The 108,504-nt window shown below is 35.7% G+C and carries 83 protein-coding genes and 1 other RNA gene; 38 read left to right on the top strand and 46 right to left on the bottom strand.

Annotated elements, in window-relative coordinates; all coding sequences use genetic code 11:
- The first annotated feature begins 259 nt into the window (after positions 1 to 259).
- From ICJ84_RS06470 to ICJ84_RS06460, 3 genes are all read left to right on the top strand, one after another.
- Positions 260 to 889, top strand: a complete 630-nt coding sequence (locus tag ICJ84_RS06470; RefSeq protein ID WP_188215566.1) for an NAD(P)H-dependent oxidoreductase — start codon at positions 260 to 262, stop codon at positions 887 to 889.
- 128 nt (positions 890 to 1,017) lie between these two features.
- Positions 1,018 to 2,214, top strand: a complete 1,197-nt coding sequence (locus ICJ84_RS06465) for a DegT/DnrJ/EryC1/StrS family aminotransferase (protein WP_188215565.1) — start codon at positions 1,018 to 1,020, stop codon at positions 2,212 to 2,214.
- A 114-nt stretch (positions 2,215 to 2,328) separates the two neighbouring features.
- A complete protein-coding gene (locus tag ICJ84_RS06460) occupies positions 2,329 to 3,294 on the top strand; it encodes a hypothetical protein (RefSeq protein WP_188215564.1) in 966 nt (321 codons plus the stop codon).
- On the opposite strand, the gene ribB is transcribed toward ICJ84_RS06460, so the two are convergent.
- The 6 genes from ribB to tpx form a co-directional block, all read right to left on the bottom strand.
- A complete protein-coding gene (ribB, locus tag ICJ84_RS06455) occupies positions 3,291 to 4,448 on the bottom strand; it encodes a 3,4-dihydroxy-2-butanone-4-phosphate synthase (protein ID WP_241748711.1) in 1,158 nt (385 codons plus the stop codon). The two genes, ICJ84_RS06460 and ribB, sit on opposite strands and share 4 nt — an antisense overlap.
- 30 nt (positions 4,449 to 4,478) lie before the next feature.
- A complete protein-coding gene (locus tag ICJ84_RS06450) occupies positions 4,479 to 6,446 on the bottom strand; it encodes an LptF/LptG family permease (protein WP_188215562.1) in 1,968 nt (655 codons plus the stop codon).
- Between the two features lie 11 nt (positions 6,447 to 6,457).
- Positions 6,458 to 7,093 (bottom strand): LolA family protein, encoded by a 636-nt coding sequence (locus tag ICJ84_RS06445; RefSeq protein WP_188215561.1) that lies wholly within the window; start codon positions 7,091 to 7,093, stop codon positions 6,458 to 6,460.
- A 13-nt stretch (positions 7,094 to 7,106) separates the two neighbouring features.
- Complete coding sequence (locus ICJ84_RS06440) at positions 7,107 to 9,566, bottom strand: DNA translocase FtsK (RefSeq protein WP_188215560.1); 2,460 nt, start codon at positions 9,564 to 9,566, stop codon at positions 7,107 to 7,109.
- Between the two features lie 64 nt (positions 9,567 to 9,630).
- A complete protein-coding gene (locus tag ICJ84_RS06435) occupies positions 9,631 to 9,999 on the bottom strand; it encodes a diacylglycerol kinase family protein (RefSeq protein ID WP_188215559.1) in 369 nt (122 codons plus the stop codon).
- An 18-nt stretch (positions 10,000 to 10,017) separates the two neighbouring features.
- A complete protein-coding gene (gene tpx / locus ICJ84_RS06430; RefSeq protein ID WP_188215558.1) occupies positions 10,018 to 10,518 on the bottom strand; it encodes a thiol peroxidase in 501 nt (166 codons plus the stop codon).
- Between the two features lie 280 nt (positions 10,519 to 10,798).
- Between tpx and katG the strand changes: the two genes are divergently transcribed.
- On the top strand, positions 10,799 to 12,973 hold the full coding sequence (gene katG / locus ICJ84_RS06425) for a catalase/peroxidase HPI (protein ID WP_188215557.1): 2,175 nt from the start codon (positions 10,799 to 10,801) through the stop codon (positions 12,971 to 12,973).
- 63 nt (positions 12,974 to 13,036) lie between these two features.
- Here the strand turns inward: katG and ICJ84_RS06420 are convergent, their stop codons facing one another.
- Positions 13,037 to 13,492, bottom strand: coding sequence for a lipocalin-like domain-containing protein (locus ICJ84_RS06420; protein ID WP_188215556.1), 456 nt, complete (start codon positions 13,490 to 13,492; stop codon positions 13,037 to 13,039).
- 123 nt (positions 13,493 to 13,615) lie between these two features.
- Positions 13,616 to 14,737 (bottom strand): histidine decarboxylase, encoded by a 1,122-nt coding sequence (locus tag ICJ84_RS06415; protein WP_188215555.1) that lies wholly within the window; start codon positions 14,735 to 14,737, stop codon positions 13,616 to 13,618.
- Positions 14,738 to 14,909: 172 nt separating this feature from the next.
- Between ICJ84_RS06415 and ICJ84_RS06410 the strand changes: the two genes are divergently transcribed.
- The gene (locus ICJ84_RS06410) at positions 14,910 to 15,362 is read left to right on the top strand and encodes an Lrp/AsnC family transcriptional regulator (RefSeq protein ID WP_188215554.1); all 453 of its coding nucleotides are present in this window, start codon (positions 14,910 to 14,912) and stop codon (positions 15,360 to 15,362) included.
- A gap of 73 nt (positions 15,363 to 15,435) precedes the next feature.
- Here ICJ84_RS06410 and ICJ84_RS06405 read toward each other — a convergent pair whose 3' ends face one another.
- The 12 genes from ICJ84_RS06405 to ICJ84_RS06350 all read right to left on the bottom strand — a co-directional run bounded on the left by ICJ84_RS06405 (position 15,436) and on the right by ICJ84_RS06350 (position 28,762).
- The gene (locus tag ICJ84_RS06405) at positions 15,436 to 16,455 is read right to left on the bottom strand and encodes a TQO small subunit DoxD (RefSeq protein ID WP_188215553.1); all 1,020 of its coding nucleotides are present in this window, start codon (positions 16,453 to 16,455) and stop codon (positions 15,436 to 15,438) included.
- A 14-nt stretch (positions 16,456 to 16,469) separates the two neighbouring features.
- A complete protein-coding gene (locus tag ICJ84_RS06400; RefSeq protein ID WP_241748709.1) occupies positions 16,470 to 16,856 on the bottom strand; it encodes a sulfur reduction protein DsrE in 387 nt (128 codons plus the stop codon).
- A 203-nt stretch (positions 16,857 to 17,059) separates the two neighbouring features.
- On the bottom strand, positions 17,060 to 17,434 hold the full coding sequence (locus ICJ84_RS06395) for a hypothetical protein (protein ID WP_188215551.1): 375 nt from the start codon (positions 17,432 to 17,434) through the stop codon (positions 17,060 to 17,062).
- Positions 17,435 to 17,663: 229 nt separating this feature from the next.
- Complete coding sequence (locus tag ICJ84_RS06390; RefSeq protein ID WP_188215550.1) at positions 17,664 to 20,075, bottom strand: TonB-dependent receptor; 2,412 nt, start codon at positions 20,073 to 20,075, stop codon at positions 17,664 to 17,666.
- Between the two features lie 83 nt (positions 20,076 to 20,158).
- Positions 20,159 to 20,689, bottom strand: a complete 531-nt coding sequence (locus ICJ84_RS06385) for a hypothetical protein (RefSeq protein WP_188215549.1) — start codon at positions 20,687 to 20,689, stop codon at positions 20,159 to 20,161.
- A gap of 354 nt (positions 20,690 to 21,043) precedes the next feature.
- Complete coding sequence (locus ICJ84_RS06380; RefSeq protein ID WP_188215548.1) at positions 21,044 to 23,518, bottom strand: TonB-dependent receptor domain-containing protein; 2,475 nt, start codon at positions 23,516 to 23,518, stop codon at positions 21,044 to 21,046.
- A gap of 82 nt (positions 23,519 to 23,600) precedes the next feature.
- Positions 23,601 to 24,419, bottom strand: a complete 819-nt coding sequence (locus ICJ84_RS06375) for a helix-turn-helix domain-containing protein (RefSeq protein WP_188215547.1) — start codon at positions 24,417 to 24,419, stop codon at positions 23,601 to 23,603.
- 193 nt (positions 24,420 to 24,612) lie between these two features.
- Positions 24,613 to 24,870, bottom strand: coding sequence for a DUF6952 family protein (locus ICJ84_RS06370; protein WP_188215546.1), 258 nt, complete (start codon positions 24,868 to 24,870; stop codon positions 24,613 to 24,615).
- Entirely contained in the window at positions 24,851 to 25,165 is a 315-nt protein-coding gene (locus ICJ84_RS06365; RefSeq protein WP_188215545.1) for a thioredoxin family protein, read from the bottom strand. Before ICJ84_RS06365 ends, ICJ84_RS06370 begins: the two co-directional genes overlap by 20 nt.
- Positions 25,166 to 25,172: 7 nt before the next feature.
- Complete coding sequence (locus ICJ84_RS06360; RefSeq protein WP_188215544.1) at positions 25,173 to 25,817, bottom strand: peroxiredoxin; 645 nt, start codon at positions 25,815 to 25,817, stop codon at positions 25,173 to 25,175.
- A 139-nt stretch (positions 25,818 to 25,956) separates the two neighbouring features.
- Complete coding sequence (gene nhaC, locus ICJ84_RS06355; RefSeq protein ID WP_188215543.1) at positions 25,957 to 27,423, bottom strand: Na+/H+ antiporter NhaC; 1,467 nt, start codon at positions 27,421 to 27,423, stop codon at positions 25,957 to 25,959.
- 124 nt (positions 27,424 to 27,547) lie between these two features.
- A complete protein-coding gene (locus tag ICJ84_RS06350; protein WP_188215542.1) occupies positions 27,548 to 28,762 on the bottom strand; it encodes an aminotransferase class I/II-fold pyridoxal phosphate-dependent enzyme in 1,215 nt (404 codons plus the stop codon).
- A gap of 159 nt (positions 28,763 to 28,921) precedes the next feature.
- Here ICJ84_RS06350 and ICJ84_RS06345 point away from each other — a divergent pair, with 159 nt between their 5' ends.
- From ICJ84_RS06345 to ICJ84_RS06325, 5 genes are all read left to right on the top strand, one after another.
- Positions 28,922 to 29,383, top strand: a complete 462-nt coding sequence (locus ICJ84_RS06345; protein ID WP_188215541.1) for an Lrp/AsnC family transcriptional regulator — start codon at positions 28,922 to 28,924, stop codon at positions 29,381 to 29,383.
- Between the two features lie 96 nt (positions 29,384 to 29,479).
- Positions 29,480 to 29,986: a hypothetical protein gene (locus ICJ84_RS06340; RefSeq protein ID WP_188215540.1), complete on the top strand. Its 507-nt coding sequence runs from the start codon at positions 29,480 to 29,482 to the stop codon at positions 29,984 to 29,986.
- Between the two features lie 21 nt (positions 29,987 to 30,007).
- On the top strand, positions 30,008 to 30,730 hold the full coding sequence (locus tag ICJ84_RS06335) for a hypothetical protein (protein WP_188215539.1): 723 nt from the start codon (positions 30,008 to 30,010) through the stop codon (positions 30,728 to 30,730).
- Positions 30,731 to 30,740: 10 nt separating this feature from the next.
- The gene (locus ICJ84_RS06330; RefSeq protein WP_188215538.1) at positions 30,741 to 31,454 is read left to right on the top strand and encodes a hypothetical protein; all 714 of its coding nucleotides are present in this window, start codon (positions 30,741 to 30,743) and stop codon (positions 31,452 to 31,454) included.
- A gap of 25 nt (positions 31,455 to 31,479) precedes the next feature.
- On the top strand, positions 31,480 to 32,277 hold the full coding sequence (locus tag ICJ84_RS06325) for a sensor histidine kinase (protein ID WP_188215537.1): 798 nt from the start codon (positions 31,480 to 31,482) through the stop codon (positions 32,275 to 32,277).
- A gap of 17 nt (positions 32,278 to 32,294) precedes the next feature.
- On the opposite strand, the gene ICJ84_RS06320 is transcribed toward ICJ84_RS06325, so the two are convergent.
- From ICJ84_RS06320 to ICJ84_RS06310, 3 genes are all read right to left on the bottom strand, one after another.
- Positions 32,295 to 32,990 (bottom strand): RluA family pseudouridine synthase, encoded by a 696-nt coding sequence (locus ICJ84_RS06320; protein WP_188215536.1) that lies wholly within the window; start codon positions 32,988 to 32,990, stop codon positions 32,295 to 32,297.
- A gap of 16 nt (positions 32,991 to 33,006) precedes the next feature.
- Positions 33,007 to 33,825: a 3-methyl-2-oxobutanoate hydroxymethyltransferase gene (panB, locus tag ICJ84_RS06315; protein WP_188215535.1), complete on the bottom strand. Its 819-nt coding sequence runs from the start codon at positions 33,823 to 33,825 to the stop codon at positions 33,007 to 33,009.
- A gap of 206 nt (positions 33,826 to 34,031) precedes the next feature.
- On the bottom strand, positions 34,032 to 35,387 hold the full coding sequence (locus tag ICJ84_RS06310; protein ID WP_188215534.1) for a rhamnogalacturonidase: 1,356 nt from the start codon (positions 35,385 to 35,387) through the stop codon (positions 34,032 to 34,034).
- A 185-nt stretch (positions 35,388 to 35,572) separates the two neighbouring features.
- On the opposite strand from ICJ84_RS06310, the gene ICJ84_RS17060 reads away from it, so the two are divergent.
- Positions 35,573 to 35,695 carry a hypothetical protein gene (locus ICJ84_RS17060; RefSeq protein WP_262891575.1) on the top strand — a complete coding sequence of 41 codons (123 nt, stop codon included), beginning with the start codon at positions 35,573 to 35,575 and terminating at the stop codon, positions 35,693 to 35,695.
- A gap of 304 nt (positions 35,696 to 35,999) precedes the next feature.
- On the opposite strand, the gene ICJ84_RS06305 is transcribed toward ICJ84_RS17060, so the two are convergent.
- The 3 genes from ICJ84_RS06305 to ICJ84_RS06295 form a co-directional block, all read right to left on the bottom strand.
- A complete protein-coding gene (locus tag ICJ84_RS06305) occupies positions 36,000 to 37,421 on the bottom strand; it encodes an L-serine ammonia-lyase (protein WP_188215533.1) in 1,422 nt (473 codons plus the stop codon).
- 124 nt (positions 37,422 to 37,545) lie between these two features.
- Positions 37,546 to 38,037, bottom strand: a complete 492-nt coding sequence (locus ICJ84_RS06300) for a hypothetical protein (protein WP_188215532.1) — start codon at positions 38,035 to 38,037, stop codon at positions 37,546 to 37,548.
- Positions 38,038 to 38,082: 45 nt separating this feature from the next.
- Positions 38,083 to 39,033 carry a BamA/TamA family outer membrane protein gene (locus ICJ84_RS06295; protein ID WP_241748708.1) on the bottom strand — a complete coding sequence of 317 codons (951 nt, stop codon included), beginning with the start codon at positions 39,031 to 39,033 and terminating at the stop codon, positions 38,083 to 38,085.
- Positions 39,034 to 39,373: 340 nt separating this feature from the next.
- Between ICJ84_RS06295 and dnaK the strand changes: the two genes are divergently transcribed.
- From dnaK to ICJ84_RS06255, 8 genes are all read left to right on the top strand, one after another.
- Complete coding sequence (gene dnaK / locus ICJ84_RS06290) at positions 39,374 to 41,281, top strand: molecular chaperone DnaK (protein ID WP_188215530.1); 1,908 nt, start codon at positions 39,374 to 39,376, stop codon at positions 41,279 to 41,281.
- A 270-nt stretch (positions 41,282 to 41,551) separates the two neighbouring features.
- Positions 41,552 to 42,001 (top strand): hypothetical protein, encoded by a 450-nt coding sequence (locus ICJ84_RS06285; RefSeq protein ID WP_188215529.1) that lies wholly within the window; start codon positions 41,552 to 41,554, stop codon positions 41,999 to 42,001.
- A 333-nt stretch (positions 42,002 to 42,334) separates the two neighbouring features.
- Positions 42,335 to 43,645, top strand: a complete 1,311-nt coding sequence (locus tag ICJ84_RS06280; protein WP_188215528.1) for a hypothetical protein — start codon at positions 42,335 to 42,337, stop codon at positions 43,643 to 43,645.
- A gap of 199 nt (positions 43,646 to 43,844) precedes the next feature.
- Entirely contained in the window at positions 43,845 to 45,284 is a 1,440-nt protein-coding gene (locus ICJ84_RS06275) for a T9SS type B sorting domain-containing protein (RefSeq protein ID WP_188215527.1), read from the top strand.
- Position 45,285: 1 nt separating this feature from the next.
- Positions 45,286 to 47,790: a PorP/SprF family type IX secretion system membrane protein gene (locus ICJ84_RS06270; protein WP_188215526.1), complete on the top strand. Its 2,505-nt coding sequence runs from the start codon at positions 45,286 to 45,288 to the stop codon at positions 47,788 to 47,790.
- 74 nt (positions 47,791 to 47,864) lie between these two features.
- Positions 47,865 to 61,667: a T9SS type B sorting domain-containing protein gene (locus tag ICJ84_RS06265; RefSeq protein WP_188215525.1), complete on the top strand. Its 13,803-nt coding sequence runs from the start codon at positions 47,865 to 47,867 to the stop codon at positions 61,665 to 61,667.
- A gap of 37 nt (positions 61,668 to 61,704) precedes the next feature.
- Entirely contained in the window at positions 61,705 to 62,682 is a 978-nt protein-coding gene (locus ICJ84_RS06260) for a PorP/SprF family type IX secretion system membrane protein (protein ID WP_188215524.1), read from the top strand.
- Between the two features lie 172 nt (positions 62,683 to 62,854).
- Complete coding sequence (locus ICJ84_RS06255; RefSeq protein ID WP_188215523.1) at positions 62,855 to 63,997, top strand: MFS transporter; 1,143 nt, start codon at positions 62,855 to 62,857, stop codon at positions 63,995 to 63,997.
- A 129-nt stretch (positions 63,998 to 64,126) separates the two neighbouring features.
- On the opposite strand, the gene ICJ84_RS06250 is transcribed toward ICJ84_RS06255, so the two are convergent.
- Positions 64,127 to 65,161: a glutaminyl-peptide cyclotransferase gene (locus ICJ84_RS06250; RefSeq protein ID WP_188215522.1), complete on the bottom strand. Its 1,035-nt coding sequence runs from the start codon at positions 65,159 to 65,161 to the stop codon at positions 64,127 to 64,129.
- Positions 65,162 to 65,248: 87 nt separating this feature from the next.
- Here ICJ84_RS06250 and ffs point away from each other — a divergent pair.
- Both ffs and ICJ84_RS06240 read left to right on the top strand, forming a co-directional pair.
- An RNA gene (gene ffs, locus ICJ84_RS06245) (signal recognition particle sRNA small type) lies at positions 65,249 to 65,347 on the top strand.
- A gap of 73 nt (positions 65,348 to 65,420) precedes the next feature.
- On the top strand, positions 65,421 to 66,224 hold the full coding sequence (locus ICJ84_RS06240) for an SDR family oxidoreductase (RefSeq protein WP_188215521.1): 804 nt from the start codon (positions 65,421 to 65,423) through the stop codon (positions 66,222 to 66,224).
- Positions 66,225 to 66,240: 16 nt separating this feature from the next.
- On the opposite strand, the gene ICJ84_RS06235 is transcribed toward ICJ84_RS06240, so the two are convergent.
- Positions 66,241 to 67,665, bottom strand: a complete 1,425-nt coding sequence (locus tag ICJ84_RS06235; RefSeq protein ID WP_188215520.1) for a TlpA family protein disulfide reductase — start codon at positions 67,663 to 67,665, stop codon at positions 66,241 to 66,243.
- 290 nt (positions 67,666 to 67,955) lie between these two features.
- Here ICJ84_RS06235 and ICJ84_RS06230 point away from each other — a divergent pair, with 290 nt between their 5' ends.
- Entirely contained in the window at positions 67,956 to 69,581 is a 1,626-nt protein-coding gene (locus ICJ84_RS06230) for an ABC-F family ATP-binding cassette domain-containing protein (RefSeq protein WP_188215519.1), read from the top strand.
- 66 nt (positions 69,582 to 69,647) lie between these two features.
- Here the strand turns inward: ICJ84_RS06230 and ICJ84_RS06225 are convergent, their stop codons facing one another.
- Both ICJ84_RS06225 and ICJ84_RS06220 read right to left on the bottom strand, forming a co-directional pair.
- Positions 69,648 to 69,887, bottom strand: coding sequence for a putative signal transducing protein (locus tag ICJ84_RS06225; protein WP_188215518.1), 240 nt, complete (start codon positions 69,885 to 69,887; stop codon positions 69,648 to 69,650).
- A gap of 19 nt (positions 69,888 to 69,906) precedes the next feature.
- Positions 69,907 to 70,143 carry a putative signal transducing protein gene (locus tag ICJ84_RS06220; protein WP_188215517.1) on the bottom strand — a complete coding sequence of 79 codons (237 nt, stop codon included), beginning with the start codon at positions 70,141 to 70,143 and terminating at the stop codon, positions 69,907 to 69,909.
- A gap of 115 nt (positions 70,144 to 70,258) precedes the next feature.
- Here ICJ84_RS06220 and ICJ84_RS06215 point away from each other — a divergent pair, with 115 nt between their 5' ends.
- The gene (locus tag ICJ84_RS06215; RefSeq protein ID WP_188215516.1) at positions 70,259 to 70,990 is read left to right on the top strand and encodes a sulfite exporter TauE/SafE family protein; all 732 of its coding nucleotides are present in this window, start codon (positions 70,259 to 70,261) and stop codon (positions 70,988 to 70,990) included.
- A 37-nt stretch (positions 70,991 to 71,027) separates the two neighbouring features.
- Here ICJ84_RS06215 and pheT read toward each other — a convergent pair whose 3' ends face one another.
- The 9 genes from pheT to ICJ84_RS06170 all read right to left on the bottom strand — a co-directional run bounded on the left by pheT (position 71,028) and on the right by ICJ84_RS06170 (position 85,593).
- Positions 71,028 to 73,457: a phenylalanine--tRNA ligase subunit beta gene (pheT, locus tag ICJ84_RS06210; protein WP_188215515.1), complete on the bottom strand. Its 2,430-nt coding sequence runs from the start codon at positions 73,455 to 73,457 to the stop codon at positions 71,028 to 71,030.
- 129 nt (positions 73,458 to 73,586) lie between these two features.
- On the bottom strand, positions 73,587 to 74,057 hold the full coding sequence (locus ICJ84_RS06205; protein WP_188215514.1) for a hypothetical protein: 471 nt from the start codon (positions 74,055 to 74,057) through the stop codon (positions 73,587 to 73,589).
- 3 nt (positions 74,058 to 74,060) lie between these two features.
- The gene (locus tag ICJ84_RS06200) at positions 74,061 to 74,444 is read right to left on the bottom strand and encodes a DoxX family protein (RefSeq protein ID WP_188215513.1); all 384 of its coding nucleotides are present in this window, start codon (positions 74,442 to 74,444) and stop codon (positions 74,061 to 74,063) included.
- A 34-nt stretch (positions 74,445 to 74,478) separates the two neighbouring features.
- Positions 74,479 to 76,890: an alpha-ketoacid dehydrogenase subunit alpha/beta gene (locus tag ICJ84_RS06195; protein ID WP_188215512.1), complete on the bottom strand. Its 2,412-nt coding sequence runs from the start codon at positions 76,888 to 76,890 to the stop codon at positions 74,479 to 74,481.
- A gap of 167 nt (positions 76,891 to 77,057) precedes the next feature.
- Entirely contained in the window at positions 77,058 to 79,889 is a 2,832-nt protein-coding gene (locus ICJ84_RS06190) for a gluzincin family metallopeptidase (RefSeq protein WP_241748707.1), read from the bottom strand.
- 108 nt (positions 79,890 to 79,997) lie between these two features.
- Positions 79,998 to 80,684 (bottom strand): LOG family protein, encoded by a 687-nt coding sequence (locus ICJ84_RS06185; protein WP_188215511.1) that lies wholly within the window; start codon positions 80,682 to 80,684, stop codon positions 79,998 to 80,000.
- Between the two features lie 112 nt (positions 80,685 to 80,796).
- Complete coding sequence (gene uvrA / locus ICJ84_RS06180) at positions 80,797 to 83,631, bottom strand: excinuclease ABC subunit UvrA (RefSeq protein WP_188215510.1); 2,835 nt, start codon at positions 83,629 to 83,631, stop codon at positions 80,797 to 80,799.
- A 504-nt stretch (positions 83,632 to 84,135) separates the two neighbouring features.
- Complete coding sequence (locus tag ICJ84_RS06175; RefSeq protein ID WP_188215509.1) at positions 84,136 to 84,852, bottom strand: hypothetical protein; 717 nt, start codon at positions 84,850 to 84,852, stop codon at positions 84,136 to 84,138.
- A gap of 129 nt (positions 84,853 to 84,981) precedes the next feature.
- Positions 84,982 to 85,593 carry an acyl carrier protein phosphodiesterase gene (locus ICJ84_RS06170; protein ID WP_188215508.1) on the bottom strand — a complete coding sequence of 204 codons (612 nt, stop codon included), beginning with the start codon at positions 85,591 to 85,593 and terminating at the stop codon, positions 84,982 to 84,984.
- A gap of 84 nt (positions 85,594 to 85,677) precedes the next feature.
- On the opposite strand from ICJ84_RS06170, the gene glmM reads away from it, so the two are divergent.
- Genes glmM through ICJ84_RS06155 form a run of 3 tightly spaced genes read left to right on the top strand, consistent with a single transcriptional unit; the run spans position 85,678 to position 88,215 of the window.
- A complete protein-coding gene (gene glmM / locus ICJ84_RS06165; RefSeq protein ID WP_188215507.1) occupies positions 85,678 to 87,072 on the top strand; it encodes a phosphoglucosamine mutase in 1,395 nt (464 codons plus the stop codon).
- Between the two features lie 13 nt (positions 87,073 to 87,085).
- Entirely contained in the window at positions 87,086 to 87,601 is a 516-nt protein-coding gene (locus tag ICJ84_RS06160; RefSeq protein WP_188215506.1) for a DUF3124 domain-containing protein, read from the top strand.
- 2 nt (positions 87,602 to 87,603) lie between these two features.
- Entirely contained in the window at positions 87,604 to 88,215 is a 612-nt protein-coding gene (locus ICJ84_RS06155) for a MarC family protein (RefSeq protein ID WP_188215505.1), read from the top strand.
- Positions 88,216 to 88,254: 39 nt separating this feature from the next.
- Here ICJ84_RS06155 and ICJ84_RS06150 read toward each other — a convergent pair whose 3' ends face one another.
- Positions 88,255 to 89,136 carry a lysophospholipid acyltransferase family protein gene (locus ICJ84_RS06150; protein ID WP_188215504.1) on the bottom strand — a complete coding sequence of 294 codons (882 nt, stop codon included), beginning with the start codon at positions 89,134 to 89,136 and terminating at the stop codon, positions 88,255 to 88,257.
- Between the two features lie 62 nt (positions 89,137 to 89,198).
- Between ICJ84_RS06150 and ICJ84_RS06145 the strand changes: the two genes are divergently transcribed.
- The 4 genes from ICJ84_RS06145 to cmk all read left to right on the top strand — a co-directional run bounded on the left by ICJ84_RS06145 (position 89,199) and on the right by cmk (position 94,421).
- Complete coding sequence (locus tag ICJ84_RS06145) at positions 89,199 to 89,849, top strand: rhomboid family intramembrane serine protease (RefSeq protein WP_188215503.1); 651 nt, start codon at positions 89,199 to 89,201, stop codon at positions 89,847 to 89,849.
- Between the two features lie 218 nt (positions 89,850 to 90,067).
- A complete protein-coding gene (gene lon / locus ICJ84_RS06140) occupies positions 90,068 to 92,518 on the top strand; it encodes an endopeptidase La (protein ID WP_188215502.1) in 2,451 nt (816 codons plus the stop codon).
- Positions 92,519 to 92,707: 189 nt separating this feature from the next.
- The gene (gene porQ, locus ICJ84_RS06135) at positions 92,708 to 93,727 is read left to right on the top strand and encodes a type IX secretion system protein PorQ (RefSeq protein ID WP_188215501.1); all 1,020 of its coding nucleotides are present in this window, start codon (positions 92,708 to 92,710) and stop codon (positions 93,725 to 93,727) included.
- A gap of 1 nt (position 93,728) precedes the next feature.
- Positions 93,729 to 94,421 carry a (d)CMP kinase gene (gene cmk / locus ICJ84_RS06130; RefSeq protein ID WP_188215500.1) on the top strand — a complete coding sequence of 231 codons (693 nt, stop codon included), beginning with the start codon at positions 93,729 to 93,731 and terminating at the stop codon, positions 94,419 to 94,421.
- A 32-nt stretch (positions 94,422 to 94,453) separates the two neighbouring features.
- On the opposite strand, the gene ICJ84_RS06125 is transcribed toward cmk, so the two are convergent.
- Positions 94,454 to 94,834, bottom strand: coding sequence for a LysM peptidoglycan-binding domain-containing protein (locus ICJ84_RS06125; RefSeq protein ID WP_188215499.1), 381 nt, complete (start codon positions 94,832 to 94,834; stop codon positions 94,454 to 94,456).
- A 292-nt stretch (positions 94,835 to 95,126) separates the two neighbouring features.
- Here ICJ84_RS06125 and rpsA point away from each other — a divergent pair, with 292 nt between their 5' ends.
- From rpsA to ICJ84_RS06095, 6 genes are all read left to right on the top strand, one after another.
- Positions 95,127 to 96,959, top strand: coding sequence for a 30S ribosomal protein S1 (gene rpsA, locus ICJ84_RS06120; protein WP_188215498.1), 1,833 nt, complete (start codon positions 95,127 to 95,129; stop codon positions 96,957 to 96,959).
- A gap of 203 nt (positions 96,960 to 97,162) precedes the next feature.
- Complete coding sequence (gene pyrR, locus ICJ84_RS06115; protein ID WP_188215497.1) at positions 97,163 to 97,702, top strand: bifunctional pyr operon transcriptional regulator/uracil phosphoribosyltransferase PyrR; 540 nt, start codon at positions 97,163 to 97,165, stop codon at positions 97,700 to 97,702.
- Positions 97,703 to 97,762: 60 nt separating this feature from the next.
- Positions 97,763 to 98,692 carry an aspartate carbamoyltransferase catalytic subunit gene (locus ICJ84_RS06110; RefSeq protein ID WP_188215496.1) on the top strand — a complete coding sequence of 310 codons (930 nt, stop codon included), beginning with the start codon at positions 97,763 to 97,765 and terminating at the stop codon, positions 98,690 to 98,692.
- Between the two features lie 2 nt (positions 98,693 to 98,694).
- Entirely contained in the window at positions 98,695 to 99,027 is a 333-nt protein-coding gene (locus ICJ84_RS06105; protein ID WP_188215495.1) for a ribonuclease Z, read from the top strand.
- Between the two features lie 2 nt (positions 99,028 to 99,029).
- Entirely contained in the window at positions 99,030 to 99,497 is a 468-nt protein-coding gene (locus ICJ84_RS06100) for a DUF3291 domain-containing protein (protein ID WP_188215494.1), read from the top strand.
- 3 nt (positions 99,498 to 99,500) lie between these two features.
- Positions 99,501 to 100,409, top strand: coding sequence for a ribonuclease Z (locus ICJ84_RS06095; protein ID WP_188215493.1), 909 nt, complete (start codon positions 99,501 to 99,503; stop codon positions 100,407 to 100,409).
- On the opposite strand, the gene ICJ84_RS06090 is transcribed toward ICJ84_RS06095, so the two are convergent.
- Complete coding sequence (locus ICJ84_RS06090; RefSeq protein ID WP_188215492.1) at positions 100,402 to 100,812, bottom strand: hypothetical protein; 411 nt, start codon at positions 100,810 to 100,812, stop codon at positions 100,402 to 100,404. The two genes, ICJ84_RS06095 and ICJ84_RS06090, sit on opposite strands and share 8 nt — an antisense overlap.
- A gap of 88 nt (positions 100,813 to 100,900) precedes the next feature.
- On the opposite strand from ICJ84_RS06090, the gene pdxH reads away from it, so the two are divergent.
- Together pdxH and ICJ84_RS06080 are read left to right on the top strand one after the other, a co-directional pair.
- Positions 100,901 to 101,548 carry a pyridoxamine 5'-phosphate oxidase gene (gene pdxH / locus ICJ84_RS06085; RefSeq protein WP_188215491.1) on the top strand — a complete coding sequence of 216 codons (648 nt, stop codon included), beginning with the start codon at positions 100,901 to 100,903 and terminating at the stop codon, positions 101,546 to 101,548.
- Positions 101,549 to 101,714: 166 nt separating this feature from the next.
- Positions 101,715 to 102,209 carry a CAP domain-containing protein gene (locus ICJ84_RS06080; RefSeq protein ID WP_188215490.1) on the top strand — a complete coding sequence of 165 codons (495 nt, stop codon included), beginning with the start codon at positions 101,715 to 101,717 and terminating at the stop codon, positions 102,207 to 102,209.
- Positions 102,210 to 102,619: 410 nt separating this feature from the next.
- Here the strand turns inward: ICJ84_RS06080 and ICJ84_RS16890 are convergent, their stop codons facing one another.
- From ICJ84_RS16890 to ICJ84_RS06065, 4 genes are all read right to left on the bottom strand, one after another.
- Positions 102,620 to 102,784: a hypothetical protein gene (locus ICJ84_RS16890; RefSeq protein ID WP_206688680.1), complete on the bottom strand. Its 165-nt coding sequence runs from the start codon at positions 102,782 to 102,784 to the stop codon at positions 102,620 to 102,622.
- A gap of 198 nt (positions 102,785 to 102,982) precedes the next feature.
- Positions 102,983 to 104,899: an OmpA family protein gene (locus ICJ84_RS06075; protein ID WP_188215489.1), complete on the bottom strand. Its 1,917-nt coding sequence runs from the start codon at positions 104,897 to 104,899 to the stop codon at positions 102,983 to 102,985.
- Between the two features lie 11 nt (positions 104,900 to 104,910).
- Positions 104,911 to 105,837 (bottom strand): PorP/SprF family type IX secretion system membrane protein, encoded by a 927-nt coding sequence (locus ICJ84_RS06070; protein ID WP_188215488.1) that lies wholly within the window; start codon positions 105,835 to 105,837, stop codon positions 104,911 to 104,913.
- Between the two features lie 12 nt (positions 105,838 to 105,849).
- Positions 105,850 to 108,504 (bottom strand): gliding motility-associated C-terminal domain-containing protein (locus tag ICJ84_RS06065; RefSeq protein WP_188215487.1); only part of this gene is annotated, 2,655 nt, incomplete at its 5' end.

Below are 108,504 nucleotides of genomic sequence, written 5' to 3'. Positions count from 1 at the left end.
ACCCCCGGAGGTGTGACCCTCAACAGTTTTCAAGACTGCCGCATTCGACCACTCTGCCATTTCTCCTTGAGTGTCTCTTCAGGTATTCCCTGAATGCGGGTGCAAATATAGAATCCTTTTTCAATTCTATCAAACATTTTCAAGCTTTTTTTAAACTTTTTTTAGATTAATTTTTAACGCTCTCATTTCTAGTAAATTTAAAAATGGGTAATGAAAAATAAAAATGCAAACCGTACTTTTGCGTAAAGTTATATTAAAAATGGATATCATTAAACAACTAAAGTGGCGCTATGCCACTAAAAAGTTTGACACAAATAAAAAGCTATCACCGGCGAAGCTAGACACATTAAAACAGGCTTTCAACTTAACAGCAACCTCTTTCGGGTTACAAACCATAAAGTTAGTAATTGTAGAAAATCAAAGTTTACGCGAGTCGTTATTGGTGCATAGCTATCATCAGCGTCAGGTTACCGATGCCTCACATTTGTTGGTTATTTGCATACAGGAAAATGTGTTAGAACACGACGTGGTTAAGTATTATAATAATATCAAGGATATTAGAAATACGTCCGAAGACATTTTAAAACCGTATCGCGAAGACCTTATAAAAACCATGAGTAAAATGTCTGTAGAGCAACGTCAGCAATGGTCCAAACATCAGGCTTATATTGCTTTGGGAAATTTAATGACGGTTTGCGCGGTAGAAAATATCGATTCTTGCCCTATGGAAGGGTTTAACGCTTTAGAGTTCGACAACATCTTAAACCTTCAGGAAAGAGGCTTAAAATCAGTCTTATTACTTCCGGTTGGCTACCGCGCCGAAGACGATATGTTTTCAGACTTCGCAAAAGTTAGAAAACCCTTGGAAGAAGCCATCATAGAATTATAAAAATACAATTAATGGCGTTACCTTTACCCTAAATAGTTTAAGTAAAGGTCGGGCTTTTCGCTATATCTTTTGCTCAGGCAAAAGGATACCGCTGCAATCCCTAACGCAAAATATAAACATAAAAATATATGCCAGGATTTGAATTATTTGGAGATTTAGAACGCAAAGAAGTCAACGACGTTTTAGATAACGGCGTACTGATGCGCTATGGTTTCGATGGAATGCGAAACGGACACTGGAAAGCCAAAGAATTAGAAAAAGCTTTAGAACAGACATTCAACACAAAACATGTACAATTAGTTTCAAGTGGAACGGCAGCCATATCGGTAGCCTTGGCAGCCGCAGGCGTTGGGGCAGGAGACGAGGTGATTCTTCCAACCTTTACCTTTGTAGCGAGTTTTGAAGCCGTAATGATGTTAGGTGCTATACCGGTTTTAGTAGATATAGATGATACCTTAACTCTTAATCCGAAAGCTGTGGAAGCAGTCATCACTCTCAAAACGAAAGCGGTCATGGTGGTACACATGTGTGGAAGTATGGGAGATTTAGATGTATTAAAAGCTATTTGTGATAAACACAAATTAATATTAGTTGAAGATGCTTGTCAAGCCATTGGAGGGACCTACAACGGTAAAGCCTTGGGGAGTATAGGCGATTTAGGGTGTTTTTCGTTCGATTTTGTAAAAACCATTACCTGTGGCGAAGGTGGCGCAGTAATCACCAACAACGAAGAATATTATTTACATTCCGATCATTATAGCGATCATGGGCACGACCATATTGGAAAGGACAGAGGAGCAGAGTCGCATCCGTTTTTAGGGTATAATTTCCGTATTTCAGAGTTGCATGCCGCGGTTGGATTAGGGCAGCTAAAACGTTTACCTGAGATTATAAATATTCAAAAGAAAAACTTTACCATACTACGAGATGCTTTAGCGACTATTCCGGAAGTAACGTTTAGAAAAGTTCCGGAAGGCGGAGAAGAAAGTTATGGGTTTTTAAATTTCTTTTTGCCAAGTTTAGAAGTGGCGCGTAAAGTATCTGACAAGTTCAAACAAAATGGCATAGATGCTTGTTTTCATTATTACGATAATAACTGGCATTACGTACGTAAGTGGGAACACTTAAAGGAATTGAAATCCTTATATCCCATTTCGGAAGAAGTAAAGACTGGATTGGCTTATTTAAAAGTAGCTGAATTCCCTGAATCTGATCATTTTATCGGGCGAAACATTTCGTGTTTAATCAAATTATCGTGGACAGAAGAAGAGGTAAAAGCTAGAGCAGCTAAAATGGTTGAAATCATTAAAGAAGAGTTAGCATAACAGAGCATAACACGGTTGGTGTTATATATCTTCTATCTTTTGTTACATATCTTTTATAGTCTTCGTGGTTGAAGTTTTAATTTTGATTGTGTTATTAATCAAATAACTTCAATTATGAAGACTTTTTTTACGTATCCTGCATTACTGCTTTTTATCTTTTTTTTTCAGTCCTGTAAGTCGAAAACTAAATCGGAAACAGAAATAACAGTGGAAGAAAAGATTCCTGTAAAACCTTATAATACCTATAAGGATGCTATTACTTTTAAAACCTTGTCCATGGAGTTTATGGGGCCTGATTCTATTCCGTCGGGTTGGAATACTTTTAAATATATGAATAGATCTAATGAGGCACATTTTATCTTGCTTGACAAATACCCGTCAGGAAAAACTATTGAAGATTGTGAGAAAGAGATTGTTCCCGTTTTTGATAAAGGCATGGATTTAATTAATGAAGGAAATGCTGAAGCTGGTTTTGCTGAATTTGGTAAGCTTCCGGAATGGTTTCCTCAAATTATATTTACAGGTGGTTCTGGATTAATAGCCGCAGGTCAAACTAGTATTACAACGGTTAATTTAGAGCCAGGATATTATATTATGGAATGCTACATGAAAATGCCTAATGGTAAATTTCATAACGCCATGGGCATGTTAAAATCACTTGTCGTAGCAGATGAAGTTTCTGGTGAAGTTGAACCTGAAGCAGATGTTGAAATAACACTTTCCAACGAAGGTGGTATTGTGCTAAATGATAGTTTACTAAAAGGACAAACAGTATTTAAAGTCACTTTTCAAGATCAAAAAATACATGAGAATTTTGTACAAACTGATGTACATCTGGCAGAGATATCTGCAGAAGTAAATCTTGACTCTCTGGAAGCCTGGATGAATTGGGCTAACCCGAAAGGCTTAATAACTCCAGTACCCGCAGGGGTGAAATTTTTAGGAGGACTTCAGGAAATGCCAGCCGGAAAACATGGTTATTTTACGGCTGACTTAAGACCCGGTCGTTATGTTTTAATATCGGAAGTTCCGGCTTCAAAAAGTAAAAACTTACTTAAAGTATTTGAAGTATCAGATTAGTAATTAACGTAATCAACAATTTCTAAACCGTAACCAACCATACCAATACGCTTAGTTTGAGCACTGTTTGAAATTAAGCGCATTTTATGTATATCTAAGTCATGCAGTATTTGGGCGCCAATACCAAAGTCTCTCGCATCCATATTAATTCTTGGTGCCTTAGATACTGTGTTTGGCTTTTGATGCTCTTTTAAGAAGCTCAATCGGCTTAAAATATCCATAGATTGCACTTCCTGATTGATAAAAATGATGGCGCCTTTGCCGTCATCATTAATAACCTTGAACATGTTTTCTAATTGCTCATCAACGTTATTGGTTAATGTCCCTAATATGTCGTTATTCACTAAAGTGGAATTGATTCTCGTAAGCACAGCGTCTGTGTCATTCCAAACACCTATAGTTAACGCTATATGTATTTGGTTATTAGTGGTTTGTTTATAAGCTCTTAGTCTAAAACTTCCAAACCGCGTTTCGATTTCAAAATCTTCTTTTTTCTCAATTAAAGAGTCGTGTTGCATTCTATATGCTACCAAATCTTCAATAGAGACGATTTTTAAATCCAGTTTTTTAGCCACTTCTATAAGTTGTGGTAAACGCGCCATAGTACCGTCTTCGTTCATAATTTCAACGATAACACCGGCAGGCTGTAAGCCGGCTAAACGAGCAAAGTCAATAGCTGCTTCGGTATGTCCGGTACGTCTTAACACGCCACCTTCTTTAGCTACTAATGGAAAAATATGTCCAGGTCTCGCTAATTCAAAAGGTTTTGTAGACGGATCGATAAGGGCTTTAACCGTTTTTGCTCTATCGCTTGCAGAAATACCTGTGGTTACCCCATTTCCACGCAAATCTACCGAAACCGTAAATGCAGTTTCCATATGATCGGTATTGTTGGTTACCATCATATGCAAGTCTAATTCTTTACAACGTTTTTCGGTAAGTGGGGCACAAATAAGTCCGCGGCCATGAGTAGCCATGAAGTTAATCATTTCAGGGGTTACTTTATCGGCAGCAGCCAGAAAATCACCTTCATTTTCTCGGTTTTCATCATCAACAACTATAATCACTTTACCATGTCTGATATCTTCGATGGCGTCTTGTATGCGATCTAATTTAAATTTCGGTGTTGTTGTATTATTTGTACTATTTGTCATGGTTTCAAGTATCATGATGCAAAGATATTGCTATTTTAAGGAATTCAAACAATTTTGTTTTAAGTCTTCCTTCATTTTAGAGTTAAGAAAAATATATCCAATAAAATAAAGAGGTAAGCCAATAATAATTAAAATAAGATGCGGCTTTTTCCCTATTTTATTGATGTGTTTATAAAACTGATTGATATTGATCATCGTTTTAAAATAATAGATGATATACATTACAAAAGAGACAATACTTAATTGTATAGACGCTGTTGCTACAGATGGTAGTTTATTGTTTGCAAATACAAAATGCAATATTAGTAAGATAGCGCCAATGGCATACATTGAGATCGCAAACTTTGTATGGTCTTTGTAATCGTTATAAATATCTTCTGAAGTATCGAATGCCGGATCGATTTCTAAACCTTGACTTCTTAAGGAGCGCGTAGAATATCCTCGGAAATTTAAAAGTTTTAAGGCTTCGTAACGTGTGTTTTCATCGTGACCAAGGGCTTCATAATTAGCAATAACATCTAATATTCTGTCGTTTTTATACGAATGCATGAAGGTATAGTCAACAGTTTCTTTGTCTTTAATATTTAAGGCTTTCTTGATTGGCTCTATTAAATTATCGAATTCAAATAAACCTTTGTCTGCTGTGGCGCGTTTGGTTAAAAAGAAACCAAGAGGCAACATGACCAAGGTTGAAAACCAGCTGGCTAAAATAGGGTTGAAACCACCATTCTTAGCGCTGTTTGTGGCGAAAATACCAATAAAGTGATAGGTTAAGAATAATAAAATAGCAATAACCATTGGCAGACCAATACCGCCTTTGCGTATTAAAGCTCCTAATGGCGCTCCAACGAAAAATAATACAATGCAGGCAAAACCTAAAGCGAATTTCTCATGTAGGGAAATGTAATGCCTGTTGATAATGGAGTTTGTGGCTTTTATAGGTGTTTCTCTAGAAAGAATAAGTTGCTTGGCACTTCCCATAGTTTTTTGTGCCATATCGACAAGTTCTACCTGGCGTTTAAGTTCTAAGCTGTCTAATAACGAACCTAAGTTAACAGAATCTCGTTCTTTAACTTTAGATATTCTATGGTTATTAGCCATGATACTCGTACGTTGAAACATACTTTTGGAAAAGGTTTCATGATCTTCCTTTCGCTTAATTTCAAGAGAGTCTATGGCTTTATTCAAATCAACAACATCAAGCATACTGTGTTTGTCGGTTTGAGATTCTTCATCCATATCAACATCGTTCATTTGAGAGATATCGATATTGATGGTGTAAGTATCGAATGTACTTTTAGCAAATGGTTTTTTATTACGTTCTTTAGGATCTTTAGAATAAATATCACTGTAATAGTTACCGTCTTTTAAAATGAGCTTGATAACATTCGAATCTTCTCTACTGGCTAATTCTCCTGTTTTTGAGCGAATAACAGTAGCATTTTTTCTACCATCATTACCTTTAATATGAATAGTAACACTATCTAAATACTGACCACGATCACCGTGTTTTTTATCAAATTTGATATTGTAAGTACCTACAGGATTAAATTGTCCCTCAGCCAAAACCATAGCAGGTTTTAATTTGGCAATATTTCTACGTAGGTTGTAGGATTTTAATTCCGCCCATGGAATGACGTTGTTTGAAAAGAAAAACGTAGTAATTCCTAAAATGACGATGAAAACACTCAGTCCAGACATAGCACGTTGTAATGAAATCCCTGTCGATTTCATCGCTGCGAACTCGTAGTTTTCGGCAAAACTTCCAAAAACCATAATAGAGGCCAACAAAATAGTTAGAGGTAAAACTAATGGTATTAGTTTTGGCGTGAAATAAAACAGGAATTTAAAAATTACTTCTATGTCTAGGTCCTTACCGGCAAGTTCTTTAATGTACAACCAAATAGTTTGTAATACAAAAATGAGCATGAGTATAACAAACACGCTCAAAAAAGTCTTAAGGTAAGACGTAAGGATATATCGGTCTAGTATTTTCAAGTGTAGGTAGCTTAATCTAGATTGTTGATGTAAAAATCTTTGTATTTGTTGGCATCAAAGGTAAATAAGCTTTTTGATAAAGGCTCGTTTGTTTTAAAAGAATTAACAGTAAGCGTGGTTTTTGTACCGTTTTTTCCAACCTGAATTAAGTTGTAAATGTGCTTGGTTTGTTTATCGATTCCTAATAAAATATTCTTAATTTCAGAGTTGGAATCGATAGGTATTAACTTTACATATTGAATTTTTCTGCCATTAATGTTTTGTTCAATATCCATCGCGTAAGTATAGCCATCTTCGTAGAAGGAAAGCATTTTGCTAGGTGTAACCGAATCTTCTTCATTACCGTTATCTGATGATACCGTAACTTCTTCATCTTCTAAACTGATGCTGTATAATTTTTTACCATCAAACAAGCGCGTTACTCCAAGAATATTTAGTCTGTATTTTTCACCTTGCATAACCACGTCTCCTTTGGTTTGCTGCTTGATGTTTTCGGCGGTATTTTCTAAAACGTATTTAAAGTCTATAGAAATGTTGTTGTAACTTTTAGCTTTGGCAGAAACCTCGTTTAAAAGGGTTTTTGCGCTATTTTGAGCAAAAGCAGTAACAGATAAAGTTAATAGCAAAACAGTTAAAATCTTCTTCATGTTCATTTTTAAATTAAAGTATTTCATTTTCTAAATGGTTATCCAGAGCGGTTAAGTCTGGTATTAAAACCTGACGGGCTTTACTGCCTTCAAATGGGCCAACAATACCTGCTGCTTCCAATTGATCGATTAAACGACCAGCTCTGTTGTAACCTAATTTCAATTTTCGTTGTAATAAGGATGCCGAGCCTTGTTGTGCAGTTACAATAACAATAGCAGCATCTTTAAATAATTTATCGCGATCTGATATATCTATATCAAGACTTGTGCCACTTTCTTCACCAACAAACTCCGGTAACATATAGGCTTCAGGGTAAGCTTTTTGCGATCCAATAAAGTCTGTAATGGTTTCTACCTCCGGGGTGTCAACAAAGGCGCATTGCACACGAATTAAATCGTTTCCTTGTGTGTAAAGCATGTCTCCACGACCAATAAGCTGATCGGCTCCGGCACCATCTAAAATGGTTCTTGAGTCGATTTTAGAGGTTACTCTAAAGGCAATACGTGCAGGGAAGTTAGCTTTAATAATACCGGTGATAACGTTAACCGACGGACGTTGCGTTGCGATAATCAAGTGAATACCAATAGCACGGGCTAACTGAGCTAAACGTGCGATAGGTGTTTCTACTTCTTTACCAGCCGTCATGATTAAATCGGCGAACTCGTCAACAACTAAAACGATGTACGGTAAGAACTGATGACCATCATTCGGATTCAGTTTTCGGGCTTTAAACTTGGCGTTATACTCGGCGATGTTTCTACACATTGCTGTTTTTAGCAGTTCGTAGCGATTATCCATCTCGATACATAACGAGTTTAAAGTATTAATCACTTTCGTGTTATCTGTAATAATGGCATCTTCACTGTCAGGTAATTTAGCTAGATAATGACGTTCAATTTTATTGAATAGGGTTAACTCTACTTTTTTAGGATCGACCAAAACAAACTTCACTTCAGCCGGATGTTTTTTGTAAAGTAATGAAGTTAATACAGCGTTTAATCCAACCGATTTACCTTGTCCGGTAGCACCAGCCATAAGTAAGTGAGGCATTTTAGCTAGATCGACCACAAAGGTTTCGTTGCTAATGGTTTTACCTAAGGCAATAGGTAATTGCATGTCGGAACTCTGGAATTTTTTCGAAGCAATAACCGAACGCATGGAAACAATAGTTGAGTTTTTGTTTGGTACTTCGATACCAATCGTTCCTTTGCCTGGGATAGGGGCGATAATACGAATCCCTAGAGCTGAAAGGGATAAGGCAATATCGTCTTCTAAATTCTTGATTTTTGAAATACGAATTCCCGCATCAGGAACAATTTCATACAGGGTTACAGTTGGCCCAATAGTAGCTTTAATATTAGCAATACCAATATTGTAGTTTTTTAAGGTATCTACAATTCGGTTTTTATTTTCTTCTAATTCTTCTTGATTAATAGTGATGCCTTCGGAATCATATTTTTTAAGTAAATCCAGAGTAGGAAACTGGTATTTGGCTAATTCTAATGTCGGATCGAAAAGCCCGAAATCTTCAACCAATTTATCTGAAAGGTTATCGGTTTCCGATTGTTCTTCTGCAAACTTTGCAACTTCAATCGCTAAATCAGATTCAATATCGTCATCAGTATCTTCTTCTGCAATGTTAACCTCTAAAGCGGTTTGAGTGTTTGATGTAAAATTTTCATCGCTGGTAATATTGGTATTCAAAGTCATACCGCCACTAGAAAGATCTTCATCTATTTCGTCTTCAAAATCCTTCTGAAGGTTTTCCTTTTCTTTAATATCGAAAGCCGATTTAAAAGCTTCGGCTTCTTCAGTTAAATTGTTATCTACCGGAACGATTAATTCGTTATTCGCTGTAGAAAATTCATCTTTAATATCTCGTTTAGCTGAATGGAAAAGATTCGCAACGTTTTCAAACGTTAATCGGAAACGAATAGCCATATAGGTAATCACACCAAATAATAACAAAAGAGATACCCCAATTTTACCAATAAAATCCTGTAAATAGGTGTTTATTTCGTAACCTACTGTTCCGCCAAGGATATCTATTTTAGTCCCGAAAAAACCGAAAAACACCGAAAGCCAGATGATGATTAAGATGCCCCAAAACCAGTGTTTTCTTAATTTAGTTCTGTTGCTGTCGGTCAAAATATAAACTCCAGATAGGCATACCAATCCTGCAAAAATAAATGAGGCTACACCAAACCCACGTTGAATAAATAAATCACTTAACCAGGCCCCGGTTTTACTTAACCAGTTTTTGGGTTGTACATCTCTTGATGCAAAATCAGAAAGGGTACTTTGGTCGGCTTCTCCCGTAAACAAGAACGACACAAAAGCAATGCAAAGTACGATGCCGAAAATAACCAGAAAGCTCCCTAAAACCAGTTTTTGTTGGCTTGATAATTGAAAGCTAGGTAGTTTGATTTTTTTTTTAGTAGATGATTTTGTGTTGGTTTTTTTCTTCGCCATTCATGCACGTTTAGGTTAAAACAAAAATACAAATTACTAACGTTTATCCTAACGATATATTATTTTAAAAAATCTTCGGAAGATATATTATTAAACCAACAATAGAGGCAAAAACAGAGGCAATAAAAACAGCACCAGCAGCTATATCCTTTATATAACCTATTTTATGATGATGTTCGGGGTGAACAAAGTTTGCAATTTCCTCAATGGCGGTATTAATACCTTCAATACTCATTACCAATCCTATGGCAAAAAGTTGCAAAATCCATTCGGTAGAAGATATATTAAAAAAGAATCCTGCTGCACAAACACATAAAGCGATTACAAACTGAATTTTTATACTGGCTTCTCTTTGTAAGAGTAGAACAGCACCTTTAAAAGCATAGCCTACACTTTTTACTCGGTTAATGAAGAAGGATTCTTTTTTTGTCACTTAACTAATCAGTATATTTTATGCTATAGCTTCTAAAGCTGCTTTATAATTTGGTTCATCTACGATTTCAGCAACCTGCTCGGTGTATACAACAGTACCCGTTTCGTCAAGAACTACAACACATCTGGAGTGTAAGGTTTCTAAAGGACCGTCAGTGAAATCTAAACCGTATGCTTTACCAAAACTACCATTTTTGTAATCCGATAGGTTTATCACATTATCTAAGCCTTCGGCACCGCAAAAACGAGACATAGCAAATGGTAAATCGTGAGAAATACAAAGTACTTTTGTGTTTTCTAATTCGCTGGCCTCTTTATTAAAAGCTCTTACTGAAGCTGCACATGTTCCGGTATCTATACTTGGGAAAATGTTTAAAACGACTTTGCTTCCAGCAAAATCATCAAGACTAACGGTTGCTAAATCTGTATTTGTTAATTTAAAATCAGGAGCTTTTGTCCCTACTTTAGGAAGGTCACCAGAAGTATGAATAGCATTTCCTTTTAAAGTTACTGTTGCCATTTTTTCTTGTTTTAATTTTTTCTAAAAGTAGTAATTAAATAAGAATATCAAAGAAAACCGTTTTAGGTTTTTGAAATCTTTAACGAAAGACATTTGCTCAAAATATAGCTGAACAGAGATTCATCTTAGATAAATGTTCGATCAATTAGTGATTATCAATTCTTCAATAAGTTATACCAATAATTGTATAATTAATATAAATATCGATTTATGGTTTTTCAGTTTCTATTTCATAACTTTAAGGGAAAGAAATAACCTATAAAATTTTAAATCTTAAAATATGGAAGGAAATTCAAACGCATCAGGCGGAAAATGTCCGTTTATGCATGGTTCAAATACTGAAACAAATCAGTCCGTAATGGATTGGTGGCCTAATGCTTTAAATTTAGATATTTTGCATCAGCATGACACAAAAGTCAATCCACTAGGTAAAGATTTCAATTATCAGAAAGCTTTAAAATCATTAGACGTTGAAGCTTTAAAGAAAGATGTAACCAGTTTAATGACCGATTCTCAAGACTGGTGGCCAGCAGATTGGGGACATTACGGCGGATTAATGATTCGTATGGCATGGCATGCTGCCGGATCGTATAGAATTGCTGATGGACGAGGTGGAGGAGGTACCGGAAACCAGCGTTTTGCACCACTGAATTCCTGGCCTGATAACGTAAGTTTAGATAAGGCCAGACGTTTGCTTTGGCCAATTAAGAAAAAATATGGAAATAAAGTAAGCTGGGCCGATTTAATCATTTTAGCAGGGACTATTGCTTACGAGAGTATGGGATTAAAAACTTACGGATTTGCTTTTGGTCGTGAAGACATTTGGGCTCCAGAAAAAGATGTGTATTGGGGTGCAGAGAAAGAATGGTTGGCACCAAGTGATGGGCGTTACGATGATGTTAGCAAACCGGAAACGATGGAAAATCCATTAGCAGCGGTACAAATGGGATTAATTTATGTAAACCCAGAAGGTGTAAACGGTAGTCCAGATCCAATTAAAACTGGAGCTCAGGTTCGTGAAACCTTCAAACGTATGGCGATGAACGATGAAGAAACAGTGGCTTTAACGGCGGGCGGACATACAGTAGGAAAAGCACACGGTAACGGTGATGCTAGTATTTTAGGGCCTAATCCTGAATCGGCACCAGTTGAAGAACAAGGTTTCGGATGGTCTAATCCAACCCGTTCGGGTGTAGGCAGGGATACGGTGACCAGTGGAATTGAAGGTGCCTGGACAACATATCCAACAAAATGGGATAATGGCTATTTTCATATGTTATTTAATCATGAATGGGAATTGAGAAAAAGCCCGGCAGGAGCACACCAATGGGAACCTGTTAGCATTAAAGAAGACGACATGCCTGTAGATGTTGAAGATATGACAACGAGATACAATCCGATTATGACCGATGCCGATATGGCGATGAAAATGGATCCGATTTACAAAGAAATTTCATTGAAATTTAAAGATGACTTCGAAGCGTTTTCTGATGCGTTTGCAAGAGCATGGTTTAAATTAACGCATCGTGATATGGGACCTAAAGATCGATGGTTTGGGCCAGATGTGCCGGTTGAAGATTTAATATGGCAGGATCCAATTCCGAAGGGTAAATCAGATTATAATGTTGAGGCTGTAAAAGCTAAAATAGCCGATTCGGGGTTAACCATTTCAGAATTGGTATCAACCGCTTGGGATAGTGCTAGAACCTTTAGAGGGTCTGACTTTAGAGGAGGCGCTAACGGAGCACGTATTCGTTTAGCACCACAAAAAGACTGGGCGGGTAACGAACCTGAAAAATTATCAAAAGTATTATCGGTACTAGAACCCATAGCTGCTGATTTTAGTATTAGTGTAGCTGATACTATTGTTCTTGCAGGTAATGTAGGTGTTGAAAAAGCGATTAGAAATGCCGGCATGGACGTAAAAGTAGCTTTTGCTCCAGGACGTGGTGATGCTTCTCAAGACATGACCGATACGGATTCATTCGCTCCGCTTGAACCATTAGCCGACGGCTTTAGGAACTGGCAGAAAAAAGATTATGTGGTAAGTCCGGAAGAAATGTTGTTAGATCGTGCACAGCTTATGGAGTTAACAGCACCAGAAATGACAGTTTTAATTGGTGGTATGCGTGTGATGGGAACTAATTATGGAGGAACTAAACATGGGGTTTTTACCAATAACGTTGGAGCTTTAACGAATGATTTCTTCGTAAATTTAACCGATATGGCTTACAAATGGAAACCAGCAGATAATTGGGTTTACGAAATTGTAGATCGTAAGTCCGGAACGGTTAAATGGACAGCCACGCGTATTGATTTAGTATTTGGTTCAAATTCTATTTTACGTTCTTACGCTGAAGTATATGCTCAGGATGACAGTAAAGAGAAGTTTGTAAATGACTTTGTGAATGCCTGGGTGAAAGTTATGAATGCGGATCGTTTTGATTTAGCCTAGTTGAATTACACCTTCTAAATATAATTAAAAAATCCACTTTCGATGAAAGTGGATTTTTTATAATTAATTGGTTCGTAAATATGTTTCAATAATTTCATGATCTGTACCGGCATCCTGTACTTTTTCAAAACCTCTTTGTATGAGTGTGTCTCCATGAATTTCTACTGTAAATTCGAAGATGTTGCCTTCCCAGTTTCTGAAATTGCAATATTCTAAAAATTCAGTGTATTTGTTGTCTTTTAATTTATATTTTCCACCTCCGGAAGCAAAAAAAGAAAGAGAATCTTTTCCTTGATTAAGGTCATGATTAAGGAAAGCGAAGTGCGATGCATTAATAATTTTAATGACGCTTTTATTGGATAAATCGCTGGGAATAATACTATCTTCTTTTATTGTCGTTGCAGAAATTAGTTTCCAGGTTCCCTCTATAGAAATAAAATTTGATGGTTGTGATGTTTTTTTCTTTCCACAGGAAAGCATAAAAAGAATGAGTAAGAGTAGAGTGTGTTTAATTGTCATTGGTTTTGTATGGAAAATGAAGTATAAATGTAAGAAAAACAGAATGAATTTTAGCGCTTAAACAAAAAGCCACTTTCATCGAAAGTGGCTTTTTGTTTTATATAGTGCAAAGTTTTTAATGACTTAGGCTAAAACAGCTTCAGCTTCTTTTTCCTTAATTAAATCTTCAACAAAAGCATCGATTTGGTGTTTTGTGACGTTGGGCATACAAATTAAATGAGTAACATCGTCTTCCGTAGCCAATTGCCACTTGTCTTTTATGGCGTTTGAGGTTTTAGGAAATACAACTGTAATAGCGCCTTTGTTGCTCCAAGCTTTAATACCTATTTCTAATAACCTGGTTTTACAATATTCGGCAACTTCCAAGCTATGTTCGTATCTCGCTTTTAAACCTTCAACCCCCATGTTTTTTATGGCGTACCATAAAAATAAAACGCTGTGCCCGTTTCGAGAACCAGTAATAGTGGTATCTAAAGAGCCAATATACGATACGCCTTTTGAGACACGATCTCTTAAAGAACGTTTTGTAATAACCACTCCACAAGGCATAGGCGAGCCAATAAATTTATGACCACTTATAGAAATACTATCGGCACCATCGGCAATATCGTATGGAATTCTTTCTAATAGAAAGTCGCCATAAGTACCAGATAAAGCGCCATCGCAATGGATATAATGGTCTTGAATAGCCAGTTTTCTCAAGATGCTTTTAATTTTAGAAATATCATCTTTGGCTTCTTTCATAGTTGTTCCGAAATTCGATAAGATAATGGCAGGTTTATGACGATTGTATTGCAGTGTGTTTTGCAAATCGTCATAATCGATTTCACCATTTTCCTGAGAGCGAATAACGATACCGGGGATATTTAACAAATGAATATTCTTTTTAACGCTGTAATGTGTAGATTCCGAATAATACACCATCGCTTTGGGATATAATTCACGCGCGATATATAATCCGTAAAGGTTACTTTCGGATCCACCATTAGTGATATATCCCCAGTAATCATCAGGGTTAGCTCTGAATAAATTGGCAAAAAAATCGACAACCTCACGTTCCATATCGTGTGTTTGTACCTTATAGGTGCTATTAATAAAAGGATCACCTACATTATTAACAGGGTATTTTAAGAATTCGAAAAGTGGACCGTAATCAAAATCTTTTGAGATAGGATAGCCTAAAAATAAATTACTGGCTTTTTTTATTTTATGTAATGTGTCTTCTAGTTGAGAATGTATATTCATATAAAATGGCATGCTTTTTTGTAAAGTAAAATCACTTCAAAATTAGTTTTTGTAATTTAATGTTTCTGAATATTATTAATAATTAGAAAATAAATCTGTTTGTGTTATTTTTGTAGAAATAAAATACTGAATAGATGGGAGGCTATGTTCAGATTTAGAAATAAAAACTACTATGGATAACATCGATAAAAAGATTTTAAAGCAATTGCAATCGAACTCCAAGCAAAACATCAAAGAGATTGCAAGTAAAGTGGGCTTAAGTGTAACGCCAACTTATGAGCGGGTTAAGAAGCTGGAACAGGCTGAGATTATAAAATCTTACGTCGCTTTATTAGATCGGGATAAAATAGGAAAGAAGTTTGTCGCTTTCTGCCAGATTACCTTGTTAAGGCATCATAAGGAATTAATTGATGATTTTAAAACGCATACAATTAAGTTTCCTGAGATTATGGAATGTCATCATATCTCGGGAAATTTCGATTTTTTATTAAAGATTGTTGTGAATGATATTACGCAGTATCAAAAGTTTATTAATGAAAAATTATCATTACTTGATTGTATTTCAACCATAAATAGCTCCTTTGTTATGGAGTCAGTAAAAGATACGACGGTTTTTGAGTTATAATGTTTCACGAAATACATAAAAAACGGCTCAGAGATTTTATGAGCCGTTTTTATTATAAAAAAGATTTGCTGATTTAAGGAATTGAAATATTATGTTCCCAATACAAACCGCTAATATCGGTTAGTTTTAAGGTATAGGTTCCTTTTGACAGATTGCTTAAATCCTGATGTTTTAATGTGAGTTTTGCTTTTGCACCTAAAGGAAGAATCAAACTATGAGCTCCGGGTTTTACTTTGTCAATATAATAGTTTGATATGTGATCTTTAGGTAATGCCGATAAATCTTCCTGATTGTATTGCAGCACAGTTTCGTTTTTAGCGTTGCGTAATTCAATACCAATCAACCAGGAGCCATACACGTCAACGCCTTCGGTTCTAAATACTTCAAAAGACAAGGTGTTTTGGATAATTGTTCCATTAGAGAGTTCCAGTTTGGGTTTTATTGATTTGTTATGAAGCGTTCCCCATAAACCACCGTGAAAAATTTGATTGGTAGTTAAAGTTATACCCAAAATACTAAGTGAACCTATTAAGACAATCCTAGGAAATACCAAAGGTTTGACAGGTAGTGTACCAGAACCTAACCAAGCGAACCAGTTTTTTTGAGTAATAGCCAGGGGTTTTTCTATCAAATAATTATCAATGGAATATTTACCACTTCCGGTTAAAAATAGCACAAACCCTGTTGCGATGCCTAGGACACCAATTTGCCATTCGTCCAGACAGGTGGTGCCAATCCACCCGGAACCTAATAAGATGCCCATAGCCAGTCCGAAAACACCAATACTCATAAGTCTGGTTAAGAAACCAAACATAATACACAGACCAACAATACCTTCAATAATGGTAAATAGCACCATATTCCACCAAAGAATATCCGGATTTTCCACGAGGTATTGAATTAGTGGTTTTATGCCAAGGGCATTCGGTAAAAAATGATTGAATTTTTCTCCAATATAACTGACGGTATCAGGATCTAATTTATTGGCTAAAATGGTGCGCCTCCAAAAGGCTGAAAAATAGGTCCAACCAACAACTAATCTTAAGGAAAGCGCCAATAATCCTGCGTCTTGTTTTATTTTAAAAGTATTCATTTTTTAGTTTCAGATTAAATGGTTAGACTTATAAATCCTTGTTTTTTCAGTTGAAAGCCGAATAGAATACCATTATCGACTACGTTTACGTGTTCTGGTAAATCCTTGGGATTGACATTGAACTTCTTCATTGAAAGTCCACAAACAAATACCTTAACCTGCTTAGATGTTGCTTCAAGTAGTAAGTTGTTAAATGCGTTGTTATTCGGAATATCGCTAACCGTTTTTCCGCATATGACAACATAAAAGTCACCATAAGATTTGCCATCTTCTTCAATTAAAGCTTCTGCAGTTAAAATTGCAGGTTTCAACTGTTCTATATTCTTTGAGAGAATTAAATAATTGTTGTTTTTAGGGTTGAACGCTTGTGCCTGTAGCTTTAGACTGCCAAAAACTAACATACACAAGGTTGTTAAATATATCATTGGGGTTTTCATAATTGTATTATGTTTTTTAATTTATTGATGATTGCGGTGCAGCAAGCTTAAATTCGTAAGCGTGCATACCATAGATGTAACTAGTGTTAGATAGCTACATGATGTTATTTATTAAATTTGCAGGAAAGTAATTTATTAGTGCCTGGTAGCGTTAATACCCTTTGATATTACAGGTAATCTTTGAAATTCCTGTATAGAATGTATAAAGGTATGGGGGAAACCCTAATGGTTTCGGTGTCTTGTAAAGATGAATAATCTTTTGCAAGATTTGAAATGGTTAAGGTAAATTCAAATGGGGTTAAGATAGCCGGAACAGATTGATCTGCTTTAATGTCCTTGTTTAGACTATTTAAAACAACATCAGAAGTATCGCAAGACGGATTAAATGTTGTTTTATTCTTGTTGGAAATTTCCGTTTTCGGAACGCCTAACTCATCCTGAATGAAGTTTCTAACCTTGCATGGCGAAAGCAATAGCAGTAAAACGAAGCCTAATAAAGCCCATAGTTTTGTTGTTATTTTAAGGTTAGATATTTTGAGCATAGGCACAAATATACAGAAAGCTGTAAGCTAATATTGTTATAGTTTTCTTAATAATCAATAAGAATTTTGCACGATGTGATTTTATTAAGGTATAGATTATTTTGTTGATTGGTTTATTTTTTAGTGGTTTAATGTTTTGAATATGGGGTTTAAACAGAGTCAGTATAAAAAGAAAAACCTCCCATAAATTAAGTCTTACGGAAGGTTTTTAGCATTTATAGAATTTTGATTAAAAATCTACTCGAAGTGCCATAATGACATTTCTACCGGCACCAGAAATTCCTGAACCAAAAGGTCTGTATCTCTGGTCTGTTAGATTTTCAACGCCACCACTCAAACTAAAGGTTTCGTTTATTTTATACATGGTTTTTAAATTTAGTGTATACCAGGACGGAGCATAGTTATTACCATTGGCGTCTTTAGCATAAATTTCATCTTTATCTTGCTCGCTTATAGGTAAATCATCAAATCTTTTTGATCCTTGATACATGGTGTTTAGTTCCAGAGTTAAATCTTTTTTCTGATATCGTATTCGAGTTACACCGAATAGGGGAGCTGCATGTCGCGATGCACTCGTGCTACCATCATCTAATTCTTCTTCACCTTTTTGATAATTGATGTCTGAAAAGAACATAAAATTAGAAGGTAATTTTACTTCTATACCAGCCTGTACGCCATACACATGGGCAACAGCAGCATTTTGAATCGCTTGAATTTGACTTTCTTCGCCATCATAGATAATTGTGTTTTCACCATTAAGTTGATAGTCTCTTTGCACCATTGCATTCTGAAGGCTGGTATAATAACCCGTAAGGTCTAGTTTTATAATATCATCAAAAACTTTAGCGATGCCTAAATCAAAATTATAGGCATATTCCGCTTTTAAATCTGGGTTTGGTACGGTTACAGAACCAGGTTCTGAGTCGAATATTTTTCCAATGTCATCAACATTTGGTGAACGAAATGCTGTACCAATATTCGTTTTAATACTCCAGCTTTTTTTAGGACGATAAACAGCACCTATGCTTCCTGTTAATGCCCCATTATTGATTTTAGCTGAATCGAACGAAAAAGGATAGAATTCCAGATTATTACTGAAGTCGGCATCCAGAATAAACCGATTGTATCTCAAGCCTCCTTGAAGCGTTAATTTATTAGATACTTGATATTCGTTATTTAAATATACAGCTATAGAGTTCCAGGTAGCCTGCGGATAACGCGAAGGACCATGTTTCTGAGTTTCCGTTGAAATGTCTGTTATAACACCTTTAGACGAGACATCATTCAGCACATATTCTAAACCATAATACAGGATGTTTGCAGAGTTTAGACGTTTGTTAAAATCTACGTTTATGGAATAGGCTTCAACATTTTCTGTATTTGTAGTACGCTCATTATTGTTAAGCGATCGGTCTATTCGGCTTTCTTCAAATGATTGTTGAGCTAAACGTATGCGAAAATCATCGTATAAAGAATTATTTCCTTTATGACTTACAGAAAGGTTATTCATCATCCAGCTCTGTGGACCGTAATTCCATTCTGCATAGCGCAAGCTGCCATTTTTAAAGCGATTATGTCTATCGTATCGTCCATATGGCGAGGTTTCAGAATAATGAAAACCATATTGAAAATCCCAGTTTTCATTTGGTTGGAAACGAACTTTCTGCATGAGGTTTACCTGTGAATAGGCTGATGGAATTTGTAATAAAGGGTCTTCCTGAGTTATTACGATGTCTTCGTCGTTTTGTCTTTGAGTGTGAATTTTTTTTATATAATCCTCAGGCCCATGGCTTCCTTGTTTTAAATGATCGAAGTCCCAAGAACTGAAGCTGGTTACCATAGCCCATTTTTCCCAACCGACATTAACATCGAAATGCCCCGTTTTTTCTTTATTAGCTGAAGAGAATCGTACCAATGCTTTACCACTAACCAATTGATATTCTGTTTTAGAAAGTTGTGGTGTTAGGGTTTGAAAGCTCATAACTCCACCAATAGCATCACTTCCGTAAATTACAGAGCTTGGTCCAAATAGGACTTCGGTGCTTTCTGTAGCGAATGGATCTATATTAATAACGTTTTGAAGATTTCCTCCTCGAAAAATAGCAGTATTCATCCGAACCCCGTCTACCGTGTAAATTAATCGGTTTGTTGCAAAGCCACGTATCATAGGACTTCCTCCGCCTTGCTGACTTTTTTGGATAAAAACCTTTCCTGAAGCACCTAATAAATCGGCAGCAGTCTGCGGATTTTGTAAGGCCACTTCTTTGGTAGTTATACTTATAATTTTTGAAGGGATATTGTTTGCTGATTGTCTCCAGCGGGTTCCTGAAATTACAATTTGATTAAGACTTAAATTGGAAGGTTTTAATGCTATGATGAACCGAGCCGTTTCAATTTGACTATAACTTAATATTTGGGTTTCATAGCCAAAAAGTCGGATTTGAATACTGTTAACGTCTTTAAAGACAGAAATATTCGTTTGTCCTTCAGTATTTGTAGTAGCATATTCCCTAGGGCTTTCGCTTATAATAGCGACGCCTTCTAAAGGGTATTGCGTCTCTTTATCTGTAATGGTTAAGGTTTGGGTATAGGAAAAGCTTATACACCCTAAAGTCAGCCATAAAAACAAAATGTGTTTCATTATGTTATTTTCTTTTGGTTAAATAAAATAAGAGCAGGGTCTATAGTTTTGTATATGGACCCTTGAAATAAATAATAAGTGGCTTAACCAAATTCAGGAGGAGGTATAGTAGGGGTGAATTCCCAAGAAATCAAGTTGTTATGGTAATTTGTGGAAATTGTTATAGTTTCATTGTTAAAGAAGTTATAACATATGTTTTTGTTGAGAAACAGGGTCTTAAAAAAAAGTAATAAATTTTCCTGCTGATGCCTGTGTTGTTTATGATCATGTAAAGCTAGAGTAAATAACGTCTTTAGTGTTTTATTGAGTTGCGTTTCTTCATGATCCAGCCAGCACCAAAATGATATAGTGTTTCCATTACTCTCCTGAATAACTACATCGTACATATTATTTTCAAATTCAAATTCTTTAGAGTGTTCCCAACGTAGCTTCTTATTAGCTTCCTCTTGAGTGAATGTTAAAAGAACCAAATCGTTTTTGTCAATGCCAGCAATCATTTGCTGTTTTACCTCTCGTCTTATTTGTTTTTTCTGGAATTGGAGTAGGAGGTATGTGATTGCTAATGGTCCAATCAAGCAGAACAGTAATCCTAAACCTACTATTTTTGCTTTCATAAATTTTATTGCGAGTATAACAATCCGTTTTTCGCGAACGACTTTAACTTAAATGCAATATCTTAAAATGAGATAGCTTTTATATCGTCTTTATTAGTCAAAAAGGTGTAATGATTGATCGTGTTTGAAAATAACTATGGTCATGATTTTAGATTAAAAGGGTTTATGTGATATGTAATGAGCTTTTGTGAAGTACTTTGATAACTTAGGGTGTTACTTGAAGCGTGTCTATCCCCTTTATGTAAGTCAAAAATAATTTTAGGAGAAAATATCGATAAGGTTCAAAATAAAAAAAGCCACGATTCAATAAGAATCATGGCTTTTTTTAGTGTGAGATGGTAGGCTTGTTTTATATTAAAACTCACGTTTTCCAAATTCACTTTCTATAAATTTCGATTTGTTTTTACCATTTTTAAAGGTGTAAGACAAATTAATAAATACCATATCTACTTCATAAATATAATTGGTAGTGGTGTAAAATTCCCCCTGTCTGTAAGTGGTTATACGTTGTTCATTGGTGTTTAATAATCCCATATCGATATTTTGCCATTGTAAAGTAGCTGTTAGGGCATCGTTAAAAAATGATTTTTGAAAGCTTAAATTCGGTGAATAGAATCTAGAATCTTCGCCTTGTGCTGTTACACGTTCCGATAGATAGTTAAATGTAAATTGTAATGAAGCATTCTGCCAGAAGGTGTATGTAGAATTCAGGTTGATTGAATATTGTGTCGATTCAGAATCTACAGGTTTGTTGTCAAAACGACCATCTATGGCATAGTTGTAAACATTAGCCCCTATAAAATTACTCCAGTTTTTTAATGGTTTTAATTCAGTACCTAATTCAAGACCTATGGCTTTGGCTTTACCTACATTAGAGTAAATTCGGTTTAAAATAGTGTCGTTATAAATAGTGTTTACGCGATTTACTAGATTTTTTGTGTTTCTGTAGTAGGCTGTAGCAAAAATAGAGTTACCACCTTTCATTTTTTTGTTAACTCCCAACTCAATCAAATCGATAAATTCAGGTTTTAGTTCAGGGTCACCTTGTTCGAGAGTTTCTGAATGCTCACGTTCCGGAAACGGATTCATTTTAAAAGTTGTTGTACGTTCCACACGTTTACTGTAGGCCGCTTTAATATTTGTTTTTTCGTTTACAGCATACTGAAGCGAGGCAGAAGGATACAGTTTTGTAAAGTCGTAATTATAGGTGTCGTCTATCGTATTAGCTTTATCTTTTAAAGTTAAAACACGATCCATGATTTCTAATCTGGCTCCGGCAGAGTAATCCCACTTTCCTTGTTTTCCAGATAATTGAGAGTAAAAAGAGTTGATACTACGAGTTAAATTTACCTCACTTGAAAATTCTGGAACTAAAGTAAAGTCATCATCAAAATTGGTGCGTCTTTCATAAATGAAATCTCCTGTATGATCTAAATTTCTGTATTGATATCCTATTTCTAACTGACCAAAATTGAAAGGTTTAAAACTGTAATCAATTTGCGCACGAATACCGTGTAAAGGATTGTCGTTGGTGTTGTATTCATCTTGGTAAAGAATGGAAGTGTCTGGATATCCTAAATTTTGATTTACCGTTGGTCCGCCCAGCAAGGTGTATTCATATAGCACAGACGTTGAAAGTTCCGAAGTATTTTTAAAAGTGTGTTTATAGTCTAAACTTCCAAGCGCAAAATCACTTTTTCTATTTCTTAAATTGTGGTTGTAGTACTGAAACGTGTAAAGTCTGTTTTCACTATCGGCAGGTGAAACGGCGTGGTTGTCATAATATACAATGTCTGCCAAACGGTCTTTATCTCGTTTACCAGCAAAAACGCCCAAAGAAAAGGTGTTGGTGGTATCGGGGGTGTATTCTACTGTAAAACGACCATTGTAATTTACTTCATCAAAACTACGCTCTCCAGTAGATGGAAACTGAGTTTTTACATCATCAATTATGGTGTAAACGTCACCTTCACGGCGTCCGCCTACATCATTACGCTGATAGTTAGCGCTTACAGATACGTTCCAGAAATCATTTCTGAAATTATATGTTCCATCGATACCATAACGTTGGTGCGCTTTGTCATTTCCGTAGGTTTCAATAGAAGGCAGTCCGCCTTTTACATTAATTTGTCCGAAAGCGCCATTGATAGCTCCTTTTTTAGTTATGATGTTTAACAAACCAGCTTTTCCTTCAGGATCATATTTGGCTGAGGGCGCTGTAATAACTTCGACACGATCAATGGCGTTGGCAGGTAGTTGGGCAATTAATGCAGAAGCATTTCCCTGTAATGGTTTGCCATTTAATAATACGACAAAGCCAGAAGACCCTCTTACGCTAATGTCTCCCTGTCCATCAATACTAACTGAAGGCAGGTTGCGAATAACATCAACTCCAGAGCCACCTTGTGCACTTTTAAAATCGTTGGTATTGAATATTTGTCGATCAATTTTATTAGCAATTGTTGACTGTTTACCTTTTACAATGACTTCGTTTAAAGCATTACCCAGACGAAGTTGAATACGCCCTAGGTTAAGTTTTTCGTTATTATGGTCTAGGCTAATGTTATTAATGGTTTTAGCTTCGTAACCAATAAAAGAAGCAATCAGGTAATAACTCCCTTTTTTAAGATTTTTAATTTCAAAGGTACCTTGATCATTAGTAATTACACCAGTTAACATCTCGCCATTATCTTGATTGTAAATAACGGCTGTAGCATATTCTAAAGGCGCATTGGTGTCGTCGAGAATAGTTCCAGTGATTTGAGAAAATCCTAACTGACAAGTGAAAACGAATATTAAAATGAATAAAAATGGATTGGTTTTAAGCATGAATTTATGTTTGAATTAAGCGACGCAAGCTACGATTATGAGACAGTTTATTTTGGTCTAAATGAAAAAATAATGGTAATTTTTAAATAACAAGCTCTTGTTTTCTAAACTGAAGCGGAGTTATTCCGGTATGTCTTTTAAAGAATTTAGTAAAGTTGGAAGTGTCTTTAAATTCCAAATCATAAGCTATGGCACTTATGTTTTTTGAGGTGTAAAGTAACTGTCGTTTTATTTCCTTAATTAAATGGTCGGCAATGATATCGGATGCTGATTTTTGATAGACTTTTTGGCAAATGGCATTCAGGTTTTGGGCACTGGTATGCAGAGTTTCAGCATAAAAAGATACATTGTTTTTTAAGGTTTCAGAAAGTAATTTTAAAAATGCGGCCTCGATGGTATTAAAACTAGGTTTTGATGAATGATTGGTATAAGATAATAATTTGGAAAATAAAGCTTTTAAACCACCCTCAATAACGTTATTGTCGGGTTTTGATTGTTTCATTTCCAAAGTTAGGACGGTAAATAAGGCATCAATTATTGCATCCTGTTGAAGGGTAATAGCATTAAAATCGATAAGCTGATGTAATAAAATAGCAATGGTTGGGTCTAAAACAGTTTCTAAAAATGGTTCTTTTATGATAACCACATAGCCTTTTGGAATAGTATCAATGTTCCAGTGATGAATCTGATTTTGATGAATAAGAAAAGCAACTGGCGGTTGTATTTCATATGGTTCGGTATCAAGATAATGAAATCCGCTGCCTTCAGTAAAATAAACTAATTCTAAATATTTGTTATGCTTATGCGGTTTTGTGTAACGTTTACTAACATCAAAAGCTTCAATTTTTAAAAAATCTGAAGCAGATATTTTATCTTTTATACGAATATCGGTCGTTAGCATAGCAAATGGATTTTTATGCAAATTTAACAGGAAGCAGGAGATAGATAATAGATTTTTTTGTCAATTATGGTTTAATAACTGTCAAAATGAACACAAGAGAGCTTGCTAGTATAAAAAAGCCACAATTCAATAAAGAATTATGGCTTTTTCAGGACTAAATAATTTTTACGTTACTCAAATGTCGATCTCGTTTTTATTTGTCAATTGAACCTAAAACGCGCCCCATAAAATTGTTAAGGGCTTCTTTTTTAGGAGTACCGTCCTTAATCATTTTGTTAACCTCAATAGCGCCATACATATTAGAGATTAGCTCTCCAATAACATCTAATTCTTCATCTTTTAACGATGGGACTTCGGTTAACGCTTCAAGAGTTTCGATGGTTTCGATTACGAAATCTTCGTCATTTTCTTCAATAAACTGCGTTAAATGCTTAATTACTGGTAACTTCATTGACTAGGTCTTTTAAAACTTCGAATTTGTTTGTTTGTACTTGATTTACAAAAGTTCCACCTTTGAAAGTTGCAAACGTCGGCAAGTTATCTACCGTTGCTAATTTTCTAGACTCAGGAAACTTTTCAGCATCAGCCATAACAAACGTAACGTTTTCGTTTTCTGTTGCTAATTTTTTAAATTTAGGCTTCATAATGCGGCAGTTACCACACCATGTTGCAGAAAACTGAACAACTACAGTATCGTTTGATGATACAAGTTCTGTTAAATTATCTTGTTCTAATTCTTTAACCATTGTTAAATTAGTTTAAGTGGGCTTTTAGGTACTCTGCAGTTCCTTTAGCGTTAGCCTGCATGGCTTCTTTACCTTCTTCCCAGTTGGCAGGACAAACTTCACCTTTTTCTTGAACGTGAGTTAAAGCATCGATTAAACGTAAGTATTCGTTAACGTTTCTTCCTAATGGCATGTTGTTAATGCTTTCGTGTTGTACTAAACCGTCTTCATCGATAATATAAGTAGCTCGATAAGTTACGTTATCGCCTTCAACTTGAACTGTACCAGTTTCTTCGTCGTAAGTTTCTTTAGTGATATCTAAAATGCCTAAAATGCTAGATAAGTTTCTGTTGCTATCTGCTAATAATGGGTAAGTAACACCTTCGATACCACCGTTGTTTTTAGCTGTGCTTAACCAAGCAAAGTGTACTTCAGGAGTATCACAAGACGCACCAATTACAATCGTGTTACGTTTTTCGAACTCACCTAAAGCTGCTTGAAAAGCATGTAATTCTGTAGGACATACAAAAGTAAAATCTTTTGGGTACCAGAATAAAAGTACTTTTTTCTTGTTGTTAATCGCTTCTTCTAGAACGTTTACTTTAAAAGTATCGCCTAAATCGTTCATTGCGTCAACATTTAAATTTGGGAATTTTTTTCCTACTAATGCCATGTGTTTTTTATTTATAGGTTATTAATTTTAACACTGCAAATATAGAAACGAGACACGATTATTTGGATTAATAAAATCTTAAAAATCTATTGGATGATAAGTTTTGATTATAGAAACTTGTTTAAAGTATAGTACGACGTTATTTATCAGTAAGTTGTCTGATTTTAATAGATAATGCGGCAAATAATAAAGTTGTAAACGGACTTAACCAATTAAAGATAGCGTAGCCAGCATAATGCAAAGTATCGACCCCTAAAACACCGCTTTGGTAAGCACCACAGGTATTCCACGGAATTAACACTGATGTAACAGTACCCGAATCTTCAAGCGTACGGCTTAAATTTTCTGGAGCAAGTCCCTTTTCTCTATAAGCTTTGGCATACATTTTACCAGGAATTACAATAGCAAGGTACTGATCGCTTGCACTTATGTTAATTGCCAAACAACTTCCAACTGTACTGGCAAATAATCCAAAAGTGCTATCAAATACTTTAAGAAGAGATTTTGTAATACGTGCTAATGCACCAATGCCATCCATAATACCTCCAAATACCATGGCAGAAATGATTAATAGAATGGTCCAGATCATACCTTCCATACCGCCGGAAGCAAACAAATCGTTTAATTTCTCGTTTTTAGTAGTGATTTGAGTATCGGTTAATATCGCATTGATAACACTGCTCAATTTAGAGTCGGCTAATTGATTTAAAATAGCTGGTTGAAAGATGAACGCAAAAACAGCCGCTAATAAAACACCGGCACTTAAGGCGATAGTTGACTTTGTTTTAAAAAGAATTAAAACGATAACGACAACAGGCACAATAAAAAGTAAAGGCGTTATTTTAAATGTTTGATCAATAGTGGTTAGTAAGCCACTTAAATCAGCATGTCCGGAAGTTTCTATATTTAGACTTAAAACCGTAAAGAATATAAGAGTTACAATTAAGGTTGGAACTGTAGTTATACTCATGTAACGAATGTGCGTAAATAAATCGGTTCCTGCCATAGCAGGTGCTAAGTTAGTTGTATCGCTTAATGGTGACATTTTATCACCAAAATAAGCTCCGGAAATAACGGCTCCGGCTATCATGCCGGTATCGATGCCTAAAGCAGTTCCAATACCAACCAGAGCAATACCAACGGTAGCCGAAGTGGTCCAAGAACTTCCGGTAGCAATAGAAATAATGGCACAAATAATTACCGATGCAGGTAAGAAAATCGTAGGATTAAGCACTTGTAAACCATAGTAAACCATAGCAGGAATCACGCCGCTAATTAACCAGGTTCCGGCTAAAGCACCCACTAAAAAAAGTATAATGATTGGTGTAAACACACTCTTTAAGTTTTCCCAGATTTCCTTTAGCATGATTTTAATGCTAACTTTATTAAGAAAACCTACGATGGCGGCAATAGCACCTCCTAACAATAAAATAATCTGATTGGTATAGGTGCCAAACCATTCCTGACCGTCAACAAAAAAGATATTATAGGCCAGCATACTCATTAAAATAAGAACAGGAATCAGGGCTTCCAAGATACTTAATTCTTTATTTTTTATAACGTGTATTTTATCGGCTTCAAACTCAGAAATGTTGTTGTCGTGCATTGTTAAGAATTTAGATTGTAATGTTACAATTTTGGAAGAAGTTACGCAAATTCAATTTACAGGATAGTAAAAAAGAAAAGACAACTACTAGAGTTGTCTTTTAGATTTAAATATAAAAATAGTTTTATGCCATTGTGGATTTAATAATACCCAATTCCAACATACAATCTCTCATTATGGAGTACGTACGTTCAATATCGGCATCTAGTCCGATAGAAAATCGAATTAATCCATTACTTAAACCCATAGCTTGTTGTTCTTCAAGCGGAATTTCAGAAGAGGTCGATGTTCCCGGTGCGGAGAATAAGGTTTTGTAAAAGCCTAAACTTACCGCGAGATAACCTAAGTTTTTGTGTTGCATGAGTTCCATAAGCGCATTGGCTTTCTCTAAAGTTCCAACATCAATAGTTAACATGCCTCCAAAACCGTAGCTGCCATTCATCATGGTTTTAAATAAGTTATGTGAAGGGTGTGATACTAACCCAGGATACACGGTTTTCAAGCCATCAGCTTCAAATTTTCGAGCTAGAAACAGGGCATTTTTGCTGTGTTGTTGTATTCGTATATGGAGGGTTCTTAAGTTCTTTAAAATAGATGCTGCACGAAGGCTATCCATAGTGGCCCCTAAAAGCATCGCTGCTCCGGCATTCACATTACGTAAGTCGTTTATAAAGTCTTTTGTGCCACAAACCACACCACCAACCGTATCACTGGAACCATTGATAAATTTCGTTAAACTATGAATGATGATATTAGCGCCCAGAGGTTTGGGGGAAATGGACAAAGGCGAAAACGTATTGTCGACCACCAGTTTCAATCCGTGTTTTTTGGCGATTTCAGATAAGCCTCCAATATCTGCAACTTCCAGTAACGGATTGCTTACCGATTCGCAATAAATCACTTTGGTATGGGGTGTAATTGCAGCTTCAACCATATCGAGATTTGTAATATCTACAAACGATGTTGAAATATGAAATCGGGATATGAAGTTTTTTAGGAAGGCATAAGTCCCTCCGTAAATGGTACGACTTGAAACAATATGACTGCCACCTTCACATAATTGCAGTAGAACCGAAGTTATGGCACCCATACCCGAAGCCATTACATTCGCGGTTTCGGTGCCCTCCATGGCCGCTAAAGCTTCTCCCAGATATAAGTTTGAAGGCGAGGAGTGGCGAGAGTATAAATAGCAGCCATCTGCATTCCCTTCAAACGTATCGAACATGGTTTTAGCCGAAAGAAAAGTATAGGTTGATGAATCGGAAATGGAAGGATTCACGCCACCAAATTCCCCAAAATACTGTAAATCCTGAATACTGTTTGCGGGTTTAAAAGCCATAATTTTATTGTGTTTTATAAACTTTAAATTACAATCAATTAGATTAAATTACAATAGTTTTAGGGTATATTAGATTGTAAATCTGTAAATTGTATATAATTTAGATTTTTTTATGGTTCTTTTCAATTGTAGTCCATTTGCAACGAAAAATTTTCAATTATGATTTTTGATAACACAGACAAAAAGCTTTTAGAGTTTCTGCAAGCCGATAGTAAACAAACCAATAAGGAACTGGCTAACAAATTAAACTTATCGGTTACCGCGGTTTACGAGCGTATTAAAAAGCTGGAAAAGGAAGGCTTTATCAGCAAGTATGTGGCGCTAGTGAATAAACATCAGGTAAATAAAGCATTTGTGGCGTTTTGTCATATTAAACTGGAAAAGCATGCCCAGGATGTGGTTATGAAATTCGAAAAAGAGGTAGCTAAACTAAATGAGGTTTTGGAATGTCATCACATTAGTGGTGAGTACGATTATCTGCTGAAAGTAATGGTTGAAGATATGACTGCCTTTCGGGAGTTTATGGTAAGCAAACTCACGACAATTAGCCATATTGGTAGTACACACAGTATGTTTGTTATTAACGAAGTAAAGTACAGCACCGCTATCGATTTTAACTAATATGAAAAGGATTACGAAGAGTTTAATAAATACCTGATTAATAAAATCTTTTTTTATACTTTTATTACACTTAAAAAACTCACAAACCAATTTAATATGAAAAAAATCAGTTACGTATTTCTGGGTATTGTTATAGGAGGGTTACTCACCTTCTTTTTAACACCTAAACCCATTAAAGAAGCCGTGCCAATAGTCATGAAACCCAAAGGGGTTATTCCACAAGCGGAAGCCATTACATTGAATAACAACTGGACTAAGTACAGAAAACAAGCCGTCGATTCAGCAGCAAAGGCTCAGGGCGCCACAAAAGAAGATACCCGTTCTGTAGAATGGTCTTTAAGTGATATTCAGGACTATTTAGTCTGGGCGCAGCAGGAAGCCGATACTTTGGGGTATTCTGTTACAGGTTTTCGTGTATATCTTGGGGTTTACGGTAAAAATGCCGGGCAAGCTAAAAAAGACTTAACCACTATGTTTATTGCACCAATTGGGTACCAAAATAAAAATAAAGCCAGTAGTGTTAATGTGTCTTTACAAACACCAAGACCTATCCCTATAGACCCGCTTAATGAGGGCAATGGAGGTAATGGAGATTATCCTTAACATGATATAAATAGCCTCGTATTGGAAGATTTTTTACTTAAAAATTATTCTTTAATTACTAGTTTAGTAGAATGTTTAGCAGCTGTAACAGGTTTAATACTTTATACAAGGTACAGACGTACAGTTGTTAAATATTTTATTTGGTTTTTAGTGTATTTGTCCATTTGCGATTTTGTCAGTCTCTACACTTTTTGTATTAAAAATGACGGGATCTTTAGTTTTTTAAAAGGTACAGCTTTGGTATCTAACTATTGGTGGACCACATTATACTGGAAAATTGGGGCTATTCTGTTTTTTGGTTTTTATTACAACCAAGTTTTAACCAATTCTATTTTCAAAAAAATTATTAAATGCAGTACCTATAGTTTTTTACTGTTTTCAATAGGATATATTTTAACGCACTGGCAAGCTTATTTTAAAGTTTTTTTTCCAATAATAAGTGTTTTAGGAGCTATCGTAATTTTTATGTGTAGTATTTTTTATTTTCTTGAGATTTTGCTGAGCGATAGAATTTTAACATTTTACAGGACGCTAGACTTTTATATTAGTTTGGCCATTTTTATTTGGTGGTTGATAGTGACTCCAATTGTGTTTTATGAAATTTATGGTTCTCATGGAGATGAAAATTTTAGAATTACAAGAAAGTTATTGTACTTAATAGCTAATGTATTTATGTATTTAACCTTTACTTTCGCTTTAATCTGGTGTAGACCCAAAGGAGATGTTAAACCTTCATTAAGCTAGGTCTAAACATATGGAGGATTTTTTACTTAAAAATTATTTCTTATTAACCACTATTGTTGAATGTTTAGCAGCTTTAACGGGTTTAATACTTTATAAAAGGTATAAACATACAGCTGCTAAATATTTTATATGGTTTTTATGGTATTTGTCTATCTGTGATTTTGCTAGTAATTATACGAGATGTATTAAAGACGACGGACTTTTTAGTTTTGTTGAAGGAACCGTTTTTATAAACAATTATTGGTTTGGAACATTGTACTGGAAAATAGGAGCCATTGTGTTTGTGTCGTTTTATTTTCGAAAAATTTTAATTCATACCGTATTTAAAAAAACAATTAAATATGCGACTTATATTTTTGTGTTAATGTCGTTTATATGGATTTTTACCCATTGGGAAGCATATTTCAAAGTGTCTTTTCCTATTATTAGTGTAAATGGTGCTTTTATTGTGTTCATGTGTATCATGTTTTATTTTATTGAAGTGTTGCTGAGTGATAAAATTTTAAACTTTTATAAGTTATTAAATTTTTACATCAGTTTCTCGTTTTTTATTTGGTGGATCATTACAACGCCATTTGTGTTTTATGGCATTTATTTTGGAAGCGGAGATAAGGTTTTTAGAAATTTACAAAACCTAATATATTTAATCGCGAATATGGTTATGTATTTAACCATTACTTTTGCTTTAATTTGGTGTAGACCGGAGGGTGAAACAGAAGTTTAATTTATGCTTAAAAACGTTTTTTAATATGCTACAAACCACAGAACGATTAGCCAGTACGGCTTCAGAGCGGTATTTATTAATTTATTCGGTTTCGGTATTATTTATCGTTACGGCATTGGTGGTAATCTTTTTTGTCGTGTTTTTAAAACGAAAAAACAAACTGATGCTGGAAAAACTGGAGCAGGAGCAGGCTTTTGAAGCCGAGATTGTTCAGGCGCAAACTGAAACTCAGGAACAAACCCTTAAAAACGTAGGGTGGGAGCTGCACGATAATATCGGGCAATTACTGTCGTTTGCCAATATGCAGCTCAGTATTTTAAAAATGCAGGTAGATAATGAGACCAAAGAAAAGTTTAAAGATACCACTGAAGCTTTAAAGGAAAGTTTAGCCGAAGTCCGTGCTTTGTCTAAAACACTAAACAATGAAGTGGTGCTAAATCAGGGGTTTGAAAAATCGATTGCCAATGAGTTAAACCGAATGAAGAAACTGAAATTTAAATCGGCGGAACTGGAAATTATTGGAAATAAAACTGAGTTTAAAAACCGAAAACACGAAATCATTATATTCAGAATTACTCAGGAGTTTTTGTCGAATTCAGTAAAATATTCTGAAGCCGAAAATATTAAAGTCCGGTTGAATTATCAACCAGAAAATCTAATAGTTACTTTAACTGACGATGGCAAAGGATTCGATATTGATGAAGCTGAAAAAGGTTCCGGATTAATTAATATGCGCAGCCGTGCGACTTTAATTAACGCCGATATCAACTTGCAATCTCAGAAAGGTGAAGGAGTACAGTTAATTTTAAATTATCCGCTTTAGATTTAGTATAATAAATCTTACTTACAGGCATCCCATATCGGGTCGTTAGGTAATGGTGCCGTAATACTCACAGGTTCTTTTTTTACGGGGTGCTCGAAGGTTATATGTCTGGCATGCAGGTGAATGCTTCCATCTTTATTACTGCGATCAAATCCATATTTTAAATCGCCTTTTATCGGGCAACCTATATTCGATAATTGTGAACGAATTTGGTGATGTCTCCCGGTTTCCAGATTCACTTCAAGCAGATGGTAATTATTTAGTTGCTTTAAGGTTTTGTAGTGTAAGATCGCTTTTTTACTGTCTTTTACTTCTTTAGGAAAAGCGGTAGACTTGTTATTCTTTGGGTTTTTCTTTAACCAGTTAATTAAGGTGTCACTTGGTTTTGGCGGCTCCTGTTTTACAATAGCCCAATAGGTTTTATGGATGTCTTTCGATACAAAAAGCGCATTTAATCGTGGCAGCACTTTACTGGTTTTGGCAAAGATAACAAGCCCGGTAGTGGGTCTGTCTAAGCGATGTACTACGCCTAAATACACATTTCCGGGTTTGTTATACTTGTCTTTTATATAGGCTTTTACAACGTCGCTCAACGGTTTGTCTCCTGTTTTATCGCCTTGCACAATATCTCCAGCTCTTTTATTTACAACAATAATATGATTGTCTTCAAATAAGACCTGTAAATTAGATTTGTTAGATAAAACTTTAGACATTTCTAAGCGTTAGAAATTAATATTGCTCCTGATCACTTGGAAAATCAAGCGTTTTCACGTCGTCAACATATTGAGAAATTGCCGAAGTCATGCCTTCGTATAAATTCATATAACGGCGTAAAAAACGTGGATGGAACTCATGAGTCATGCCTAACATATCGTGAACTACTAAAACCTGACCATCTACACCATTTCCGGCCCCAATACCAATAATTGGAATACTCACACTTTCAGCAACTTGTTTAGCTAATTTCGCAGGGATTTTTTCAAGAACAATTGCAAAACAGCCTACTTTTTCAAGCATTTTAGCATCCTCAATCAGGCGTTTAGCTTCTTCCTCTTCTTTAGCACGAACGGTATAGGTTCCGAATTTATAAATGGATTGTGGTGTTAATCCAAGGTGCCCCATAACTGGAATACCAGCGTGTAAAATACGTTTAATCGATTCTTTAATTTCTTTGCCGCCTTCAAGCTTAACCGCGTGTCCGCCACTTTCTTTCATGATTCTGATAGCAGAGCGTAAGGCTTCTTTAGGGTCACTCTGGTAAGAACCAAACGGTAAATCTACAACAACTAAAGCGCGTTCTACAGCACGAATTACTGAAGATGCGTGGTAAATCATCTGGTCTAAAGTAATAGGTAATGTAGTTTCATGGCCTGCCATAACGTTGCTGGCCGAATCTCCGACAAGGATGACATCAACACCCGCACCATCAACAATTTTAGCCATGGTATAATCGTATGCGGTAAGCATCGAAATTTTTTCACCATTAGCCTTCATGTCAACTAAAGTTTTGACTGTAATACGTTTATATTCTTTTTTTGCAGTAGACATTGTATTAATTTTTAAGATAGAGTGCAAAAGTACTAAAATGTTAGTCGATACCACAGGTTTACTTAAGCCATTTTATAGACTTTTGGCGGCTTTCACAAAAATGTCATTATTTCCAAAAGAGTGTATCGGTAATTTTAATCCATGTCATGTTGGCTAGTTATTTAGTGAATCAATGGAGCAGGAGAATTTTGTGTTATTATATTTTTTTACTGAATTAATTCACCATTAACTTCAACATTATTGAACGTTATATTATCGATAATCGATTTGTCGTAATCCCCGTTTTTAGCCGTTACTTTAATGTTTTCAAAAGTGAAATTTGAAAGTTTGTCATATTGGGTAATCTTCATATCGTAAAATATGTCACATTCTAAATTGATGTTTCTCATGGTAATATGATCGGAATAAGAAAGAGGCTCATCTTCGCGTCCTTTTAAATCAAAAAACTGCGTCCAGGGCTTGATGTAAATGAAACTATGTGCTTGTCCAGTAATATTTTCAACGGTAATGTATTCGTAATGTTGAGCGGTATCCGGACGCATTTTTAACCATAGTAACCGTTTAGCATCTGTAACTTTGCAGTTGCGCATAAGAATATTTTTGTTGTGTATAGCTTCACTTCCGTTGGTTAAAGCGGCATGGCAGAAGCCAAACTCACAGTTTTCTATTATAATGTTTGTATTTTCTCCGTTACTAGGATCTTTATCTGCCCAGGGACCTTTTCCGCCTTTTAAAGCAATCGCATCATCATTTACTGCCATATAACAACCTTTTACGAGAACGTTGTTACAAACGTCAATATCAATGGCATCTGTACTTGGGGCTTTTATTGGCTCATGCGGAGAGGTGATGCGTAAGTCCAGTACTTTCACATTGTTACATTGGTAGTAGTGGCTGGACCAAAATCCGGAATTGCGAAGTTTTACGTCTTGAAGTTGTACGTTATCACATTTCCAGATAAAAACCAAACGCGGTCTGGACACTTCCAGATTAGTACATTTAGGGTTTTCCTCGCGACGCTTCCAGAAGGCTTTCCAGTAATTTAGTCCGTTGCCATCAATAGTTCCGGTTCCGGTAATGGTGAAACCATCAACAGCTTTGGCATTTACCAACGCAGAAAAGTATTCAATACTTTGGCCTTCAATTCTGGAGGCTATAAAAGGATAATCTTTAATATCGTCCGACCCTTTTAAAACGGCGCCTTCTTCCACATGTAAATGGGTATTAGGCTTAAAGAACAATGCTCCACTTAAAAAAACACCTTTGGGTATTACTACAACTCCACCACCATTTCGGTAAGCTTCATCAATAGTATACTGAATAGCTTCTGTTTGTATCTTGGTGCTATCGATTACACAACCGTAATCAGTAATGGGATAGAATTTACCTAAATCAGACGGATTTATTTTAGAATCGTCTTTAAACCAATCAGAAATAGGAGTACCATCAGGAAAACTAGCTTCTTGAGTTTTAATTTCTGTGATTTCAGATGGTGTCGTTTTGGTTTGTTGATTACAGGAAAGGAGCAATACAGCAATAATTAGTAAACTAATCTTCTTCATGTTCAAGGCTTTATATTTAGTGAGGTTATACAGTTGGTATTTGTGCTTTTACAAGTAAAATGTAAATGTAATAAAATTAGAATGTTCTGTTAACTTTTCTTTAAACGAATGAAAATATGAGGGTTTTGAATTAATTCAGGAAAAACTAAAATTATGGCACGGTTTATTTTTATCTCGTTTTGTTAATGACCTCAATGATTTACGGACAGGAAGATGAGAAATTAAAGGCTAAATCTGCTGTAGATACGTTTTTTGCAGGCTTTCATAAAGACAATATCACCCTGATGAAAACGGTACATCATGAATGATATCATTTTGTAAGCCACCTTTATCAATTAGGAAGGAAAATCTGTTTTAGTAACAGAAAAACTAGCATAACTTTTTAAAGCTATTGCTATAAGAACCAATGATCAAAAATGGATGAATGCTCGTTAAATTATAATATTCATATAGAAGCATAATGGCTAATGTCTGGATGCCTTATGAAATTGGGCTTAAGACACGTTTAGCCATTGAGGCGCGAATAATACTCAGTTGTTAAATGATAATGATACATGGAAAATCATTTACCTAATTGATACACGACGTCGGAAAGATTGTGACGAAGGCTAATTAGCAATCAACCAGATTCACCCCAACAGCCAAGCCCCCTTCAGAGGTTTCTTTGTATTTTGAATTCATGTCTTTTGCTGTTTCCCACATGGTGGAAACCACTTTATCTAAAGGTACTTTTGCATTGGCAGGATCGGTATCTAAAGCTAATTCTGCGGCGTTTATGGCTTTAATAGCTCCCATAGAATTGCGTTCTATACAAGGGACTTGTACCAAGCCACCAATAGGATCACAGGTTAGGCCTAAATGATGTTCCATAGCAATTTCGGCAGCAATTAACACTTGTTCAGGAGTGCCTCCTAAAAGTTCTGTAAGCGCTCCGGCAGCCATCGCCGATGATACGCCAATTTCGGCTTGACAACCACCCATAGCGGCAGAAATGGTAGCACCTTTTTTAAATATGCTGCCAATTTCGCCGGCAACCAGTAAAAATTTCTTGATGTGATTAAAATCGGCTTGATGATTTTCAATTACCATGTAGTACATCAATACAGCAGGAATAACTCCGGCACTTCCATTAGTAGGAGCAGTCACTACGCGACCTAAAGAAGCGTTAACCTCGTTGACGCTTAAAGCAAAACAGCTTACCCATTTTAAAATAGAACGGAATTTCACTTCTGTTTTTCTAATGGTTTCCAGCCATTCTTGGGGCGAATTGTATGCTAAATCGCCTTTTAATTTTTCATGTGAATCGTGTGCACGACGTCTCACATTTAATCCTCCGGGTAAATTACCTTCGGTATGACAACCAATATACATACACTCCAGCATGGTATTCCAGATGCGACCTAATTCATAATCAATTTCAGTTTCGGTTCTAAGCGATTTTTCATTTTCTAAAACGATATCTGAAATAGCTAAATGCTGAGTTTTACAAAACGCTAATAGTTCTGTTCCTAGGGTTACTGGGTAAGGAAAGGTTTTTAGGATCTCCTTATTTCGCTTAGCGTTTTTTCGTTCTTCTTTAACCACAAAACCACCACCTATGGAGTAGAAGGTTGATTTTTTGCTTTTTCCGTTAATTTTAGCCGTAAATACTAATGCATTGGCATGAAAGGGCAGAAACTTCTTATTGAATTTAATATGTGTTGAAGGATCAAACTCTAAATTCTTTTCATTGTTAAAATGAATAGTTTTTGAAGTTTTAATCGTATTGATAATAGAAGGAATATTTTCGGTAGGAATTGTTTCCGGATCGGCACCGCTTAAACCAAGCATAACCGCATAATCTGTCGCGTGTCCTTTTCCGGTTAAACTTAATGAGCCATATAAATCAACTGAAATGCTTTCAATGCCTTCAAAATAGTTTTTTTGTTTTAACTCTGTTATCCATTGCTCTGCAGCACGCCATGGACCTAGGGTGTGAGAGCTTGAAGGGCCAACACCAATTTTAAGCATATCAAAAACCGAAATACATTCCATCTAGTATAATTTGAATCCTCGCAAATATACAAGAACTAGCTTACGGTTTTTAGTTAAAAAAACATTAAAAAAACGTGAAATCCCTTATTTTTTAAGGGGTAATTACACACTTCTGAAATGAGTTCTATTCACTTTTGAAGGCCTGAATGTTTAAGGTTTCAATAACCTGATTGTAATTGTTTAAATCTAAACCATCAACGTTTTCGGCAGGGATAACGACTACTCTGAAAACCTGGTTTTGAGTCCATTCACTTCCTAATAGACTAAAATCGATATCGCCATCTAAAAAGAACCGTACGTTATCTTGAGTAAAGTCGAAATTATATATTAATGCGCCTTCGTTAAAAAAAGTAGTTTGAGGGAGTGCACGCCAAATATCTTGACCATTATCTGTTTCCCAGGAAATATAGACCATAACCACATCGGAGGGGTAAACCGTAAAGCCGTAGCTTTCGAAATATTCATAATTATTGGCGGCATTAAAATCGATTTCAATTTCAAAAGCACTTGAAACAATCAATCCGCCATCAAAACCATCACGACCCGGAGGGCCTTGTGGACCTTCACAGGTAAAAAACAAGAAACTTAATACAAGGATTGAGATTACTTTTTTCATAGCATAGCATTTTTTATAATTCTAAATTTACGAATACTTTTTCAATTAAAAGGATTCTCCAATTCTGAAATAGATTCCCCAATCGTCTTTACCAACTGCAGCATCTAAACCAACATTGAATTTCATACCGTTAAAAACATTGTAGCGATACCCAACGCCAAAACCAGGATATGCATCCCAGTCGAAATCTTCATTAGTTGAACCGTAAATTGTTGCAATACCGGCAAAACCAACCAGTCCCATTTTTTGATTAAAATTATATCGGTATTCGCCTTGAAGTGAGATTAAGCCATCGCCTCGGTATTTGCCTTCGGAATACCCACGAATATCTTTTCCGCCAATAGTTTCCTGTTGTTCAAACGGTACATCACCTAAACCAAACTGACCCGAGAAGCGTGCAGCAAGAACATCATTGTCTTGTCGCATGGGGAAATAGGTGTTGTAGTTCGTGATAAACTTATTGGCACTTGCTTCATTACCAAACCATTCAGGGTAGGTAACCAGCCGAACCTGAGTGTTTATGCCTTTTGTTGGATAATATTGTGAATTTCTGGAATCGTAAAGCATGTTAACTTCTAGGGCATTTACTTTGGTTTTTGACGCTGGTTGCACATCGTCTTCATAAACCGTATCAAAAAAAGAATAGGTGTAGGTAAGACCCCCATAAAGAGACTCTGTAATTTGTCTTTTAACTGCAGCACTCACCATTGTGGTATTTGTGTCATAATCATAAAAGCCACTAACATCCACATCTTCCATGAAAAATTGAGACAGATGATTGCCGGTTGCCCCAAAAAAAGCAACGCGCCATTTATTTTCGCTAAAAAACCACCTGTTAAATACTGCTGCAAAATAAGAACCGTTGGTTGTATATACACCGGCAATTCCAGACATAGACTTAGGGGAAATACTGTCATTAGGGTTTAATTTGTAATTTGCCATGGGAATGACGCCAAGCATGACTTTTAAGTTTCGGTTATAACTTAAGTATGGCATAATTTTTAACTCAATCTTTTTTTCTTTGGTTGAGTCTTTTATTTTCTTGGAATGAGAGGTGTTGTTTTGAGCATGAACAGAGGTAATGCACAAGATTAAAACTGATAAAAGGAGTAATGGTCTAATCATTTCAGGCGGTCAATAAGTTTACTTCTAATATACTACCATTTCTGTAATTAAAAAAGTACAACCTAATTTATGGTGTTTAGTGTTGAATATATTTTTTAGATTAAAAAATAACATGGTGACATGATGTCAGTTTTTTTGAAATGGCATAATCATTGACTTTTAGTTAAACGAATTTAAAAATGAACATTCAACACAATTAATAAAAAATATTATGAGTAAAATTATTGGAATCGATTTAGGTACAACAAACTCTTGCGTTTCTGTAATGGAAGGTAATGAACCGGTTGTAATCCCAAACGCAGAAGGTAAGCGTACTACACCATCGGTTATCGCTTTTGTTGAAGGAGGAGAAATTAAAGTTGGAGATCCTGCAAAACGTCAAGCAGTAACGAACCCGAATAAAACAGTTTATTCTATAAAACGTTTTATGGGGAATAAATATTCTGAATCACAAAAAGAAGCAGAACGCGTACCATATAAAGTAGTAAAAGGAGATAACGATACACCACGTGTTGACATTGACGGTCGTTTATATACACCTCAGGAATTATCAGCTATGATTCTTCAAAAAATGAAAAAAACTGCTGAGGATTACTTAGGTCAGGATGTAAGTGAAGCTGTAATTACGGTGCCAGCTTACTTTAACGATTCTCAGCGTCAGGCAACAAAAGAAGCTGGTGAGATTGCAGGTTTAAAAGTACGACGTATTATTAACGAGCCTACAGCTGCAGCATTAGCTTATGGTTTAGATAAAAAAGGAACAGACCAGAAAATCGTTGTATTCGACTTTGGTGGTGGTACCCATGATGTGTCTATCCTTGAGTTAGGAGATGGTGTATTTGAAGTGTTATCAACAGATGGAGATACACACTTAGGTGGTGACGACGTAGATGAGAAAATCATCAACTGGTTAGCAGATGAGTTTAAAGCTGAAGAAGATATGGACTTACGTAAAGATGCAATGTCTTTACAACGTTTAAAAGAAGCTGCTGAAAAAGCTAAGATTGAGTTGTCATCTTCTGCACAAACAGAAATTAACTTACCTTATATTACAGCAACGGCTACAGGACCAAAACACTTGGTACGTACATTGACACGTGCTAAATTCGAGCAATTAATAGACGATTTAGTAAAACGTACTATCGCACCTTGCGAGTCGGCTTTAAAAGCGGCTGGTTTAAGTAAAAACGATATTGATGAAGTTATTTTAGTAGGTGGTTCTACACGTATTCCTGCAGTTCAGGCTGCTGTTGAGAAATTCTTTGGTAAAGCACCAAGCAAAGGTGTTAACCCAGATGAGGTAGTATCTCTAGGAGCAGGTATCCAAGGTGGTGTATTAACAGGAGATGTTAAAGACGTATTATTATTAGATGTAACACCATTGTCATTAGGTATCGAAACTATGGGTAACGTTATGACTAAGCTTATCGAGGCTAACACGACCATTCCTACTAAAAAATCACAGGTATTCTCTACAGCGGCCGATAATCAGCCATCAGTAGAAATCCACGTGTTACAAGGTGAGCGTGCTATGGCTGCCGATAATAAAACAATCGGACGTTTCCACTTAGATGGTATTCCACCAGCAAAAAGAGGAACGCCTCAAATTGAAGTAACATTCGATATCGATGCGAATGGTATTATCCACGTTACAGCAACAGATAAAGCTACAAACAAAACACAGGATATCCGTATCGAAGCGTCTTCAGGATTAACAGAAGAGGAAATCCAAAAAATGAAACAAGAAGCTGAAGCGAATGCAGAAGCTGATAAATTAGCTAAAGAAAAAGCTGAGAAATTAAATGCTGCTGATGCGATGATTTTCCAAACAGAAAGTCAACTTAAAGAATTTGGTGATAAATTATCTGATGATAAGAAGAAACCAATTGAAGAAGCATTAGAAGAATTGAAGAAAGCTTTCGAAACTAAAGATATCGCAGTTATCGATCCTGCTTTAGAAAAAATCAATGAAGCTTGGAAAGCGGCTAGTGAAGAAATGTACAAAGCACAGGCGGAGTCTCAGCAAGGAGGAGCGCAACCAGGACCAGATGCAAGTCAAAAAGGACAAGCAGGTGAGTCTAGTGATGTGGAAGACGTAGACTTCGAAGAAGTAAAATAATTAAGTAAAGTTATTATATATTATAAAGGCGGGTTTTTAACCCGCCTTTTTTGTTTTACCTTGTTCAAAAATACAGCTTTTTATATATTTAATAATAATTTAATGTAGCGTGAGAAAGTCCAGTATTTACGATATGTAAATAGATTCTTAGTTTTTGGAGAAACCATTTTTTTGTAATATTTTGGCTTATAATTTAAAAATATCGACAAAAAGCTTGTTTTTGACGATTAATTGCATATTTTTGTAAAATACAATCCCTAAATGTTACCCATGAAAGTGAAAATTATTTTATTCAGTCTTAGTTTTTTCTTAGCAGTAGGCATAGGTTATGCACAGAATAAGAAAGATCAGCCACTTAACATTATTAGTGCAAAAGTGGCCATTAAAAAATATCATAGTAAAGATGAGCTAGATAGAATGCCTAAAGGAGATTTGCTAGGTCTTTATATGGAGCGTATTGAAAGTTTGGTTAAAATGTTGCCATATATCGCTTTTGCAACCAAACCCGGAGTGACTTTGGAGACTTTAGGTATTCCAAATGATAAAACTAATAGCCATGCATTAGAAGCTCAGTTTAAAGCTACTGATGAGTATATTGAAAACACCGGAGAATTTCAGAAGAAATTTTTACCATATTCAGATACTAATAAATTGATTTCGGCTATTATTTTTTATGAAGACATTATGAAGTCTTTGCATGAGTATAGCGAATACAATTAATAAAATCACATATTAATCATTTTTAAGTCTTCGGGTTTGCTTTTTAAACTTGAAGATTTTTTTTGAAAACACTTGATGTTTTTTAGGGTAAATTAAAGTTTAAGGAAATTAAAAGCATCAGTTTTTAAATGATTAATAGTAAAAATAACTAACAAAAGTTTAATGAGTCAAAATTATATTACAAATTTCTGCCGTTCAACGGTATTGTTTTTCTTAAAATTTTGTTAAAAAGTGTATTTTAACGAAAAAAAAAGCATTTCATGGGATTTTTTTATATTTTTGATATTATATTTGAAGTAAAATCTTATTAGTTTTAATCATAAAACCGTAACTATGAAAAACTTTACGCACTCAATATGGATATTCCTTCTTGCATTTGGAAGCATGTTTGCTCAGCAGGAAAAAGGAATTACAGGTTCGGATAACTGGTTGTATGGATGGACAGATTTCAAGTCCAACTCATCCGACTTTGGAGAGCCTACACAAATATTAGCAGGGAACATTTCAGAAGATACTAAATTAAGCAAGCGCGATGTGTATTTATTATTAGGTAACGTTTTTGTTACTAACAATGCTACGCTTACCATCGAACCAGGAACTGTTATTTTAGGAGATTACGATTCTAAAGCGTCTTTAACTATTGCTAAAGGATCTGCTATTATTGCTGAGGGAACAGAAACCGATCCTATTGTTTTTAGTTCAAACAGAACTTTAAAGCGTTCAGGAGACTGGGGAGGTATTATGATTTTAGGTGATGCTTCAACAAATAAATTTGGTAAAGGTTCCGTAATTTCATACTACAACAATTTAAACTCATCGTCATATCCTTATATTAATTATGGTGGAGAAAATCCGAACAGTAATTCGGGTGTTTTAAAATATGTTAGAATTGAATATGCTGGTAAGAAATTGAAAAACGGAACGCAGCTAAACGGATTGTTACTTGCTAGTGTGGGAAGTGAAACCGTTTTAGAGAATATTATGGTGTCACATTCTGCCGGTAATTCTTTTGAAATCTGGGGAGGCGATGTTAATATGACTAAAATGGTATCGTACCGAGCAACCAATAATGACTTTAAATTTAACTTCGGAACACAATGTCAGTTAAATAATTCATTAGCAGTAAGGTCTCCATATATTTCATCAAGTAGTGCGGGAACAAGATGTTTATATGTGTCTTCTTTTGATAAAATAGAAGAAGTAGATTTTACAAAGCCACAAACCAACGTCATAGCAAAAAACTTAACCTTATTAAATGATAGCGACGATTTAAAAGCTGATATAGGAAAGGGTTTAGTGAAGGAAGCGGTTTATGTAGCACAAAGCGCTTCATTAGATATGAATAAAAGTGTGATATCTGGATTTAATCCAGCAGTGATTTTTGAAGATAAAATTGCAATCAACCAAGAAAATTTAGAGAAAATTAAATTTACTGATATGTATTTCAACAATTGTAATGGAAACATATTTGTAGAAAACAACTCAAATAATGAGGATCTGGAAAATTGGTATGGTAATAGTGCCTTCTTTAACGTGTATTCGAAAAGTCAGAATTCTGAAACGTTTATCGATTTGAAAAATGAAAGACGTCCGGATTTTAGATTACGTATCAATAAAATTATAGCATCAAACGAAAACGACTAGAAGTAGTTAGGTTTATTTGATAAAATTATAATAAGAATATTATAGCTCTAGGTCTTTTAATCCCCAATTTACTATTAATATAAAGAAAAATTCTTTTGCTCAAGGTTTGAGATTAAGCTGAGAGCAAAGAATTTTTTGGTAATAGCATATAAACTAAGGTGATATTATTTCTTGGAGTTTTATTAAAAAACGAATGGTAATGAAGAACTTTACTTTTATAGGCTTTATCGTTTCTTTAGTTTGCGTGGTCAATATGGCCTACACTCAAACGATTAGTACGCCTAGTTTAGGGTTTACTCAGGCTTGCGCCAGTCCTTCATTCAATACATATTATACAACATTTAGCTTTTCGGCGGATATTGCTGCTAACGGAACCAACCAATTTACTATCGAATTATCTGATGCTTCAGGGAGTTTTGCTAACGGAAAAGTGATTCATACTACAAACCCTGGTCAATATAATACGTCGCCAGCCACGGTTCAGTTTTCATTACCAACCGATACAGCGGGAGAATCATATAAAATTAGAATAAAAAGTAGTGCTCCATCAGCAACGAGTGTGGGGTCTACATCGTTTCCGGCTTATTATAAAATTCAGGATAGCCCATTTACAATTAATAATTTAATAGGAACAGCCGCCTTTTGTGCTGGAGGTAGTTATTTGCTAACTATTGACAACCCGGGTACAGGGGATAATGATTCACCATTACAATATCCATCACTTACTTTTAACTGGTATAGAGAAACTAGCTCTACTACATCTACGTTAGTAGGTACAGGAGAAACTTTTACGGTAACTACAACTGGAACATATTATTGTGAAACAAACTACGGATCGTGTACATCCGATTCATATTCCAATCGTGTAAAGATTTCAGAGGCATCATCTGGAACCTCTTCAGAAATTAATTCCAGTTTAGGGAATCCATATTGTTCCGTTGAAGGCGCAACAACCCTAAGTACCATTAATGCTGATGCTTATCAGTGGTTTAAAGACGGAAAAAAGATTGATGGTGCTACCAGTCAAACCTATGTTACCGATGTGTCCGGTACTTATTCTGTTAGCATTGACTTAGGGCAGTGTTCAACAACGGCAACTATCAATTTAGAAACTTCTGGATTTACCAGTAGTATAGATGTTACAGAAACAAACTCGGTTCAGGAAGGAGAAAGTTTAACAGCCACGGTAACTACATCGGCCAATAGTCCTTTGTTTCAGTGGTATTTAAATGATGTATTAATAGCATCGGCTACAGGAAGTAGTTATGCAGCTTCAGAAACAGGCGACTATAAGGTTGTGGTGACTCAAACAAGTGGGTGTGCGGCTTCCGAAGAATTTTTATTTTCACTGATAGTGACAGAACCTTTTCCGGATGTGTCTAACATTCCGAATATCGTTAGTCCAAACGGCGATGGCATTAACGATACTTGGACGATTCCTGTAGAATATACCAGTGGAACCAATACCGAGGTCATTATTATGAGTGCTCAGGGCAAGGTGGTGCATCAAACAAATAATTATTTAAATAATTGGCCGGAGAGTCAAATAGATTTTAATGAGATAAATCCAGTGTACTATTACATTATAACCACAGCAGGAAATGCTGTAAAAAAGGGATCTATTACAGTAGTAAAATAATATGAGTAAATATTTATTACATATCATTTTATTTTTAGCAACAACACAGTTTTTCTTTGCTCAGGAAGAAGGTGTTGTGGCTTTGGTATTACCGGTAAGAACTTCTTTAAAATTTAATAAATATGCTATAAACCCGACGTTTAGTTTTGTACGGGAGCAAAATAAATACATCACCTTTACAAATAAAAGAGAGTGGGTTCAGTTTGATGATGCCCCTCAAACGTTTTTATTTAGTTATTCAGGACGATTTGCTGAAAACCGAGGTATGGGTATAAGTTTGTTTCAACAAGATTACGGTGTTTTAACCACATTTGGAGGTATTGTAAATTACGCCTATAATGTGGTGTTGGATCGTGATAGTAATTTAACTTTTGGTGCTAATTTAGGATTTTATCAAAGTGGTATTAACCAGGGACGTATAGTTTCAAATTATTCCGATCCGTCTCTGCAAGATATTCCAACAAACTCCATTTTAACGGTAAATCCTGGAATCAATTACGGAACGACTTTTTTAGATTTCGGTTTGTCATTAAATAATATTGTCTCTTACAATTTAAAATCTTCGAATCTTATCGAAGAAAATCCGGAGCAAGGTGTACAGGCTCATGTGATGTACACGGGATTTATGGATAGCCGCGGATTTTTTGATGAAAGTAAATTCAGTACATTATTACGTACAGAATTTAAAAAGGATAAGACGACTATTTCAGGGTTGGTTATGCTGGCCGTACCAAAGGGAATCTGGGCTCAGGCCGGATATAATTCGCTTTACGGAATGTCGGCCGGTTTAGGAATCAATATTAGTAATCAGTTAGCTATTGAATATAATTACGAAAAGGCGGTAGGTGATTTATCGTCTTTTGGCAATTCTCACGAATTCACAATTGCCTATAAGTTTAAAAAGCAATACCGATATAACTACAGTGATGAAGAGCAGGAACAAGCGCTTTTAATTCAGGATAAGCGTACGAGACAAATAGCGGCTAGACGTAAAGCAAATGCAGCATCAACTCAGATAGACCGTGAAGCTTTAGCGGCAAAACGTACCGAAGAACGTGCATTGGCTCAAATTAGATTAGACTCAATTGCTCAGGCAAAAATAGAGTTAAGGGAAAAACAGAAAGCAGCGGCTGCAGCGCGTATTGAAGAGAAAAAACAAGCGAATAATACCAATAACGCTAATATAGCTAAAGCAGTTGTCGCCACGGAAATTGTAGCAAGTAAAGGGGATAAGGAAGCAGAAGAAGCTGCAAAACTTAAAGCGCAACAAGAAGAGCAAGCGAGATTAGCTGAAGCCGCCAGACTAAAGGCACAACAAGAAGAACAAGCGAGATTAGCTGAAGCTGCAAGATTGAAAGCACAACAGGATGAACAAGCAAGATTAGCTGAAGCCTCAAGACTAAAGGCACAACAAGAAGAACAAGCGAGATTAGCTGAAGCTGCAAGATTGAAATCACAACAGGATGAACAAGCAAGATTAGCTGAAGCCTCAAGACTAAAGGCACAACAAGAAGAACAAGCGAGATTAGCTGAAGCCGGAAGATTGAAAGAACAACAAGAAGAGCAAGCCAGAGTTGCTGCAGAAAAAGTTTCAGAGGTTACAGAAAGCGGTATTGTTTTTCCAAAACCGACAGATGAAAATACAGATGAGTTACTTACGGTAGCCAAATTAGCTTTAGAAGCACAGAATGTTCAAAAACAATTAATGATTCAGTTAAATGAAGTTTTAATTGTAAAAGAAAAGGACTTAAAGGATTTAAAAGAAGAAAACGATTTAAGTGAGCAAGGTATTGTTACTGCTCCTAAAGCTTTTAAGAGTGTAAGTGCTGAAAATGCGAGATTAGAATCCATCAAAACACAGTTAGATAATGAGATTAAATCTCAGAATGAAAAAATTGTTGAATTAGAAGCATTATATAGTACAAGACTTAAAAATGTAAGAGATAAGCGTGATGAAACCAATATGTTTTATTCGAAAACCATTAATACTTTAAAAGAAAATCAATCAAAGACAGTTCAAGCCAGAGAAGCTGTTCTTGACAAATTTGAAAGTGTTAGAGTGGCTACCGAAATCGAACGCAAACGTCGAATCAAACGCGCACTATATGATAATGAGGAAGACCGGTATAATAAAGATCGTGCTGCGTTAACTTCGATTAAACAGTTTACGAAACCAAGTACATTACCATTATCTGAAAATGACTTTGATTATGGAGAAGAATTAACCGGAAACATCAGAATTGTTAAAGATATTAAGCATGTAGAGAGTGGTTATTACTTGGTATTAGCCGTTCATAGTGATGTAGCGAAACGAGATCAGTTCTTACAACGCGCTGTTGAAGCCGGACAAAAGAATATAGATTTCTTCTTCGATGTAAATACAAGCAAGTATTATATATATCATCAGAAATTTGATAGCATTGAATCAGCTAAAAGAGCATTAGATAACAAAGGACCTGAACCATATAACAGTAAAATGTCTATGGTGAAAATTGAAAATAATTAGTAAAACAAAAGAAGCCCAACATTTATAATGCTGTGCCCCAATTAGGCATTATAAATGATAAAAAACTAACCGCCATGAAAAAAACTACTTTTATTAAACCAGCTTTGGTTGTTTTATTCCTCCTGCTGTCCTACTGCAGTATGGCACAGACCTATAAGACTTTTTCCGTTCGGGAAAAAGTAGATGTAAGAGGTAGCATGCTTGTTATAGGAAATAATATTTTAGGCCAAAGCAATCAGAATTTTAACGATAATAGAGCAAATAACCAGGATTTCAATATGCAATATATTGATATTGATGGCGATGCTTCAACCTTTAGCTCCAGTAGTGCCGATCTTGTTTTATCAGACCACCCAGATGGAACCTCGACAGATTGTTACAGAGTAGTTTTTGCGGGTTTGTATTGGAGTGCGATGCTTAAACAGGGTGAAAACAGATCTAATATTACTAACGTAAAATTCAAGGTTCCGAGTAGCTCTACATATACAGATATTTCTGGTGAAATTATATACGATGCTATTGTAAATCCTATCTCGGCATTTAATAATGAGCCTGCGAATACCCCATATGCATGTTTTGCCGATGTAACCGATATTATGTCTAGTTTAGGAGATGTAGAAGGAACATATACATTAGCAAACGTCGTATCTAGTCAAGGTACAAACAATTCAACAGGTTTAAGTGCAGGATGGTCTTTAATCGTAATTTACGAAGATCCTGCCTTACATACCAAATCATTCACCCTTTTTGATGGATTTAGTCATTTATATAAAGGACATCAGGAAACTATTCCTGTTAGTGGTTTTAGAACACCTGCCTCGGGAGCTATAGATTTACAATTTGCTTATGGGGCTTTAGATGGAGATAAAACGCAAAAGGCGAATAAATTAGAAATTAATGGAAAAGAGGTTACTACACCGTTAAGAGGTCCTGCAAATAATTTCTTTAATTCCGTAATAGAAAATACGAATGGTGTATCTCATCCTAGAAATCCATCAGGTAATAATACTTTAGGTTACGATACGGGATTCTTGGAAATATTGCATGCAAATCCTGAATACATTAATAATAATGTGACTTCAGCCGATTTTAGATTACAGGTAGCCAATGGACAGGCCGATCCTATTTATGCATTTTTTAGTGCGTTTGCTGTAGATATTTTTTCACCAGATATTGACTTGATTAAAACCGTAGTGGATACTGGCGGAGATGATATTGATGGAGATGATGTGTATTTAGGTCAGCAATTATTCTATGAAATTTCGTATCAGAGCGTTGGTAACGATAATGTTACTAATTTCACAATAAAAGATGTACTTCCTGATAATATTGTTTTTGATCCTGCAGATGTTGACTTAACCAACGCGGGGGGGGCTACCATACAGTCTTATGATCCTGTAACGAGAACTATTATTTTTGCTATACCTGATGGATCAGTGGAAGTTAACGACCCCAAATTCACGATACGGATTCCAGTAAGAATAGTTCCTAATTGTTACGATTTAAGTCAGGCTTGTTCTAATGAAATTAAGAATCAGGCCTTTGGTACTTATACCGGTGTCATAAGTGGTACTGTTGTTGTTGATGAAGGTAGTTTTGCTACCGAAGAATGTCTAGGTGTCCCGGGATCTACCAACTTTTTAGTGGATATTTCAAATTGTAATTTTGAAAAAACAGAAATATTATGTGGTACAACGGTTGTACTTACAGCGGCCGATGGTTATGATAGTTATTCATGGTCTACAAGTCCGACAGGATCTCCTGTAGTAGGAACAGGACAAACGTATACAGCTACAGGAACAGGGACATATTATGTACAAAATACAACATCTTCTACCTGTATTTCTATTCAGGAAAAAATCAATGTTATTCCTTACGGAAACACCATAACAAACCCAATCATTCCTTACGCCGATTTATTACCAATTTGTCCTAACGATGGTAAAGTGTTACCTTATGTTTTCTTGTGTGGGGCTAACGATGTACGTGACATTCAAACAGGAATTAGTGATGCCGTTTCTATAAGCTGGCAAAAATTAGATGAAACCAGTTGTGATGAAATGCTTGTTGATGATTGTGCTAATGAAAATGAATCTTGTACATGGAATGAAGTAGGTTCAGGGCCGAATTTCCTTATCGATGACGCTGGTCAGTTTAGAATGGTGATTAATTATCCTGGTGGATGTTTTAGTATTTTCTATTTTAATGTGTATCAGAATTTATTAGACCCAACTATAACGGCTAAGGATATCATTTGTACTACTCCTGGGGAGGTTACTGTTGGTGGTGTACCTTCTGGGTATGAGTATAGTTTAGATCCAAATGGGCCATGGCAATCGTCTAACGCTTTCGAAATTACAACGCCGGATTATTATACGGTTTATATCCGTCAGGTTGAAGTGGATATGAATCCATGTATCTTCCAAACACCAAGTATTTATGTACGTGCCAGAGAGGCGGATGTTACGGAGTTTGTAACGCAACCTACCTGTAATGGTGATAAAGGAACGATTAAACTGGCGGTTAACGACGCGCTGCCGCAATATTATTATAGCTTATCTTTAAATGGTACAGTGATTAATAGTGTAGGACCAATTATGGAGAGCGATTATACGTTTGATAATTTAAATCCGGGAACTTATACTTATAATGTTACAACAGATGATGGATGTGTTTTTTCTGGTGATATTGAAATAATCAATCCACCGGTATTAACAGTTACTTCGGCTATCACTAAGGCATTAACCTGTACCGATGGAGAGATTACAGTATATCCGGTAGGAGGTGTACCACCGTATCAATATTACATTAATGGAAACACCATTTCTCAGGATTCTCCTGTAATTCCTGTACCAACCCCAGGGACTTACGATATTACTGTTGTAGATTTTAATGGCTGTTCGGCTTCAACCACACAAACGATTGAAGGTGTTTTACCTCCGGAATTTACGGTTGAACAGACTAACATTTTATGTAACGGAGATAACACAGGAAGTATAACTTTTAGTGTTACCAATGCTAACGGATATAGTATAAGTTATAGTATAGACAATGGAACAACGTTTACTTCTAATCCAGAATTTTATAACCTTGCAGCAGGAACCTATCAAACTCTTATTGAATATACTTTAGATGGTGAAGAATGTTTTAGTGTTGCTGAAGATATTGTAATTACAGAAACCGATTATCCGTTAAGTGCTTCGGCAGGTGTATCACAATTAGCAGGTTGTGGACCAAATGGAGAGGGACGTGTACGCGTGACAAATCCAACAGGAGGAACACCTCCATATGAATATAGTTTTGATAACCAGGCAAACTGGACTTCAGATAATGAAGCTTGGGTAGCTCCGGGAACCTATACCATTTATATGCGGGATGCAAATGGATGTATTTATGCGATGCCGGGTATTATTATCGATCCGGAACCCGTACCACCATCCATCAGTATTTCCGATGTGGATTATAATTGTGATGGAACAGGAAACACAACGGTTGTAGTTAATAACACAGGATCAGATTCGTATTCTTATGGTTATTTACTTGATGGCGTTGAAAATCCGAATTTAGCCGATCCTCAGACGTTTTTGAATGTTTCAGAAGGTAGTCATACCATCAGTGTGACTTATAAATTAGAAACCGTACCAACATATAGTAACTTATTATTTGAAAGCTTTGGTTCAGGTGGAGATGTAACCTCACCAGGTATTAACCCGAATTTTTGTTTTGAAAGACAGGTTGAAGCAACAAAATGTAACGGTGATAGATTATTTGGTAACGGGGAATATACTGTTACGAATGAATTACGTAACAATCCTTATAGTGGGTGGTGGAGTCCCAGAGACCATACTACTGGAAGCATTCCTGGAAGATTCCTGGCGGTTGATGCTGGTTTTGCAATTCCAGATAATGCGGTAGTTTACAGAAAACCAATTACCGATATCATTCCGAATCAACCAATACAGGTGCGTTTCTTTGCAACTAACTTATTAAAAGTTGGAAATACACAACCAGACGCATCACTTACGGTGGAGTTACAGGATAGTAATGGTGTGGTATTATCGTCGCAATCAATAGGAGGTATACCTAAAACTAACGGTTGGGTAGAGTTCAATGAAACTATCGACCCTGGAAATAATACGTCTTTAGACTTTGTATTACGATTAGAAATTGCTCAGGTAAACGGTATTGATTTTGCTGTCGATGATATTGAAGTATATCAATTACCTGTAACCTGTATTACTCAGGAGGATTTCCCTTTTATTATCGAATCAGGACAAGCGTTCTCTGCAGATATTGTTTCGACGAGCGATGTAACCTGTTCAAGTGCAGGTGATGGAAGTATTACCATAGCAGCACAAAATTTTGATGCAACAAATGGATACCAATATACAATTGACGGCGGAACAACTTGGAATACAGTAACCACGTCGCCTTTTACCATTTCAAGTTTAGTAGAAGGTACTTACGATATTGTAGTGCGTTACGATGCAGTTTCCGATGGACTTTGCGATGCAACATTACAGGCTGTGATCACTGCTCCGTCTCCTTTAAGTGTATCGGCAACAACCACTCCGGTAACCTGTTTAGATGGTTCAACAGTAACAGCGACAGCAACAGGAGGAACTCCAGCGTATACGTACGAATTATTAGATGCTACATTAACAGTTGTAAATACATTCCCGGCGAATGGTATTTTAACCAATGTAGCTGCAGGCGATTATACCATTAGAGCAACAGATGCTAACGGATGTACGGCAACGACAACAATTAGTTTAATAGCTCCAACGGCACCAACTGCATCTATTGTAAATGCTGATTATTGTTACGATGCTGCTAATGGAGCGACCTTGGAAGTTTCAGCTTCTGGAGGTCAAACACCTTATGAATATAGTGTCAATGGAGGCGCTTTTCAGGCAAGTCCTGTTTTCAGCGATTTAACTCCTGGAGATTATATATTTACAGTAAGAGATGCTTATGGTTGTGAAGTTACTTTAGATGCTGAAACCATTGCTGCTCAGGTTAATATTTCTGCAACATTAACAAAGGAATTAGATTGTACAGCATCACCAGACGCGGTAATCTCAGGAACTATTTCTGATGGTTATGCGCCTTACAATGTAACTTTAATTCAAGGTTCTGGTACTGTAAACTTATCAGGAAATACCTTTACGTTAACCACAGATGTTGATGGAACTTATCAATTCCAGGTGACCGATGCTAACGGATGTACTGCCGTATCAAATGTAATTACGGTAAATCCGATAGAAAATCCAACGGCAACAATAACCGTTGTTAATGCCTTATGTAATGGAAGTAATGATGGTTCGGTACAAATTGTACCATCCGGAGGAGTTGGTCCATATTTATTTAGTTTTAACGGAAGTGGTTTCTCAGCAACTTCATTATATACTGGTTTAGTTGCTGGAACTTACACCTATCAGGTTCAGGATGCTAACGAATGTACTTTTGATGGAACCGTAACAATAACTGAACCGACAAGGTTAGAGGTTACAGCTTCGGCAACGCCTTTCAGCTGTGCTGCTGATAATACAGCACAATCTTCAACCGTAACGGTTGCTGTTCCAACAACAGGAACGGCACCGTATACTTACAGTTTTAACGGTTCAGGATATAGTGCTTCAAATATTTTAGAAGTCAATGATAATGGTTTAGACCAAACTATTGCGTATTCTGTTCAGGATGCCAATGGATGTACTGCCGATGGTTCGTTAACCATTTCGGCTTTAAACCCGCCAATTGATTTAGATTTTAATGCGACAGTAGTGACTTGTGATAATACCACATCTACAGTTACAGTTACAGCAACTAATGGTGCAGGGACATTAACTTATGAAATTATTTCACCAGTTGTTGTTGCTCCGCAAACATCCAATACTTTTTCAGGATTAGCACCAGACACTTATGTGTTCAGAGTAACCGATGAAAATGGTTGTTATTATACAGAATCGTTTGTTATCGATCCGGTAACGCCAATTGCCATGACTGCACTAAAATTAAGTGATGTGCTATGTTTTGGAGGAAATGATGGTGCGGCACAATTTGAAGTATTTAATGCGACAAATTTCACCTACACTGTAACAGGTGGAACAGTTACAGTTACAGGGGCTGTAATTAATTTATCAGACTTAACTACAGGAACCTATAGCGTTACTGTTACAGATACCGACACAGGTTGTACGGCTACAGAAAGTGTAACTATAAATGAACCTACAGATGCTGTTAGCGCAACAGCTGCAGCGACAAATGTACACTGTAATAATTTTGAATCTCAAATTACAGTTACAGCTACAGGAGGAACACCTAATTATGCATATGCGACCGTAATAGCAGGTTCAAGTGCTCCAACAGATTTTGATTATGTAAGTAGTAATGTCATTACAGTAGACACTAATAATGGTTTAGATTTAGTTTGGGATGTTTATGTAAAAGATGCCAACGGATGTACAGAGCCAACACCTACACAGGTTACAATTGTTCAAGATGAATTACCAACTGTTACTGCGCCAACGGTAGATAATCAGTGTACAGCAAGTTCAGGATTTACTTTTCAAGTTAATGCGACCGGAATAGCGCCTTTATCATATAGCATTAATGGAGGAGCATCATACCAATCAAGTCCAATTTTCACTGTAAATACAGCTGGAAGTTATACGGTTATGGTTAGAGATGCTAATGGATGTATTGCAACAGCCGATACAACTACAGATGTTTTTGAACCTATTACAGTAAATGCTTTATTAACTAAAAACTTAACCTGTTCGGCACCAGCTGAAGCCACAATTGAAGGAACTATTTCCGGTGGAAATGCTCCATATACTGTGGTTTTAATTCAAGGAACAGGTACAGCGCCGGTAGTTTCAGGAAACACCTTTACATTCTCTACATCTACTGCTGGAAGTTATCAGTTTGAAATTACGGATGCAAATGGGTGTACAGAACAAACGGCAGTTATTTCTGTTACAGATACTGTAAATCCAGTGATTTTAAACGTAAACCAAATACAGGATATTTCTTGTAATGGTGAGGCCACCGCATCTATAGATGTAAATATTGATATGAATTATGGTTTCCCTCCATTTGTTATTAATGTATATAATGATTCGACGGGAACAGATTATGGTACACAGACATCTGGTTTACCATCTGGTAATTATACAGTTACAGTGATAGATTCAAGAGGGTGTAATGATACGGAAACAATTACTATTGATGAGCCTGATGTTATCGCACTAGATTATGATGTAACTCCAATTACTTGTGATACGAGTAGTGGAACATCTTTAGGTGAAATTATAATTAACTCTGTAAGTGGAGGGACTCCTAATTACACTTATCATGTAACAGGTGTTAATGGATATGATCAGGAGGTGACGAATCAAGATGGATCTACGGTACATTTTGAGGTTGTTGATTTCGGTTTATATGAAGTGTTGATTACAGATGCTAATGGATGTGCATATTTAGAGCAAAACATTTTAGTAGCTTCTCCACCAGATGATTTAGACATTACAGTAACTTCTCCACCAGCAGATTGCTCTACGGGTGGTTCTGCTGAAGTTTCTATAGGAACAAGCTTGGCAAGTACAGGGCCTTTCCACTTTGCTATTTATACAGGGCCGGGAATGACATATACGGGGCCAACTACTGCACCGTGGCAGGATGAAGACGCTGTAAACAGTAAAAAAACAACATTTACTAATTTAATTCCTGGCGCAACATATACGTTTATCGTACATGATGAGTCAACGGGTTGTTATTATTATGAAACAGCTGATACAGCTATACCTACAAACTCTACTTTAACAGTTAGTTCATTAATTCCTAACAATATTACTTGTGTCGGTAGTGCTGATGGAAGTGTAAGCTTTGATATTAATAGTACTTACACTTCAGATACAAATGTTAGTTATGTTATATATGATTCATTAACATTGCAACCTATTGGAACTCCTGGATCAGGAAGTGTTCCAGCAAACGGAGCTCTAACAGTAACTGATTTTGGAAATCTTGATTTCGGTAAGTATGTAATTGTTATAACAGAATTAGCAGGAGCAGATAATGAAGGATGTAGTATAGTGTCAGAATCATTTAATATTACGGAGTCGGCTATAGAATTAGAGTTAACAGCTTCTTCAATAAGAAATGAAAACTGTAATGAGTTAGGATTAATTACAGCTATAGCAAGTAATGGTACTGCGCCATATGAATATATGTTATTGTTATCAACAGCTTCGGCACCAGTAGCAACAGATTCTGGTTGGGTTAGTAACAATACATTTACAGCTTCAGCTGGTAATTATACCGTTTACGTAAAAGACGCTTATGGGTGTATTAAAGATGCAGATGTCCCTGTTATTTTAGATGCTGAACCAATTATAGATCCTGTTTCTTTGGAATGTTTCGATGGAACGGCATTTAATATTACGGTATCAGGCACTACATTCGATGGAACAGCAACCTATAGTATTGGAGGGGCTTATCAAACAAGTGATACATTCACCATAAGTGCTCCAGGAACCTATACAGTAAGTATTAGAGATGCAAATGGATGTATAGATTCTACAACATATACAGTTAATCCTCCAATTTTATTGGATGCAAATTTAGATTACGATTTAACCTGTTTAACTAACGATGCTCAAATTACATTAACAGCTTCAGGTGGTACAGGAAACTATACCTATCAGTATAGTTCAGATGGGGGTATTACCTATTTCCCAATGGCAAGCAATGTATTTATGGCAACTACTGCAGGTACGTATGTATTTAAAGTTTCAGATGATCAGATTTGTGAATCTCCAGCATCTAATCCAGTTGAGGTAACACCAAACACGACACCAACATTCTCGACTCAGGTATTTGATGTGACTTGTAATGGTGGTGCAGATGGAAGTATTATTGTTACGGCTTTTGATGGTATTGCGCCTTATCAATATAGTAGAGATGGAGGTTCTACCTGGCAATCTTCAAATGTATTCGCAGGATTAGCACAAGGAACCTACGATATTGTTGTTAGAGATAATAAAAATTGTTTATCTGTAGTTAAACCAATACAAGTTAATGAACCGGTGTTGGTTGAAGCAACTGCACAAGTAACAACAACATTAAGCTGTGGGGTAGGAAACGCAACGTCTCCAGCTGAAGTTACTGTAACAGCTACAGGTGGTACAGGTTCTTATTTATATAGCTTTGATGGAGTTAATTATACAACAACAAATACTTATAGAACGTATAATCCGGGTACTGTTACTGCATGGGTAAAAGATACTAACGGCTGTATTGTTGCGAGTCCGGCAACTGTTGATATTGAACCATTAAGCGTTCCTACGGATTTAGATTTTGTTTCTACTCCTGTAACGTGTTTAGCGACAACAAGTGAGGTAACATTAACAGCAACAGATGGTGTTGCACCATTGAAGTATACAATTGTTTCGCCTGCTTCAGCATCTACAAATATAACAGGAGAAGATTCTGGTGTGTTTTCAGGATTGTTGCCAAGAACTTATGTATTTACAGTTACCGACGCAAATGGATGTTCTTACACAGAGGCTTATACGATAGAGCCAGTGACTAATATTACAGTTTCAGGTCAATTAATAAATGATGCTTTATGTTCTGGAGATGCTAATGGAACCGTAGAATTTACAGTAGCTAATTATTCTGCAGCTTATACAGTAGCCTTGTTATCTGAAACAGGAACAATTAATCAGGCTGGAGATACAGTGACATTAACCAATCTTGCTACAGGTACGTATACTCTTGAAGTTACCGATACAGCAACTGGATGTACAGACGAAGCTACTGTTATCGTTAATGATCCAACACCAGTAACATTATCTGAAATTGATAATATCAATGCAAATTGTAATTTTGGTGCGCAAGTAACCGTTGAAGCAACAGGAGGAACATTACCTTACCAGTATGCCTTTGTTATTAATGGTTCAGTTCCGGTTGATGCAGATTATACTAATAGTGCTGCAGCAGTATTAGATCCAACCACAAGTACAGATTGGGATGTTTGGGTAAGAGATGCGAATGGGTGTACAGATATGATTGATGTGACCATTACAACCGACCCACTACCAACAGTGACTGTACCTACTATTTCAGATAACCAATGTAATTTAAATGGAGACCCGTTTACTTTTACAGTGACTGATCCAATAGGAATAGCACCGTTTAGTTATTCTATTGGCGCTGGATTCCAAACTAGTCCAACGTTTACGGTGTCTACACCTGGTACTTATCAAGTAACGGTTAAAGATGGAAATGGATGTACAACAACAATGCCTACACCAATTGAAATCTATCCAACATTAGATTTAAATGTGTCAGTAACTACCTTACCAAGTTGTACAGATGATGACGGTGTGATTACATTAAATGGAACTGGAGGTTCAGGTAATTATGGCTATGCTATCAATTATATAGGAGCTACTATTTCAGGAAATGTAATTTCAGGAATTTCTTCAGGAACATACACGGTTACAATTACAGATTTAGATACTAATTGTACGAATACAGCACCTATTACTTTAGATGCACCAACACCGGTTACGTTTACGACAACTCCTACTGATGTAACGTGTAATGGAAGTTCTGATGGAACTATTACAGTGAACTTACCGGATACAAACGATAATCCTATTTATACTTATAGTTTAGATGGAGGTGTAACCACCCAAACATCAAACATATTTACAGGATTGGCCCCAGGCGTTTATGATATCACAGTAACTTCAGGAAGAAACTGTACATTAACACAACAGGAAACAGTTGGTGAGCCAGATGCTATTGTTGTGCCAACGCCAACAGTTGTAGAGTATGTATGTGCACCGGATACCAATGCAGCAAACTTTGCTACAATTACAGTTTCAGGGGTTACAGGAGGTTCTAATAACTACGTGATTTATGAATTTTATAGAGATGGTGCTCTAGTTCAATCAGGTTCTAATAATGTATATAATGAAGCAGATTTCCAAGGAGGAAATTATACCATCAATGTATACGACGAAAACGGATGTTCAGGAACAGCAACAGCAGTGATTGCGCCTTACGTGGAATTGGAGGAAATTAATATCACAGTTAATAATCCTATAACTTGTATTAATGATGAAGATATTCAGGTTTCAGCTACAGCGAGTGGTGCTGTAAATCTTCAATATACAGTTGAAGGTGTTAACGTGTCTTACAACCAGACAAATGCCACTGGGATTTTTACTGGCTTAACAGTTGGTAACTATATTATTACAGTTGAAAACCTTGATACAGGATGTAGTTTACAAACGGTACACTACGTAATCGATCCGAATACCTTTGAATTAGATGTTGAAAGCATTTCCGATGTGACCTGTTTTAGTGATAACGATGGAAGTGTAACATTTACTTTAGTAGATCGTGTACCAACACCAACCGATGAAGCTGGTCCGTTTACTTACGACGTGTTAGATGCTTCAGGAGCTTCCGTACAAACAGGAGCTTCAGCAAATGCAGGTCCGGTAACCATTAGCGGATTAGTATCAGGAACCTATACCATTAATGTAATCTTAACGAATGCACCGTTCTGTACTGTTACAACGAATGTAACCATTACAGCACCAACAGCACCATTAGAAATTCAAACATCTCACACCGATATTACTTGTATTGGAGCTGACGGAACAATTTCAGCGAGTGGTTCAGGTGGATGGCCAGGAGGTTATGAGTATCAGTTAGAACTAGGTGGAAGTGTGATTTCAGCGTTCAGCAGTACTTATTATTTCGAAGGTTTATCTGCGGGTATTTATACGGTAAGCGTAAGAGATAGCCAAGGCTGTATTGCTGTAGAAACTGTAGAATTAATCGATCCGCTGCCAATTGATGCAACGGTTACTCCAAGTACTACTTTACTATCATGTTTTGGTGATAGAACCGCAAGTATCACGGTAACGAATGTATTAGGAGGTCAAGGCGGAAATTACACGTATACTTTAAATACCTTATCACCGGTAGTAAGTTCTTCCGGACCACAAACTTCTAATGTATTTACAGGATTAGGAGCAGGAACATATACCGTAACGGTTTCAGACGGCTTTACTTGTGAAACAACTTTTGCAGAAATCGTAATTACAGAACCAGAACAAATGGTAGCGAGTTTAGTGAAAGCGTCTACGCAAACTTGTACGGTTGATGCAACATTAACTTTAAGCGCAACAGGAGGAACTGGAACTTATGAGTATAGTGCGGATGCTTCATTTGCAACAATACTTGGTTCATTCCCGGATGAAATCACATTCTCCGTAGCGCCGGGAACGTACAGATATTACGTAAGAGATGCCAATGGCTGTACGGCTGTGGTATCAAATGATATTGTAGTTGAAGAACTTCCAGAGTTGACAGTGGAATTAGATACAACTAATGCAACAATTAACTGTGCTGGTGATTCTACAGGAGTCATTGTAGCAGAAGCGGCAGGTGGTTTAGGTAATTATGTGTACACACTACAAGACGCAGCAGGTAACGATATGCCAACGGCTGTTCAAAATAGTCCAGGTGTATTTACTGAATTACCAATTGGAACCTATCAAATACATGTTGAGAGTGGCGATTGTTTAGCTACATCGGCTCCAGTAACCATTACTGAACCTAATTTACCGTTAGAAGTTCAGTTTGATGTTACCGATGTTACTTGTAACGGAAGCAACGATGGTATTTTAGAAATCACCGCAACTGGCGGAAGTGGTATCATCAAGTACGCCATTTCTCCACAAATGAATCAGTTCTTTGATGAGCCTATCTTTGATAACCTAGCGCCAGGTGATTACCAAGGATTAGTTCAGGATCAGCTAGGTTGTTATGTGTTATTCGATTTTACTATTGCGCAACCAGATCCGCAGTTTGTAACTATTGTGCCTAATTCGTTAATCCCGGTGTTATGTGATGGTGATATGAACGGAGAGTTCAGCATTGAAATTACAGGAGGTACACAACCTTACAGCGTGGCTCTTGATGATATTAATGGCGACTATGTTCAAGGAGCTGACGGACAAACCCAATTTACATTCTCTAATTTAAATGGAGAAGATCATGTGGTTTACGTGACCGACAGTGAAGGTTGTCAGTCTGAATGGAATATCGAATTCCCTGATCCAGTGAAAATTGATCCGGTAGCGGTATTAGAATATGGTTGTGAAAACAACATTTCAACTAATATGGTTACCGTTTATGTTGATGAAACCATGACAGACCCGACACAGTTAGAATATTCATTAGATGGCGGACCTTATCAGGCAAGTAACATATTTATAAATGTTCCGGCAGGTATTGGGCATTATATTGATGTGAGACACACTAATGGATGTACGAAACAAACCGAGTTATTTGATGTTGAAGCTTACGAACCATTACAGTTAGCTATTCAGGAAGGAGAAACCATCAACACAATCGAAGCGATGGCTACCGGAGGAACTGGTGAGTATGAGTTCTTCTTAAACGGTGAATCGTACGGAAGTGAAAGCACCTTTATTTATTATGAAACTGGTAACTATACAGTAACTGTTGTAGATAGTAACGGATGTACCTTAGAGGCTTCGGGATATTTTGAATATATCGATGTGTGTATCCCTAATTACTTTACACCAAATGGTGACGGTACTTTAGATGAATGGGGTCCTGGTTGTACAGAGCAATATAAAGATCTGACCTTCGATATCTATGACCGTTACGGAAGAGTTGTAGCGAAATTAAAAGCCGGACAAAAATGGGATGGTAAGTACAACGGCGAAGAATTACCAACTGGTGATTACTGGTTTGTTGTGAAACTAAACGATCCGAAAGACGATAGGGATTTTGTTGGACACTTTACGCTTTACAGATAATTAGTGGCTAATGACTGTTAATATTAAATTTACGACGATGCGAAAACTAATCAGATATATATTATTCTTGACTGTAACAACCAGTTATAGTCAAGAGTTAAACTTGCCGGTATTTACACAATATCTAGCAGATAATAATTTTGTGGTGTCTCCAACATATGCAGGTATTGGCGATAATTTAAAGATTCGTGCTAACGGATTAACCCAATGGGTAGGGATTAAAGGTGCTCCTGATAATCAATCATTGTATGCCGATTTCAGAATTGCCGATCGTTCGGGAGTTGGGGTGTCGTTTTACAATGATAAAAATGGGAACACGCTTCAAACAGGGGCTAAGTTTTCATTCGCACATCACATTATTTTAGATTATTATTCAAAGCAGTATTTATCATTTGGTATTTCGTATAACATTAATAATTTCCGAATAGACATTAATAACTTCAATACGGGTTACGAAAACCCGGTAGTCGATCCGTTTATTACAGACGATAGAAGAACCTCTAATAACAACTTTGATGTAGGTGCGCTATACAGAAATCATGGATTCTTTTTAAGTTTTAATGCAAATAACTTATTACCGAAAAACTTTAATGGAGATATTAGAAAGCTGGAGCCGCGTTTACTTTTAAACTATCAGATTTATTCAGGATATACCATTAGAGGTCCTAAAAAGAGCGGTCTGGAGTTCGAACCATCGGTGTTTTATCAAATGTTTAGTAGTGATAAACGTTCCAGTACCGACTTAAACTTTAAGTTTAGAAAGTACAATAGATACGAAGATTATTTTTGGGGTGGAATCTCTTATCGTTTCTTAAACGATCAGTTTTTAAAACCATTAAATATTGGGCCAATGGTAGGATTTAAAAAGTCTATCTTCTATTTTGGTTACGCTTATCAGGTAACTACAAACGGACTTTCAGGCTATAACTCGGGAACACACGTGGTAACTATTGGATTAGAATTTTTACAAGGAATTAGTAACTGTCCGTGTACGCAGAGTCCTGTTCATAATTAAAACCGATTATTATGATTTAAAATCAATACGTTGTAGTATTTTTGTAACTTAAAATATTAATATTTAGTAAACCTCAGTTTTTAAACTGAGGTTTACTTTTATAATACAATAAGTAATTGGTGAATGTTAATAGGCAACTTCACTTAAACGTTGAAAAAGATTATAATTTAGAATGGAATTAAGAGCCAAACAGCGCATTGCTTTAAGTATCTATTTCTTTTTATCGGGTATTTGCTTTGCCACCTGGGCATCGCGTATACCAACCATTAAAGCGTTTTTCGATTTGAATGATGCGCAATTAGGAACAATTTTAATTGCCATGCCGGTGAGTTCGTTAATCGGTTTGCCTATTTCTGGCTGGTTGGTATCGAAGTTTGACAGTCGTATTCCATTAATTTTTGCGTTTTTCTTTTTCTCTATCAGTTTAGCATCCATAGGTTTTGCAACATCAACATTTGCTTTAGTGTGTGCTATTTCTGGCTTTGCTTTTTGTTTAAGAATTTTAAATATTTCAATTAATACACAATCCATCACACTTCAAAAGAAATATGAAAAGAGGGTAGTAGGGGCTTTTCACGGACTTTGGAGTTCTGGTGGTGTTTTGGGTGTTGGTATTTCCACGCTTATGGTAAAATTTGATGTTCCTATTCAAATACACATGCTAAGTATTGCGAGTTTTAGCTTAATAGTTGCGCTGTTAACGTTTAGATTCACTGTTAAGAATGATAAATCACCTTCAGGAAATAAATTAATTATTAGCAAGCCCGATCCTTATATTATGAGTTTAGGAATTCTCATCTTTTTTGGTGCGGTTTGTGAAGGCGGAATGTTCGATTGGAGTGGTGTTTTTTTTAAGGAAGTTTTACATGAAGAAGTCTTTACCTATGGCTATTTAATTTTTATGACAACCATGGCATTGTCACGTTTTTTTTCTGATAAATTAGTAAACATTATAGGTGTTTTAAAGACCTATATTTTAAGTGGATCGTTAATTGCTATAGGAATACTTATGGCTATTGTTTTTAAAACCTTTTTGATGGCATTAGCAGGTTTTTTTCTTGTAGGTTTTGGTACAGCTGCCATATTTCCGTTAACCATGTCATTAGCGGGAACTTCGAAAAAATATTCACCAGGAATGGCCATTTCAATTATAACGACGTACGCCATTTTAGGCATGCTTATAGGTCCGCCATTAATAGGTTATCTTGCACATGCATTTAATCTGGAAAACGCGTTTTATTTGTTTGTAATCATTGGAATCTTATTTATTCCGGTAGCGTTTAGAATGATGATGTATCAAATGAAACAACAATAACTGTTTATTAGCTAAAAAAAGCAGCCACTAATACACGAACATTTTCTAGTTAAAAAACATTGGCGAATTAGTGGTTAAAAAGTTTCAGGATGTTCAGGTCTTAAAATTTGAAGTAGTTTGTATTCTAGATTATTTCTCTATGATTTCAACTTCGAATAATTTATCCCAACGTTTTCCGGTAACAAATAAGGTTTTGGTATCCGGATTGTAAGCAATACCGTTTAATACATCTAAACCTTCGTGTTGCGTGACTTTCTTTTTAAGCGGAGAGAAGTCTATAACACCAATTACAGCTCCATTTTTAGGGTTTATTATAGCTACACCATCTTTTTGGTAACGGTTGGCATAAATAGTTCCATTAATCCATTCCATTTCATTAATGCCAACGATTTTACCTTTGTTAGTATACACTTCAATATGGCTATCTTCAGTTAAAGTTTCCGGATTTAATAACCAGATATTTTCACTTCCATCGCTTTTATAGATGGTTTTACCATCGTTACAAAGGCCCCAGCCTTCTTTACTGTTTCCGTATTTAAAACTGTTGATTTTTTCAAAGGAGTTAACATCGTAAACAAAGCCGGTGTTTTCTCTCCAGGTAAGTTGATAGATTTTATCATTTAAAATGGTTATACCTTCAGCAAAAAATTGATCGGCTACATTGATATTCTTAAGAACCTCGCCGGTTTTATAATCGACTAAACGAAGCTTCGATTCTTTGTACTGACCCGTACTTTCGTAAAGTTTACCATCATGAAATTCTAAGCCTTGCGTATACGAGGTGATATCGTGTGGATATTCATTAATAATATTATAGGTATATACTTTTGGAAGTTCACTCGCTAAAATGGTTATTACGGTGTTAATGGTTTGCTTATCGCCATTAAAATAAACAGTAGCTTCAACGGTGTGTTTTCCTAATTTATATTCCGAAAGGTTAAGAATATTCTCAATAGGTTTTCCTTCGAATGTATAAGAAACGGAGTCAATAGTATGCGATTTTAGATTTTCAAGATCCAATTTTAGGGTCTCATTATTGGAAATATTACCTTTTTCGGCATTGGTTTTTATAGAAAATCCATTTTTTTTCGATCCTGTATTAGAACCGCAGTTTACCAGTGTTGCGCTTAAAAATATGATTACTAAGTACTTGAATGTTTTCATGAGAGATGTTAAATTTAAAGCAAGATATTTATTTAAAATCAGAGTAAAAAATCATTGCGAAACTTTTAAAAGATTGTATATTTGCAGCGGCAAGTCCTACACAACCAGCTCCTGTTGAATCCTCCAGGGCGGGAACGCAGCAAAGGTAAATGGTCGTAGCGGTGTGATGTAGGTAGCTTGCCTTTTTTTATGCCTTTTTGTTTCCTAGAAAGCCATTCAAAATAGTACCTTTACTTCCTTAAAAAATAAAATCATATTTATGTCTAAAGTAGTTTTAATAACCGGTGGATCTTCGGGTATAGGAAAATCTATTGGAGAATTTTTAACCGATAAAGGATTTATTGTTTACGGAACCAGCAGAAGTCCGGAAAAATACCCAAAAAGTAAATTCCCCATTTTAGCTTTAGATGTAAAAAATACAGACACCATTAAGCAAACGGTATCTACGATTATAGAAAAGGAAGGTAAACTGGATGTCGCTATAAATAATGCTGGAGCAGGAATTACTGGAGCGATTGAAGAAATTCCCGAAGTTGAAATTAAAGCGAATTTTGAAACCAATTTTTTTGGTCCAATAAACGTTATTAAAGCGGTTTTACCTCAAATGCGTAAGCAACAATCAGGTTTGATTATAAATATTACATCTATTGCAGGTTATATGGGCTTACCTTACCGTGGTGTTTATAGTGCGAGTAAAGGAGCGCTAGAATTAATTACCGAGGCGTTTAGAATGGAATTAAAAGGCTTTAATATTGATATGACTAATATTGCTCCTGGAGATTTTGCAACAAATATTGCTGCGGGACGTTATCACGCGCCGTTGTTAGACGATTCGCCTTATAAAGAACCTTACGGAAATACTTTAGATTTAATGAATACACATGTAGACAGTGGCAGCGATCCTTTAATGATGGCTAAAGCCGTTTATAAAGTCATTAATACCAAATCACCAAAAGTACATTATAAAGTAGGGGAGTTTATGCAGAAGTTCTCTATTGTATTAAAGCGTGTTTTACCAGATAAAGTATACGAGAAGTTATTAATGAATCACTATAAGCTTTAAGTTTATAGTGATTTTTTTATCGGTTAATCATACCTAATACTTCTTCCTCAAAGTTACTAGCAAATATATTAGCATTACTATTTACTATAGTTTGGTGTTTATCTACCAGATACGTTTTTGTCATGGGCTGTATTGCCAAAAACTCTTTAGAAATCTTAGGGTTTTTCAATACATATTCATATTGTAAAGGGAATCGCTTATCTACAAGTGATTTTCTAATGGTATTGCTATCGTAGTTGTCTATATTAATAGAAACAAAGTTAACTTCAGGATATTTTGTTCTAAGTTCTTTTAGTTTAATATGACTTTTTTTAAAGTGGTCGTAATATATATGGGACCAAAACGTAATAACCGTAGGTTTATCAATCGATTCTTTTAAATCTAATTCATTGTTCTTGAAATCCACAACTTTTACCGAAGGAAATGTAGCGCCAATTTTTGTAAGATCAAGCATCGATACAAAACGTTTTAGTTCTTCATTGTTTTTTTCGTCGGTGCTTTTGTTTAAAAAAGATTTAAGCAGTTTATTGTTGTTTTCACTATCTGTACTCTTTGCCAAATAGTTTATAGTGTAATCATATAGCAATCCATCTTTTATAACTTGATTGCTCACTAAACTATCAATTAGTTCCAGTTTATCTAAAGTATAGCATAAAGAACTACGGTTGAAATATTGTTTTTCATTATGATGGTAATGCTCTTTAAGCGCCATATTATTAAAGTTATGTTTTAAAAACTTGTCATAATAATGGTTGTCCTTAAAGAAGGCATCGTTATAATCGATATCTTTTCGGTAGTCGTAAAAATTTTCAGGTAACGATTCTAAAATGGCGTTTTTGTCCCTTCCATAGTGAACGAAAGGATAAACTTCTTTACTTAAATAATAATTGAAGTTAATATCAGCCAAAGCTATTTTATCAAACAAATCAGAAGTTTCATAACGGTCTTTAAATAACTTTAGGTTTTTAAGCTTTATGAATTTTAAAGAATCTATACGCTTGGTAAAAAGTTCGGGACTTAATTGACAGAATTGAAAAATAATTTTTTCCTGAAGTTCATTTACAAGAAATTCGTTGACTAAATAGTTGTTTTTTTTATCACCTATTCCCGTGTATACTAACGATTCGTCAAAGTCTAGTGTGTTAAGTCTAAAAAGTAAACTGTCTTTAGGTTCTAAAAAAACAATTTGAATTTCACCACCATGATGAAAGGTGTATAAGCCTCCGTTATCAACATTTTCAAATTTGTAAAGAAATCGGTTTCGATTGTCTAGCTTAACCGTATCAATAATTTTATTGGCTTTTGAGAGTACAACAAAGTCATTACCTGGATTAATAATTTCTCCTCCAAAATATGCATAGTTCTCATTTTCGGCTTTCTTGTCTTCTACACAGTTAAATACTGATAAACCTAAAAGTATGCATATATAGTGTAATCTCATAGAATGTTTGGTCGACTTTATTACTATACAAAAATATGGCTTGTAATGATATAGTGCTGTTAAGGCGTTGTTAAAGTTGAAACTTCGAAAAAACAGCTAATATAACAAAAACATTGGTTTATGGCGTTTAAAATTCGGGAACTAAGTTTCGTCTTACGGTTTGAATTTTCTACTTTTGCACAAATTTGTAACGAAGCCTTAAATGAAGGGTGACAGTGGCATATTTTACATGCAATAAAGAAAATGAAAATCAAGATTTTAAATATCTGAGTTAAACTAATATAAACCTTATGTTATCAGTATCAAATTTATCAGTACAATTCGGAAAACGTGTGTTATTCGATGAAGTAAACACCACATTTACTACAGGGAATTGCTACGGAATTATTGGCGCCAACGGTGCCGGTAAATCAACGTTTTTAAAGATTATCTCAGGAAAACAGGATGCCACTTCTGGTCATGTTCATTTAGAGCCGGGAAAACGTATGTCGGTTTTAGAGCAGAACCACAACTTATATGACGATCATACGGTTTTAGAAACTGTTTTAATGGGTAACAAACCCCTTTATAAAATTAAAACAGAAATCGATGCGTTATACGCCGATTATACCGATGAAAATGCTGAAAAAATTGGAGAGCTTCAAGTGCAGTTTGAAGAAATGAACGGATGGAATGCCGATAGTGATGCCGCAGCGATGCTTTCTAATTTAGACATTAAAGAAGATTTTCATTACATGTTAATGAAAGATTTAGATGGTAAGCAAAAAGTACGTGTGCTTTTGGCTCAGGCGTTATTTGGAAATCCAGATGTGTTAATCATGGATGAGCCAACCAACGACCTGGATTACGAAACCATTTCCTGGTTAGAAAATTTCTTGGCGAATTATGAAAACTGTGTGATTGTGGTATCGCATGACCGTCACTTCTTAGATGCCGTTTGTACACACATATCTGATATCGATTTCGGAAAAATTAATCATTATTCTGGGAATTATACGTTCTGGTACGAGTCATCACAATTGGCAGCCCGTCAACGTGCACAGCAGAATAAGAAAGCTGAAGAAAAGAAAAAGGAATTAGAAGAGTTCATTCGTCGTTTCTCTGCTAACGTTGCAAAAAGTAAACAGGCAACGAGTAGAAAGAAAATGATTGAAAAATTAAATATAGACGATATTAAACCAACCAGTCGTCGTTACCCAGCCATTATTTTTGAGCGCGATAGAGAAGCGGGAGATCAAATTTTAAATGTACAAGGTTTGGCAGCTTCAATTGATGGTGAAGTGTTATTTAAAGACATCGATTTAAACCTAGCTAAAGGCGATAAAGTAGTGGTGTTCTCAAGAGATTCAAGAGCAACGACAGCATTCTATCAGATTTTAAATAATAAACAACAGGCTGATGCCGGTAAGTTTGACTGGGGTGTAACTACAACACAATCGTATTTACCATTAGATAACAGTGAGTATTTTGAAAACGACTTAACCTTAGTCGAATGGTTACGTCAATGGGCTAAAACCGAAGAAGAGCGCGAAGAAGTTCATATTCGTGGTTTCCTTGGGAAAATGATTTTCAGTGGAGAAGAGGCGCTTAAAAAATCGAATGTACTTTCTGGAGGAGAAAAAGTACGCTGCATGTTAAGTAGAATGATGATGACGAGAGCTAACGTATTAATGTTAGATGAACCAACAAACCACTTAGACTTAGAAAGTATTACAGCGTTCAATAACTCGTTATCAAACTTCAAAGGCACAGTGTTATTTACAACACATGACCATGAGTTTGCTCAAACGGTTGCAAACCGAGTTGTAGAGTTAACACCTAATGGGGTTATCGATCGTTACACGACGTTCGATGAGTATATGCAGGACAAAAAAATTAAGGAATTACGTAACAAAATGTATTCGGTTACGGCTTAATTTAAAGCTTATAAATAGAAAAGCGACTCTGTTGGAGTCGCTTTTTTTATGAGGTATATTTTGAGATTAAGCTTCTAATTCTGAGGTAATATCATCAATAATTTTATTGGCTTTTTCTAATTCATCCTGATGAACAAATATCTCCTGAAATCCTGGTAAAATGCCACCTCCAAATCCAGCTAAGCGTGCAGATTCTGTTTGGTCTTTAACTACTGCGTTAATACCTGCATCTTCAAGTTCTAAAACAAAACGCCTGACCATAAGAGCATCTCCTGTATAAATTTTTATGTATTCGGAGTTTTTCATAAATTTTAGTTTTAAATAATTAAGCCTCCAGTCCGGAAGTTAGATCTTCAATTACTTTGGTTGCTTTGTCAAGTTCATCTTTATGAACGAAAACCTCCTGGAAATCTCCAGAACCACCAAAAACATCTGCTATCAAACCAGTTTCAGATTGTTCCTTAACTACAGCACTAATGCCAATTCTATCTAATTCACCTATAACACGTTGGGTTGTAACTAAACTACCTGTATATACTTTTATATAATTTGAGTCTTTCATGATTATAGAGTTTAATAGTTGTTTTCTAAATATACAATTTTTTCAGGAATTTACATCTAAACAAAACGATCAAAAGTCTCCTTTATTAACTATATTTAAGTTATAAATTAATCCCGTGAAGAACATCCAATATGTATTCTTGTTATTAGCTTTAATCGCCGAAGTTATAGGAACTGTAGGTGGTTTTGGGTCATCGGTTTTCTTTGTTCCCATTGCTAATTTTTATTTCGATTTTCAAACAGTTTTAGGAATAACAGCAGTATTTCACGTAGTAAGTAACCTGAGTAAAATAGCCTTGTTTAAAAAAGGAATTGACAAAAAATTAATTCTGTACATAGGTGTACCGGCCGTGTTGTTTGTAATTATTGGAGGTGTGATTAGTAAGTTTTTAAACGTTACTTTTTTAGAATTATTTTTAGGATTGTTTTTGGTGTCACTCAGTTTATTGTTCTTAATCAAGAAAAATTTAATCATCAAACCTCACAAAAAAGAAGCGATTATAGGAGGAACGCTTTCGGGTTTTGTAGCGGGCGTTGTGGGTACTGGGGGAGCTATTCGTGGACTCACCATGGCGGCGTTCAATCTTGAAAAGAATGTATTTATCGCAACTTCGGCAATTATAGATTTTGGTGTTGATTTAAGTAGAACGATTGTCTATTTTTTTAACGGTTATATTAAAGAAGACATTCTGATTTACATTCCGTTTTTAGTAGGTATCGGTATTCTGGGGACGTATTTAGGAAAGTTACTTCTGAATACCATCTCTCAGGAAAACTTTAAAAAGATATCCCTGGGATTAATATTGATTATAGGGATAGTGACCATAATAAAAAGCGCCTTTAATTAGTTAATCAAAGGCGCTTTGAGATAGTTATAGGTTGTAATTATCTTAATTCTGCCCCTAACTGGTTTTCAAAATTAGATTGTAATTTACTCATAATTTTATCGATTTGTTTGTCATTAAGCGTTTTGTTTTCATCCTGAAGAGTAAAACTTACGGCATAACTCTTTTTACCTTCCGGTAAGTTTTTACCTTGATACACATCAAACAGGTTCACGCTCTTTAATAATTGCTTTTCAGTTTGTTTAGCAATTTTGTAAATCGATTCAAAAGTTACCTGATTATCTAATAACAAAGCAAAATCACGACGTACTTCAGGGTATTTAGGGATTGGTTCGAATACCACTTTATTACGTTTAACAATCGTTAAAATAGTATCCCAATCAAAGTCAGCAAATAGCACTTCCTGAGCAATATCGAAATGTTTTAAGATTGGCTTTTTTACCAATCCGAAATCAACCAACTTCATTTTTCCTAAACTAAAGCTTACGCCTTCAGCAAATACATCTGAAGTCACAGGGCCTTCATTAAACTTAGAAATCCCTAGACGTTCTAAAATATTTATAACATAACCTTTTAAGTAGAAGAAATCACTTTTTGTGTTTGGTGAATTCCAATTTTCAACCGACTTATTTCCGGTAACAAACAAAGCCAAGTGCTTAAACTCTTCACGTTTGTCTTCGCTAAAACCATGGTAGGTTTTTCCGAATTCAAATAGTTTTAAATCACCGCGTCTTCTGTTAATGTTAAAAGAAATAGCTTCTAATCCTGAGAATAACAACGATTGTCTTAATACAGATAAGTCGTTACTTAACGGATTTAGCATGGTGATATTATGATCTTCCTTTAACTGTTCGCTTAACGCAGCATAGTTAGGCGTTGTTAATGAATTTGATAAAGTTTCAAAGAACCCTAAAGCCGCTAACTGGTCTCCAATAATATTTTGAATTTTATGGTCTTCAAAACGCGTAGAGTTTGAGATAGAGGCGTTTAATTTTTCGGTAGTTTTAATATTGTTGTATCCGTAAACACGTAAAATTTCTTCAATAATATCGGCTTCACGTTGCACGTCATTTCTGTAAGCCGGAACGGTTAAACCTAAGCCAGCTTCGGTAACGTTATTTACTTTAATCTCTAAAGAAGATAAAATACGTTTTATGGTTTCTTTCGGAATTTCTTCACCGATTAGTTTTTTAGCGTTATCGAAACTTAAACGCACCTGAAAATCTTCAATTTTGTTAGGGTAGAAGTCCATAACATCAGATGTTACTTCACCACCTGCAATATCCTGAATTAATAAAGCAGCTCGCTTTAAGGCATATTCGGTAATATTCGGATCAATACCACGCTCAAATCTGAAAGACGCATCTGTGTTTAAGGCATGGCGTTTTGCTGTTTTACGAACACTAACCGGGTTAAAATAGGCACTTTCTAAGAAAATGCTCGTTGTTGTTTCGGAAACGCCTGAATATTCACCACCGAAAACACCAGCGATGCACATTGGTTTTTCAGCATCGCATATCATTAAATCATCTTCATGTAACTCGCGTTCAACACCATCTAAAGTTTTGAATTTTGTGCCGGTAGGAAGCGTTTTTACTTCTACTTTATTACCTGCAATTTTTGCTGCATCGAAAGCATGAAGTGGCTGTCCTAATTCGTGTAAGACATAATTAGTAGCATCAACAATGTTGTTAATTGGAGCTAATCCAATAGCTCTTAAGCGGTGTTGTAACCAAGCCGGAGACTCTTTTACTTTTAAACCAGAAATAGTTACGCCGCAGTATCTTGGCGCTAAGTCTTTATTTTTTACTTCAACATCAATTTTTAGTGTTCTGCTATCCACATGAAAGGCACTAACTGATGGCGTTATTAATTCTAAATTGATTTCTTTTTGTACTAATCCTGCTTTTAAATCGCGGGCTGTACCCCAATGACTCATTGCATCGGCGCGGTTAGGTGTTAATCCGATTTCAAAAACGTAATCGCTTTCAACTTCAAAGATTTCAGCACAAGGTGTTCCAACAATAAGTTCGCTATCAAGAACCATAATACCATCATGCGATTTTCCTAAGCCAAGTTCGTCTTCGGCACAAATCATCCCATGACTTTCTTCGCCACGAATTTTCCCTTTTTTAATAGTCCAGGCTTCACCTTCTTCGGTGTATAATGTCGTTCCAATAGTCGCAACTGGTACTTTTTGTCCGGCAGCTACGTTTGGCGCACCACATACAATTTGTACAGGTGCATCGCCACCAATATTTACAGTAGTAACTTTTAATTTATCGGCATTAGGATGTTGTACACAAGTTAACACTTCGCCAACCACAACGCCTTCTAAGCCTCCTTTTACAGATTGGTAAGTATCAATACCTTCAACTTCTAAACCTAAATCTGTAAGTAAATCACCAGTTTGTTCTGGTGTCCAATCTGTTTTTATAAATTGTTTTAACCAATTATAAGAAATCTTCATAAACCAAGTTCTATTTTAAGGCTGTAAAGATAAAATATTGCCGTTAGCATTCAAACATAAACCCTGAATTTATCACTATTTTGAAAGGAATTCAAGGATTGAGTATTTCAATGTTATTTAAGTGAAAATTTAAAGATTTTCAAGCAGTAAATTATAGTCGTACTGAAGGTCTTCGTGAAGTGCGGAAACCGTTTTTTCTATTAATACCAATTGACGGTTATAGAGATTTTGAAGTTGTGCACTTTTTTTATAGCTGGGTTTAAAACCTTTTAAAGTTTGAAGAAAGTAGAGTAGAAGCTCCACTTCGGTTTCTTTTTTTTGTGAGTAGCGAATATACTTTTTAGTCTGCGTTAAAATTTTGCGCACACTTTTTCTAATGAAGAAATAGCTTTTGGTGTTTATCACTTCAAACTGAGAATCTATATGTTGTTTGATACTTTCAATATACCCGCTTTCATCGTCAGACTCAAAAAGCAGGTACGTGATAAGTTCTTTGTTTTCTTTTTTGAATTTTGATAAGCGTAGGCAGAGTTCAATTAATTCTTCAGGAGATTTATGTTTTAATTCCTTCTTGATATTAACAATAGAAGTGGCTTGCAAGGATTATTGTTTTTTGAATCCGTCAATAGAAAATTTACCTGGTCCCATTAAGAAAATAGCGATAAACCCGATTAAGAATAAAAGGGCTTTTTCCTTAACCCCAATTGGGTCGTTTGCATGAATGATAAATGCTGCAACTAACATGGTAATAATGGTTGGAATGGCAGTCCATTTGGTTTTAAAGCCAATTAGTACTAACAACGGAGCCACAGCTTCGCCAATAATAGCTAGGCTTAAGGAAATGGTTTGGCCTAAGCCAAAAGGATCGGCAAATTTAATAGGTCCTAAAAATAAGGATTGAAATTTAGGAATACCGTGAGTAAGCATCATTACACAGAAACCAACTCTTAAAACTAGTAAACCGATGTCTGGAAAATTTCGTTTCATAAGTAGAATTTATTTAAATTAAATATACACTAATTTAACGAAGTTTTGGAAATTCTTCAGGATTTGTTTCGTGCATTACCGCGTAAACAGCTTCAAAAATATCTTCAGCAGATGGTTTCGAGAAATAATCGCCGTCGTTTCCGTAAGCCGGTCTGTGTTCTTTTGCCGTTAATGTTTTTGGTTGACTATCTAAGTATTGATAAGCGTTTTGCTTATTTATAATTTCATTTAAAATATAAGCTGAAGCCCCACCAGGCACATCTTCATCAATGATCATCACACGATTTGTTTTCTTGATACTTTTAACAATATCATGGTTTAAATCGAAAGGCATTAACGATTGTACGTCAATTACTTCGGCATCTATACCAACCGCTAAAAGTTCCGTAGCAACCTGCTCAACAATACGAAGTGTTGACCCATAAGAAACTAAAGTAATATCAGAACCTTCTTTAACCGTTTCTACCACACCAATAGGTGTTTTTAAATAGCCAAGATTGTTTGGCATTTTTTCTTTTAAACGGTATCCGTTAAGACATTCTACAACGATAGCCGGGTCATCGCCTTGCATTAATGTGTTGTAGAAACCAGCTGCTTTAGTCATGTTTCTAGGCACTAAAACATTCACCCCTTTAACTAAATTTAAAATACCACCCATTTGCGAACCTGAGTGCCAGATGCCTTCCAGTCTGTGACCACGTGTTCTAACAATTAATGGGGCTTTTTGTTTTCCTTTAGTTCTATAATGTACGGTAGCTAAATCGTCACTTATAATTTGTAAGGCGTACATTAAGTAATCTAAGTATTGAATTTCAGCAATAGGTTTTAGCCCTCTTAGCGCCATACCAATACCTTGGCCAACAATGGTTGCTTCTCTAATACCTGCATCGGCAATACGTAGCTCACCATATTTTTCCTGTAACCCTTCAAGACCCTGATTAACATCACCAATATTTCCGGTATCTTCTCCAAAAATTAAGGCTTCAGGATATTTGTTGAAAATCGCATCGAAGTTGTCACGAAGAATAATTCTTCCGTCAACTTGCTGAGCTTTTTCATCATAAGTTGGTTTAACTTCTTTGATTAAGATATTAGATTGCTCGGTTTCAGAGTATAAGTGTGAACTGAATTTAGGCTGAGATTCTTCAATACATTTATCAATCCACTGTCTCAATTGTTCTTTTTTAGAAGAATCTTCTCCCAAAGTATATCTTAAGGCACGTCTACCATGCGATAAAATATCTTTTCTGGTAGGCTCATCTATAGCAGCTAAGCTATCTTTAATTTTACTAATAAAAACACCATTTACACTGGTTTCTGCCAATTGCTTTAATACAGCAACTAATTCACGTTGTTCGTCTGAAATTGGTTTTAAGAAGGTTGTCCAGGCTCTGCGTTTTGCCTCTTTAACTTCTCTTTTAATAACTCTTTCAATTTCAGTTAAATCTTCATTAGTAGCAATACCGCTATCAATAATCCACTGACGCATTTTGGTGTTACAATCGGTTTGAGTTTCCCAGTTTAAACGTTCTGGAGACTTATATCGTTCGTGAGAACCTGAAGTAGAGTGCCCTTGTGGTTGTGTTAATTCTGAAACGTGAATCAATACAGGAACATGCTCTTCGCGAGCGATAGCGCTTGCTTCTTGATAAGTCTCAATCAGGTTCGCATAATCCCAACCCTTTACACGTAAAATTTCGTAACCTTTATTGTTTTCATCACGTTGAAATCCTTTAAGAATTTCAGAGATATTTTCTTTTGTTGTTTGATGTCTGGCATGAACAGAAATACCATATTCATCATCCCAAACACTAATCACCATAGGTACTTGTAAAACACCCGCAGCGTTTATTGTTTCGAAAAACAAACCTTCACTGGTACTGGCATTTCCAATGGTTCCCCAAGCGACTTCGTTTCCGTTTACAGAGAAGTTTGACGCATTAATACCCTCAATATTTCTGAAGATTTTTGAAGCCTGAGCCAATCCTAATAAACGTGGCATTTGGCCAGCAGTAGGTGAGATGTCTGCACTTGAATTGTATTGTTTGGTTAGATTTTTCCAGCTACCATCGTTATTTAAACTATGTGTAACGAAGTGACCTCCCATTTGACGTCCAGCAGACATAGGTTCCTGTTCAAGATCGGTGTTGGCATATAAACCCGCAAAAAACTGTTCAGAAGTAAGTTCGCCAATAGCCATCATAAATGTTTGGTCGCGGTAGTAACCTGAACGCCAATCACCTTTTTGAAAGGCTTTAGCCATGGCTAACTGAGGCACTTCTTTACCGTCTCCAAAAATTCCGAATTTAGCTTTTCCTGTTAATACTTCACGTCGCCCAAGTAAGCTACATTCCCGACTTCTCACTGCTATTTTGTAATCGTTTAAAACTTCTGTTTTAAAATCTTCGAATGAGATGTTGTTTTTCAAATCTGGAATTGATTGCATGTTAGATACCTCTTTTAAACTTTCTGCAAAAGTAGTTAATCTTTACGTGTTATGCAATTATATTTAATCTAAACAAATTGGTAAAATTCTAAAAAAATGAGTTTTAATGGGTTTTGATTGAAAATATTTTATTGAATATGGTGATTTAATGATAATTGCGCAACAAGTTAAAACCAGCGTCTTCGAAATAAACCTAGTAAAGATTGTGGGTCTAAAGTGAATTTTATACGAATTCTTTCTTCGTATTGGGGTTGTGAAACTTCCCAGCCTAAGTTGGAATATATCGGGAAATAGACTTCAAAATAATCGGTAACCAGATTAATTCTTATGCCAGAATCATAAACAAATTGAGCTGTGTTGAATTTGTTTTTTACAAAACCGATGTCGCCGTAAACCAGAATATAGTTCCATAAGGTAGTACTCATGTTTACAGTGGAAATCCATTGATTAGCGAAAGGGGTTTCTAATTTAGATTTGAAGCCACCTTCAGCTTCAATATATTGCTGACTGAAAATTCCGGAACTTTCCGAGCGCCCTAAATAGGGTAATTCAAATAAGTAATCGGTTGGGCGATCTAAAGCAAAGCTAAAATAATCAGAATTGATATCGTTTTTGTTGCTTAAAAAAGCGCCCGAGTAGGACCGAATATTCAATTGTCTGTTGTTATGAAATAGGTGTCTGTATTCAAAGCTAAAAGCCACTTTACTGAATGTTTTCCCAATTTGGAAATCGGTGTACCACTTATTGAAATCGATTAAATTGTCATTAGAATGCACATATCGCGCATTAAAAACATTGTAATTGGGTTCATCAGTAGTGTAGATATTATTAATGTCTTTATCTCGGTGAATGTCTAAATACCTGAAAGAAAGTAAACCTCTCTTGTTAGATCTAAAATCATCATCTTGTCTGAAGTAAAAAGATAAAGAAGGCGTAATTAGTCTAACAAATAAATCTGGAGCATAAGAACGATAACTTCCAAACAATCCGTAGTTAATGGCGTAAAGATTTCTGTTTTCAAGATCGTGAGTCATTGAAACAACTCCAGAACCTGTAAAGGCTCTCGATTTAAAAGCGTATTGCGGCGAAAGTTTATAGCTAAACCGTTTTCTTAACAAGGTTTTGTTGTATGCTTTAAAGCCAAGTGTAAAACCATCGTAAATATTGTTGAATTCTAATAAAGGCATTAAAAAGACCTGATTGTAGTAGGGGTCTTCAATGTCTTTAAATAGTCTGAATTGCAAAGGTTTATTGTTGAAAAAAAATCCTTTTAATGATTTCCAATTATCCCGCTCGTTAATTTCTGGAATGATACTGTTGTAGTTTAAAACCAATTTATTAGCATCGTTTCTTGGAAGTGTTAAGGTTTTGTGGTTTGCTATATTTTCAATCCATATTTTTGAAATAATACTATCATTATTTAAGGTGTATAATGACACCGGCATGGAGTTATGGCGCTTGTTTTTTATGGTGAGCGTCATGGAATCCTCGGTTTTGGATACATTTTTAATTTTAAAATCCAGTTTTTCTCGGGTGGTTAAGTAGTCTTTAAAAAACCAATCCACATCCTTCTCGGTTTCAGATTTTAGGTAGGTTTCAAAATCAGATGATTTAATAGGTTTCAGTTTATTATTTGCTACAAAGGATTCAATCGTATTCTCGACGGTATGGCTATTAACAAAGTCGTCAAGATAACTTAAACCCATACCAGCTTTATATTTATTGGCAATGTTAGCGTTGAATTTTAAAAGTGAATCTTTAGCCATAGTTAGTGGCTGATCTCTGTTGGTTCGCGCCATCAGCATAAAGGCTAAATTGTATTTATCATTAAAGCGCATATCGGCGGCATGAAACGAACGAACACCCCAGAAATTTGCTAAAGAGCCCAAAAATTTCATGTTAGGATAATGTTCATAAACGTAATTCATTAAATAGAAAATTTCAATACCATCAATAAGCCACTGGTCTTTTCTTGGATTAAGAAGTAAAGTGTTTTCCAAATAATTACGAAGTGCTACTTTTAAAAGTTTTACTTCATATTTAAATGAACTGGGATAGGTTTTTATAAAACTCGGAAGAAAATTTAAACCGTAAACAGGGTTGTCATCATAATCGGTTTGGGTGGCAAATAATTTTTCATGTGGATAATCACCAAACTTTTTAGAGATGTATTTAATGATTTTTTCAGTGATAAGTACTTTGTCTATAATTTCTAGATCCTCATCATAAATATTTGAAACAATGGAAAAATCGTTGGTTTCAACAGTATTGAAATTGGAGATTTTATTAAGGAAAAGCTTGTTGTTTATCCTGTCTTTTCCTTTGAGTGTAATTATTTTATTTTCAGTATTTTGCGATTCGTTAATTACATCTAAATCTGAAGTTAAAGTGTAAGCTTTAGGAAATTCTAAATCAAGCGTGATATCTGACTTTGGGATAAACAAATCATTTAAATCTTTATTGCTATAGTATTGCCATTCACCATTATAAATCGCAGGTGTAATATACCAGTATCTTAAATTAAGGTCTCCGGTTTTTGTAATACCATATCCGGTAAACTTATCGCTTGGCAGCTGTACGATATACTCTAAATGGATATTATACGAATCTCCGGGATTTAATGTAGAATCCAGTAAAACTTTTACAATGTCAATTTGGTTTTTAAGTTCATGATACCTTAAATCCTGACCATAACTTTTTATGGATGTTACAATGGAAAAACCTCGCTCATCGTTTTTTGCTAAATGAAAATCGTTACGGTATTCCTCGGCAATTCGCTTTGCTAAAGGTGTTGTTTTTGTAGCGTAAGCGTTACTCCAGTTATTTAAATAAATCGATTGAAGTGTGTCTTGTGATGTGTTTTGATACTCAATGTTTTGAGAAATCCTAATTTGTTTGTTTTCAATATTGAAAACCGCATGGATGTCAATTTTGTTTTGACTAAAACATGAAAATCCAGTAAACAGGATAATGACAAAACTAAAACGACGCAATTTCAATTTAAAAATAGAGATTAAGGGTTAATAACACATGTGCTATATGGCAATATACTAATTACTAAAGCTATTTATAGTGGTTTTATTTACGTAAAATAATTGTAAAACGTTTTAAAAGTTAGGGCTTAATCCAGATTCTTTATAGAAACTATCTAAGATGTCTATAACTTCGTCTTCAGAATCCACAAGATGAATTAAGTTTAAGTCATCCGGACTGATATTTCCGAAGCTTAAAAGTGTTGATTTAATCCATGCAATAAGGCCTTCCCAAAATTCAGTTCCGACCAGAATAATCGGGAATTTTTCAATTTTATGGGTTTGAATAAGCGTCATTGCCTCGAATAATTCATCTAAAGTGCCGAAACCACCAGGCATCACTACAAAGCCTTGTGAATACTTAACAAACATCACCTTTCTAACGAAAAAATAATCGAAATCCAGACTTTTATCAGAATCGATATATGGATTGTCGTGTTGTTCAAAAGGTAATTCGATGTTTAGTCCAACCGAAGTTCCGCCACCAATATGGGCGCCTTTGTTCCCGGCTTCCATAATACCTGGTCCGCCTCCTGTTATAACTCCATATCCAGCCTCAACTATGCGTCTGGCAATGTTTTCGGCTAGTAGATAATATTTTTGATCTGATTTTGTTCGTGCTGAACCAAAAATAGAGACACAAGGTCCAATTTTACTCATTTTTTCAAAACCATTCACGAATTCGCCCATGATTTTGAAAATTGCCCAAGAATCGTTTGTTTTTATAGCATTCCACCCTTTAGGGTGTTGTTCTTTTCTCATAGTATTGCATTAAATTTTTTATTGATTCGTCAAGCATAGCAAAACATTGTATTAAACGAATCGCTCAAATTTAGTTTTCTATTCTATGAAATGCAAACTGCGACAAACTTATTTATAAGCCCAGTTCCTTCTTTAAAAATTTAGCGGTATAACTCTTTTTATGCATTGCCACTTCTTCAGGAGTGCCTTCAACAACTACTTTGCCACCGCCTTTACCGCCTTCGTAACCAATATCGATAATATGATCAACTGTTTTGATAACGTCCAAGTTATGTTCAATAATAAGTACGGTATTGCCTTTGTTGGCTAGTTTATTCAGTACAATCATAAGAACACGAATGTCTTCAAAATGCAATCCTGTGGTAGGTTCATCTAAAATATAGAAGGTATTCCCTGTGTCGCGTTTGCTTAATTCGGTAGCCAGTTTAATGCGCTGTGCCTCACCGCCAGATAAGGTTGTACTTTGTTGACCAAGGGTGATGTAGCCAAGGCCGACATCTTTAATGGTTTTAAGTTTGTTGTAAATCTTAGGAATATGTTCAAAGAAATCTACAGCTTCGTTAATGGTCATGTCTAACACATCGCTAATCGATTTTCCTTTGTATCTAATTTCTAAAGTCTCGCGATTGAAACGTTTTCCCTGGCAGGTTTCACACTCGACATAAACGTCAGGAAGAAAATTCATTTCAATCACTTTTAATCCGCCTCCCTGACAGGTTTCGCAGCGGCCACCTTTTACATTGAAGCTGAAGCGTCCGGGTTTGTAGCCGCGAATCATCGCTTCAGGAATTTTAGCGAACAAACTACGTATTTCACTAAAAACACCGGTATAAGTGGCTGGGTTGCTTCGTGGCGTTCTACCAATAGGCGATTGATTGATGTCAATGACTTTATCGATATACTCCAAGCCTTTTACACTTTTGTATGGCATGGGTTTTTTAACACCATTAAAATAATGTGCGTTAAGAATTGGGTATAGGGTTTCGTTTATTAAAGTCGATTTTCCACTACCGGAAACACCGGTAACTCCAATCATTTTTCCTAACGGAAATTTAACAGAAACGTTTTTTAAGTTGTTACCTGTGCAGCCGTTTAATTCTAAAAATTTACCATTGCCTTCACGACGCTTTTTAGGAATTTCAATTTCCTTCGTGCCGTTTAGATAATCCGCAGTTAGAGTGTCGTGTGTTAATAATTCTTGAGGAGTGCCAATGCTTATGATTTTTCCGCCGTGTTTTCCGGCTTTCGGGCCGATATCAATTACGTAATCGGCGCGTTCAATCATGTCCTTGTCGTGTTCAACAACCACAACTGAGTTGCCAATATCGCGTAAAGAGAGTAGGGAATTAATCAGCTTTTCGTTATCTCGTTGATGCAACCCAATGCTAGGTTCATCTAATATATATAGTACACCAACCAATTGCGACCCTATTTGAGTTGCTAACCGAATACGTTGTGCTTCACCTCCAGAAAGTGATTTAGAGCTTCGGTTTAGTGACAGGTAATTTAATCCGACGTCCAATAAAAATTGAAGTCTGGATTTTATTTCTTTCAGAACTTCTTCTGCAATTTTTAATTGTTTGTCTGAAAGGTGTTTGTGCAAGTCGTTAAACCATTCCGCTAGTTCAGAAACATCTGTATTAGCGAGTTCAGCGATATTTTTATCATTGATTTTAAAGTACAGTGATTCTTTCTTTAAACGACTACCGAGACACTCCGGGCATTCAATTTTGTCCATATAGTCTTTAGCCCAACGCTTAAGCGAAGTGGTTTCAGCTGTTTTGTATTGGTTTTCTATAAACGTAGCGATGCCTTCAAAATCTATTTTATATTCTCTGGTGACTCCTAAACTTTTGCTTTCTATTGAAAATTTTTCATTACCTCCGTAAAGAATCATTTGTTTTGCTTCTTCCGGAATGTCTTTGTAAGCATCGGTTAAACTAAAATTGTAACGTTGTGCAATAGTGTTTAACTGTTTAAAAATCCAGCTGTTTTTTTCTGGGCCGTGTGGCGCTAAAGCGCCATTTTTTATGGATAAGCTATCGTCTGGAATGATTTTCTTTTCATTTACTTTTCGCATAGTACCAATACCACTACAGGCAGGGCATGCGCCTTTTGGAGAGTTAAATGAAAAGTTGTTAGGTTCAGGATTGGGGTAGGAGATTCCGGAAGACGGACACATTAAATTTCTACTGAAATAGCGAACCTCTTGTGTGTCGTGATCTAAAATCATTAATACATCTTCTCCATGATACATGGCTGTGTTTATGGTTTCGGTAAGACGTTTGTCATTATCGGCACTGTCATCTATAACCAAACGATCGATAACAATTTCAATATCATGTGTTTTGTAACGATCAAGTTTCATGCCTTTTTTTAGATCCTGAATTTCGCCGTCGGTTCTTACTTTAACAAAGCCTTGTTTGGCAATTTGTTCGAATAATTCACGATAATGTCCTTTTCGGGAACGAACTACAGGCGCTAAAACATTAATACGTTTGCCTTTAAAGTCATTAATAATGAGTTCTTTGATTTGCTCATCACTGTAACTAATCATTTTATCTCCCGTGTTGTAACTGTAGGCGTCGCTGGCGCGGGCAAAAAGTAAGCGCAGGAAATCGTAAATCTCGGTAATGGTTCCAACGGTAGAACGAGGCGATTTACTGGTGGTTTTTTGTTCTATGGCGATTACAGGAGAAAGGCCGTCGATTTTATCAACATCCGGACGTTCTAATCCTCCAAGGAATTGTCTGGCGTACGCCGAAAACGTTTCGATGTAGCGACGCTGGCCTTCAGCATAAATGGTATCGAAAGCTAACGATGATTTTCCGCTCCCTGATAAACCAGTGATAACCACAAGTTTCTCACGAGGAATGGATACATCAATGTTTTTCAGATTGTGTACTCTAGCTCCTTTTACTTCTATAAATTCTTCGAAATGACTCATATAATCGCAAAAGCGCAAAGTTACAATTTTAGTTGTTAAATATTTAAGAAGAATTCTTTTGGTTTTTGTTGAGTAGGGATAAAAAAAAGCTGCATTTTATAATGCAGCTTTGGTGGTGTATTTTAATTAGTTGGTAAAGTTTTGTCAATTCTGAAATGCTATTCAGAATAAAGACTTTAATTGGTTACTTTTGTTTACTATTAGTATTTAAGTAACTTATATTGTTATTAGTTTAATTATTGTTCTAAAATAATAGAGTTAAATAGATTATGCAAATGCTTGTCTTTATAATCAAGAAATCTATTTTTGAATTAATGTTTAAGAGACCCCTTTTTTTTTGGGGGTGCTTGAAGTGTTTTAATGTTAAGTTATTGTTAAGTCAGTGTTTTTTTATGGTTTTAGAAGGTTGTTTGTTTGATTTTGTTGTTGCACCCTCTATTTTATTCAGTTGAAAATAATTAACCAATGTTAATTATTTAACAAAATTTTAAGAAATGTTAGGTATTAATAGCTTGTTTTGATGTCGTCTATTTCTAATCCGAGAAAAAGGAGTTTGTGAAAATTAGGTAGTTGTGCTCCTGTTGAAGTTGTTTTCCAGTCACTCCAGGAAGCTTCTAAACCATCGATAGGTAATATAGAGGTCCACATTTTAAAACTTACAGGTCTTCCTGAGTCATTGAATAACCACAGATAGGAATCGCCAGGGGTAGAACCACCCGATGTATAAGTGACCAGTAAGCCATTTTTATTGTTGGGTAAAGATACCAAACGTCGCTCGGTACCTTTGTCGAATACTTTATACGGAGCTACGAGCCAAAACGAGTCGTTGTTGAAATATTTAATAGCTTTCTGAATAAGTTCGTCGGCTAAATCGCCATGCACATTAAAACTGTGCACGTATGCTTTATGGTTGTTGCTGTTGTTTAAATCGAGGTCTACTTTGTATTCTTTCCAATAAACACTACAAAGGTTTTGGGTTTTATCCCATTCGTAATGGTGTCGTTTTTTAAACGTCCATTCAATAAGTCTTGTTTTTTGGAAAGCCTCATAATTTAAGGTTTGCAGCATGTTTTTGGCTAAAGCATCGGCTTCTTTTCCTTGTATACCTGAAGGTAATTCCTCGTTGTATTTAAAATATAGGAAACTAAAAAACAGAAGGCTTGGTAGTGTGAAAAACACAATGACTCCAAATGTTATTTTTAAACCTCGCTTTAGTTTCATAGGCTGTGGAATGTTACTGTTTTAATTGGATAGCTTCTAAAATATTAATTACTAGTGGTTTTGTGAAATAAATTAGATTAAAAACGTTTCTTAGGAAAAGTTTTCGATAAAGTGTAATATTAAGGTGTTTTATGAAGCGTTTTTCTTTAGTCTAAAGGTGTGCTCTTTAAGTCTTTCATTTGAAAATAGCTTAAGTTCTTCGAAAAATTCAGAAAACTCTTGTTCGAACTCATCATAAAAGGTCTCTAATTCGTTAACCGCTTCGTTCATACTGGAGCGCTGTTTGGTCCTCCTATTCATACCATCCAAAACTCTGGAGATACCATCAATAGAAGCGTAGCTTAAAAGCCAGTTGTCTGTCATCATGTAAGGCATCATTTTTTGAATTCGGAGGGGTAAAATATCATAATGTTTTTCCAAAGTATCGTAAAATGCTTCGGTGTATATATGTAACGGACTGTCATGGTATAAATGCCAGTTTTTGGCTAAAAAATGGTCATATAGAATATCGACTATAATGCCGGAATAATGGCCGTATTTCTCATGTAACCGTCTAGTACTCTGTCTAACCACTTGATGAGCGTCGGTAAAAGTGTCAATATTCCTATGTAGTAGAATGCCAATTTGAATATCGGTCGCGTAATTTTTATAAGATTTACCTTTTATCCCATCGGCTATGAAATTGCCAATGGTCACTAATTCGTTTTCTCCTGAAAGATAAATGTGGGCTAAGTAATTCATTTGTGAAATTTACGAATTAGGTTTTAAGAATTACAATTTTGGAATTGTATATTTGTTTTCAAACTAAATAATTAAAAAAAATTAATGACATTAATTAAATCGATTTCAGGGATAAGAGGAACTATTGGAGGGCAGGTAGGAGAGAATTTAACACCTATTGATGCGGTTAAATTTGCAGCGGCTTATGGAGCATGGATTAAGCAACAGCGTGATAAAACAGACTATAAGGTTGTTGTGGGTAGAGATGCCCGTATTTCGGGTAAAATGATTCAGGATTTAGTGATGAATACCCTTGTAGGGATGGGGATTCATGTAGTTGACATAGGTTTGTCGACAACACCTACTGTTGAAGTTGCTGTGCCTATGGAGCATGCTGATGGCGGTATTATTCTAACCGCAAGCCATAACCCGAAACAATGGAATGCCTTAAAATTATTAAATGCTAAAGGGGAATTTTTAGATGGTGCTGAAGGAGCTAAGATTTTAGATATCGCCGAAAGTGGAACAATAAATTTTTCAGATGTCGATAGCTTAGGAAAAATAACAAAGAACAAAGCGTATATAGATCTTCATATTATTGAGGTGTTAGATTTGTCTTTAGTAACAGTTAGTCCAATTGAAGAAGCGCGTTTTAAAGTCGTAGTCGATGGTGTTAATTCCACTGGTGGTTTGGCTATTCCTTTATTGCTTGAGCGCTTAGGGGTTGAAGTTGTTAAATTGTATTGTGAACCAAATGGTCATTTTCCGCATAATCCAGAGCCTTTAAAAGAGCATTTGTCGGAGTTGTCTAAAAAAGTGGTTGAAGAACGTGCCGATTTCGGTATTGTCGTCGATCCGGATGTTGATCGTTTGGCATTTGTAGATGAAAACGGAGAAATGTTTGGCGAGGAATATACGCTTGTAGCTTGCGCTGATTATGTATTGAGTAAAACACCTGGTAATACAGTGAGTAATATGAGTTCTACACGAGCCTTGCGCGATATTACAGAAAAGCATGGAGGAACATATGAAGCCAGTGCTGTTGGGGAGGTAAATGTGGTGAAACTTATGAAACAAAACAACGTTGTTATAGGCGGTGAAGGTAATGGCGGTATTATTTATCCTGAAGCGCATTACGGTCGCGATGCATTAGTTGGTGTAGCGTTGTTTTTAAGCTTGTTAGCTGAAAGAGATATGAAGGTTAGTGAGCTTAGAAAAACCTATCCGGATTATTACATGAGTAAAAAGAAAATTGAATTAACGCCAAGTTTAGATGTTGATGCTATTTTGAAAACTATTGAGGAGCGTTATCAAAATGAACAATTAACTACTATTGATGGTGTAAAGATTGATTTTACTGAAAACTGGGTGCATTTACGTAAAAGTAACACCGAACCTATTGTTAGAATCTATACCGAAGCCAAATCTCAGGAATCAGCAGATGAATTAGCGGATAAATTTATTGAAGAAATAGGATCTATTGCTGGTGTAAACGTTTAAAAATTTGTTTGTCATGGCTACAAGAAATTTATATTTAATATTAATGGCAGTGTTGCTTTTGCAGTCATGCGATAAAGATAAAACATACAGTTCTGTTGATGAAGTAAACTGGCAAAATCGGATGATACATTCGGCTTTGCCGGATTCCTTGGTTCAAGGAAAAACCTATCTATCGGTGTATTCGCAAATCTACAGCGAAACCGAACATCGTATTCATAGTTTAACAGCCACAGTTAGTATTAGAAATATTAATGTTTCAGATACGGTTTATATCGATAAAGCGACATATTATGATACTCACGGAAATGCTATAAGAACGTATTTTGATAAGACGATTTACGTTGCGCCTATGGAAGCTGTGGAAATAGTTATTGACGAACGTGACGAAGAAGGTGGAACCGGAGCCAATTTTTTATTCGATTGGAGAATGAAAGAAACTTCAAATACACCATTTTTTGAAAGCGTTATGATTTCAACATCTGGACAACAAGGAATTTCATTTACAACACAAGGAAAGGAGCTTAAATAAATATGCTTTCACTTATAATAACCAAAATACTTTTTATGATTGCAGTAATCGATCCTTTAGGGTCGGTGCCAGTATATCTTGAAGCTACAAAGAATTTCGATTTAAAACACAAACGTAAAGTTGCAGTAAGAGCCTCTGTTGTTGCTTTTTTTGTGTTATTGTTTTTTGTTCTGGTCGGACAGATTATATTAGAAGGGATGAACGTGTCGTTAGATGCTTTTCAAATTTCAGGTGGTGTTATTTTATTTTTATTTGCTTTAACCATGATTTTTGGAGAGGGAAAACCAGAATCGGAAATTCATTCTATTAAAGATTATAAACACGTTACTATTTTTCCGGTCGCCATTCCGTCTATAGCGTCCCCGGGAGCTATTATGGCTGTGGTTTTAATGACCGATAATCACATTTATTCTGTGAAGGAGCAATTTATTACCGTTGTTTTAGTTATGGTAGTGGTGACGTTAACCATGTTGTTGTTGTTAGCAGCAAACGCCGTTCAAAAGCGTATTGGAGAATATGGTATTACTGTAATAAGTAAAATTATGGGACTTATTTTGGCGTCATATGCGGTTCAAAGTGTTTTAAGCGGACTAAGAGATTTCTTTACTGTGTGACATTAAATAAAAAAGGCTGCCATTTGGGAGCATTTTTTATTATTGCGGTTTTCGGTCTTTATATTTCCAGCGTTTATGAGTCCAGAAATAGTATTCGGGGGCTTCATAAATCTGTTTTTCAACTTCACGTAAAAACATATCGGTTAATTTGTAATCGTTGTAAGCTGTGCTGTCTTCAGCTAAGGTTTTAATTTCAGCTTCATAATGTCCGCGTTTGACTTTGGTGACTTTTAAAAAAGCTGTTGTTAGATCCAGTTTTTTAGCCAAACGCTCGGCGCCAGTAAAACAAGGGATATCAATACCCATAAATTGCCCCCAGTAAACTTCTTTCGTGAGCCTTGGTGATTGGTCGCTTAAAAAAGCCATAATGCTTTTTATGTTGTTGCTTTCATTTTCATTTATGGTGCTAATGGTTTCTTTGGTGCTGATTAGTGTTGTGTTGAATTTAGAGCGCATTCTTCTAACTAAGTTATCAAAATATTTATTTGCTAATTTTTTGTAAACCGCCAGACCATTGAAGTTAATGTAGTTTTGTAAAACTACCGACCATTCCCAACTGGCGTAATGACCAAACATTAAAATGATGCTTTTATTCATGCTTTCCAAACGTTTGAATTCTTCAGGGTTTTTTATTTTAAAACGTTTGTTAAGCTCTTTTTCAGAAATGGTTAAGGTTTTTGTCATTTCTAAAAACATATCAGAAAGATGACTATAGAATTTTTTGGTAATCACGGAAATTTCCTGCTCGCTTTTTCCTGGGAATACTAATTTAAGGTTGCTTTTAACTACTTTTTTTCGGTAACCTATGATGTGATACATTAAAATGTAGAGTCCGTCAGAAACTAAGTAAAGTAAAGGAAATGGAAGTATAGATATAATCCACAAAAGTGGATAAACCAGAATATATGCTAGAAATTGCATGAATTAATTTTAGATTTGTAAATGCAAATATATGCTAATTTGAAAATAAACTTTTAGGCTTTATGGGTAATTTAAATTTAATCACTATTGTTATTATAGCTGCTAATGTGCTAATATCTTACAAAGGTTTTGGCGATTACAGCTTTTTTGATAAGTATAAGTTTCAGGTTGGTAGTGTGCAGCGTGGGGAAAAGGTTCGTTTGTTTAGCTCGGCGTTTTTACATGTCGATACTCAGCATTTACTCTTTAATATGTTAACTCTGTATTTTTTCGCGAATACCGTATTAGGGTATCTAGGGACAGTTAGCTTTTTATTGATTTATATTGGTAGTTTGTTGTTTGGTAATGTATTGTCTTTATATTTTCATAAGCATGAATATCATTACAGTGCGGTTGGAGCCAGTGGCGCTGTTACAGGTGTACTGTATTCAGCTATTTTATTGCAACCGGATATGAGTTTATTTTTGTTTTTTGTACCCATTCCCATTCCGGCATATGTGTTTGGTATTGGTTATTTATTGTATTCGATTTACGGGATGAAAAACAGAATAGGTAATATTGGTCATGATGCGCATTTTGGAGGCGCTGTTGGTGGTTATATTATTACTTTGGTTTTAGCGCCATGGTTGCTTGAGGAACATTTCTTAATGATTATTTTATTAGCAATACCTATTGTTCTCCTATATATTTTGAAGAAATCAGGGAAGATGTAAAATATATTTAAAAGCTATCTTTACCTATTTCTAAATGCCACATTTTATAAATTTCAATTTGTCGTATTCTGTATTATGGCATAAGAATTGACCTTATATTAGAAAGATGTATAATTTTAATCGTTTAAACGACTGATCGTTAAATAATTGATGTTATAGCTAAATTATTAAAACTTAAAAGCGAGTCTGATTACTGACAGATTGGCTTAAATATACATATGAAGAAATCAAATTTTTTAACCCTTGACAGTTTGTCATTACAGGATTTTGATGAAAATGCAGAATTAATTCCTTTAATGACACCTGAAGATGAAGAAGAAATAAACAACGAAGCCTTACCGGAAACCTTACCGATTCTTTCCTTAAGAAATACGGTTTTATTTCCTGGGGTAGTTATTCCTATTACGGCAGGTCGTGATAAATCGATTAAACTAATTAACGATGCTAATAAAGGCTCTAAAATTATTGGAGTTGTAGCTCAAAAAGATGAGTCGGTTGAAAACCCAAGCGCGAAGGAAATTAACGAGGTGGGTACGGTTGCTAAAATTTTACGTGTTTTAAAAATGCCTGATGGCAACGTTACTGTTATTATTCAGGGGAAAAAGCGTTTTAAGGTAGCCGAGGTTATTACCGAAGAGCCTTATATGAATGCTACGGTAAGAGATATCCCAGAAGCAAGACCAGCTCAAAAAAACAAGGAATTTTCAGCAATTATAGATTCTATTAAAGAATTAGCTTTAAATATCATTAAGGAAAGCCCGAACATTCCTAGCGAAGCATCATTTGCTATTAAAAACATTGAAAGCAATTCGTTTTTAATCAATTTTGTCTCGTCTAATATGAATTTAACGGTAGCTGAAAAGCAATCGTTATTAGAGATTGACGATCTTAAAAAACGCGCCCTTGCAACCTTAAAGTATATGAATCTGGAGTTGCAGAAGCTGGAGCTTAAGAATGATATTCAGTCTAAGGTGCAAATGGATATGAGTCAGCAGCAGCGAGAATACTTTTTGCATCAGCAAATGAAAACCATTCAGGAAGAATTGGGTGGAGTAAATCATGAGGAAGAGATTGAGGAAATGCGCGAGCGTGCCGAATTAAAACTATGGGACGAAAAAGTAGCGAAGCATTTCGATAAGGAATTGTCTAAAATGCAGCGAATGAATCCTCAGGTGGCCGAGTATTCTATTCAGCGCAACTATTTAGAGTTGTTTTTAGATTTACCTTGGAATGAATTCAGTCAGGATAAATTCGATTTAAAACGCGCTAAGAAGATTTTAGATCGTGAGCATTTTGGTCTTGAAGATGTAAAACGTCGTATTATTGAATATTTGGCAGTGCTTAAATTACGTAACGATATGAAATCGCCTATTTTATGTCTTTACGGACCTCCAGGTGTTGGTAAAACCTCGTTAGGAAAATCTATTGCAGAAGCTTTAGGGAGAGAATATGTGCGTATTTCGTTAGGTGGTTTGCGTGATGAAGCCGAGATTCGCGGGCACAGAAAAACCTATATAGGCGCTATGCCGGGTCGTATTATTCAGAGTTTGAAAAAAGCCGGCACATCAAATCCGGTATTTGTATTGGATGAGATTGATAAGTTAACCAATTCGCATAACGGTGATCCGTCTTCAGCAATGCTTGAAGTTTTAGATCCAGAACAAAACAGTGAGTTCTATGATAACTTCCTAGAGATGGGGTATGACTTGTCTAAAGTGATGTTTATAGCTACTTCCAATAGTTTGGGAAGTATTCAGCCAGCATTACGTGATCGTATGGAAATTATAAACGTCACCGGATATACGATTGAAGAGAAAGTTGAAATAGCTAAACGTCATTTACTGCCAAAACAATTAAAAGAGCACGGTTTAAATGATTCACATCTTAAAATAGCCAAACCACAACTTGAAAAAATCGTTGAAGGTTATACTAGAGAATCCGGTGTACGTGGTTTAGAAAAACAAATAGCTAAAATGGTTCGTCATGCGGCGAAGAACATTGCTATGGAAGAAGAGTACAATGTGAAAGTCACAAACGAAGATATCATTGAGGTGCTTGGAAGACCTAAATTAGAGCGAGATAAATACGAAAACAATAATGTGGCCGGTGTGGTAACAGGTTTAGCTTGGACAAGTGTTGGTGGAGATATCCTGTTTATAGAGTCTATTCTTTCTAAAGGGAAAGGATTACTTAATATTACAGGAAACCTAGGTAAGGTTATGAAAGAATCGGCTACGATTGCCATGGAATACATTAAAGCAAATGCCGATGTATTCGGAATAAGCAATGATGTGTTCGATAATTATAATGTACACATTCACGTGCCGGAAGGCGCAACACCAAAAGATGGTCCAAGTGCTGGTATTACCATGTTAACCTCGCTAGTGTCGTTATTCACTCAAAAGAAAGTGAAGAGGAATTTAGCAATGACAGGGGAAATTACGCTACGTGGAAAAGTACTTCCTGTAGGAGGTATTAAAGAGAAAATTTTAGCGGCTAAAAGAGCGCATATTAAAGAGATTATTCTTTGCGAGGAGAACAGACGAGATATCGAAGAGATTAAAGAAGAATACTTGAAAGGCTTAACGTTCCATTATGTTACCGATATGAGTGAAGTTATTAAATTAGCAGTCACGAATCAGAAAGTAAGTAATGCTAAAAAGCTGTAAATATAAAAGAGGTTGATTATTCAGCCTCTTTTTTTTGTTATCAATCAGATAGGTGTAAGATTATAAGTAGATTAAATCTATGCACTGATTTCAAGACTAGCCTTTGTGGTTTTTCAATCGTAATTATCGTGTAAAATAAAAGCTGTATGTTATCGTTTTAAGATAGATTTGTTTACTTTGCGCCCATATATGCTAAAGAAAATTATTATTGCTTTTTGTGTATTCACTTCAGGTTACTCCTACGCACAGTTAGGGGGTGAAGCAACGTATCAATTTTTGAATCTGGTTTCTTCACCACGTCAAGCTGCTTTGGGAGGAAAGGTATTGACCAATGTCGATTACGATGTTACACAAGGTCTTTTCAATCCGGCAACTATTAATCCGGAAATGGATAATCAATTGGCTTTAAATTATACCAGTTATCTGGGAGGTATTAGTTACGGAACGGCTTCTTATGCTTACACGGTAGATAGACGTACACAAACGTTTCATGGAGGTATTACTTACATTAATTACGGATTTTTCGATGGATATGATGAAGATGGAAATTCTACCGGAACATTTACTGGAAATGAAACGGCTTTATCATTGGGTTATGCTTTGCAAATTGGATATTCTGATTTTTATTTCGGTGGAAATTTAAAATTGATAACATCTAAATTAGAGCAATATAATTCATTTGGGGCAGCAGTAGATTTAGGGTTAATTTATATTGATGAGGTTAACGATTTTCATGCTGCTCTAGCGGTTAGAAATTTGGGAACGCAAATTACAACCTATGCCGGACTTCATGAAAAACTACCTTTTGAAGTAGATTTCGGAATGTCGCAAACTTTAGAAAATGTACCCATCCGCTGGCATGTGACCTTAGAAAATTTACAGGAATGGCCAATAGCCCGACCGAACCCTTCACGAGTAACCAGTGATTTAAGCGGAAACCAAACGGAAGAAAAAATCGGATTTTTAGGTCAGGTGATGCGTCATACGATTTTAGGCGCCGAGGTGTTTCCTGAAGGGGGCTTCAATATCAGATTAGGTTATAATTTTAGACGCTCAGAGGAATTACGTTTGGTCGATCAGCGTAATTTTGCAGGATTATCTGCCGGTTTTTCAATCAAACTAAATAAAATGCGTTTTAGCTATACGCATGCCAAATATACAAGCGCAGCAAATTCAAATTTTTTCGGATTACAAATAGATTTACAATAACATGAACAGCAAAATTACCATTGCCATAGACGGATTTTCTTCAACTGGAAAAAGTACAGTAGCGAAGCAACTGGCTAAAAGTTTAGGTTATGTGTATGTTGATACGGGTGCGATGTATCGCGCTGTAGCCTTTTATGCAATGAGTCATGGATTTATTGACGGTAATCATTTTGATAAATCAGGGTTAATTGAGAATTTAGGACGTATAAATATCAGCTTTAAATTTAATGAAGCTTTAGGGTTTGCTGAGGTGTATTTAAACGGAGTGAATATTGAAAAGCAGATTAGAACACTAGAAGTGTCTGGTTTTGTCAGTACGGTGGCAGCGGTTTCTGAAGTGCGTCATAAGTTGGTAGAGCAACAGCAGCAAATGGGAAAGGATAAAGGCTTGGTTATGGATGGTCGTGATATTGGAACCGTGGTATTTCCGGATGCTGAATTAAAATTATTCATGACGGCTTCCGCTGAAACTCGTGCGCAACGTCGCTATAAAGAGCTTATTGATAGAGGGGATGAGGTTGTTTACGATGAGGTTTTGAAAAATGTTCAGGAGCGTGATTATATTGATACGCATCGCGAAGATTCGCCTTTAGTAAAAGCTGATGATGCGATTGAAATCGATAATTCTAATATGACTTTGGAAGAACAATTTAAAGTCATTCTGGATTTGGTAAATAAAGCATTAAATAAATAATAAAGAGCGGTTTCAAGCCGCTCTTTCTTTTTTTATAAATTAGGTATTGTTAATTCTTGATCAGGATAAATTAAATCGGGATTTTTAAGTTTATCCGTATTTGCATTAAAAATAGCCTGATATTTTGAAGGGTCTTTGTAGTAGTGTTTTGCAATTTTCCCTAAAGTTTCACCACTTTTAACAATGTGTCTGTGATAGACACTGGTATCTTCAACTTTAATATCGGCCATAATATCATCAGGATTATTGCCTCCAATTTCTTTAATTTTATCCCAAAGCAGGTTTTTTTCATACTGCGTTTTAGTTGTTCCCCAAACTTTTAATTTGTTTTCTGTTTCTTCAACTTTACCATCTTTTACATTAAGAGCTTCTCCTAAATCTAAAACCGGTTGATATTTTGTTTTTACAGTCATAATTATAAGTGTTTAATATTTTTCTTTCAAGATAACGAATTATAGGCTATTATCTTTTATTAAAAAGTTAAGATTTTACGTCCTATTTATTTAGACACGAAAGCAGGATGGAAGTCACGAATAAATTTATTTCCTCATTTTTAGGTAATTAGCATAATAATATGTATTTTTGCACTCCTTTTAGCGGTTCAGGAAAGGTAAAAGGATTGTAAATCAAATATTTAATAACACTTTTGTGTGGTTGCCGCATAATATTTCCTAAGCATACAAAATACAAATTTTTTATCAGCACATGGCTGAAAACGCAAAACAAGCTGAAGTTGAAGCAACAGAAGCTAAAACTGTAGAGGCTCCAGTAGTATCTGAAGCTAAAGCAAACCCTGAAAAATTCTTAAAAGAGTTTAACTGGCACAACTACCAAGAAGGTATTGACGAAGTAGACGCTCAACAATTACAAGAATTTGAAAAATTAGTAGCAGAGAATTTCGTTGACACTTTAGATGATGAAGTTGTTGAAGGTACTGTAGTACACATTACTGATAGAGATGCTATTATCGATATCAACGCTAAATCTGAAGGTGTAATTTCTTTAAACGAGTTCCGTTACAACCCTAACTTAGCTGTTGGAGATAAAGTAGAAGTATTAATCGACGTTCGTGAAGACGCAACGGGTCAATTAGTATTATCTCACAGAAAAGCTCGTGTAATTAAAGCATGGGATCGTGTAATTAAAGCAAACGAAACTGGAGAAATCGTTAACGGTTTTGTTAAGTGTAGAACTAAAGGTGGTATGATTGTAGACGTATTCGGTATCGAAGCGTTCTTACCAGGTTCTCAAATAGATGTTAAGCCAATTAGAGATTACGATCAATACGTAAACAAAACTATGGAATTCAAAGTTGTTAAAATCAACCACGAATTTAAGAACGTAGTAGTATCTCACAAAGCGCTTATCGAAGCTGATATCGAAGTTCAGAAGAAAGAAATCATAGGTCAGTTAGAAAAAGGTCAAGTATTAGAAGGTGTTGTTAAAAACATTACTTCTTACGGTGTATTCATCGACTTAGGCGGTGTAGATGGTTTAATCCACATTACAGATCTTTCTTGGTCTCGTATCAACCATCCAAATGAGATCGTTGAATTAGACCAAAAACTTAACGTTGTAATCCTTGATTTTGATGAAGATAAATCAAGAATCCAATTAGGATTAAAACAATTAAGCAAACACCCATGGGAAGCTTTAGCTGATACAGTTGCTGTAGGAGATAAAGTAAAAGGTAAAGTTGTTGTAATTGCAGATTACGGTGCATTTATTGAAGTAGCTGATGGTGTTGAAGGATTAATCCACGTATCTGAAATGTCTTGGTCTACACACTTACGTTCAGCTCAAGATTTCGTATCTGTAGGAGACGAAGTTGAAGCAGTTATCTTAACTCTAGATAGAGAAGAGCGTAAAATGTCTTTAGGTATTAAGCAGTTAACTTCAGATCCTTGGACTGATATTACGTCTAAATACCCTGTAGGTTCTAAGCACAAAGGAATCGTACGTAACTTCACTAACTTTGGTGTATTCGTAGAATTAGAAGAAGGTATCGATGGATTAATTTACATCTCTGATTTATCTTGGACTAAGAAAATTAAGCACCCTAGCGAATTTTGTTCAGCTGGAGATGAGTTAGAAGTTGTAGTATTAGAGTTAGATGTTGAAGGACGTAAATTATCTTTAGGTCACAAACAAACAACTGAAAACCCTTGGGATAAATACGAAACTGAATTTGCTTTAGAAACTGTTCACGAAGGAACTATCGCTGAAATCGTTGATAAAGGAGCTACAGTAGAATTTAACGAAGATATCGTTGCATTCATCCCATCTCGTCACTTAGAAAAAGAAGACGGAAACAAACTTAAAAAGGGTGAAACTGCTGAATTCAAAATCATTGAATTTAACAAAGAGTTTAAACGTGTAGTTGCATCTCACACTGCTATCTTTAAAGCAGAAGAAATCGCTAACGTAAAAGCTGCAGCTAGAAAAGCTGAAGCACAGGCAGCAGAAGCAAAACCAACTTTAGGTGATGCTAACGATGCTTTACAAGCTCTTAAAGACAAAATGGACGGTAAAAAATAATTTACCTTCCTTTAAAAAGGAATCCATTATAAATCTAAAAAGACCTTCAAGAAATTGAAGGTCTTTTTTTATGTGTTCATATCTCAATGAGTAAAAACTGATTAATGCCTTTTGAAAGATTTTATTTTAATACAGTTTCATTTCTATATGGTTCACACGTTTTTTTTAGTTAACTTTGCTCTCCAAATACGTTTGGATAGTATATGAGTCAGAAAGTTTTACTTAACGAAAAAGAGGTAAACATCATTCTTCACCGATTGGCTTGTCAACTTATTGAAAAACATAATGACTTCTCAAACACAGTACTTATTGGTTTACAGCCACGTGGCGTGTATTTAGCCGATAGAATCGCTAAAATTTTACGAGAAGATTATAAGGTTGAAAATATTCAGTTAGGATATTTAGACATTACGTTTTTTAGAGATGATTTTCGCCGAGGAGAAAAGCCCCTTGAAGCCAATAAAACCAAAATCAATTTTCTAGTAGAAGATAAAAACATCGTATTTATTGACGATGTATTATATACCGGTAGAAGTATCAGAGCAGCTTTAACCGCCATACAATCGTTTGGACGTCCAAATGAAATTGAACTTTTAACGTTAATTGACAGACGTTTTAGCAGGCATTTACCTATTCAGCCAAACTACAGAGGAAGACAGGTTGATGTCATTAATAACGAGAAAGTACGCGTAAACTGGAAGGAAAAGGACAGCGAAGATTCAGTGTACCTTATAGAACGATAATTTTTACACGTTTAGCTTACTGTTACAGTAGGTTTAAACACTTAACTTTAAACACAGAAAATGAGCGAATTAAGTGTAAATCACTTATTAGGAATTAAATATCTTAATGAGAAAGATATTCAACTTATTTTTGAAACCGCCGATCATTTTAAAGAAGTGATTAACAGGCCAATTAAAAAAGTGCCTTCACTACGAGATATTACTATAGCCAATTTATTTTTCGAAAATTCAACACGAACGAAGTTGTCTTTTGAGTTGGCTGAAAAGCGTTTATCTGCCGACGTTTTAAATTTTTCATCAGCACAGTCTTCGGTTAAAAAGGGAGAAACCCTTATCGATACGGTAAATAACATTTTATCTATGAAAGTAGATATGGTGGTGATGCGTCACCCCAATCCTGGAGCGGGTGTGTTTTTATCGAAACATGTCAATGCAAGCATTGTCAATGCTGGAGATGGAGCACATGAACATCCAACACAGGCTTTGCTAGATTCATATTCGATTCGCGAACGTTTAGGGGATGTTGCTGGTAAAAAAGTGGTTATTGTTGGAGATATTTTGCACAGTAGGGTAGCGCTTTCTAATATTTTTGCATTGCAATTACAAGGAGCAGAAGTTATGGTTTGCGGACCAAAAACCTTAATTCCACGTTATATTCATGAGTTAGGGGTAAAGGTGGAAACCGATTTGCGTAAGGCGTTAAACTGGTGTGATGTGGCCAATATGCTGCGTGTACAAAACGAACGTATGGATATTAGTTATTTTCCTTCAACACGTGAGTACACCCAACAGTTTGGAGTAAATAAAGAGTTATTAAATTCATTAGATAAGGAAATTATAATCATGCACCCGGGCCCAATTAACCGTGGTGTAGAGATTACGAGTGATGTAGCCGATTCTAAGCAAGCTATCATTTTAGATCAGGTTCAAAATGGAGTAGCAGTAAGAATGGCTGTGATATATTTATTAGCATCTAAAATAAAACAGTAACCATGATTATAGATCAAGACGGAAACATATCGATTATAACTCAGGAAAAAGCAACGCTTCCGGAGTTAGTGAAAAAAATACAGGCCTTATATCCTAAGTTTAAAAACAATAATATTATAGTTGTTTTAACTTCTTTAAAACCACTTAGTGTTCAGGATATAGTTGAATTTTTAGAAATTTCAAATACCCATCGCGGTTCTAAACAATCATTTGTTATTGTTACCGATAAAATTGATGTAGACAAAACTCCAGATGAAATCGTAGTGGTGCCAACTACCCAAGAGGCTTACGATATTATTGAAATGGAGGAGATGGAACGCGATTTAGGGTTTTAAAAATGAATTCTTACCATCTTGCGCAGGTTAATATCGCCAAAGGTTTAGCGCCGCTTGGTGATCTTGTTATGCAGGATTTCATAAATAATGTCGACCGGATTAATGCTGTGGCAGATAACAGTCATGGCTTTGTCTGGCGTTTTAAAGATGAAGATAAGGATGAAGCCTTGTCTATTTTTAAAGAAGAAAATCTCTTGGTTAATATTTCCGTTTGGGAAAATTTAGAAGCGCTTTTCAATTATATTTATAACTCCAATCACATCGAGGTTTTCAAAAGAAAAAAAGAGTGGTTTAACAAGGTGCAAATGAAGCACATGGCCTTTTGGTATGTACCTGTTGGCTATAAACCTACTTTAGAAGACGCGAAAATTCGCTTAGATTACTTAAATTCACATGGAGAAACGCCTTATGCGTTTACCTTTAAAAGTAAATTTACAGTAATAGATTCTATTAATTATAAAACCCCATAATACATGAAGCTCACCATTTTAGGATGTTACAGTGCTACACCAAGAGCTTTAACCAATACCACATCGCAAGTTTTAGAAATCAATAACCACATGTTTTTAATAGACTGTGGTGAAGGAACTCAAGTTGAATTACGAAAGCATAAAATAAAGTTTAACCGCATTAAGCACATCTTTATTTCGCATTTACATGGCGATCATTTTTTTGGACTTGTCGGACTTATTTCTACGTTTCGATTGCTAACTCGCGAAACCGATTTACATATCTACGGACCAAAAGGAATTAAGGAAGTCATTACCCTTCAAATGAAACTGTCAGATTCCTGGACGAATTATAAGCTTATTTTTCATGAATTGACATCTACCGAATCTCAATTGATTTTTGAAGATGATGTTGTAGAAGTGCATACCATTCCTTTAAACCATCGTGTTTATACAAACGGGTATTTATTCAAGGAAAAAGAAGGCAACCGAAAACTCGATATGAATTTGGTGGAAGAAGCGAATATTGATGTTGCCTATTATCGAAAATTACAACAAGGCTTTGATGTGCTGAATGAAGATGGCGTATTAATTGCTAATGAGAAAGTAACGCGACCAGGTAAAAAGGCCAAAAGCTATGCATTTTGCAGCGATACCATGTACAAGGAAGATATTGTGCCTATTATTAAAGATGTTGATGTATTATACCACGAATCCACCTTTTTAGAAAAGCACAGTCATTTGGCGCTACCAACAAAACACTCCACGGCAAAAGAAGCTGCTACAATAGCAAAAAAAGCGAATGCAGGCGTACTATTGTTAGGACATTATTCAACGCGTTACGATAGCTTAAAACCTTTTAAAGAAGAGGCTCAGGAGGTCTTTAAACCTGTGAGATTATGTCAGGATGGAAAAGTGTTCGATTTTAGTTAAATTCTTTTAAATCGAACACCCATTCAATTGCTTCGCTTAACGAAGTACAACGTTTTATACTTTCTTTCGAAAAGCGCTTTTCTAATGTAGCATTCATGTAGGCCATATCGTTATAAATGACAACAGCACTCGCAACAATTATATTATATTTAGATAATTTATTCCAATTATGTGGGTCTCTGGAATAAGAGTAAATACGGTTGGATATGTAAGCTAATTTAGCATCAGATCCGTAAAATGCTATTATATCATTAATTAAATTTTCAACCATTGGCCAATCAAAGTGTACACCTTCATTAAGTTCAGAGAGAACAAATTTCTCTCCAAAATAAAAGACTCCAAATGGTTTTTCTAATTTAAAGAATTGCTTACTATCGTAGTAGGCTAAATTCTCAAATGTCATATTAATCGTTTAGGGAGGCACTAATTTAGAAGAAATATTCCATTAAGGAATAAAAGAAATATTTAATTTTGAATAATTTTAAATTGCTATGGAAAAAGACTTAAGTAACTACAGAAAATCTTACGAAAAAGGAGAGCTATTATTACAAGATGCACCTGAAAACCCAATGGAATTATTCCAAAAATGGTTTTATGAAGTCGATCAGTTTTTTGTACAAGATGAAACCAATGCGATGACCGTTTCTACCATAGGACTTGATGGGTTTCCAAAAAGCCGCGTGGTATTACTTAAGCGATACACTTACGAGGGTTTTATATTTTACACGAACTACAACAGCGAAAAAGGGAAAGCCATTGCGTATAACCCAAATGTTTGCTTATCGTTCTTTTGGCATGGTGCCGAGCGCCAAGTAATTATTAAAGGTAAAGCCGAAAAGATTGCTGAGAATTTAAGTGATGGTTATTTTGAGTCCAGACCTCGAGGTAGTCAATTGGGAGCTATAGCATCGAATCAAAGTGACGTTATAGAGAGCAGGGAAGCCTTAGAAAATAAACTTCACGCTTTAGAGCAGGAATTAGAAGGCAAGGAAATTGTCCGACCAAAGCATTGGGGAGGTTATATCGTTAAGCCTGTGGAGATTGAATTCTGGCAGGGAAGAGCAAACAGACTACACGATAGAATTCGGTATGCCTTACAACCGGATTACAACTGGAAGATTGATCGATTATCTCCGTAGTTTTGCTGTTGAAATACATGTTTTTCCCTTCTCTGTATTAAAATAATCGATGAAATACATTAATTAACGATTAATTACATCCTGTTAATCGATTTTAACATTTTCTTAACACTCGCTTCGGGTTAGGCTGCTAAATTTACAATACCAAATCTAAATTTACTTAACCATGAAGTTATTCAACAAGCTGCCATTCTTGGCACTTCTGGCTCTACTTGCGTTCTCCTGCACTACAGATAGCCTGGAAGATCAAACAGTAGGAGAAGAGTTTAGTCTTATTATTTTAGAAGACAAATCTATAGAAGTTGAAATTTTAGAGCTTCTAAACGAACATCGATCATCATTAGGATTAAGTCCGTTATCAGATATGGCAATAGTAAAATCTGTTGCTTACACACACACCGACTATATGGTAGATAATAATGAAGTATCACATGCTAATTTTTTCAAGCGTAGTGAATACTTAAAAGCCAATGCTGGGGCATCTAAAGTTTCTGAAAATGTAGCTTATGGTTACAGTTCTGCAGAATCGGTAGTTAAGGCATGGCTTAATAGCGAAGGGCACCGCGCTACCATAGAAGGTGATTTTACCAACTTCGACATTTCTGCCGAAGTTAATGCTGAAGGTAGATGGTATTACACCAATATCTTCATAAAAAAATAATTATTTGCTAGTCTCATTTTGATAGCAATTACAACATAACCTTTTATTTATAATTGGTTATATCTTGATAACTTAATTGTTATTGAATTTAGCTTTAGGTATGAGCCTCCCTTGGTAGGGGAGGCTTTTTTGTTTTAAGAATATCATTTAAAACTAGTTTGATAATCGTTGTTTATTTGAATCTTTTTTAAAAATTTATCCAAATAATCCTGACCTAAAATATTTCCCATAGCGTTTTTAATCGCTTCAGTTATTTCATTTTTTAAGGTTATATTAAAGTCTTTACTTACTTTTATAATTATTGGAGAAACAGATTGGATTACATTATTATAATTGCTTATACTTCTTACGTTAGACCTTTTGTCGGTATTGGGATAAGTTGTATTTATACAAGCCCAAATTCTATGAATTTATTTAGAGATATGGTAATCAATTAAATCTTTAAATTCTTCTTTTAAGATATTGTATGTTGCATAATATTCTGAATTAGGAAATTTTGAAAACTGTTTATTTGTTAATTCAAAAAATAACATTTTTTCAAGCAATAGAGATGGTTCATTATCCTTATCTAGCATCAGCTTAATTATTAAAATTCGTTTTGATAGTAAACTATTTACTAACTCATCTTTATAAACGTAAAGTAGTTTGTTATTGTTACAAGAAATCTGGTCATGACAAAGTTCAGACCAATAGACTAAAAATTAAAAACCCACTTAAGATTTCTCCTAAGTGGGTTTTGTACTATTGAATTTAGCTTGATTTATCTTTAGTCGTTATTCCATTTTTATAACGATAAATTGTGTACGTCTGTTTAACTGGTGTGCCTGTTCTTCACAATCTTCACTACCGTCACATCCATTAGTTAATCTTCGTTCACCAAATCCTTCGTGAGCAGTAATTCGTTCTGGAGCAACACCATGAGAAATTAAATATTCATAAGTAGAATTTGCTCTGTCTATCGATAATTTATCATTGTAAGATAGTGAACCTCTGGAATCGGTATGCGATTCTATTCTAATTACCATATCAGGATATTGGTTTACCATTAAATCTACAATCTTATCTAATTCCTGAGCCGCATCTGGTCTGATGTTAAACTTGTCAAAGTCGAAGTAAATGGTATTTAACTCGGCAAGCGTAACAACATCTTCAACAGGATTTAATAATAAGTTTGCTGTGATTGTCGTAAGTTCGGTTTTAATATTTTTAGAAGTAAATGTTCTGTAATCTTCTATGTATTTTTCATGACTTCCAACAATTTTGTAATCTTGATTTCTGTCTATATTGATAGAGTAGTAGCCTTTATCATCGGTTTCCATATAGGCAATTTGGCCACCTTTTTCATCGTATAATTTGATGGTTGAATTAGCAATAGGATTACCATTAATAGCATCTGAAACAACCCCTTCCACTTTTAAAGGTGGTATTCTGTTATAGGCATAAATATCGTCATCACCTTTTCCTCCGGCTCTGTTTGAAGCGAAATATCCAGCAGTTCCACTAGTACTCATGGTAAATGAGAAATCGTCTTTGTTAGAGTTAACAGGAGTTCCTAAGTTAATGACATCAATGATAATATCGTTTTCATTATTAACAGTAGCAAAAACATCTAACAAACCTAAGCCAACATGACCATCGGAAGAGAAGAATAGGGTCCCTTCATTGTTTATAAAAGGGAATCCCTCAGCGCCATTAGTATTAACAACGTTTCCTAAATTTTTAGGTTCACCTAACACGCCATCGGCAGAAATATCAACCACATAAATGTCTGATCCTCCAAAACCACCTGGTCGGTCCGACGCAAAGTAAAGTTTGGTATCATCGCTGTTTAAAGCTGCATGTTGTGTTGAAAATTTATCACTATTAATTGATAAATCTTCAACATCTGTCCAGATACTGTCTCTGAATGTTGCACGATAAATCTTCATATTGGTAAGCCCCTTATCGTCTTTATTCTCTACATTGTCTTTAAAGTTGTTTCTGGAGAAGTACATGTATTTTCCATCTTTGGTAATGGTCACTGGGCCATCGTGGAAAATGGTATTAATGTCTCCTTGTAACTTTTTGGTATGATCAACTTCTTCTTTAGAATCTTTTTCGGTAACATACACATCTAAGAACGGTTGTTCGTTCCAACCATATAAACGCTTAATCGCAACTCCAGCATCTCTGGTAGAACAGAAATAGATTTTACCATCGTGTTCGTAAGCTCCAAAATCGCTGTACTCTGAATTGAAATCGAACTTATCTAAGAAATATTGTTGTTTGGCGTTAAATACGTTGGTTATAAAGTTCGCGTCTTTAGAAAAGTCGTTGTTATTTACAACCCCGCCAGAATCTTTATAGCGTTGTAACCATTTTTCAGATTCTTTATAATTTTTAATACCACGTAGCGATTGTGCATAGCTGTAATAATACTCAATAGGTACATTATCTTGCTCAACAGCTTTTTTGTAATATTTAGAAGCGTTTTTCGGATCTCTTAAAAGTGCATAACAATCTGCCAGCTTTCTGGTCGCATAATCTTTATTGTAATCTTTAGCAATGAGTTCTTTATAAACTTCTGCCGCTTTTACAAAAGAAAATTTATTGAATAGTGTGTCTGCCTTATTTTGTTTTCCCTGCTGTGCGAACACAGTTACGGTTAAAAGCAATGCAGCGAATACTAAAATGTAATTTTTAATCTTCATATCTTAGGGTATTAGAAGTATCTAGGTGATTTTAGTTTAGTACTTAAGAATTTGAATTCGTAAATAAGCAGGATTTCATGCGTTCCTGTCGTATAGTCCGCAATATCTGAAATGGCTTTCTCGTAAGCATAACCTATACGTAGTTGTCTTGAAATTTGAAAATCTACAATACCTCCAATAGCTGCGGTTTGTTCGTTAATTCTATATGAACCACCAAGCCAGAACTTCTCGTTGAATAAGAAGTTAGCTGTAAGATCGTATGATAATGGGGCACCGTTTGTTGCTTTAATTAAGTATGCAGGCTTGAATTTAACCTTATCAGAAAGATTGAAAACATATCCACCAGTAAAATAATAACTCAAACGTTCTAATGCTTCATAACCTTCTTCGGTGTTTCTATCGGTGTTTAACACTCTAGGCGTTGATAATCCTAAGTACCATTTGTTAGTACTCCAGTAAACTCCTAAACCAATATTTGGTGACCAGCGGTTAGAAAAGCCTTTAAAGTAGGTGTCTTCAGCAACACTGGGATCGTTTAAAAATTCAGAATCTAAGCTATACTGGGTAAAACCTCCTTTAATACCGAAAGCCAGTTTTCCTGTTTGTCCGGTTGGAATGGCATAGGAGAAGTCACCGTAAAGATAAGTGAAGTTTTCAGGACCTAAATCGTCTTCCATAAACGACAGACCTAGACCAATTCGGTCATTTCTTAACGGACTATGAATAGACAACGTTTGTGTAATAGGACCACCTTTAAAACCAACCCACTGGCTTCTGTGCAATCCAACAATGCTCAAGGCTTCTCTACTACCAGCATAAGCCGGGTTAACAGATATTGTATTATACATGTACTGTGTGAACTGCGGTAATTGTTGTGCAAGTCCAACCGTACAGCTTAATAATGCAATAGCGATTATGTAATGTTTAAAAAGTTTCATAGGTTAAGAATTTTATTTAGTTCCTAAATAAACTGGTCCTGTAAATGGTGCCAATCCACTGTCTTTTAATGTTATGATATAATAATAGGTTCCGTTTGGTACTTGTCCGGCAGATCCGAAAGATGATTTATTAGAATTACCTCTCCAATCTCCCATATTTTCACCAAGGGTATAGTTGCTGGATTCGTAAATTAAAGCTCCCCAACGATTGAATATTTTAACGTCTGCAACAAATCCACATAATTCAATACCTTTAATATCAAACGATTCGTTATAAGAGTCTCCATTTGGTGTTACCGCTTTAGAAATCTCAATATCATTTTCTCCACAAGGCAAAACAACACAGTCTGAATTTACAGAAAGCTCTAGCTCTGCTTCGTATACTGATCCATTTCTGGTTGTTTTATACTTAACTAAGAATTCTAATACTTCTCCTGGTTGAAAATCTTCTCCAAGTTTTAACTTAGTTGGGTCGAATATAGAACCGATTAAGGTAGCTACGTTAGATCCAGAAATAAATTCCCATACTCCTTGTAGGTTAACGTCGTTTGGCAATAAATCTCGTATGACATCTTTCAAGTCTACGGCACCTTCATCATAACATATTGGACTGGCAGTTGTTCTTGTTGTTACGGTTTGAATTGCAATTAAGACTGTTTGTGTGTAAACCGATTCGTTACCACAAGCATCAGTTGCTGTCCAGGTTCTTGTAATTTGATAATCTACAAACTGATTGTCTACGAAAGTATTTTCTTCAGTAAATTCAACAGTGTATTCTGAACAATCCGTAAACTCTAATTCTGGTGCATCAGGAATATCTAAAGACGTTACACTAACAACTTCTTCGTAATTTGTAATACTCACTGGTGCTTTTGTATCCTGAACGGTGATGTTTTGCGTGTGTGAAACCGTGTTTCCACAAGCATCAGTAGCAGTCCAAGTACGAGCGATAGAGTAGCTAGAAGTACAAGAACCGTCTGTTCTAACATCTTCAACAGCAACAGTAGCCGTACCGCAATTATCATCAGCCGTAAGTACAACGTCATCAATAGTTGGAACTGCGTCACATTCCACAGTTATATCTGTTGGTAATGATTCAACAAAGGTTGGCGCTGTAGTATCTTGAACTGTAATAGTTTGGGTATGTACTATTTCTAATCCACATTCATCCGTAGCTGTCCAGGTACGAGCTAACGTGTAGCTAGAAGGACAATCACCATCAGTTCTCACTTCATTGAAAGTCACATTAGCAGTACCACAGTTATCATCAGCAGTAAGTGTTTCAGCTGTTGGTACAGCATCACATTCTACAGTGGCATCAGCAGGTAGCGCTTCTACGAATGTTGGCGCTGTAGTATCTTGAACTGTAATAGTTTGGGTATGTACTATTTCTAATCCACATTCATCCGTAGCTGTCCAGGTACGAGCTAACGTGTAGCTAGAAGGACAATCACCATCAGTTCTCACTTCATTGAAAGTCACATTAGCAGTACCACAGTTATCATCAGCAGTAAGTGTTTCAGCTGTTGGTACAGCATCACATTCTACAGTGGCATCAGCAGGTAGCGCTTCTACGAATGTTGGCGCTGTAGTATCTTGAATAGTGAAAGTTGCAGTTGTCTCAGTAAAATTTCCACAGGCATCTGTTACTGTGAAAATTACTGTAGCTGAGCCAGTATTTCCACAATCATCACTTAAAGATGTGAAGTTGTTAGACCAGCTAATTGATGAACAGTCATCTGTAGCCATAGCACCCCCATTAGAAGCTAACCAATTATTTAATTCTTGAGTGTTTCCAGAACCATCACACTCTGCAACATAATCTGATGCTGTTGTTGTTAAGTTTGGAGCAATATTATCTTGAATGTGATAAATTGCAGTTGTTTCTGATGAGTTACCACAAGCATCTGTAGCAGTAAATGTTATTGTAACACCTTTTCCTTCTTTACATTTAACACTTGTATCTTGTCCATAATTATTTGTCCATGTCACATCACCGCAATTATCGCTTGCTGTTGCTCCCGCATGATTATTTAACCAATCGGTTAATTTTTGTGGATCATCAACAGCACACTCAATATTTATATCAGCAATATTAGAGTTGTCTATAGCAGGAGGTGTTTTATCCCCACCAGAGTAAGTTATTTCTACTGGGTTAGCGATAGCATTTCCACATTTATCTTCAACGGTATATGTGTAAGTTACATTCCAAGAACAGTCATCACCAGACGGAGTGCCGGATTTCACTACAGTGATATCACCACCACAGTTATCCGTGTATAGCGCAGCGATGTCAGCTTCCGACGGTCCAACAGGGATAGCACTAAAACAAAGGTCTTGATTAGTAGCACCTGCAGGAATAGAACCGGTTAAGCTAGGTGCTGTTTTATCCCCACCAGAGTAAGTTATTTCTACTGGGTTAGCGATAGCATTTCCACATTTATCTTCAACGGTATATGTGTAAGTTACATTCCAAGAACAGTCATCACCAGACGGAGTGCCGGATTTCACTACAGTGATATCACCACCACAGTTATCCGTGTATAGCGCAGCGATGTCAGCTTCCGACGGTCCAACAGGGATAGCACTAAAACAAAGGTCTTGATTAGTAGCACCTGCAGGAATAGAACCGGTTAAGCTAGGTGCTGTTTTATCCCCACCAGAGTA

Source organism: Aestuariibaculum suncheonense, from assembly GCF_014596935.1.
Lineage (GTDB): Bacteria > Bacteroidota > Bacteroidia > Flavobacteriales > Flavobacteriaceae > Aestuariibaculum > Aestuariibaculum suncheonense.
The sequence above is the reverse complement of the archived record's forward strand: the minus strand, read 5'-3'. Positions and strand labels throughout refer to the sequence as shown.

Coding starts and splice junctions, on each gene's coding strand:
- ICJ84_RS06470 (WP_188215566.1), top strand. CDS start 260: ATGGATATCATTAAACAACTAAAGTGGCGCTATGCCACTAAAAAGTTT.
- ICJ84_RS06465 (WP_188215565.1), top strand. CDS start 1,018: ATGCCAGGATTTGAATTATTTGGAGATTTAGAACGCAAAGAAGTCAAC.
- ICJ84_RS06460 (WP_188215564.1), top strand. CDS start 2,329: ATGAAGACTTTTTTTACGTATCCTGCATTACTGCTTTTTATCTTTTTT.
- ribB (WP_241748711.1), bottom strand. CDS start 4,448: ATGACAAATAGTACAAATAATACAACAACACCGAAATTTAAATTAGAT.
- ICJ84_RS06445 (WP_188215561.1), bottom strand. CDS start 7,093: ATGAAGAAGATTTTAACTGTTTTGCTATTAACTTTATCTGTTACTGCT.
- ICJ84_RS06440 (WP_188215560.1), bottom strand. CDS start 9,566: ATGGCGAAGAAAAAAACCAACACAAAATCATCTACTAAAAAAAAAATC.
- tpx (WP_188215558.1), bottom strand. CDS start 10,518: ATGGCAACAGTAACTTTAAAAGGAAATGCTATTCATACTTCTGGTGAC.
- katG (WP_188215557.1), top strand. CDS start 10,799: ATGGAAGGAAATTCAAACGCATCAGGCGGAAAATGTCCGTTTATGCAT.
- ICJ84_RS06420 (WP_188215556.1), bottom strand. CDS start 13,492: ATGACAATTAAACACACTCTACTCTTACTCATTCTTTTTATGCTTTCC.
- ICJ84_RS06415 (WP_188215555.1), bottom strand. CDS start 14,737: ATGAATATACATTCTCAACTAGAAGACACATTACATAAAATAAAAAAA.
- ICJ84_RS06410 (WP_188215554.1), top strand. CDS start 14,910: ATGGATAACATCGATAAAAAGATTTTAAAGCAATTGCAATCGAACTCC.
- ICJ84_RS06405 (WP_188215553.1), bottom strand. CDS start 16,455: ATGAATACTTTTAAAATAAAACAAGACGCAGGATTATTGGCGCTTTCC.
- ICJ84_RS06400 (WP_241748709.1), bottom strand. CDS start 16,856: ATGTTAGTTTTTGGCAGTCTAAAGCTACAGGCACAAGCGTTCAACCCT.
- ICJ84_RS06395 (WP_188215551.1), bottom strand. CDS start 17,434: ATGCTCAAAATATCTAACCTTAAAATAACAACAAAACTATGGGCTTTA.
- ICJ84_RS06390 (WP_188215550.1), bottom strand. CDS start 20,075: ATGAAACACATTTTGTTTTTATGGCTGACTTTAGGGTGTATAAGCTTT.
- ICJ84_RS06385 (WP_188215549.1), bottom strand. CDS start 20,689: ATGAAAGCAAAAATAGTAGGTTTAGGATTACTGTTCTGCTTGATTGGA.
- ICJ84_RS06380 (WP_188215548.1), bottom strand. CDS start 23,518: ATGCTTAAAACCAATCCATTTTTATTCATTTTAATATTCGTTTTCACT.
- ICJ84_RS06375 (WP_188215547.1), bottom strand. CDS start 24,419: ATGCTAACGACCGATATTCGTATAAAAGATAAAATATCTGCTTCAGAT.
- ICJ84_RS06370 (WP_188215546.1), bottom strand. CDS start 24,870: ATGAAGTTACCAGTAATTAAGCATTTAACGCAGTTTATTGAAGAAAAT.
- ICJ84_RS06365 (WP_188215545.1), bottom strand. CDS start 25,165: ATGGTTAAAGAATTAGAACAAGATAATTTAACAGAACTTGTATCATCA.
- ICJ84_RS06360 (WP_188215544.1), bottom strand. CDS start 25,817: ATGGCATTAGTAGGAAAAAAATTCCCAAATTTAAATGTTGACGCAATG.
- nhaC (WP_188215543.1), bottom strand. CDS start 27,423: ATGCACGACAACAACATTTCTGAGTTTGAAGCCGATAAAATACACGTT.
- ICJ84_RS06350 (WP_188215542.1), bottom strand. CDS start 28,762: ATGGCTTTTAAACCCGCAAACAGTATTCAGGATTTACAGTATTTTGGG.
- ICJ84_RS06345 (WP_188215541.1), top strand. CDS start 28,922: ATGATTTTTGATAACACAGACAAAAAGCTTTTAGAGTTTCTGCAAGCC.
- ICJ84_RS06340 (WP_188215540.1), top strand. CDS start 29,480: ATGAAAAAAATCAGTTACGTATTTCTGGGTATTGTTATAGGAGGGTTA.
- ICJ84_RS06330 (WP_188215538.1), top strand. CDS start 30,741: ATGGAGGATTTTTTACTTAAAAATTATTTCTTATTAACCACTATTGTT.
- ICJ84_RS06325 (WP_188215537.1), top strand. CDS start 31,480: ATGCTACAAACCACAGAACGATTAGCCAGTACGGCTTCAGAGCGGTAT.
- ICJ84_RS06320 (WP_188215536.1), bottom strand. CDS start 32,990: ATGTCTAAAGTTTTATCTAACAAATCTAATTTACAGGTCTTATTTGAA.
- panB (WP_188215535.1), bottom strand. CDS start 33,825: ATGTCTACTGCAAAAAAAGAATATAAACGTATTACAGTCAAAACTTTA.
- ICJ84_RS06310 (WP_188215534.1), bottom strand. CDS start 35,387: ATGAAGAAGATTAGTTTACTAATTATTGCTGTATTGCTCCTTTCCTGT.
- ICJ84_RS17060 (WP_262891575.1), top strand. CDS start 35,573: ATGACCTCAATGATTTACGGACAGGAAGATGAGAAATTAAAGGCTAAA.
- ICJ84_RS06305 (WP_188215533.1), bottom strand. CDS start 37,421: ATGGAATGTATTTCGGTTTTTGATATGCTTAAAATTGGTGTTGGCCCT.
- ICJ84_RS06300 (WP_188215532.1), bottom strand. CDS start 38,037: ATGAAAAAAGTAATCTCAATCCTTGTATTAAGTTTCTTGTTTTTTACC.
- ICJ84_RS06295 (WP_241748708.1), bottom strand. CDS start 39,033: ATGCCATACTTAAGTTATAACCGAAACTTAAAAGTCATGCTTGGCGTC.
- dnaK (WP_188215530.1), top strand. CDS start 39,374: ATGAGTAAAATTATTGGAATCGATTTAGGTACAACAAACTCTTGCGTT.
- ICJ84_RS06285 (WP_188215529.1), top strand. CDS start 41,552: ATGAAAGTGAAAATTATTTTATTCAGTCTTAGTTTTTTCTTAGCAGTA.
- ICJ84_RS06280 (WP_188215528.1), top strand. CDS start 42,335: ATGAAAAACTTTACGCACTCAATATGGATATTCCTTCTTGCATTTGGA.
- ICJ84_RS06275 (WP_188215527.1), top strand. CDS start 43,845: ATGAAGAACTTTACTTTTATAGGCTTTATCGTTTCTTTAGTTTGCGTG.
- ICJ84_RS06270 (WP_188215526.1), top strand. CDS start 45,286: ATGAGTAAATATTTATTACATATCATTTTATTTTTAGCAACAACACAG.
- ICJ84_RS06265 (WP_188215525.1), top strand. CDS start 47,865: ATGAAAAAAACTACTTTTATTAAACCAGCTTTGGTTGTTTTATTCCTC.
- ICJ84_RS06260 (WP_188215524.1), top strand. CDS start 61,705: ATGCGAAAACTAATCAGATATATATTATTCTTGACTGTAACAACCAGT.
- ICJ84_RS06255 (WP_188215523.1), top strand. CDS start 62,855: ATGGAATTAAGAGCCAAACAGCGCATTGCTTTAAGTATCTATTTCTTT.
- ICJ84_RS06250 (WP_188215522.1), bottom strand. CDS start 65,161: ATGAAAACATTCAAGTACTTAGTAATCATATTTTTAAGCGCAACACTG.
- ICJ84_RS06240 (WP_188215521.1), top strand. CDS start 65,421: ATGTCTAAAGTAGTTTTAATAACCGGTGGATCTTCGGGTATAGGAAAA.
- ICJ84_RS06235 (WP_188215520.1), bottom strand. CDS start 67,665: ATGAGATTACACTATATATGCATACTTTTAGGTTTATCAGTATTTAAC.
- ICJ84_RS06230 (WP_188215519.1), top strand. CDS start 67,956: ATGTTATCAGTATCAAATTTATCAGTACAATTCGGAAAACGTGTGTTA.
- ICJ84_RS06225 (WP_188215518.1), bottom strand. CDS start 69,887: ATGAAAAACTCCGAATACATAAAAATTTATACAGGAGATGCTCTTATG.
- ICJ84_RS06220 (WP_188215517.1), bottom strand. CDS start 70,143: ATGAAAGACTCAAATTATATAAAAGTATATACAGGTAGTTTAGTTACA.
- pheT (WP_188215515.1), bottom strand. CDS start 73,457: ATGAAGATTTCTTATAATTGGTTAAAACAATTTATAAAAACAGATTGG.
- ICJ84_RS06200 (WP_188215513.1), bottom strand. CDS start 74,444: ATGAAACGAAATTTTCCAGACATCGGTTTACTAGTTTTAAGAGTTGGT.
- ICJ84_RS06195 (WP_188215512.1), bottom strand. CDS start 76,890: ATGCAATCAATTCCAGATTTGAAAAACAACATCTCATTCGAAGATTTT.
- ICJ84_RS06185 (WP_188215511.1), bottom strand. CDS start 80,684: ATGAGAAAAGAACAACACCCTAAAGGGTGGAATGCTATAAAAACAAAC.
- uvrA (WP_188215510.1), bottom strand. CDS start 83,631: ATGAGTCATTTCGAAGAATTTATAGAAGTAAAAGGAGCTAGAGTACAC.
- ICJ84_RS06175 (WP_188215509.1), bottom strand. CDS start 84,852: ATGAAACTAAAGCGAGGTTTAAAAATAACATTTGGAGTCATTGTGTTT.
- ICJ84_RS06170 (WP_188215508.1), bottom strand. CDS start 85,593: ATGAATTACTTAGCCCACATTTATCTTTCAGGAGAAAACGAATTAGTG.
- glmM (WP_188215507.1), top strand. CDS start 85,678: ATGACATTAATTAAATCGATTTCAGGGATAAGAGGAACTATTGGAGGG.
- ICJ84_RS06160 (WP_188215506.1), top strand. CDS start 87,086: ATGGCTACAAGAAATTTATATTTAATATTAATGGCAGTGTTGCTTTTG.
- ICJ84_RS06155 (WP_188215505.1), top strand. CDS start 87,604: ATGCTTTCACTTATAATAACCAAAATACTTTTTATGATTGCAGTAATC.
- ICJ84_RS06150 (WP_188215504.1), bottom strand. CDS start 89,136: ATGCAATTTCTAGCATATATTCTGGTTTATCCACTTTTGTGGATTATA.
- ICJ84_RS06145 (WP_188215503.1), top strand. CDS start 89,199: ATGGGTAATTTAAATTTAATCACTATTGTTATTATAGCTGCTAATGTG.
- lon (WP_188215502.1), top strand. CDS start 90,068: ATGAAGAAATCAAATTTTTTAACCCTTGACAGTTTGTCATTACAGGAT.
- porQ (WP_188215501.1), top strand. CDS start 92,708: ATGCTAAAGAAAATTATTATTGCTTTTTGTGTATTCACTTCAGGTTAC.
- cmk (WP_188215500.1), top strand. CDS start 93,729: ATGAACAGCAAAATTACCATTGCCATAGACGGATTTTCTTCAACTGGA.
- ICJ84_RS06125 (WP_188215499.1), bottom strand. CDS start 94,834: ATGACTGTAAAAACAAAATATCAACCGGTTTTAGATTTAGGAGAAGCT.
- rpsA (WP_188215498.1), top strand. CDS start 95,127: ATGGCTGAAAACGCAAAACAAGCTGAAGTTGAAGCAACAGAAGCTAAA.
- pyrR (WP_188215497.1), top strand. CDS start 97,163: ATGAGTCAGAAAGTTTTACTTAACGAAAAAGAGGTAAACATCATTCTT.
- ICJ84_RS06110 (WP_188215496.1), top strand. CDS start 97,763: ATGAGCGAATTAAGTGTAAATCACTTATTAGGAATTAAATATCTTAAT.
- ICJ84_RS06105 (WP_188215495.1), top strand. CDS start 98,695: ATGATTATAGATCAAGACGGAAACATATCGATTATAACTCAGGAAAAA.
- ICJ84_RS06100 (WP_188215494.1), top strand. CDS start 99,030: ATGAATTCTTACCATCTTGCGCAGGTTAATATCGCCAAAGGTTTAGCG.
- ICJ84_RS06095 (WP_188215493.1), top strand. CDS start 99,501: ATGAAGCTCACCATTTTAGGATGTTACAGTGCTACACCAAGAGCTTTA.
- ICJ84_RS06090 (WP_188215492.1), bottom strand. CDS start 100,812: ATGACATTTGAGAATTTAGCCTACTACGATAGTAAGCAATTCTTTAAA.
- pdxH (WP_188215491.1), top strand. CDS start 100,901: ATGGAAAAAGACTTAAGTAACTACAGAAAATCTTACGAAAAAGGAGAG.
- ICJ84_RS06080 (WP_188215490.1), top strand. CDS start 101,715: ATGAAGTTATTCAACAAGCTGCCATTCTTGGCACTTCTGGCTCTACTT.
- ICJ84_RS16890 (WP_206688680.1), bottom strand. CDS start 102,784: ATGCTAGATAAGGATAATGAACCATCTCTATTGCTTGAAAAAATGTTA.
- ICJ84_RS06075 (WP_188215489.1), bottom strand. CDS start 104,899: ATGAAGATTAAAAATTACATTTTAGTATTCGCTGCATTGCTTTTAACC.
- ICJ84_RS06070 (WP_188215488.1), bottom strand. CDS start 105,837: ATGAAACTTTTTAAACATTACATAATCGCTATTGCATTATTAAGCTGT.